The sequence below is a fragment of the Leucobacter alluvii genome, from assembly GCF_039530485.1.
In the GTDB taxonomy this organism is placed as follows: domain Bacteria; phylum Actinomycetota; class Actinomycetes; order Actinomycetales; family Microbacteriaceae; genus Leucobacter; species Leucobacter alluvii.
Genome location: NZ_BAAAOP010000005.1, coordinates 393,957 through 509,299, shown reverse-complemented (window position 1 = coordinate 509,299; position 115,343 = coordinate 393,957). Strand labels below are relative to the sequence as shown.

Genomic DNA, 115,343 nt, shown 5'->3' with positions numbered 1-115,343 from the left:
TCACGTCCATCTCCATTCACTGCGCTCCCGCATTTCTCGGCACCGATCCCCCGGTCTGACGCCCGGCGATTCAGAAGGGTGCGCGGGAGCCGCACCTTCACGCTAGCGGGTCCTGCGCTCCACTTCGTCGAGCACGAGGCTCTGCAGCACCTCGGGCAGCGTGCGCACGTCGAGCACGGTACGTCCGTTCGGGGCGTAGCGCGACTCGAGGTCGCCCGGCCCGATCCCGATGCCGTGCACTTCGACACCCGCCGACCGCAGGCGACGCAACGCGTGCTCAGCCGCGGTCGGATCGTTCGATCCTCCGTCGCTCACGAGGATCACGATGCGTCGGCGCTCCCTGCCGTCGGCTGCGCCCCCGTCCGAGTGCTCTGATTCGCCCAGGCCGAGCTGGTCCGCGGCTGCGCGCAGGGCTGCACCGTCGTTCGTGGACCCGCGCGGAACGCGAATCGCGCCGTGCACCGCGCGGCGCACCGAATCGTCGAGCCCGCTCGACAGCGGTTTGACCACATCGACGGCTGAGTCGAAGACGACGAGCGCGGTGCGAATGTCGAGGTCGAGCGCAGCTCCCCCGACGCGTTCAGCGGCCTCGATGTCACGTGCCACCCCAGCGAGGGCCTCCGTCATGATCAGCATCGTGTCGGCCGCTGCTTCTGCCGCGGCACCCTGCATCGAAGCGGAGCGGTCGACGAGCAGCACGTAATCGGTGCTTCCCGCGCGGCGCGTGCGGCGCGCGCGCATCGCCCGGTCACGGAAGGCGCGCGGCCGTGGCTGGCCAGCGCGAGACTCGGCGACTGCTGCGGCCAGCGAGTCCGCAGCGAGGTCATCGCCCTCCGGGCGAGGCCGGGCATCCGGCACGCGACGCGAGGTCACACGCTCGGCGATCACCTGCGCCCACACGGCGCGCATCCGCTCGATCGCGTCCGCGAGTGAGGCCGCTCGCCCGCGGTAGTCGGCGAGTTCGGTCTCGGCGAACCCGCCCGCCGATCCCCCGCTCGCTCCATGCAGCGGCTCTGCAGGCTGCGCGGAATCGTTCGCGGGTGGCGGCGCCTCGGGCATCAGCCCGCGATCATCAGTGCGCCCGCCGCCGGGCATCGGCGTCGACAGCATCCGTTCCACGAAGGCTGCCTGCTGGGACGCGAAGAGGTCGGCGCCCTCGGCTGTCTCGCGACCATCGCCGGCGCGAGCTCGCTCCTCCTCCGTCTCGCCTGCCTCGCCGTCCCCGTCAGATGCGTCGGGATCCTGGTCGGGCTCGTCACCATTCCGCTCATCTCCTTCTGCATCTGCGTCACCATCTCCCGCGTGCTGCCCGCTCGACGACAGCGCCGTCTCGGGTGCCGGTTCGTCGTCGGCGCCGCCCGCTCCGCTGTGCGCGTCGAGTCCGCGTTCAGCGGCGTCTCGTGCCGCGAGTTGCTCGTAGGCGCCGAGCAACCAAGCGACTGCGCGCTCAAATCTGAACACCGCGCTTCGCTTCGAGTCGGGCGCCATCACGCGCCGGAACGCCCGGAGTTGATGCAGCATCTCCTGCTCAGCCCGCCCGCTCGCATCTCGGTGCGCGTCGATTGGCAGCAACTCGCTCCAGGCCCGCCGTACGTCGATGTGCGTGCCCGCCAACACCGTATGAGCGTCGGCGGCGCCTGCGACTCCAGCGCGCAGGACGACGGCGATCCACTGCAGGTGGCGCGGCCACGTCGTGACGTCCGACGGCACGCTCCGATGCGTCGCCGCGAGCAGTGGCGCGCGCAGACCAGGCATTGCGGTGAGCAGTTCACTCATCGCCTGCACACGGTACACCTCATCGAACAGGGGCGTTGCGTCGGGCCGAACGCGAGTGAATGACGCGCGTCGACGAGCGCGGGCGGGTTCGACGCGATTGTTCCGAGGCCCCTCCCAGAGATGCAGAAAGGCGAGCGCCACCGCCTCGGACTCCGAATGCCCGCGCACGCCGTACCAGCCGAGACCGACCCGGAGTTCCCGGTCCGTGAGTTCCCAGACCTCATCATCCGTGACATGCACCGGGATCCCGATCACCGCGCCGACCCCTTCGAGTCGGGCGCGCAGCCCCGTGCCCATCAGGTGCTCGTTCACGGCCATGCTCACACCCTATCCGCGCCCTCAGTCGCCTGCGTGCCGCGTGATAGCGTGACGCCATGCTCTCCGTCGATTCAGACCCCGCACTCGGCGAAGCCGTCGCATTGCGAACGGAACTGCGGCGAATCCGTCGGGCCAGAGCGGCTGACGACGACGCCTCCGCATCGCATGCGGAAGACTTGGCGAGCGTCGAACAGCGCTTGACCGCCCTCGAGCAGGATCCGGCCAACCAGAGCCTGTTCGCGTCCGCGCTCGACGAACGGGCTGCCTCGCTGCGCATTGCGGCGCTGGCCCGTCGCGCAGAGGCGAAGGCGGAGCGCAGCCGCGCAGCCGCAGACGCCATCATCGCTCGCGCCGTGCGCGCCGCTCGACCCTTGACCTCGGCCGAATCGGATCGCGTGCGCGAGCTGCGCGCGCGTCGTCCCGATGCCGACTGGCAGCAGAGCATCGACAGCGTCGAGCGCAGGGATGCCGTGCTCGAGGCGCTCGGCAGCGTGCGTATCCGCGAAGCGCGCCGACAACTCCGCGAGGGTCTCCTGCAGACCCAGCAGATGCGCGGCATCATCAGCGAAGCCGTGCCAGCGCTCCGGCAGGGCGAGCCGGTCTTGCTCGTCGGCGAGACCGGCGGAGCGAAGACGGCGCTCGCGGAGCACCTGTCCCGGGTCGGCCTCGGTCGCGAGCCGGAGCTCATCTCGGGATACGGCGACATCACGAGTGCGCAAGTGATCGGCACGCACGAGCTCCGCACCGAAGCCGGCGCGACCGTCAGCGTCTTCACACCTGGCCCGTTGCTTCGCGCCATGCGAGAGGGCCGGCCGGTGATCCTCGATGAGGTGAACGCGATGCCGCCCGAGTTCCTCAAGCGCTTGAATCGCATTCTGCAGTTGCGCCCGGGAGACGTGCTGCACGTGCAGGAAGACGCGGGGCGTCCGGTGACCATCGCATCCGGTTTCGCCGTGCTCGCCACGGCGAACGAGCAGACGCCGCACCGCTACCGTGGGCTCGATCGCCTGAGCGCGGAGCTGGTGAATCGCTTCGGGGCGAACGCCTACCGTGTGCACTACCCCGATACCGGGTGCGACTATGCCGCGTTCCCGGCGGAGAACGGCCTGCTCGCGGTCGCCGCCGTGGCCGATCATCACGGCGGGCTCCCGGACCACGTCCCGCCGGAGGAGGTGATCCGCGCCGCACGGGCGGCGTTCATCAGCCAGCAGGTTTTCGCCGGTGAGCATGGTTCCGGCTTCGGAGAGTACGTGAGCACGGAGCGTGAGATCGACGGGCGCCCGGGGCTGGAGGAATCCGTCATCGCCCCACGAACGCTTGTCGCCATTCTGCGGAAGGTGGCGGGTAGCGCGGGCGAGATCACCCTCGATCGTGCGTTCACGAGATTCGTCGAGGGCGTCATGCATCGCGAGGATCGACGCGTGCTGGCGTTGATTCTCGAAGGCCAGGGCTTCCGGATCGCCTGAGCCGAATTCTCGCTCAGACGATGCCAAGCGGGCAGCAGGCGCGCACGGCGTGCCGGATCGGTCCGTGCGACACCACCCGGCGATGTCAGCACGACGGTGCTAGTTCGCGATCTCCTGATACGCGAACTGCAGCATCGAGTCGTCGACTCCCGCCAGCACGCGCGGCTTGCCGATCTCGTCGAGCACGATGAAACGCAGCATGCCAGCGCGAGCCTTCTTGTCGCGCTGCATCGCTGCGAGGAGCCCCGGCCAGCGGCCAGCCGGATACGAGAGCGGCAGGGTCAGGGAGGTGAGGATGCTCCGGTGCCGATCCACCGCCGCATCCGACAGCGCACCGGCGAGGCGCCCGAGTTCGGCCGCGAACATCATCCCGATCGAGATCGCGACGCCATGCCGCCACTGGTAGCGCTCCGCATGCTCGATCGCGTGCCCCAGGGTGTGTCCGTAGTTCAGGATCTCCCGCAGACCTCCCTCACGGAAATCCTCGGAGACGACCCGAGCCTTCACCCCGACGGAGAGCTCGACGAGGCGCTGGAACTCCGGCGTCGTCGGATCGGTGGCGCGGTCGACGTCGCGCTCGAGAATGTCGAGGATCTCCGGCTCCGCGATGAAACCGCACTTGGCGATCTCGGCGAAGCCGGCGAGAATCTCGTTGCGCGGCAGCGTCTCGAGCAGATCGAGGTCGCAGATCACGGCAGCGGGGGCGTAGAAGCTCCCGACGAGGTTCTTCCCCTCGGTGGTGTTGATGCCGGTCTTGCCGCCCACTGACGCGTCGACCATGCCGAGCACCGTCGTGGGGATCTGCACGAGGCGCACGCCGCGAAGCCAGGTCGCGGCGACGAATCCAGCGAGATCGGTCACAGCGCCGCCTCCGAGACCGATCACCGCGTCCGTACGTGTGAAGTCCGACTGGCCGAGGATCTGCCAGCAGAACGCCGCGACTTCCACGCGCTTGGCGGATTCCGCATCGGGCACCTCAGCGAGGAGCACCTGCGTGTAGCGCTCCTGCAGCAATTCGCGCAGGTCATTCGCGAACTTGCCGACGGTCGGCGTGTGCACGATCAGAACCTTCGCCACGCGCTCCCCGAGCGCTTCCGGCACACGATCGAGCATGCCTCGGCCGATCGTGACGGTGTACGAGGTCTCCCCGGTGACCGAGATCTCCGCTGCATCGCTCATGACTGCTCCTTCTCGCCTCGGCGGGCGCTCCGCTGGTGGCGTCCGCCGCCCCGCGCCCACTGGGCGACACGGCGGACGAGTTGTTCTTGGGTCGCGCGATCGGTGCGGTACGTCACATCCGCGACTTCCTCGTACAGTGGTCGCCGCTCGTTCAAGATACGACCCCAGGCCTGCGGGTCATCGCGAAGCAACGGCCTCCGGGCGATGTTCGCCGTGCGGAGCACCGCCTCCTGCGTGGTCATGAGCAGCACCACCGGGTGATTCGCGAGCAGTGCACGCGTGGACTCGGTGAGCACGGCGCCGCCACCCAGCGCAACGATACGGCAGCCCTCGACCGCGAGCTCCTCGGCGATCACCTCGGCTTCGATGCGGCGGAACTCCGCCTCCCCGTGGGTCGCGAAGAACTCGGTGATCACCCCGTGGCGCCGCACGATCACGGCGTCCGTATCGACGAAGGGCACCCCGAGCTCCCGAGCGACGCGTTTGCCGAGGCTGGTCTTGCCGGCTGCCATCGGGCCGACGAAGACGATGGCCCGATCGGGAAGGCGCGTGCCCGGCCGCCGACGTCGCCGTCGACGTCCGCGTGCACGCGGCGCGGAAGCGGTCCCCGCCGCAGCGCCGCCCGCATCCGCAATCGGAGCGCCGTGCTTGGCGGGACCGGAGCGCCCGGGTACCGCGACGTTCTGCGCATCGGCCTTCGCCTGCTCCGCGACGGACTGCGGAATCACCTGGAGCGGACTCGTCGGAGGTGTCGGCTTCGGCTTCTGCGTTGGCGGCCCGACATCGCGGGCGACCCTGCGGTGCCCGGTCATCGTGCGCGATTCCTCACGACTCGATGACGGTCGAGAGGCGCTCCGGGATCGCCGCAACATACGCCTCGAGGTTCCGACGGGTCTCGGCGACGCTGTCGCCGCCGAACTTCTCGGTCACGGCGTCGGCCAGCACCAGCGCCGTCATGGCTTCAGCCACGACGCCAGCGGCAGGTACAGCTGACACATCGCTGCGCTGGTGGTGCGCCTTCGATTCCTCTCCCGTGGAGACGTCGATCGTCGGCAACGCGTGCGGCACCGTCGCGATCGGCTTCATGCCTGCGCGCACGCGGAGCACCTGTCCGGTCGTCATGCCGCCTTCGATGCCGCCGGCGCGCGTGGTCTCACGAGCAATGCGGCCGTTCTCGAGGTGCAGCTCGTCGTGCGCCGCCGAACCGCGTCGCCGCGTGGTCTCGAAGCCGTCGCCGACCTCGACGCCCTTGATCGCCTGAATGCCCATGAGCGCACCGGCGAGTCGAGAATCGAGTCGCCGATCCCAGTGGACGTACGATCCGAGCCCCGGTGGCAGACCGTAGGCGAGCACCTCGACGATGCCGCCGAGCGTGTCGCCGGACTTCTTCGTGTCGTCGACCTCTGCGACCATGCGAGCACTGGTCTCGGCATCGAAGCAGCGCAGCGGATCGGCGTCGAGAGCGATGACGTCCTCCGGGCGGGGCAGCGCCGATCCGGCGGGAACTGCGACGTCGCCCATGGAGATCGTGTGGCTGACGAGCCGAATGCCGAGTTCCGCGAGAAATGCGCGGGCGACGGCGCCGAGGGCGACGCGCGCGGCCGTCTCACGGGCGCTCGCGCGCTCGAGCACCGGGCGCGCCTCATCGAATCCGTACTTCTGCATGCCTGCGAGGTCGGCGTGGCCCGGGCGGGGGCGCGTCAACGGCGCACCACGGCCGCGCGACTTCTCGGACAGTTCGGTGGCCTCCGCGGACATCACTTCGGTCCACTTCGGCCACTCCGTGTTGCCGATGCGGATGGCGACGGGGCCGCCGATCGATACGCCCTGCACCACCCCTCCGGAGAGGTTCAGCTCGTCCTGCTCGAACTTCATCCGCGAGCCTCTGCCATAGCCGAGCTTGCGGCGCGCGAGATCTTCACGGATCCCGTCGAGCGATACGGGGACGCCAGCAGGCAGTCCCTCGAGGACGGCGATCAGTTCGGGGCCGTGAGATTCTCCGGCGGTCAGCCAACGCAGCATACCCGCTATCCTCCCACACCCGACCGCGTACGTCAGACGGCGCGGCGCATCGCGTCGCGCACGGACCCTTCGTCAGCGAGCGGAAGTGCCGGATCGCCGTGCGTGAAGATGCGCACCTGCAGGAGCGCCTGTTCGACGAGCATTTCAGTTCCCGGATGCGCTTCACCGGCCGATGCCCGCCACCGCGAGGCCAGCGGGGACGGCCACGGGTCGTACGCGACGTCGAAGAGAGGGATCCGCGCGAGCCACGCGGGGATCCCGATCTGAGCAGCGGCCGGACCGGGCAGGGTGGAGATCACCAGCGAGGGGGCCTCCTGTCCGGTTCCGACCGACGTCGCGGCGCCATCGTCCGCACCGGAACCGCCGTACACGAGTCTCATCGGCGCGGTCGAGACTGCGGCTCGAGTCCCGTCGAATCGCGTGACGAGCGACCGCCCCGCCGTGGTGTTGCGCGCAAGCAGCGTCACATGCTCCGCGCCGAGTTCGCGAACGGCGAGAATCGCAGAGACCGCTGTGGCGCCCGATCCGAGTACGACGGTCCGCCGGGCATCCAGCCCGTTCCGGGCGATCGCTGCAGCCAGGCCGGGCACGTCGGTGTTCGCGCCGAACCACGCGCCGTCTTCGAGACGCCGCAGCGTGTTCACGACGCCGCTCTCCGTCGCCACCGGGTCGAGGGTGCTGGCGAGTCGGTGCGCCTCGCTCTTCAGGGGCATCGTGACGGAGAAACCGCGCCACTCATCGCCCCTTCCGTCGAGAAATGCCCGAAGACCCGCCTCGCCGCACCGTACGGCCGAATAGCGCCAATCGAGGCCCAGCGCACGGTACGCCGCTGCGTGGATCCGCGGGGATCGCGAGTGCGCGACCGGGGAGCCGAGCACCGCGAGCCGCACAACCACCTAGCAGCCCTGGTCGGGGTTGGCGGCACACCACTCGTTCAGCTGGCCGATCGCCGATTCGTGCTCCTCCTGGGTCGTGGAGAACACCGACTCCCCCGTCTCGAGGTTGACGGCGACGAAGTAGATCCAGTCTCCCGTCGGCGGGCTCAGCACCGCCGAGATGGCGTCGCGACCGGGGTTCGCAATCGGTCCCTTCGGCAGTCCCTTGTGGACGTACGTGTTCCACGGGTTGTCATCCGCGAGCGCTTCATCCGTGGACCAGACACTGCCGTCGGCGTGCTGACCGTACCCGTACTGGGCGGTGGAGTCCATCTGCAGGAGCATGTCTTGCGCGAGGCGGTTCTCGATGACCCGTGCGACCTTCGGGAAGTCCTCGATCCGGCCGCCCTCCCGCTGCACGATGGACGCCTTAGTGAGCACGGCCTCGCGGGACTCCGGAGCGACGCCCATCTCGTCCAGCACCTGGATCTGGGTGCTCACGAGCTCTGCAATGGCCTCAGCTCCGGTGGTGTCCTCCTCGAACTCGTACGTCGCCGGGAACAGCCAGCCTTCCAGACTGTCCACTCCCTCGGGGAGTCCGTACGCGGCGACGTCCTCCGTGGCCGCCTGCAGCTCTTCGATGGGGATGCTCGCGCCCGCAGCCACCAGTTCGAGCGTCTGCTCGACCGTCTTGCCCTCCGGGATGATCGCGGTGAAGGCCATGCGGTTGTCGGGGTTCTGCAGCGCGTCGAGCGCGGCTTGCGCACTCATCTGCGACTTCACCTTGTACGAACCCGGTAGGAACGCCACCTCATCGGGCTGTTCGAGCAGCAGACTGTAGAAGGCGTCTGCGGTCTTCACCACGTCGGCTTCTTCCAGCGAAGCGGCGATGTCCTCACCGATCTCGCCCTCCGTGATCACTACGACGACCTCGCCCGAGCCTTCGCCCTCGTAATCGTTGGTGGTCCACCCGAGGGCCTGCGAGATCCCGTCACCGTAATGGGACCACAGATACGCTCCTGCGCCTGCCAGGCCTCCGAGGAGGAGCAGCGTCACGAGCAGCGAGATGAGTACTCGCCGGCCCGTGCGTCGCCGGTCGTCGCGCGTGCGTGCGTTCATTCGGTGGCCTCCCCGGTCCCCGTCGTCTTCGCTTCCGCGGCGTGACCCGGTGCGTGCCCGCTCGATCGTTCGATGTCGAGAGCGTGCTGCAGGATCACCACCGCTGCGGCCTGATCGATGATCGATCGGCTCTGTTTCGTGCGTTTGCCGGCCGCCCGCAGGTGCGCCTGGGCCGATACGGTCGATAGCCGTTCGTCGACGAGGCGCACGGGCACGCTCAATCGCGCGGCAAGTCGTTCGGCGAAGCGCGCGGCGTCATCCGTGGACGGCGTGCGCTCTCCGCGCAAGTTGAGAGGAAGCCCGACCACCGCTTCGAAGGCGTCGTGCTCCGCCACGATCTCGGCGATCCGCGCGATATCTGCGAGGTCATCGGCCGCGCGCGGCACGGTTTCGACGGGCGTCGCCAGCATCCCGTGAGGATCGCTGCGGGCGACGCCGATACGAGCCTTGCCCACGTCCACGCCGATGCGCACTCCGACCCGCACCCTCAGCCGCCCAGGCTGCGCCGGATCTCGGCAAGGGCAGCGTCGATCTGCGAGACGTCGGTGCCGCCTCCCTGAGCAAGGTCGTCTTTGCCTCCGCCGCCTCCGCCGAGCACCTGCGCTGCGGTGCGCACCAGGGCGCCCGCCTTCGCTCCGGCCTCGCGCCCCGCTGGGGTGGTCGCGGCGATGACGACCGGCTTCCCCCCGGTCTCGCCCGCCAGCACGACGATGCCTGGCTGCCCTCCGAGCTGCTCTCGGATCGTCAACGCGAGCCCGCGAATGTCGTCTGCGGAGCCCACGGAGCCGACGGATGCCAGCACCGCGCGCAGCCCGCCGAGCTGCAGGGCGTCGGCGAGCAACTGCGGAACGCGCTCGCGAAGCTTCTCCGCTTCGAGCGCCGCGATCTTCTTCTCGGCGGCGCGCAACTGCGCGCCCAGGTCCTGCACCTTCGTGACCAGCTCGCCGCGGGGCACCTTGAGCCCGCCCGTGAGCTGCTGCACGATCGCGCGTTCCGCAGCGAAGTTGCGGAACGCCTCGATCCCGACGAGCGACTCGACGCGTCGGTTCGTGGATCCCACTGAGCTCTCGGAGATGAGATTGATCATCCCGATCTCCGCGGAGCTGGTGACGTGGGTTCCCGCGCAGAGCTCTCGCGACCATGGGCCGCCGATGTCGACGACGCGCACGCGGTCGCCGTACTTCTCCCCGAACAGCGCCATGGCGCCGAGCGCCTTCGCCTCGTCGAGGGGCATCTCGCGCGTCACCACCTCGTAGTCCGATCGGATCGCGAGGTTCGAGATCTCCTCGATCTCGCTCTTCGTCTCGCTCGACAGTGCTTCGGTGTGCGAGAAGTCGAGGCGCAGGTACCCGGCCTTATTGTAGGACCCCGTCTGGTGGGCGCCTCGTCCGATGACGTCGCGAAGCGCGGCGTGCACGATGTGGGTGCCGGAGTGGGCCTGGGTGGCCCCCCGTCGGTAGTCGGCGTCGACTCGGGTCTCTGCACGCGCGTCGAGTCCGATCGTGCCGACTTCCACGCGCACCGTGTGCACGATCAGCCCGGCCACCGGCTTCTGCACGTCGAGCACTTCCGCTTCGAAGCCATCGCCGACGATGTGCCCCTGATCCGCGTCCTGACCACCGGACTCCGCGAACAGCGACGTCTCGGAGAGCACGAGCTCGGCGATATCGCCCTCATTGGCCTCACGTGCGGGCGCGCCGTCCACCACGATGCCGAGCACACGGCTCTCGTGCACGAGCTCGTCGTACCCCGTGAACAGCGTCTCGCCCAAACCGCGCAGCTCCTTGTAGATGGAGAGGTCGGCTCGCTGTCCCTTCTTCGCCTTCGCATCGGCCTTCGCGCGGTCGCGCTGCTCCTGCATCAGCGAGGTGAACACCTCGGCGTCGACCGGCACTCCGGCCTCTTCCGCGATCTCGAGCGTGAGCTCGATCGGGAAGCCGTGCGTGTCGTGCAGCAGGAACGCGGTGTCGCCCGGCACCGCTGCGCCGGCCGTCTTCGCCGAGTCGACCGCGGAGTCGAGGATCTGAATGCCGGACGCGAGCGTTCGCAGGAAGGTCTTCTCCTCCGCGTACGCCGCACGGGCGATGAAGTCGAAATCCTCGGCGACTGCGGGGTACGCCTCTCGCATCGCGTCGCGGGAGACCGGGAAGAGCTCCGAGAAGCTCGGCCCCTCGACCCCGAGCAGCCGCATCGAGAGCGTCACGCGCCGCAGGAGTCGTCGCAGAATGTAGCCGCGCCCCTCGTTCGAGGGCGTGACGCCGTCTGCGATGAGCATGAGCCCGCTGCGCACGTGATCGGCGATGACCCGCAGGCGCACATCGTCTGCGTGGTGCTCGCCGTAGGTCTTGCCCGCGATCTCGGCCGCGCGATCCAGCACCGGGCGCACCTGATCGATCTCGTACATGTTCTGCACGCCCTGCTTGATGAAGGCGACGCGCTCGAGACCGAGGCCCGTGTCGATGTTCTTCTTGGGCAGCTCGCCCACGATGGTGAAATCGGTCTTCGACTGCACATCTGCGACCTGGTACTGCATGAAGACGAGATTCCAGATCTCGACGTAGCGATCGTCATCGGTCGCCGGACCGCCGTCGATGCCGTATTCGGGTCCGAGGTCGAAGAAGATCTCGGAGCAGGGGCCTGCAGGCCCCGGCTGGCCGGTCGACCAGTAGTTCGTGTCCTTGCCGAGGCGCTGAATCCGCTCATCGGGCAGTGTGGAATGCTCGCGCCACAGCGCGATCGCCTCTTCGTCCTCCTCGTAGACGGTGACCCAGAGATCCTTCGGGTCGAACCCGAGCCCGCCGTCGGCCTCGCTGGTGGTCAGCAGTTCCCAGGCGAAGCGGATCGCTCCCTCTTTGAAGTAATCGCCGAAGGAGAAATTGCCGCACATCTGAAAGAACGTGCCGTGTCGCGGGGTCTTGCCGACCTCTTCGATGTCATTGGTGCGAATGCACTTCTGCACGCTCGTCGCACGAGCGAACGGCGCAGGCACGAGGCCGGTGAGGTACGGCACGAACGGCACCATTCCCGCCACCGTGAACATCAGACTCGGGTCGTCGCTCACGAGCGACGCGGAGGGGACGACGGTGTGCCCCTTCTTCTCGAAGAAGTCAAGCCAACGACGGTGGATTTCGGCGGTCTTCATCCGTGGTCTTTCTCTGGAGGTCGATCTGGTGGGTGCGTGAGATGGGGCGAGGATCAGGCGCGTTCGCGGAATGCTGCGCGCAGCGCCTCGGCCTCGGTCTCATCGTCGGCATCGGCGTCGCGGTACCCGGAGGCGAACGCGCGGCCCAGTTCATCCACGCCTCGGTTGACCCGTGCGAAGAATCGGCGCCCCTCGGCCGTCTGATTGACGAAGTGCGCACCGACGAACCCCAGTACGACTCCGGTGACCAGCCAGAATAGCTTGCCCATGTTTCGATCCTCCCGTCTGCGTCGATGCACGGCCGCACGGCCACGCATGCTCGAGCACTCGACAAGCTTAGCGGGTGGCCCCTGTCGCACATCGTGCCCCGAACACAGCAAACGGGGCGTCGGATGGAATCCGACGCCCCGTTTCGCTTTCGAGTGCTTAGCGACCCGAGTAGTACTCGACCACGAGCTGCACTTCACAGGTCACGGGGACCTCAGCGCGCTTCGGGCGACGCACCAGGCGAGCCTGGAGCTTGTCGAGCTCGACCTCGAGGTAGCTCGGAACGTTCGGGAGCACCTCGGCGTGACCGCCGGCAGCTGCGACCTGGAACGGCTCGATCGCTTCCGAGCGCGCCTTGACGTGGATGAGCTGACCCGGCTTCACGCGGAAGGAGGGGCGATCGACGATCTTGCCGTCGACGAGGATGTGACGGTGCACGACCATCTGACGGGCCTGCGCCGTGGTGCGGGCGAAGCCGGCGCGCAGCACGAGCGCGTCGAGACGCATCTCGAGCAGCTCGACCAGGTTCTCACCGGTCAGTCCGTCCTGACGACGGGCTTCCTTGAAGGCGATGGTGAGCTGCTTCTCGCGGATGCCGTACTGGGCGCGGAGACGCTGCTTCTCACGCAGGCGGACAGCGTAGTCGCTGTCGCTCTTGCGCTTGGTGCGACCGTGCTGGCCGGGGCCGTAGGGGCGCTTCTCGAGGTAGCGAGCTGCCTTCGGGGTCAGCGCGATGCCGAGCGAGCGCGACAGGCGGGTCTGGGAACGGGTACGCGACGTAGTCGACACGTGGATCCTTTCGGGTTTCTGAATTGCGACAGCGCGATCTGCAGTTCGGATCGCGCAGGTTCTCTCGGCCAGGCTGCGCCCGCATCAACCAGTGATGCACGCGACGCAACGAACCGTTGTTCGGTGAGGGAACGACCAGTGCAGAAACCCGGCTACAGGGCGACTGCCATCCGATCCCCGCGTGCAGCCAGCAGCGGGGGCGGTGTTGGCCAGCGGCTAGCTTATCACCTTCCGGGCCCTGATGCGCGTCGCGACCCGCCTCGAGGCTTCACTCGTCCCCGCCCCGTGTGATTCGGCGGATCTTCTCGAGACGATCCGACACCTCGCGCTCGTTCCCGTGCTGCGTCGGCTGGTAGTACACCTTGCCGCGCAGCTCGTCGGGCAGGTACTGCTGCTGCGACACCCCGCGCGGATCGCTGTGCGGATACCGATAGCCCTTCCCGTGGCCCATGCGCTTCGCCCCGGGGTAGTGGGCGTCGCGCAGATGCGTGGGTACGAGCCCGAATCGTCCCGCCTTCACGTCCGCGATCGCCGCATCGATCGCAGTGATCACCGCATTCGACTTCGGCGCCGTCGCAATGTAGATCGTCGCCTCCGCGAGCGGGATCCGGGCTTCCGGAAGCCCGATCAGCTGCGTGGCCTCGGCAGCGGCGACCGCGACGCGGAGCGCCTGGGGATCCGCCATGCCGACGTCTTCGGCCGCGTGCACCATGAGCCTGCGCGCGATGAAGCGGGGATCTTCGCCTGCTTCGATCATGCGGGCCAGGTAGTGGATCGCCGCATCGGGATCGGACCCGCGCATGGATTTGATGAAGGCGCTGATCACGTCGTAGTGCTGGTCGCCGTTCTTGTCGTATCTGAGCAGCGCACGATCGATCGAGATCGCGACCGTCTCCCCCGTCACGACCGGGGTCGCGTCGTCTTCCGCACTCGCCGTAGCCGACGCTCCAGCGGCTTCGAGTCCGGTGAGGGCGCGCCTCGCGTCACCGGAGGCGACCTGCACGAGGGCCTCGTACGCGTCATCGGTCACTTCCACCCGAGCCCCGAGGCCGCGTGGATCCTCGACCGCACGCTCGAGGAGGCGCCGCAGGTCGGGATCGGCGAGCGGCTCGAGCGTCAGCAGGAGGGATCGCGAGAGCAGCGGGCTGATCACTGAGAATGATGGATTCTCGGTCGTCGCCGCCACGAGCGTCACCCAGCCGTTCTCGACGCCGGGCAGCAGCGCGTCCTGCTGAGCCTTCGTGAACCGGTGAATCTCGTCCAGGAAGAGGACGGTGGCGATGTCGTAGAGATCCCGGTCGTTGAGCGCGCGCTCCATCACCGTGCGCACATCCTTGATCCCGGCGGTGACGGCCGAGAGCTCGACGAAACGCCGGCCGCTCGAGTGCGCGATCGCCTGAGCGAGCGTGGTCTTACCCGTTCCCGGCGGACCCCAGAGTATGACGGAGACCGCTCCCCCGCCCCCGGCGGCATCCGAGGCGAGCGTGCGCAGCGGCGAGCCGGGCTTCAGCAGATGCTGCTGCCCCACGACTTCGTCGAGCGATTGCGGCCGCATCCGCACCGCGAGCGGGGCGGTGTGCGCGGGCGCAGGTCTCGAATCCACACCTCCATCGTACTGACCCAGGATCCCCGGGCTCGAAGCGCGGCACTGTGGCATAGTGGTGGTGACAATTCCGTCCGGTCGGTTCGCCGACCCCACACACGACAGGTGAGCACAATCGTGAGCGAAGCGAGCAACGAAACGTCCTGGGGACGAGTCGACGAGGACCGCACCGTCTACGTGCGCGACGGCGATGCGGAGCGCGTCGTCGGGTCCTTCCCCGACGGCACCCCCGAAGAGGCGCTCGCGTACTTCACGCGCAAGTTCGCGGATCTCGCCGGTCAGGTCACGCTCCTCGAAGCACGCATCGCACGTGGAACTGCCGACGCCTCAGCCGCCGACACGGTCGCCAAGCTCCGCGAGCAGCTCGTCGAGCCTGCAGCGGTGGGCAACATCGCGGCGCTCCGCGAGCGAGTGGAGAAACTCGGATCGAAGACGGCGGAACTCAGCGAGAAGCAGAACGCGGAGCGCGAAGCGGCCCGGGCTGAGGCGTTCGCGCAGCGCGAAGCCATCGCGGTGGAGGCCGAGCGACTCGCGGCCCAGCCGGAAGCCTCGATCCGCTGGAAGGATACGAGCCAGGCGTTCGAGCAGCTCTTCACCGACTGGCAGACGGCCCAGCGAAGCGGTCCGCAGATTCCGAAGTCGCAGGCCGACGCGCTGTGGAAGCGATTCCGCTCCGCTCGTCAGACCTTCGATTCGGCGCGCCGGGCGCACTTCGCGCAGATGGACGCCACGAACAAGGACGTCAAGCAGCGCAAAGAGCGCATCATCGCAGCTGCCGAAGCCCTCGCACCTCGCGGGGTCGAGGGAATCCCCGCCTACCGCGCTCTACTCGACGACTGGAAAGCTGCCGGTCGCGCGAGTCGCAAGCTCGACGATCAGCTGTGGGCGCGATTCAAGGCCGCCGGCGACCTGCTGTACGAGGCCAAGGCAGCGGAAGCCGCCCAGACGAATGAGGAGTACGCCGAGAACCTGACGGCGAAGCAGGCTCTGCTCGAGGAGGCCGCACCCATTCTCGATGTGCAGGACCACGCTGCAGCGCGCAAGCAGCTGACGGCGATCCAGCTGCGCTGGGACGAACTCGGGCGCGTTCCGCGTGAGGCGCTTCGCGACATCGAAGGACGTCTCCGCAAGATCGAGGATCACGTCAAGCATCTCGAGGACGAGCACTGGAGCAAGACGAACCCGGAGACGAAGGCTCGCAGCGAGGGCCTGCGCGGTCAGCTCGAGGCCTCGATCGCTGAACTCTCGGCGGAGCTCGAGGCTGCACGAGCAGCGGGCGACGCGCGTCAGGTGAAGGATGCTGAGGAGAAGCTCGCGACGCAGCAGTCGTGGCTCGCAGCGATCGGCGACTGAACTTCGGTCAGCCCGTCTTCACGGACCGGGTCGGGCGAGTTATCCACAGATCGAGCAGCGCCCGGGGCGCATCGAGCAGCGGTCCGCCACGATGGAGGCATGACGCGCCCTCACGCGTGTGAGCACTGTTCGCCCGATGCGGCAGCTTCGCCACACGAACCGCCGGTCTCCCTCTCGTGGACGGCGCCCGCTGGGCGCCGTCCACGACTCGCCGTGCCTCGCACGCACGAGTGGGCGCAGGCGATTCGTTCCGCGGAGCGGCTTCGTGGCTCCCTCGTGCCCTGCGGCCCGGGGCTCCGGCCCGTCGCCTGGCCGGAGACTCCGCGGGTGCGACTCGCCGCGCTCGCGCCCTGGCTGGGAGAGAAGTACGTCGCGATCGGGCTCACCGCTGCGTGGGTCTGGGGTACGGCGCGACACCCGGGAAGTCCGTTGAGATGCTCGACGATCGGGCGCAGACGTCCGCCCGCGAACCCCGCGCCCGGCATCGCCGTGCACGAGCACTCGCTCACACCCGACGATTTCATCCGCATCGGCGACGGGCTCGTGACGACACGGACGCGGACTCTGTGCGATCTCCTGCGATCGCCCACCTCGCTCACTCACGCCGAACGCGTCGCGTGTCGGCTCCTCCTCCTCCAGCATCCGGGCGGCACCCCTGCCGTGCGAGCAGCCCTCGACGCGGGCGGCAGGCGATATCGGCGCATCGCCACCGCGCGGCTGCACGAACTCACCGGCTGCGACATCGGCGGAAGCGCACCGGCGCGCGCACCTGGATCGCACTAGTTCGTGATGCGGTACACGTCGTAGACGCCGTCGATGCGCCGCACGGCGTTCAGCACATGGTCGAGATGCGTCGCGTTCGCCATCTCGAAGACGAACTTGCTGATCGCCAGTCGCGAGCTCGACGTGTTCACCGACGCGGAGAGGATGTTGACGTGGTGCTCGGACAGGGTCCGCGTCAGGTCCGAGAGCAATCCGGAGCGGTCGAGCGCCTCCACCTGGATCTGCACGAGGAACACGCTCTTCGACGTCGGCGCCCACTGCACGCCGACCACGCGATCCTCCTGCTCCCGGAGCGTGATGAAGTTATGGCAATCGACGCGGTGCACCGAGACGCCCTGCCCCTTGGTCACGTATCCGAGGATCTCGTCGCCCGGAACGGGGGTGCAGCACTTCGCGAGCTTCGCAAGCACGTCCGATGCGCCGGCGACCACGACGCCGCTCGAGTCCGTGGTCTTCGGAGCGCGCGGCGCCTCGATGATCGGGAGCGTGGCGAGCGCCGGTTCGGTGGACGTCTGCTCGTCGAATACGAGCGCCGTCACCTTCTCCACGACCGACTGCGCCGATACGTGCCCCTCGCCGACCGCGGCGTAGAGCGCTGTCACGTCGAGGTAGCGCAGCTGCAGAGCGATCTGCTGCAGCGCCGATGAGTTCATCACCCGGTGCAGCGGCAGGCCCTGCTTGCGCAGCGCCTTCGTGATCTCGACCTTGCCGGTCTCGGCGGCTTCCTCGCGGCGCTCCTTGGTGAACCACTGCCGGATCTTGTTCTGCGCACGCTTGCTCTGCACGAAGCTGAGCCAGTCCTGATTGGGCCCGGCGTTCGGATCCTTCGAGGTGAACACCTCGACCACGTCGCCGTTCTGCAGAGCGGTCTCGAGCGGCACCAGCCGGCCGTTGACACGCGCTCCCATGGTGCGGTGACCCACTTCGGTGTGCACGGCGTAAGCGAAATCGACCGTCGTTCCGCCTTCGGGGAGACCGATCACCCGACCCTTCGGCGTGAAGACGTAGACCTCTTTCGCGCCGATCTCGTAGCGCAGCGCGTCGAGGAACTCGCTCGGATCCTCCGTCTCGGCCTGCCAATCGGAGATGTGCGCCAGCCAGGCCATGTCGTTCGACGACTGGCTCTGATTCTGCTGCCGCTGCTTGTACTTCCAGTGCGCGGCGACGCCGTACTCTGCACGCTGGTGCATTTCGACCGTGCGAATCTGGATCTCCACTGCACGGCCATCCGGGCCGATCACCGTCGTGTGGAGCGATTGGTACAGGTTGAACTTCGGCGTCGCGATGTAATCCTTGAAGCGACCCGGAATCGGCGTCCACCGTGCGTGCACGGCGCCCAGCACCGCATAGCAGTCTCGGATCGAGTTCACGAGGACGCGGATCCCGACGAGGTCGTAGATGTCGTCGAACTCGCGCCCGCGCACGATCATCTTCTGATAGATCGAGTACAGCTCCTTCGGCCGCCCCGTCACCTCGCCCCGAATCTTGGACTCGCGAAGGTCACCCTCGATCGAACCGATCACCATGCCGACGAGCTCGTCACGCTGCGGGTTCCGCTGCTCGACGAGGTTCTGGATCTCGGCGTACAGCTTGGGTTTGAGGACTGCGAAGGACAGGTCTTCGAGCTCGGTCTTCATCGACTGGATGCCGAGTCGATGCGCGAGCGGCGCGTAGATCTCGATCGTCTCCTGCGCCTTGCGCTTCGCGGAGTCGCCCGAGACGAAGCCCCAGGTACGTGCGTTGTGCAGACGGTCTGCGAGTTTGATGACGAGCACCCTGATGTCTTTCGACATCGCCACGACCATCTTTCGCACGGTCTCCGCCTGCGCCGAGTCGCCGTACTTGACCTTGTCGAGCTTCGTGACGCCGTCGACGAGCATGGCGATCTCGTCGCCGAATTCCTCGGTGAGCTGGTCGAGCGTGTACTCCGTGTCCTCGACCGTGTCGTGGAGCAGCGCTGCCGCGATCACATTGGGTGCGATACCGAGATCAGCGAGAATCTGCGCCACCGCGATGGGGTGGGTGATGTACGGCTCGCCGCTCCGCCGCTTCTGCCCGCGGTGCGCGCGCTCGGCCACGGCGTAGGCGCGCTCGATGACCGTGAGGTCGGCGCGCGGATGGTTGCCGCGCACCGTGCGAATCAGTTGATCGACTGCGCCCGGGGCGCTCCCGCGGGAGAAAATTCTCGGCACGAGGCGCCGAAGCGCTGTCGTGCCGCTCGTCGTCGTATCTTGCGTTGCCACGGATCACCTCACTCGAATGGTTGAACGCTACACCCGGCGCGAGGCGCAGAGCAAAGCGAGTGGAACGGCCCTCGAGTACGACGAAGGCCGGAGCCCCTCGAAGCGGACGCAATGCGTCTCCTCGAAGGTCCCCGGCCTCATCTCTCGCGCTCCGGAAATCTAACGCGTGGAAGCGGCATCCGCCTCGTCGACGGCCGCCTCGGCCTCGGACGGTGCGCCGTCGCGCTCGCGCACGCGCAGCACCTTGGCGTCCCGCTTCTTGATGCCCGGCTCGCTCTCGCGAAGATGGGCATAGGCCGGCGATGCGATGAAGATCGTCGAGTACGCACCGACGAAAATACCGATGAAGAGCGCCAACGAGATGTCTCGCAGCGTTCCAGCGCCGAGCACGAAGGCGCCGATGAAGAGGATCGACGCCACCGGGAGCAGCGCGACGACCGACGTGTTGATCGAGCGCACGAGCGTCTGATTGATGCCGAGATTCACCGACTCGGCGAACGTCCGCCGATCATTCAGCTCGCCCGGCGCCGTATTCTCACGAATCTTGTCGAACACCACGACGGTGTCGTAGAGGGAGTACCCGAGAATCGTGAGGAAGCCGATCATCGCCGCCGGCGTGATCTCGAACCCGGAGATGCCGTAGATGCCCGCGGTGATCACCAGGTCGTGCAGCAGCGCGATGATCGCGGCCAGCGACATCTTCCAGGTTCTGAAGTAGATCGCCATCACCAGCGCCGCGAAGACGATGAAGACCAGCAGCGCGATCACCGCTTGACGCGTGATGTCTTGCCCCCATGCAGGACCGATGTACGAAGTCGTCACCTCCTCGACCGGCACGTCGTAGCTCCCGGCGATGGCCTCAGCCACGGCCCGGTCCTCGCCGTCGGAGAGGGCCTCCGTCTGCACCCGGATGTCGGTGGGTCCCACCTGCGACACACGGGGCACGCTCGTCGGCAGCACCTCCTGCACGGCGGCCTCGGCGATTGCGGGGTCGCGATCCTGCTCCTCCGAGAGGTGCACCTGGAACTGACTGCCTCCGGTGAACTCGATGCCGAACGTGAACCCGCCGCGCAGCAACGGGCCCGCAATCGAGATGATGATCAGCACGATCGAGATGACGTACCACGTCTTGCGGCGTCCGACGAAGTCGATCGACTTCTCACCGGTGTAGAGCGCGTTGCCGAACTCGGCGAATGAGCGAGCCATGGTCAGCTCTCCTTTCCGGCTGAAGCGTCGGCCATGAGGGCTTTGCGTTCGGCGATGGTCTGTCGTCGTGCGGCCTCGGCCTGGCTGCGGGAGTTCTTCTTCCCGGCGCCTCGAGTCGAGACCTCGGGCTCACGGAACTGCAGGCGACCTCGGTACACGGCGCCGAGCTTCTGCGGATCGAGACCGGAGAAGGGATGCCCGCCCTGGTAGAAGCGGGTCCTCGCGAGCAGCGTCATCACGGGGTGCGTGAAGAATGCGATGACGATGACGTCGACGAGTGTGGTCAGGCCGAGCGTGAACGCGAAGCCCTTCACGTTGCCCACGGCAAGAATGAAGAGGATGACTGCGGCGAGGAAGTTCACGCCGTCTGAGGCGAGGACGGTGCGGAACGCCTTCTTCCACCCGTGCTCGACCGCGCTCTCGATCGAGAACCCATCGCGCAGCGCATCTCGGATGCGTTCGAAGTACACGATGAAGGAGTCCGCTGTGAATCCGACGGCGACGATGATGCCCGCGACGCCCGCGAGCGACAAGCGGTATCCCTGACGCCAGGAGAAGAACGTCAGGAGCAGATACGTCAGGACGCCGGCTACGACGAGCGAGGCGATCGTGAGCGAACCGAGCGCCCGGTATTGGAACGCCGAGTAGACGACGACCAGCAGCAGCCCGATCAGTCCCGCGAGCAGACCCGCGGAGAGCTGACTCGTGCCGAGGGTCGCCGAGATGTCTTCCTGGCTCTGCACGGTGAAGTCGATCGGCAGTGCGCCGAACTTCAGCTGGTCGGCCAGCGCGCTCGCGGATTCCTGCGTGAACTGCCCGCTGATCGAGGGGCGGCCGTCGAGGATCTGCGCCTGCATCGTCGGGGCGGAGAGCACTCGGCCGTCGAGCACGAAGGCGAACTGATTCTGCGGCTCGGGCGCGCCGAACAGACGGGTGCTGATCTTGCCGAAGGCCTCGGTGCCCTTCTTGTTCATCGTGATCTGGACCACCCACTCGCCGGTCGATGCGCCCGTCGATGTCGTGCCGACCTGAGCGACCGCGTCGGTGATCACGGAGCCGTCGAGCTCCACGGGTCCGAGGATGTACTTGGCGGCTCCCGAGTCGTCGCACGTGATCAGGGGGCGATCCTCCGGGGCGTTGCCCGCGTCGAGCGCGGCATCCGAGGAGCAGGTGAACGCGTCGAACTTCTCCTGCAGTGCCGGCGTGATCCAGGCGACGTCGCCCGCGCTCTCCGGAATCGACTCGGGGTCGAGGCTCTCGTCGTACGGCGCCTCGTCATCGGCCGCAGCGTCCTGCGAGGCGGCGTCCTCCGACGCAGCGTCCTCGGAACCCGCGTCTTCAGCGGTCTCGCCGCCCTCCGCGCCTGGCTCCGCCGTCGCTTCATCGACATTCGCGCCGATGCCGTAGGTGAGCACGGGTCGGAAATCCAGGTTCGCAGACGCTTCGATGCGCTGCAGCGTCGCCTCGTCGGCCTTGCCCGGGATCGAGACCGAGATGTTCTGGCTCCCCTGCGTCGTGATCTCCGCCTCGGAGACGCCTGCCGCGTCGACGCGCTGCCGGATGATCGACACCGCCTGCTGCAGCTGGTCGCCGGCCACCGCTTCGCCACCGGTCTGCTCAGCTGCGAGCAGTACCTGCGTGCCGCCCTGCAGATCGAGCGCGAGCTTCGGCGTCCACGTCGCGTTGCTGTTGAACACGCCGTACGCGATCAACCCAGCGAGACCGACGATGAAGACAAGAAGGAGGATGAGGGAACGACGTGCCCTCCGGACGGCGGGTGAAGACGCCAAGACAGACTGCTTTCTCTAAACGTGGAAGGGGATGGCCGCGGCGACGCCGCGGCCATCGGTTCAGGCCTTCGGGGCCGAGCCGTTTCCCTGTCCATCGACGTCGGTGTCATTGTCGCCTTCGCGACGGGGATCGGCTTCGGGCGCCGGTGCGACGTCGCCGGGGGCGAACGGGTCGGCGACCGGAGCCGCGTCGGTCGAGCTGAAGCGCTCCCCGAATGCGGGGTCGTCATCGGGCGCGAGCGCGGAGGATTCCGCCTCGACGGGCGCGTCGACCGGCGTGACGACCTGCGATACCGCGTTGCGGTGGACGACGAACGTCGAGGTGCCGCTGCGCAGCGTGACCTTGTTGTCCTCTTCGTCGATCGAATCGATCGTGCCGAAGATGCCGGACTGCAGCATGACCTCCGCACCGGGGCGAACGCTGTTCTGCAGCTCGAGCTGGGCGGCCTGGCGCTTCTTGCCGTTCCGGAACATGAAGAAGATCAAGAGCGCGATCAGCGCGAACATCACAATTGTGATCGGGTCCAGAGGCACAAGGGTCCTTTCAACAGGCGAATTCGTGCCTCTCCTGAGGCACAGATTCGATCAGTTTACCGGGTCGCCGCTGAGAACACCCCACGTTATTCTGCGGGGAGCCCGGGAGGCACCTTGCCCAGGTGCTCCCACCCCGCTCGAGTGGCCACCCGCCCGCGGGGAGTGCGGGAGAGCAGACCGGTGCGCACGAGGAACGGCTCCACGACCGCCTCGATGGTCTCGGCCTCCTCGCCGACGGAGACTGCGAGCGTCGAGAGCCCGACGGGGCCGCCGTTGAATCGCTCGACTACGGCGCTGAGCACTTCGCGATCCAGGCGGTCCAGCCCGTGATCGTCGACGTCGTACAGGGCGAGCGCCGCCTGCACGGTCGAGGTGTCCCCGGGCAGGTCGTGCACGAGGCCGTAGTCGCGCACACGCCGCAGGAGCCGATTCGCGATGCGCGGGGTGCCCCGCGACCGACGCGCGATTTCATCGACGCCGCTCTCCGAGAGCGCGAATTCGATGAGCTTCGAGGCGCGGCCCACCACCTTCGCGAGCTCATCATCCGAGTAGAACTCGAGGTGCGCGGTGAATCCGAATCGGTCGCGGAGCGGGTTCGGGAGCAGACCGGCTCGCGTCGTGGCCCCCACGAGCGTGAACGGAGAGAGTTCCAGCGGCACCGACGTCGCACCGGCCCCCTTGCCGACCATGATGTCGACCTTGAAGTCCTCCATCGCGAGGTAGAGCATCTCCTCGGCGCTGCGAGCCATCCGATGGATCTCGTCGATGAAGAGCACCTCCCCCGGCGTCAACGCCGAGAGCACTGCCGCGAGATCGCCAGCATGCTGAATCGCCGGCCCCGACGTCTGATGCAGCGGCTTCTCGAGCTCCGTGGCGACGATCATGGACAGTGTGGTCTTGCCGAGACCCGGGGGGCCGGCGAGCAGGATGTGGTCGGGCGTGTGCCGTCGCATGGTCGCCGCATCGAGCAGCAGCCCGAGCTGACGCCGCACCTTCGACTGACCGACGAACTCGGCCAGGCTCGTCGGTCGGAGCGCGCCTTCGTATCCCTGTTCGGCCGCCGTGGCCTGCGCGGAGAGCTCTCCGGTCACCGAACGCCCCGCGATCCTCGTCCGCTGCGACCCGCCTGCAGGAGCGCCAGTGCCGCCCTGAGCAGGCCTGCACTGTCATCCGACGCACCGGCATCTCGTGCGTCTTGCACGGCCTGGCCGGCCTCCGCCTCCCCCCACCCGAGGCCGACGAGTCCAGCGCGCACGCCGTCTGCGATGGCATCAGAGGGCGAGACGATGCCGGCAGCGGCCGGGCCGGATTCGAAAGCGAGGTGCGAGAGCTTGCCCGAGAGTGAGAGCGTGATGAGTTTCGCCGTCTTCGGGCCGATGCCCGACACCTTGCGAAACGGCTTCTCGTCGTCAGCGGCCACGGCCGCCGCGATCTCAGCCGGAGTGAGGGCCGAGAGCACACCGAGCGCGCTGCGAGGGCCAACGCCCGAGACGGCGATGAGATGCCCGAACACGTCGAGTTCCGCCTCGGTGGCGAATCCGAACAGCGTCAGCGAGTCCTCGCGCACGATGAGCGAGGTCTGCAGGCGCAATTCGTCTCCGGGCAGAGCCGCGGCGGCCCGGCCGCTCGGCACTTCGACGCGCATGCCGAGCCCTCCGAGCTCCACGACGACCCAGCCGGCACCCGCAGCGAGCACGGGCCCGCGAATCGAAGCAATCACATGATCACCCTAGAAGACGGGCGCCAGTCGCGGGACCCGCCACACCGATGATTCGAACATATCTACGAAACTGCCCTCCGCGCCGTGCGAGCGGGGTCGCTCTTCGTGCGTGTCTCACCTGCAACACGCACGAAGAGTGACCCCGCTCGCAGCGGTCGGCAGCGACCGGCAGTGCGTCAGGCGGTGGCCGACGCGGCCACGCCTTCGCGGGCCCGGTTGCGAACCGCGCGGTTGACCGCGCTCACGATCGCCTCCAGCGTCGCTCGGCTCGTATCCGCGTCGATGCCGACGCCCCACAGGCGCTGCCCGTCGACCTCGAGATCGACGTAGGACGCCGCGACGGCGTCGCCGCCAGAGCTCATGGCATGCTCGACGTAGTCGAAGAGCGTCACGGAGTGCCCGGCCTCGTTCAGCGCGTTGAGGAACGCGTCGACCGGTCCGTTGCCGCGCGCGGTGAGTCGCTGATCCTCTGAGCCGACGCGGGAGTCCACGACGAGTTCGGTGACGCCGTCGCCGGCGCTCGTCGCCGATGTGCGGAACAGCTTGTACCGCCCCCACGTCTCGGCATCCTCGACCTGCGCCGGCAGATACTCGTCCTGGAAGATGCGCCAGATCTCGTCGCTCGACATCTCGCCGCCGGCCGAATCGGTCACGCTCTGCACGACCGAGCTGAACTCGATCTGCAGTCGCCGCGGCAGGTCGAGATGGTGGTCCGTCTTGAGCAGATAGGCGACGCCTCCCTTGCCCGACTGCGAGTTCACCCGGATCACGGCTTCGTACGACCGCCCGAGGTCCTTCGGGTCGACGGGCAAGTAGGGCACGGCCCACTCGATCTCGTCGACGCTCGTGCCGGCCGCCTCGGCGTCCTGCGCCATCCGCTCGAAGCCCTTCTTGATCGCGTCCTGATGCGATCCGGAGAATGCGGTGTACACCAGGTCTCCGGCCCACGGACTGCGCTCCGGCACCCGCAACTGGTTGCAGTACTCGGCGGTGCGACGCACTTCGTCGAGGCGCGAGAAGTCGATCTGCGGATCGATGCCCTGCGTGAACAGGTTGATGCCGAGCGCGACGAGGTCGACGTTGCCGGTGCGCTCGCCATTGCCGAAGAGGCACCCCTCGATGCGATCGGCGCCCGCCTGGTAGCCGAGCTCGGCTGCTGCGACCGCGGTGCCGCGGTCGTTGTGCGGGTGCAGCGAGAGAATGACGTTCTCGCGATGCGCGAGGTGGCGGCTCATCCACTCGATCGAATCGGCGTACACGTTCGGTGTCGCCATCTCCACGGTGGCGGGGAGATTGATGATGACCTTGCGCTCCGGTGTCGGCTCGAGCACCTCGAGGACCTCGTTGCAGACCTCGACGGCGTACTCGAGCTCGGTACCCGTGTACGACTCCGGCGAGTACTCGTAAAAGACCTCGGTGTCGGCGCAGATGTGCTCGCTCGACCGGCAGAGCTTCGCACCGTCGACGGCGATCTGCTTGATGCCTGCACGATCGGACCGGAACACGACGTCGCGCTGCAGGATGCTCGTGGAGTTGTAGAGGTGCACGATGGCGCGTTTGGCGCCGATGAGCGACTCGTACGTCCGCGTGATGAGGTGCTCGCGCGCCTGGGTCAGCACCTGGATGGTGACATCGCCCGGAATCGCGTCGTCTTCGATGAGGTGCCGCACGAAGTCGAAGTCGGTCTGGCTCGCCGACGGGAAGCCGACCTCGATCTCCTTGTACCCCATCTTGACGAGCAGATCGAACATGATGCGCTTGCGCTCGGGGCTCATCGGATCGATCAGGGCCTGGTTGCCGTCGCGCAGGTCGACGGCGCACCAGCGCGGCGCCTCCGTGATGCGCTTCGACGGCCACGTGCGATCGGGGAGATCGACAGAGATGATCTCGTGGAACGGGCGGTACCGGTGGGTCGGCATCCCGGAGGGCTGCTGCAGGTTCTGCATGGACTCGTCTTTCTCGTCGTGGTCTTGCTCAGCCAAACACGAACACCGCGACGAGGGAGGCCAGAGACTGATTAGTTCGAAGTCGAGGACTCGTCGCGGCAGCTAAGGAGAAGCGAGCCGAACAGCATGCCGCTCACTCTAGCAGCTGCCGCGCCGGTTCGTGCGGCGCTGTGCGCGGCGCACTGGCGTGCCCTAGCCTGATGCTCATGACCTCAGGCACTCGCACCTCCCGTCGCGTCATCGGCACCCTCGCGATCCTGGCGGCGGCTGCAGCATGGGCACTCCCTCATGCTGCGACTCCCGCGGCCGCAGACGTCTCCGACTTCTCGTATCGCAGTTGGGACGTCGCCTACGAGATCGACACGGACTCCGAGGGCCGCGCGGTCGCGGAGGTGACCGAGACGCTCGTGGCGGAGTTCCCCGACTTCGACCAGAATCGAGGGATCGTGCGAGGGCTGCCCGAGGATTACGAGGGCAGCCCGACCGACCCGTCCGATTTCTCGGTCACCGACGCGTCGGGTGCGCCGGTGCCCTTCGAGATCGAAGAGGACGACGGCTTCGTGGCGGTGCTCACCGGCGACGACCGGTTCGTCCGAGGCGAGCAGACGTATGTGATCTCGTACACGCTCAGAGACGTCGTGCTCGCCCGAGAGGACGGCGCCGCAGACGAATTCAACTGGGACCTCGTCGACTTCGAGCACGAGCAGCCGATCGGCAGCTTCAGCGCGACGGTCGGGTTCGGTCCCGGCCTCGCGGATCGCGTCGACGGCAACGCCCGCTGCTATGTTGGCGCGCCGGGGTCGACCGACGAGTGCGAGATCAGCCGCGCAGCGAGCGGTTCGGAGTACTCGGTCAGCGGAGTCGAACTCGGCGCCCGCGAGGGCGTGACCGTCGCCATCGGACTCGAATCGGGCGCGGTCGTGCAGCCGTCGAGCCGTTTGCCGAACTTCGCGCTCGACACGCTTCCCCTCCTCATCGGAGGCGGCGCCCTCGCTGCGGCAGGCGTCGCCGCCGGTTCGGCGATCCGCATGCGCAGTCGGCGAAAGTCGGGGCGAGGCACGGTGGTGGCGCAATACGACGTGCCCGACGCGCTCCCGCCGCTCCTGGCCGGCCCGACCGCGGGAGTCACGACGCCCTCGGCGCCTGCCCAGCTCGTGCATCTCGCGGTGCGCGGCGCCCTGCGCATCGAGGACGGGGAGCCGGAGCAAGGGCTGTTCGGACCGAAAGATGCGCAGCCGGTGCTGCGTCTCGTCGATCCGGCCCGCACGGCGGATCCGCTCGATGCACGCGCTCTGCACGCGCTGTTCCCCGAGCCGACGCCCGGGGCCGCGTTTCCGCTGCCGAAGAGCGACGAGAAATTCGGCAAGCGCATGCAGGAGTTGCAGACCGAGGGGCGCAAGGCAGCGGAGGATCGCGGGTACTTCGAGAAGGTGCACAGCCGCGCCGCCCGCCGATGGGGCTGGATGGCCGTCGCGCTCGTACTCGTGCTCGGCGGGTTCACGGTCGCGGCCTTCGCGTTGCGCGGGAACGCGCTCCCCGCGGTCTTCATCCTGATGGGCGTCGTGGCGCTCATCACGGCGCTGGCGTCGATCGTCAAGCAGCGCGTGTACACGCCGCTCGGCGCCGAGACGCGCGAGTACCTGCTGGGAGTCCGGGAGTTCATCAGGGTCGCCGAGGCCGATCGGCTGCGCGTGCTGCAGTCGCACAGCGGCGCCGAGCGTCAGGCCGACGGCTCCGTCGATGTCGTGCACCTCTACGAACGGCTTCTGCCGTACGCGATGATCTTCGGCCTCGAGAAGGAATGGACTCGCGTGCTCCAGGTCGCGTACGAGGAGCGCAGCGGATACGTGCCGCTCTGGTACCCCGGGATCGGACTCGCCGGCGTCTCGTCGTTCAGCAGCACGATCTCGCAGTTCACGAACTCGTTGAGTTCATCGGTCAGCTACACGTCGAGCAGTTCGGGCGGGTCGACCGGTGGTGGATTCGCCGGCGGCGGTGGCGGTGGCGGATTCTCCGGCGGCAGGTAACGGACGGGCTGGCAGCCTTTCGGATCGGTCGCCTGCCAGCCCGAGCGGATCAGTTGAAGCCGAGTTTGCCCAGCGCTTTCGGATCCCGCTGCCATTCCTTGAGCACCTTCACTCGCAGTGAGAGGTAGATGCGACGACCGAGCAGCGCTTCGATCTCGTGTCGGGCCCGCTTCCCCACGTCGCGCAGGCGCGAGCCGCGGTGGCCGATGATGATGCCCTTCTGGCTATCGCGCTCGACGTACAGATTCGCGTAGATCTCGAGCAGGCCGTCTTCCCGCTCTTCGCGGTCCTCGACGGTGGCCGCCAGCGAGTGCGGGAGCTCGTCGCGAACCCCTTCGAGCGCCGCCTCGCGGATGAGTTCCGCGATCCGGTCGTCTTCGCCTTCATCGGTCGTCTGCTCGGCCTCGTAGAGCGGAGGCGAGATCGGCATCAATCCGAGCAGCACGTCTGCGAGGACGTCCAGCTGCTCGCGCGTCACCGACGAGATCGGCACGACCGCATCCCATTCGCGCAGCTCTCCGAGTCGCGTCAACTGATCGATGATCTCGCTGCTCGACGCTTCGTCGACCTTCGTCAGCACGGCCACCTTCTTGGCGCGGGGGAAATCGTTCAGTCGCGCATCGATGAAGCGATCTCCCGGCCCCAGTTTCTCATTCGCCGGGACGCAGAACCCGATCACATCGACGTCACCGAGGGTCGCCTCGACCAGAGCGTTGAGACGCTCGCCGAGGAGGGTGCGCGGCCGGTGCAGCCCTGGAGTATCGACGATGATCAGCTGCCCATCCTCGCGGTGGGCGATGCCACGTATGGCGCGACGCGTCGTCTGCGGTTTCGGGCTTGTGATCGCGATCTTCTCACCGACGAGGGCGTTCGTCAGCGTCGACTTGCCGACGTTGGGTCTCCCGACGAACGAGACGAACCCCGCGCGGTACCCGCTCTCCTGCGCATCGCCCTGCTCGGTACCGCCGTCGATGTGCTCCTGCTGGCTCATGCGCCGTCCTCTCCTTCGGTTTCCCCGATCCAACGCGCCTCGACCGTGAGCAGTCGCTGCCGACGGCGCTCTGTGTCGATCGCGGTCAATTCAATACCCGCCACGACGACGGCGTCCCCCGGCTCTGGCAGACGTCCGAGGGTCTTGGCCACAAGACCGCCGACGGTGTCGACGTCCTCGTCTTCCAGTTCCAGGCCGAACAATTCGCCGAGTTCCCCGACCGATAGGCGCGCCCCGACGACGAACGACCCGTCTGCACGCATCGTCATCTCCGGTACATCGCGATCGTGCTCGTCCGAGATGTCGCCGAGCAGCTCCTCGATGAGATCCTCGAGGGTGACGAGACCTGAGATTCCGCCGTACTCGTCCACCACCAGCGCGAGATGATTGGACTCCCGCTGCATCTGACGCAGGAGATCGTCGGCTCGCTGGACCTCCGGCACGAAGATCGCCGGCTTCGCGATCCGCGTGATCGGCGCCTGCTCGGATTCCTCCGGTCGGCGCAGGACGAAGCCGCTCGCGTCGCGCAAATAGGCGATGCCGACGACGTCGTCGACGTCGCCGTCGACCACGGGCACCCGGGAGTGCCGCGAGGCGAGCAACTGCTCCAGCGCTTCGCGGACACTCTGATCAGCGTCGACCGTGATCATGTCGATGCGCGGAACCATGATCTCGCGCACCAGGGTCTCGCCGAATTCGACGAGGGAGTGGATGTAGTCGCGATCGTCGCTCTCGAGCACCGCTTGCTCCGCGGCCTGATCGACCATCGAGAGCAGCTGCTGTTCGTCTCGGATACGGCGGTTCGCACCGCGGCCCGGTGTCACACGATCGCCGAATCGCATGAGCCCCGATGCCAGCGGGCCGAGCAGCAGGCGGAGTCCGCGCAAGAGGGGCGCGGCGAAGCGGATGACGGCATCGGCGTGATGCGAGCCGACCGTGCGCGGGCTCGACCCGACGAGCACGAACGTCACCGCCGTCATCACGAGGGTGGCGATGACGAGTTCGAGCCAGAGCGTTTCGAGCGAGTATGCGAGCACGAGGGTGATGAGCACGGCGGACAGCGTCTCCGCGAAGACGCGGGTGAACCCGAGCGCGTTGGCGTGACGGCCCTCATCCTCGGCGATGGCCCGGATCGCCGCCCCCGAGCGCGGAGACTCGTCGGCCAATGCCATCAGTTCGGCCCGCGAGCGCACACCGAGCGCGGCGTCGGTGGCAGCGAGCAGCCCGCCGACGGAGAGCAGCACGACAGCTGCCGCGAGAAAGAGCAGTGCCAGGGGCAGGCTCATCGAGAGCGCTCGCGCATGGCGAAGGAGAGCAGCAGATCGCGCTGGAGACCGAACATCTCGGCTTCCTCCTCCGGCGTTCCGTGGTCGTACCCGAGCACATGCAGCATGCCGTGCGTGAGCAGCACGGAGATCTCCTGCTGCAGATCATGCCCAGCTGCCTCCGCCTGCACCTCCGCCACCTGCGGGCAGATGACGATGTCGCCGAGGAGGCCGGCCGGCGTCTGCGCATCGACCCGGCCGGGCCGCAGCTCATCCATCGGAAAGCTCAGCACGTCGGTCGGGCCGGGTTCGTCCATCCACTGCACGTGCAACCGCTCGATGGACGCCTCGTCCACGAACATCACGCCCACTTCAGTGTCGGGGTGCACGTAGAGCGACTCCAGCACGAACGCCGCGAGTCGCTGCACGCGGCCGACCTCGACCTCGATACCCGACTCGTTGTTGATCTCGACGCTCACGAGGCGTCTCCCTTCTGCCGCTGCGCGGACTGGTCGAACGCGCTGTAGGCGTCGACGATGCGACTCACCAGGTTGTGCCGGACGATGTCGTCGGAGCCGAGCTCGGCGAAGTGAATGTCTTCCACGTCGCCGAGGATGCGCTTGACGGCGCGCAGACCGCTGGTGGCGATCGGCAGGTCGACTTGCGTGACATCCCCGGTCACGACCATCTTGGAACCGTAGCCCAGTCGCGTCAGAAACATCTTCATCTGCTCGGGCGTGGTGTTCTGCGCCTCGTCGAGCACCACGAACGATTCGTTGAGCGTACGGCCGCGCATGTAGGCGAGGGGCGCGACCTCGATCGTTCCGCTCGCGAGCAGCTTCGGCACGACGTCGGCGTCCATCATGGATCCGATCGCGTCGAAGAGCGGCCGAAGGTACGGGTCGATCTTGTCTTCGAGCGTTCCGGGCAGGTATCCGAGTCGCTCGCCGGCCTCGACGGCGGGGCGGGTCAGGATGATCTTGGCCACTTCGCGTCGCTGCAGCGCCTGCACGGCCTTCGCCATCGCGAGGTACGTCTTCCCCGTTCCGGCCGGCCCGACGCCGAACACGATCGTGTGCGAGTCGATCGCGTCGACGTACGCTCGCTGGCCACGGGTCTGCGCCCGAACCGCATGCCCTCGCACGCTGACGATCGGCTCGCTCAGCATCTGCGCCGCCGTCGGCCCCTGTCCGTCATGCACCATTCGTGTCACTTCCTGCACATCGCGTCGCGTGACCGCACCGCTGCGCCTCGCGAGTTCGAGAATCTCTTCGACCACCTCTTCAGCCGAGCGCACCGCGCCGGCCGGGCCGCGCAGGGTCAGCACCTGATCTCGCGCATGGAACGTCACTTCCGGGTGCTGCGCCTCGAGGTCGGCGATCAGCTGATCCCGGTGCCCGAGGAACGAGGCGAGATCGACCCCCGCGAGCATCACCGTCCGCTGGAGCTCGGGATCGCCCGTGCGTGCGCTGTCACTCGACCCCGTGGCGGACTCGGCATCAATCGGAAGTTCAGGAGGCACCGAGCGATCGCTCCTCGAGGTTGCCTGCCAGCAGGTGGGCGTGCACGTGGAACACCGTCTGGCCGGCGGTCGCCCCGCTGTTGAAGATCAGGCGGTACTCGCCGTTGGCGTGCTCCTCCGCCAGACTCCGGGCGACAGCGACCATCTCGGCCAGCGTCTCCGGCTCGGCGGCGGCCAGTTCGGCGACGTTCGCGTACGCCGTCGATTTCGGAATCACGAGGATGTGCACCGGTGCCTGCGGGCTGATATCGGGGAACGCGAGCACCCGATCGGTTTCCGCGAGGATCTCGACGGGGATCTCGCCGGAAACGATCTTCGCGAACACGGTGTCTGCTGCCATGGTTCCAGTGTAGACGCTGGCGGCCGCTGGGTCAGTGCCGCTCGATCTCGGCGTTCCAGAGGTACTCGGTTTGCGGGCGGCCGCGAGCGCCGTACCGGGCGCGCCGCTCGGCTCGGCGGATCTCCGCGAGGTACTCCAGATACCGTCGGCTGACTTCTCGCGAGATCCCGAGCCGCCGTGAGATCTCGTGGGCGGTGCAGGTCCCGCAGGCTCGAAGCGCGGAAGAGACCTGCTCCAGGGTGTGCGTCGCGAGCCCTTTCGGCAACGGCGTGGTCTGGGCCGTGCGCAATGAGGCGAACATCCTGTCGACGTCGTGCTGCGTCGCCGTGCGACCCGCGGCCAGAGACCGACGGTGATACTCGCGGAACGCCTCGATCCTGGCTTTGAAGAGCGGGTAGGTGTAGGGCTTGATCAGATACTGCACGGCGCCCAGCGCCACCATCTCCCGCACCACATCGACGTCGCGCACCCCGCTCACCGCGATGACGTCCGTTCGCACGCCTCGCGCACGGACGTGGCGGAGTACATCGAGACCGGTGCCATCGGGCATCGTGACATCGAGCAGTGCGAGATCCGCGCGATTTGTCGAACGTGTGAGAGCGACGACGGCAGCGCGCGCACCGGAGCACTGTGCGACGACTTCGAACCCGCCCGCTCGCGCCAAATGCGCACGATGGAGTTCGAGTGCGAGCGGATCGTCGTCGACGGTGATGACGCGAATCGGCTCGCACCCGTCGCGCACGCTGCTCGTCATGGGTGTGCTTCCGGAGGGGAACCCGGGGGCGTCGCGGGCGCTGCGGTCGATGCCGCGCGTCGGGGCGAGCGCTCCGTGCGCACTGCCGGCAACCGCACGGTGAACGTCGTCGGAGATTCACGGGCGATGATGGTGCCACCGCATTCATGCACGATGCGAGCGACGAGCGCGAGTCCGACGCCCCTCCCCTCCACCTCGCGGTCGGTCGATGACCGCTTCGTCGAGACGCCCCACTCGAACATGCCGCTTCGAGCTTCACCGGAGAAGCCATCACCCGAATCCGAGACGTCGATCACTCCCTCGCCAGGAGCGCCCGCGCGCATCCGCAGCGCGACCTCTCGGGAGCGAGTGCTGCTCGTCGCGGCCGCGTCGATCGCATTGTCCAGCAGGTTGCCGATGACGGATACGAGTTCCATCGCCTCGATCGGAAGATCCGGGAGCTCCGGGTCGATATCGACGGCGATGGAGACGCCCCGCTCGGCGGCCTGCGCCGTTTTGCCGACGATCAGTGCGCTGACGGCCGGTTCGAGCGCGTCAGGCGCCGCCACGAGGTCGGCCAGTTCCTGGCTGCGATGCGCCGTCGCCGCGAGCATCTCGACGGCCTCGTCCTTCCGCCCCAGTTCGAGCAGGGCGATCGCGGCGTGCAGGCGGTTCGCGTGCTCGTGGGTCTGCGCCCTGAGCGACTCGCTGAGCGTCCGCAGCGAATCGTGAGAGATGATCGCGTCGCGAACCGCTTCGGCCGACAGGTCGCCGGTGATGCGGCGTGTGATTCTTCCGGCTCCGAATGCTGCGACGCCGCCGGTCACGGCGAAGGCTCCGCTCACGGCAAGGGCGAGGGGAATCTCGCGCGAGATCTCCTGAGCGACCGAGGTCACGGTGATTCCGACCGATACCCATCCGATCGTCGACCCGGATGGCCCGGCGACCGGAGCGATCGTGCGGATCGACGGGCCAAGCGTCCCCGTCCAGCGCTCGGTGAAGCGCTCCGGCCTGTCCGGTATGGTACCGCGGTACCGTTTCCCGATCTCTTCCGGATCGGGGTGCGTGAACCGTCTTCCCCTGGCATCCATCACCGTGACGTAGCTCACTCCGACGTCCCGTCGGAGCTCCGACATCCGCTGCTGCAGGGCTGTCACTCGTTCTGATTCGATCGGCCCCGCCAGCGCCTCAGCAGTTTCGGGCGCCGCGGCGATTGCGACTGCCAGAGCCTGGGTGGCGCGCTCAGTGCGTCGGTACTCGGCCCGCCGGCTATCCCACATGAGGACTGCGGTGACGATGACGCTCACGGTGAGCGCTCCGCCGAGCAGGATGACGAAGACGCGCGAGGTCGCGCTCGATGGTCGGCCGTGACTCATAGGTCACATTATCGCACGGTCACGTCGGGCCGGGCACGCGCTGCCGCTGGATTGCGGGTCCGATAAGCCCGAAACGCCCGGGCACCGCGCGAGCGGCTTAGCGTGATCAGCGCATCGCGGTGCTGCCGGAGCGGCACGCCGGATGCGATCGACATGGACAACGGCGTTCTCAGAAGGAGCAGCATGGCCGCGACAGCACTCACCGGATCCCGATCGGCACCGCGCAAACCCCGCCGGAGGGGGTGGGACAAACACACTTGGCTCTACGTCGCCGTGGTCATCGCGGTCGTGCTCGGAGCCGTGATCGGGCTCGTGGCGCCCGATTTCGCCGTCGGTCTCGAACCACTCGGCAAGGCATTCGTCGGACTCATCAAGATGATGATCGCGCCGATCATCTTCTGCACCATCGTCATCGGCGTCGGCTCCATCGCCACGGCCGCGACGGTCGGAAAGATCGGCGGGCTCGCCCTCGCCTACTTCATGACCATGTCCACATTCGCTCTGGCGATCGGCCTGGTCGTCGGCAACCTGCTCCACCCGGGAACGGGCCTCGACATGCAGGGAGCGGAGTACACGGTCACGGGCGAAAGCAGCAGCACGCAGGATTTCGTGCTCGGCATCATCCCGACGACGTTCTTCTCCGCGTTCACGGGCGAGAGCGTGCTCCAGGTCCTCTTCATCGCTCTCCTCGCGGGCTTCGCGCTCCAGGGCCTCGGCGAACGCGCGACGCCCGTCATGGACGCCATCAAGCACCTGCAGACGCTGGTCTTCCGCATTCTCAGCATGATCCTCTGGCTCGCCCCGCTCGGAGCATTCGGGGCCATCGCGGCTGTCGTCGGGAAGACCGGGATCGCAGCGATCTGGAGCCTCGGAGTGCTCATGCTCGGCTTCTACATCACCTGCATCGTCTTCATCGTCGGAGTGCTCGGCACCCTGCTCTATGCGGTCACGCGCGTCAACATCTTCGCAGTCATGAAGTACCTCGGACGCGAGTACCTGCTGATCGTGGGCACGTCGTCATCCGAATCGGCCCTGCCGCGGTTGATCGCGAAGATGGAACACCTCGGAGTCTCGAAACCCGTCGTCGGCATCACGGTCCCCACGGGGTACTCGTTCAACCTCGACGGCACCGCGATCTACCTGACCATGGCCTCGCTCTTCATCGCCGCCGGAATGGGAGACCCCATGAGCCTCAGCGAGCAGATCGGGCTGCTCGTCTTCATGATCATCGCTTCGAAGGGAGCCGCCGGTGTGACGGGCGCGGGACTCGCGACACTCGCGGGCGGATTGCAGGCGTACCGGCCTGAGCTCGTCGACGGGGTCGGCGTGATCGTCGGCATCGACCGCTTCATGTCGGAAGGGCGGGCGCTCACCAACTTCACCGGCAACGCTGTTGCGACGCTGCTCCTCGGATCATGGACGAAGCAGGTCGATATGCAGCGCGTGCATCGAGTGCTCCGCGGGGAGGCGCCATTCGATGAGACGACCCTCACCGGCGACAATCACGGCGACTCGGATTCCCACGCACGCGTCGAGGCGGATCCTCGCTTCCGGCGGCGCTGATCAGCGGCGGCCCGGCTCACCAGCGCTGGAACGCCGCATTCAGCACCGCGAGCGCAGCGGGACCGGCGGAGGAGGTCCGGAGCACCGTGTCGCCGAGGAGCAGAATCGATGCTCCGGCTTCCTCCAACCCGTCGAGCTCGTCGCCGGCGAACCCGCCCTCCGGTCCGACGACGAGCAGCAGCTCATCAGCCGGGTGCGCGGATTCGGCTGCGGACCGCGCCCACGTCGAGACCCGAGAGGTGCCGCGCGGGTGCAGCACGACGACCGTCTCCTGCTCGCGGCTCGCGATCTCGCGCAATCCGTCGAGCGAAACCGGCACGCGCACTTCGGGAATGCGCGCGCGCATCGATTGCTTCGACGCCTCTCGCGCGACGCGCCTCCACTTCGCGAGCCCCTTCGCGATCCTCTCCTGGGCACCGGAGCCATCCCAGCGGGAGACGGAACGCGCGGCCTGCCACGGCACGATGGCATCGACGCCGAACTCGGTCGCCTGCTCCACGGCTCGCTCGTCTCGGTCGCCCTTCGCGAGCGCCTGCACGAGCACCAGACGCGGACCGGCGGGCGGCGCTGACGGAATGACGCGATCGATGCGCACGGTGAAGCGATCCTTCGCGACCGACTCGACCGCGCCGTCCCCCAGTGCGCCGGCACCGTCGCCGATCGCCGTCCGCTCGCCGACGCGCAGGCGGCTCACGCGTACGGCGTGACGTCCCTCATCACCGCTCACCTCGACGAGCGACCCCGGAACGATGTCGGAAGCGTCGAGGTCTTCGCGGTAGTAGAGGTTGGCCACGCTCAGCCCTGACGGAAGAAGCGGTCGCGAATCTTGCCGAAGAAGCCCTGATGGAATTCGCCGAGGTGCGGAGCATCGTCCTTGCGCAGCGAGGCGAGCTGCCGCACCAGATCCTTCTCCCGATTCGAGAGCTTCGTCGGCGTGGCGACCTGCACGGCGATCTTCAGATCACCGCGCGTCGTGCTGCGCAGTCCCTGGATCCCGCGACCGCGAACCGTGAGCATGTCTCCGGATTGCACCCCCGGCTCGACCTCGACCTCGACCTCGCCGTCGAGGCCCGCGAGCTTCGCATCGGCGCCGAGAATCGCATCGGTCATGGAGAGCTGCATCGTGCACAGCAGGTCATTGCCGTCACGGCTGAAGATGTCGTGATGCATCACGCGGAACTCGATGAACAGGTCGCCGTTCGGCCCGCCGCCGGGGCCCACCTCGCCGCCGCCGCGCATCTGCAGGCGCGTGCCGGTGTCGATGCCGGAGGGAACCTCGATGGGGAAGGTGCGGCGCTCGCGCACGCGCCCCTTGCCCGCGCACTGCACGCAGGGATGCTCGATGATGGTGCCGTACCCCTGGCAGCTGCCGCACGGGTGCATGGTGACCACATTGCCGAAGAGCGACCGTACCTGGCGCTGCACCTGCCCCTGGCCACCGCAGACGTCGCAGGTGACGGGATGCGTGCCCGGCTGGCAGCAACTGCCCTGGCAGACTTCGCAGAGCACCGCCGTGTTCACGGTGATCTCGCGCTGCGTGCCGAAGATGACGTCTTCGAGCGAGACGTCGACCCGGATCATCGCGTCGTCCCCGCGCTCCGAGCGCGAACGCGGACCGCGCTGACCCGCACCGCCGAATCCGGCGCCGCCGAAGAAGGTCTCGAAGATGTCGCCGAACCCGGCGGCGCCCCCCTGCGAGCCGCCCATGTCGTAGTGCTGCCGCTGCTCGGGGTCGCTCAGCACGTCGTACGCATGCGTCACGCTCTTGAACTGCTCGGCCGCGTCCTCGCTCGGGTTCACGTCCGGGTGCAACTGGCGTGCCAGCCGCCGATAGGCCTTCTTGATCTCTTCGGCGCTCGCTTCGCGGGAGACGCCGAGGGTCTCGTAATGATCGGCCACGCTATATCGCTCCTCAGGTAGGGGTGTCGTCGGGTGGGCAGGAGGAGCGGCGGCTACCGCTCCTCCCCCAAGAATCGGTTGAGGTAGCGCGCGATCGCGCGCACTGTGGCGATGTTGCCGGCGTAGTCCATACGCAGCGGCCCCAATACGCCGAGTTTCGAGATCGCGATGCCGTCCTCGTACTTCGACGCGATGATCGAGGTCTCTGAGAGCCCGTAGGCCTCGTTCTCACGACCGATCGACGCCGAGACATCGCGGTCGTCGTGCACCAGCTCGCCGAGAAGTCGAAGCAGGGTGACCTGCTCCTCAATGGCTTCGAGCACGACGGGCAGCGATCCGGCGAACTCGCCATCCGGTCGGGAGAGGTTCGCGGCGCCAGCAACGGCGATGCGGTCATTGCGGTTGGCCTGCAATTGCCCCGACACCACCGCGAGCACGCGGCGCACGAGATCGGACTCGTCTGGTTGCGACCAGAGCGGCAGATCCTCCACGAGACGCGTCACCGCACCCGCAGCCGTCTCGACGTCGCTGCCCACCGCCGCATCGGCGATGCGCTGCCGGAGGCCGTGCACCCACGCCTCCGTGACGCGCGAGGCTGGAAGGAGGGCCACCTGCTGCTCCACCACTCCGCTGCCGAGAATCAGGACGCTGAGCACCCGATCCTCGCCGATCGCGACGAGGTCGATGTGACGCACGACCGTGCGGCGCAGCGACGGGTACTGCGCGACCGCGACCTGGTTGGTGAGCTGGGAGAGCATGCGCACCGTGCGCGCCATGACGTCGTCGAGGTCCGACGACTCGCCGAGGAAGCGCTCGATCGCGGATCGCTGCGCCGAACTCAACGGACGAATGCGTGCGAGCGTGTCGACGTAGAGCCGGTACCCCTTGTCCGTCGGCACGCGGCCCGAGGACGTGTGCGGCTGCGCAATGAGCTCGTCTTCCTCGAGCAGGGCCATGTCATTGCGAATGGTCGCTGCGGAGACGCCGAAGCTGTGGCGATCGACGATCGCCTTCGACCCGACGGGCTCGTTCGACGACACGTAATCGCCCACGATCGCGTGCAATACCGCGAGGCTGCGCTCCGAAACCATCGCCCCTCCTGACCCTGGCACTCACTTGTTCCGAGTGCCAAGTCTAGCGCAGGCACGGTGGCATGCGACCGCTACCGCTCCCAGCGAACACGGTCGTGCGAGGGGTCCACGAGCGGCGTCCCGCAGCCCCGACGGGGATGGGATCAGCCGCCCAGCAGTCGGTGCACGACGGTGTCGGCGAGCAGTCGCCCGCGCAGCGTGGGAACGAGGCGTCCGGCGATCGCGGCCCGCCCGTCGAGGAGCCCGTCCGCGATGAGCTGCGGGATCGAGCGACGTTCGTCGGCGCTCAGCACGTCAGCGGGAAGCCCGTCGACGATCCTGGTCTCGAGCAGGATGCGCTCCTCTCGCCGAGCCGCCTCCGACAGGGTCTCGCGCGAATGCGCGGGCGAGACGCCCTGCGCCATGCGCTGCGCGTATGCGCCCGGATGCTTCACGTTCCACCACCGCACTCCGCCCACGTGGCTGTGGGCTCCGGGGCCGGCCGCCCACCAGTCCTCACCCGTCCAGTACGAGAGGTTGTGGCGCGACCGCGTCTCCGGCGAGCGCGACCAGTTGCTGATCTCATACCAGGAGAAACCCGCCTCCGCGAAGCGGGCGTCGGCGAGCTCGTACATGTCGGCGTGCAGGTCCTCGTCGGGGGCGGCGACCTCCCCGCGTCGGATCTGCGCGGCGAGCTTCGTGCCGCGCTCGATGATCAGCGCGTAGGCCGAGATATGGTCGGGTTCGCAGGCGAGCGCTGCATCGATCGAGCGCTCCCAATCAGCGAGGCTCTCGCCCGGCGTGCCGTAGATGAGATCGACGCTCACCTGGAGCCCGGCATCGCGCGCCCACTGCGTGACCAGCGGCACGCGCTCAGGGGTGTGCGTGCGGTCGAGCGTCGCGAGCACGTGCGGCACGGCGGACTGCATGCCGAAACTCACGCGCGTGAATCCCGCGTCGGCCAGCGTTCGCAGGTACTCGGCGTCGACCGAGTCGGGATTCGCCTCCGTCGTCACCTCAGCCCCGTCGGCCAGCCCCCACTCAGCCCGGATGCGCCCGAGCATGCGAGCGAGATCGTCGGCCGGCAGCAGCGTCGGCGTGCCCCCGCCGAAGAACACGGTCGATACCTGCCGTTCCGGAAGCCCGGCGAGTCGCAGCACGCGGCCGCCCAGGGTCAGCTCCTGCTCCACCTGCGCGGCGTAGTCGCCCCGCGAGGTGCCGCCGAGCTCACTGGCCGTGTACGTGTTGAAATCGCAGTATCCGCAGCGCACTCGGCAGTACGGCACGTGCACGTACACGCCGAAGTTGCGGGCATGCGCGCCGACCGCGACCTCGGGTGGGAGCGCGCAGTCCTCCGGGGCGGGGTCTCCCTCAGGCAGCGCGCTCGGCACGGCGGTCTCCCGATCCTGCGTTCCACTCGGGGCAGAACTGCCCCCTCATCACGACCGTCTACTGGGTCGGCGCTGGTGAGTCGGGCCGTTCGCGTCGGCGCCCGGCAGATGGCCGGGGGCGTCGTCTTGCTCCGCGATGCCATCCGACGCCTGCGCAAGCTCGGGCTCGGGAGCAGCCTCAGGCTCGGGCTCGGGCTCGGGCTCGGGCTCGGGCTCGGGCTCAGCCTCGGGCTCGGTCGCCTGTACAGGCTCGGGCGCAGCCTCGGGCTCGGCATCCGGCGCCGCATCGACAGCTGGCTCCGCCGCGGGGGTCTCCGCCTGCACGGCCGGGCCGAGATCCGGAACGGGCTGAGCACCGGGAGCGAGCGCGGCGATCCCGCGCTTGACGGCATCGAGCGCGGCACGGACGTCCGCGCGGCCGCGCAGGCCGAGCAAACCGTTCTTCGGCGCTGCGACGAACCCGCGGGCGACGGCCCACACCGTGTCGTCGGCGCGGAACTCGATCAGGAAGAGCTGCTCGCCGACAGCGCCGGCTTCGTCACCGGTCCCCCACGCGAACCCGACGCGGCGCTCCTCGTCCACGGTGTACACCACGAGCACGTTTCGGGGATCCTGCCCCTCGAAGTGCAGCACCGCGGTGGTTCCCGAGACGATGTACGGTTCGCCGTCTGGGCCGAACTGCTCCTCGACCTCACCAGCGGCCTCCGGCATTCCGTCACCGTTGAAGCTCGGGCCCACGTATTCCGAACCAGCGCCTCGAACGATGTCGGTCACACGCACGCCGGATCCGCGCTGCGCGCCCCAGGTCATCAGCAGGCTGGACGCGATCAAGAATCGCTCCTGGCCGCTTCCGAGGCGGAGCTCCTCCTCGTACGGGGTCATGCCCTCGGGCGGGAACCGAACGATGTCGGGGTCTTTCGAAGCTCCGACGGCCGCATAAGCGACCGGCATCTCCACGTGGCTGCTGCGGCGGGCCGGCTGATCCTTGCTCATCGCTTGCCCCCTTCCTTCCCCTCCACATCCCCGGAGAGCGCGGCGATGAAGGCCTCCTGCGGCACCTCGACGCGGCCCACCATCTTCATGCGCTTCTTGCCCTCTTTCTGCTTCTCAAGCAGCTTGCGCTTGCGACTGATGTCGCCGCCGTAGCACTTCGCCAGCACGTCCTTGCGGATCGCGCGAATCGTCTCGCGGGCGATCACGCGCGCGCCGATCGCGGCCTGGATCGGCACTTCGAACTGCTGGCGCGGGATGAGCTTGCGCAGGCGTTCGGCCATCATCGTGCCGTACGAGTACGCGTTGTCGCGGTGCACGATCGCGCTGAAGGCGTCGACAGCTTCTCCCTGTAGCAGAATGTCCACCTTCACCAGGTCCGCCTCCTGCTCGCCCATCGGCTCGTAGTCGAGGCTCGCGTAGCCCTGGGTGCGACTCTTCAGGTGGTCGAAGAAGTCGAAGACGATCTCGCCGAGCGGAATGCTGTAGCGCAGCTCGACGCGCTCGCCCAGGTACTCCATTCCCAGCAGATTGCCGCGGCGGCTCTGGCAGAGCTCCATGATCGCGCCGACGTAGTCCTTGGGCGCCAGAATGGCCGTCTTCACGACGGGCTCGCGCACGCTCGAGATCTTGCCATCGGGGTACTCCGACGGATTCGTCACGGTGATCTCGCGCCCGTCGTCGGTCGTGACCTGGTAGATCACGCTCGGAGCCGTCGCGATGAGGTCGAGATCGAACTCCCGCCGCAGGCGCTCGGAGATGATCTCGAGGTGGAGGAGCCCGAGAAATCCGCAGCGGAATCCGAAGCCGAGAGCCACTGAGGTCTCCGGCTCGTACTGCAGCGCAGCGTCTTCGAGCTTCAGCTTGTCGAGCGCCTCGCGCAGCACGGGGTAGTCGCTCCCGTCGAGCGGGTAGAGCCCCGAGAAGACCATCGGCTTCGGGTCGGTGTACCCGGGCAGCGCCTCGGTCGCAGGCTTGCGCTTCGCGGTGACCGTGTCCCCCACCTTGGAGAGCCGCACGTCTTTCACACCCGTGATGAGGTAGCCCACCTCGCCGACGGCGAGTCCCTTCGTCGGCGTGGGCTCGGGTGCCGAGACGCCCACTTCGAGGGCTTCGTGCTCCGAGCCGGTCGACATCATCTGCACCTTCTCGCGCGGCGACAGATTGCCATCGATCATGCGCACATAGGTGACGACGCCGCGATACGGGTCGTAGACGGAGTCGAAGATCATCGCGCGCGGCGGCCCATCGGCGCTGCCGACCGGAGCCGGGATCCGATGCACCACGCTGTCGAGCAGTTCTTCGACACCGGCGCCGGTCTTCCCCGACACCTTCAGGATGTCTTCAGGACGGCCGCCGATGAGGTCGGCGATCTCACGCGAGACGCGCTCAGGATCGGCCGCAGGCAGGTCGATCTTGTTGAGCACCGGAATGATCTCGAGATCGTTCTCCATGGCGAGGTAGAGATTCGCGAGCGTCTGCGCTTCGATGCCCTGCGCGGCGTCCACGAGCAGGATCGCCCCTTCGCACGCCGCGAGCGAGCGCGAGACCTCGTAGCTGAAGTCGACGTGCCCCGGGGTGTCGATCATGTTGAGCGCGAAGTCGCCCGCATCGGTCGCCCAGTGCATGCGCACCGCCTGCGACTTGATGGTGATGCCGCGCTCGCGCTCGATATCCATGCGGTCGAGGTACTGCGCGCGCATCTCGCGATCGGGAACGGTGCCCGTCACCTGAAGCATGCGGTCGGCCAGGGTCGACTTCCCGTGGTCGATGTGCGCGATGATGCAGAAGTTGCGAATCTTCGCGGGGTCGGTCGACGCCGGTACTGGAGGGTTCAGGCTGCGTGGAGACATTGTTCGCAATTATCGCACGCGCGGGAGCGGGTTCGTGCGCCGGACACGACGCCGCATTCCCCGAGTCCGGCCGTTCCTGAGAGAATATGCAAATGCCTCGCGTCGTCGCCCTGTATCGCTACCCCGTCAAAGGATTCACTCCGGAACGCCGCGAACGACTCACCGTGCAGCGCGACGGGCGCATCGTCGGCGACCGGGTGCTCGCCTTCCGCTTCGCAGAGGCAGCGCTTCCCGAACAGCGCGACGGGCTCGACTACTGGCCGAAGGCGCAGGGCCTGGCGCTCCAGGACTTCCCGGCCCTCGCCGCATTGCGACTCGAGTTCGACGCCGCCGAGCGCCACGTCACCATCTTCAGCGGCACCTCCGTCATGGTCTCCGCCGCGCTCGATGACGCCGGCCGCAAGCACCTCTCCGATGTGATGACCGAGTTCGTGCTCGGCACGCGTGAGGGGAAGCGGTTGCAGCGCCCCGGCAGGCTGCCGCTCGAACTCGTCGGCGACGGCGAGCACGCGCGGTTCCAGGATCGCGAGCAGGGCTACGTGTCGCTGCACGGCCGCGCCAGCGTACTCGCACTCAGCGCAGTGATCGAGCGAACCGACGGCGGCACTCCCGAACTCACCGCCTCCGGGGGCGATCCCGATCCTTCCAGCGCTACAGACCCCGCACTCGATGACCGCCGCTTCCGTTCGAACATCGTCATCGACGGCGTCGAGGCCTGGGAGGAGCTCGAGTGGCGCGGGGCGGTGCGCATCGGCGAACTCGAGTTCCGCACGGCAGAACCCATCGTCCGATGTCTCGCCACCCATGCGAACCCGGAGACGGGCGCACGCGACGCACGGGTGCTCACCACCCTGACCCAGCGCATCGGGCAACGGGAGCCGACGCTCGGCACGCTCCTGCTCCCCCGCGACCTTCCGGCCCCCATGCCTGCCGGAACCGAGCTCGGGAGCGCCGCCTGGGGCGACATCCGGGTCGGCGACGACGTCGAGCTGATCGCGGGCGCGCTGTAGTCCCGCCGCGGCGCGCCGATGCCGCGACCGCACGGCCACTGGGATCGACGCCGAGCTTCTGCTAGACTCGGCTCTTGGCTTGCGTGTGGTTCTTACCACACCACCCGTAAGGTGCCCTCTCTCACCGCGCGGAACAACCCGTCAACCGGATCTAAAGGACACATCTCAACGTGGCAAATATCAAGTCGCAGATCAAGCGCATCAAGACCAACCGCAAGGCGACCGAGCGCAACAAGGCGTACAAGAGCGAACTCCGCACCGTCGTGCGCGCAGCTCGCGAGGCGATCGCAGCCGGCGACAAGTCGGTAGCCGAGGCCAAGCTGAAGACCGCCGGCCGCAAGCTGGACAAGGCCGCCTCGAAGGGCGTCATCCACAAGAACCAGGCCGCGAACCGCAAGTCGAAGCTCGCCGCTCAGGTGGCATCGCTCTAACTCGCATTCGCGATCGATTCAGGCCCTGCTTCGGCGGGGCCTTTTTCGTGCGCTGGCGCACTGCACTGGCAGTGCTACACGCGCCCGCGTTTCGCTACGAACAAGAGATACTTCTCGAGCGCGTACTCGGGGTCCCGACTCCCGCCCTTCAACCGCCACTCGGTTTCTGCGGCGAGATCGATCGCACGAGCGAGATCTTCTTCGCGCCAGCCGCGCACTTCGCGCAGCGCTCGATCGACCTGCCACGGAGCCATGCCGAGCTCTTTCGCGAGCTGTCCCCCGGATCCGCCGGCGCCGTAGACGCGGGCCATCGCGCGCACCTTCATATTGAGTGCGGCGAGCATCGGGATCGGATCGGTTCCCGTCGAGAACGACTGGCGGAGCAGCACGAGAGCGTCGGCCGCACGACCGGCCGTCGCGGCGTCGGCCACTCTGAACGCATTCGTCTCGACGCGGCCCTCGGTGGCGCGTGAGACCTGATCCTCGGAGATTCTGGTGCCGACGTCCGAGACGAGTTGCCCGATCGCGCCGGCGAGCTCGCCGATCCCGCCCGAGAACGCGGCTGCGAGCTGGCGGGCCGCCCCCGGGGTGACCTGGGCGCCCAGTCGGCGAAACTCGGCCTGCACGAACGCGAGGCGATCCTGATCCTTCTTCACCTCGGCGCAGACCACCTCGATACCGCCGCCGGCTCCGCCGCGCACGAGATCGAGCAGCGCTTTGCCGCGCTGACCGCCGGCGTGGCGCAGCACCAGTGTCGTGCCGTCCGCCGGCTCTGCGACGTACCGTTTCGTGTCTTCGAGGAAGGCGTCGGAGCACTTCTCGACGCCCTCGACGCGAATCAACCGCGGCTCTGCGAACAGTGACGGGCTCGCGATCGTGAACAGCTCGCCCGCCGTGTACGAAGCGGCGTCGACGTCGTGCACCTCGAGATCGCTGTTCACCTCGAGCAGTGCGGCGCGGATCGCTTGCGTCGCTCGATCTGCAAGAAACGCCTCGGGGCCGGAGATCAGCACGACCGCAGCCGGCTGCGCCTCGCTCCAATCGAGCTGCGGGATCTTCGTCTTCGCAGACGCCGCTCGCGGAGCTGCCTTCCGTGCCTGTGCCACCCGTCCAGACTACCGTTCACTCTGCTCCTCGCTCGACGCTCCGCGCTCGGCCCAGACGTCGAGCGCGCCTGGATCGCCGCTCACGGCGATCGACCCCAGCTCGTCGGTCCGCAGAACGGTGGTGCTGGTGCGGCGGAGACCCTCGATGACGGACGCGGTCGGATGCCCGTACCCGTTGTCCGCACCGACCGAGATCAGTGCGACCTCGGCAGAAGCTGCGGTGAAGATGCCGGAATCGTGATCAGAAGAGCCGTGATGCGCCACCTTGACCACGTCGACGTCGAGATCGGCGCCCGTCCGTTGCAGCGCGAGCTGCTCATCCTCTCCCGTATCGGCGAGCAGGAGCACCGACGTCGCCCCCGCCTCCACGCGCAGGACGAGACTCGCGCTGTTGGTATCGGCGGGAGTCGCCCCCGGCTCAGGCGCCAGCACCTCCCAGTGCAGACCTCCGAGCGCATCGATCATGCCGCTCCCACCCACCTGCGTGCTCACACCTGCCGTCTGCAGCGAGGCGAGTACTGGGCGCACGTCGCCGTCCTCGCGATTGCTCGGTGCGATGAGCGCGCGATCCACCCGATCGTCGATCGCGCTCAGCGCGCCCACGTGGTCCCGGTCGTCATGCGTGAGCACGAGGATCGCGATGCGGCGCACTCCGAATCGCTCCAGGCACGAGTCGAGCCGCTCGGGGTCGTCGCCGGTGTCCACCAGCATCACAGTGTCGGGGGTCCCTGGGTCTCGCAGCAGCAGCGCGTCACCCTGGCCGACGTCGCACGCGACCACGCTCCAGGTATGCGGAGTCGTGAGCCGCGCGGTCGTCGGGGCGATGAGCGTCGGCCCGAGAAATGCTCCGAGCGCACCGCAGAGCAGCGCCGCACTCCAGACGGCGGTGCGGCGCGGGCGCGGCACGTTCCACCCCCACGGGGTTCTCCCGCTCGTCACTGGTGCACCAGGGGAAGGCGCACCCGGATCCCGGACAGCGTGCTCGCCGAATCGACGCTCGAGGAGCCACCAGGCGACGAGTACGGTGATTTCGACGCCTGCGAGCAGCGCGGCGCCTCCCCACCCGCCTGGCCACGCCCACCTCGCTCCCGGGAGCGCAGCCGTGACCTCTGCGGTTGCGACGACCCAGCTGGCAGGCATGCTGGCGAGCCACACGCAGGCGTGCGACACCTCGGGGAGAAGCGGCGCCGCGAGGAGCGCGAGCAGCCCGAGCCCCGTACCCCAGGGGGCAGCCGGGGCTGCGAGCACGTTTGCGACGAGTCCAGCTGCGGGAAAGCCGGACTGCACGAGCAGCAACAGCGGCCCGCACGCGAACTGCGCGGCGATCGCGACGGCAACGGGAAGCCTGACCCACTGAGGGCTCGGGAAGACGCGTCCCAGCAGCAGCATCACGTCGGGAACCCACAGCAGAATTCCCGCGGTCGCCGCGACGGAGAGCGCGAATCCCGGCTGGAGCGCCTGCCACGGATCGTTCACGAGCAGCGCGAGGACGGCGAGCCCGAGACCGGGAAGCGCGATGGCGCGCTTCCCCCCGAACGATGAGAGCAGCACGACCGCGGCCATCACTCCCGCCCGCTGCACGCTCGGATCCGGCCCGACGACGGCCACGAAGCCGGCCAACGCCGAGCCTGCCAGCGCGATCCGGGCGCGACGCGGCACGCCGAGCCAGCCCGAGACCGTGAAGATGGCGGCCACGACCAGCGCGCAGTTGGCGCCCGACACCGCCACGAGGTGAGTGAGCGAGCTCTCCCGCATCTGCTGATCGAGGCGCTCCGGCACGAGCGACGTGTCGCCGACGGCGAACCCCGGCACCAGTTCGGCGCCGGGCACGGCGGCCGCCGCTTCGCGCAGGCCGGCGCGGAGACGGGCTGCAGCGTGCGTCGTGACGGCGCGAATCGTCGCCGATGCGCTGTCTGCGCCGTCCGTCGCGACGGCATCGAAGGATGTGACACGGACTCCGTACCTGGCAGACGAACCGGCATCGAGTGAGACGAGCGTGCCAGACGCCAGCGCGAGCGTCCCCGGCCCCCAGAGGTTCGCGTCACCACTGCGGTCACCCGGTTCCTCAGCACCGGAGCGGGGCGAGTCGGAGCGGAGCGAGTCGGCCGCGAACCAGAGCACGACGGGCATGTCGCCGCTGGCCGACCGCGCGACCGCGGGCGCCCACGACGACCGTCGACCGCGCTCGTCGATCGATGTCTTCGGGAAACCTCGCAGTTCGATGTCGAGCGTCGTCGCACGCCCGCTCGTTGCGGTACGCGCGAATTGCGGATCCTCGCGCACCTGCTCGAGCGCATCGATCCTCGCCCCGAGCACGACGAGCATCGCACAGGCGATCCCCGCACAGCGAAGGACGACCGCGCGCCCGCGTGCACGGACGCGGCCGATCGCGACGACGCCGATGCCGAACGCCGCGACGGCGAGCCACCGGCCACAGCCCGGGACCAAGATGGCGCTCGCCACGAGTGCCCACGCCAGGACCGCGGGGGCGAGTATGCGCCAACGGCCCGACGGTGATCGAGATGCCTCGTTCATAGCACCACGAGGTCTCGCAGCCCGTCGAGCGTCTTCGCCCCGATACCGGGCACTTCGAGCAGCTGATCCACCGAGGTGAACCCGCCGTTCGCATCGCGCCAGTCGATGATGCGCTGCGCGAGGGCCGGACCGATACGGGGAAGGGTCTCCAGATCGGCGACCGCGGCAGTGTTCAGGGCGATCGCGCCCGCTCCAGTTCCAGCTCCACTGCCGCCCGTCGTCGCGCCAGGCGCCCCTCCTGGGCTCGGGCCAGCAGCGCTCGTGTCAGTCTCGCCCGCGGCGGCGCTGTTCCCGGCCGCGCCCGATGGGTTCGCCCTCCAAGCCGCGGCCAGCTCGGCGTCGGGCACGATCAGCTGCTCGCCGTCTGCAACCGTCCGAGCGAGATTGAGGACGTCGAGCACCGCAGCATCGGTCGCTCCGCCAGCTTCGTCGATCGCATCGGCAACCCGGGAGCCCGCCGGGAGCTCGACGACCCCGGCGGTGTGCACCTCTCCCACCACGTGCACCAGCACATCCGCCCGCGAAGCATCTGCGCCGCCGTCGCCGTGCTCGGGCACCGGCCCGGATTGGGCTCCGCTCGTCGCCCCGCCGCCCGGTTGCTCACCCGCAGTCTCAGACGAGCTCGCCGCAGCATCCGCGCCCGCGGTGGCCACCCCGTGGCCCCGAGCCATCGTGATGCCGATAGCCACCGCGACGGCCGCGACGAACACCAGCGCTCCGACGGTCACTGGCACTGCGATCCCGCGGCGTATCCGCTCCCCGATCCTCGTGCTCGGCTCCCACCGGAGCGCCGGCGCGGCCCGCGCGTTCGTCCGGTCGCTCGCCTGCCAATGCCCCCGCGACAGCACTGCCTCACTGGAGAGGAGTGGGCGCGTGTTCAGGTCGGCGTCACCACCCGCTTCACCGCCCGCTTCACCGCCCGCTTCACCGGGCTCGCCCGACTCGCCGGGCTCGGCGAGCCCGCCAGTGCCATCGGGTGCTTCGTGCTTCCGCATGCGAACACGCTAGGTCGCGAGCGCGCCCGCGCTGCCGCTTCGTCGCCAGCAGTGGAAAGGTCAGCACCTACGGCCGCTGGCGCCCCCTTGTGAGCGGAGTACGCGCTCCATCCTTCCCCCCACGCACCCATCCATCCCATCCCATGCGAGCGGGGTCACTGTTGGTGCGTGTCATAGGTCCGACACGCACCAACAGTGACCCCGCTCGCAGCGCGAAGGAGGAAAGAGAGCGGGAGCCCGCGCTAGGCGGCCGGCTTCGTCGCGATGCTGACGATCTTCGGCACGCGCACGATCACATTGACGACCTTTCGGTCTCCGATCGCGCGCTGCACCGCGGCCGACGCACGGGCAGCCGCCTCGGCCTCGGCCTCCGACACCGACGCTGGGAGCGTCAGGCGATCCCGCACCTTGCCGTCCACCTGCACGACCATCGTGACCTCGTCCTCGACGAGCAGTGCCGCATCGGCGACCGGCCACTCCACGAGCGCGACGCTCGGCTCGAACCCGAGCTTCGCCCACATGTCCTCGGCGGCGTAGGGCGCGAAGAGCGAGAGGATGACGGTGATCGCCTCGGCCGACTCGCGCACCGCGGGATTCGCGGCGCCGACGCCCGAGTCGATCGCCTTGCGGGTCACGTTCACCTGCTCCATGAGGCGCGCGACGACTACGTTGAATTTGTAGGCCTCGATGAGCCCCGGCGCATCGGCGAGCAGGCGGTGCGTGGCTCTCCGGAGCCCGGCGTCGCCCTCGGAGAACGCTGCCTCACGCGGCGCCCCCGCCGTCTGCACGTCGTCGACGACGCGCCAAGCCCGGGCGAGGAACTTCGCCGATCCCTGCACCGACACGTCCGCCCAGTCGATGTCGTCTTCTGGCGGCCCCGCGAACGCGAGCGTCACGCGCAACGCGTCGGCCCCGTGCGCCTTGAGCTCGCTCGCGAACTCGACGAGATTGCCCTTCGACTTCGACATCTTCGCACCGTCCTGCAGCACCATGCCCTGGTTCAGCAACGCGGTGAACGGCTCGTCGAAGTCGAGGTAACCGAGATCGTGCAGCACCTTCGTGATGAAGCGCGAGTACAGCAGGTGCAGAATCGCGTGCTCGACACCGCCCGCGTACTGGTCGATCGGCCCCCAGGCGTTGACGAGCTCCGGGTCGAACGCCTGCGTCGCATCGTTCGCCGACAGGAAGCGCAGGTAGTACCACGAGCTGTCGACGAAGGTGTCCATCGTGTCGGGGTCGCGCGTCCAGGTCTCGCCGGTCTCGGGATCGACGACCGTCGCCCACTCCGTGGCGGCACCGAGCGGTGACGCTCCCTTCGGCTTGAGGTCCAGCCCCTCGGAGGCCGGCAGCTGTACGGGCAGCGCCTCGGAATCGACCGGGCGCATCTCGCCGTTCTCGTGATGGAGAATCGGGATCGGCGTGCCCCAGTAGCGCTGCCGCGAGATCAGCCAGTCGCGCAACCGGTACGTGGTCGACGCGCGACCGGTGCCGCGTTCCTCGAGCACCTCGACCGCGCGGGCGATCGCCTCGTTCTTCGGCAGCCCGTCGAGCTCGCCCGAGTTGACGAGCACCCCTTCGCCGGCCGTCGCGACGCCGCTCTCCGCGGGATCGGGCAGGGCGGCGCCGTCGGCGTCGCGCACGTCGACGACCACGCGCACGGGCAGGTCGAACTTCAGCGCGAAATCGAGGTCTCGCTGATCGTGCGCCGGTACCGCCATGATCGCGCCGTGCCCGTAATCGGCGAGCACGTAGTCGGAGGCCCACACGGGAATGCGCTCCCCGTTGACCGGGTTCACCGCGAAGTGGTCCAGGAAGACGCCGGTCTTCTCACGATCCGCGCTCTGCCGCTCGATCTCCGTCTGCTTCTGCGTCTTGGCCAGGTACTCCTGGAAATTCCTGCGCACCTCTTCCGAGGCGCCCGCCGCGAGCTCCGCCGCCAGGTCGGCGTCGGGGGCGACCACCATGAAGGTCGCGCCGTGCAGCGTATCGGGGCGCGTCGTGAAGACCGGAACCTTCTCCTCACGGCCCTCGATCTCGAACTCGACCTCGGCCCCGCGCGAGCGCCCGATCCAGTTGCGCTGCATGTTGAGCACCTTGGTGGGCCACTGACCCTCGAGCGCGTCGAGATCGTCGAGCAGGCGATCCGCGTAGTCGGTGATGCGGAAGTACCACTGCGTCAGCTTCTTCTTCACGACCATGGCGCCCGAGCGCTCGGAGGTGCCGTCCGCGAGCACCTGCTCGTTCGCGAGCACGGTCTGATCGACCGGATCCCAGTTGACCCAGCTCGCTTTGCGGTAGGCGAGACCCTTCTCGTACATCTTCAAGAAGAGCCACTGGTTCCACTTGTAGTACTCGGGGTCGCTCGTGTGGAGCACGCGGCTCCAATCGAAGGAGGGCGCGTAGAGCCGGAACGAGGCCTTCTGCTGCGCGATGTTGGCGTACGTCCACTCCCGGGGATCCACCCCGCGCTTGATGGCCGCATTCTCGGCGGGCAGCCCGAAGGAGTCCCACCCGATCGGGTGCAGCACGTCGTAGCCGCGTCCGCGCCAATAGCGTGCGAGCACGTCGCCGAAGCAGAACGCTTCTGCGTGCCCCATGTGCAGATCGCCGGATGGGTACGGGAACATGTCGAGCACGTACTTCTTGGGGCGCGCTGCCCCGGGGGCGGAGGCTCCCTCGGTGTCGACCTCGAACGGCTTCAGCTCGTCCCACACGGGAAGCCAGCGGTCCTGGATCGCCTGGAAGTCATAGCCCTCGGCGTCGCGCTCCTGCTGCTCGGTCACACATACCTCGATCTCGGTTCGAATCGCCCGCGTTCGCGAGCGCACACTTCCGACCAGAATACCCGGTACCGAGCGGGTGGAGCGCCCAGCGCCCGCGCGCTGAGCGGCACGGCGCCGGCGGCGGAGCGTCGAGGCGTCGCGCGCCGGCGGGGTGGCGGGGTCACCGCGCTGGGCGCATACTGGGCAGCACCCCGGCGATCCGCCGCCCACTCGGGTGCGCGAGCCGGGCGCGCAGCAGAGGAGCTCGCATGTCACTCTCGCCACAGCCCGATGAGACGATCGAGCCGTCGCCCGTCGAGACGCCCTTCGCCGCCGCATTCGATGCGGAGCGCGATCTCTCGATCACGCGCATCATCCGCGCTCCCCGTGCGATCGTGTGGCGCGCGTGGACGGATCCGGATCGCCTGGCCCGCTGGTGGATCCCCGCCCCCATGACGGCACGCGTCGAACGGCTCGAACTCGTGCCGGGCGGCGCGCTCATCACGAGCATGAGCGAGGACGGAAGGGCCTTCGAGCCGCACATGAATGCCGTGTCCGTGACCGTCGAGGCCTCGAGGCGCATCGTCTTCACGAATGCGCTCGACGCCCAGTGGCGGCCCGCTGCTCCGGCACCCGTTGCCGTGACCGCCGAGTTCACCCTCACCGACCACCCGGAGGGCACGGCGTACCGGGCCACGGCGCGTCATGCGAGCGCGGACGTCCGCGCGAGGCATGAGGAGCTCGGCTTCGTCGACGGCTGGACGATGGTGACCGCGGCACTCGCGGCACTGGTCGAGCGCGAGGTCTGAGCGGGCCGCGCCCGAGTCCGATCAGCGGGCGAGCGCAGAGAGCAGCGCGGCGGCCTTGAGGTGCTTCTCCGCGACCTCGTCGGCGGCGACTGAATCGATGGTGATGCCTCCCCCGGCGCCGACAGCGACCGCAGGCCGATCGCCCCGCCGCATCTCGACGCTGCGAATCGTCATCGCGAGCTCCGCGTCGCCCCGGCGATCGATCCACCCGAAGCACCCGGAGTAGAACCCGCGCGGCCCGCCCTCCAACCGCTGCAGCAGCTGCACGGCCCGGAGCTTCGGGGCACCCGTCATGGAACCGCCGGGAAACGCGGCGACGATGGCGTCCCAGATGCCCTGGCCGCCCGCCAAGGTGCCGGAGACCGTGCTCACGAGCTGATGCACATGAGCGTGGGTCTCGATATCGAGAAACCGGTCGACGCGCACCGAGCCCGGCTCGCACACGCGACTCAGGTCGTTGCGCATCAGGTCGACGATCATCAGGTTCTCCGCGCGCTCCTTCGGATCGGCCGCGAGTGCTGCCGCGAGCGCACGATCGCTGCTCGGCGACCCTCCTCGACGACGGGTGCCCTTGATCGGGTGCGTCGAGACCGTCGCGCCGCGGACCGAGAGGAACCGCTCCGGGCTCGCGCTGACGAGCACGTGCGAGCCCGCGTCGACGATTCCGCCCCGCACCGGCGCTCCTGACCCGCTCAGGCGTCGGTACACCTCGATGGCGTCGAACACTCCCGTGGCCTCGGCGGTGTCGGTCAGGCAGAGCACGTAGGCGTCGCCCGCCCGGATGGCGTCCCGGCAGCGTTCGACCGCCGCGGCGTAGTCGGCATCCCCGCTGCGCCACTGGGCCGGGGATGCTTCGGGATCAGACGCCGGCGCCGGCATCTCCGTTCCTCGCTCCCGGGCGCGCAGATGCTCTCCGTGCTCCGCGAGCCACGCATCGACCGCGGCGGTGCTCGGTCCGCGCAATTCGACGGCTCCGGAGTCGTGATCGACGGCCACGACCACATCGCACCGGAGCGCAACGGCGGCAGGGTCGGCGGGGGTCCCGGGCTCCACGTCCGACGCCACGGGCGGCTCGAGGAGCGCGACGCCGAATTCGTAGGTGAGGGCGATGACCCATCCCCCTGCGAAACCGACGGTTGCCCGACGGGCGCCGTATACCGGCGCGTCTCCAGCGGTGTCCGAGGCGTGGTCACCGGCGGGCGGCACGGCGTCCGACGCGTCCCGCAGATCCGAGAGGAAGGCGCGTTCGCCCCCCGGGGCGGCGAGGCGCACCTCGCCCGCGATCCCGAGCGTCGACACCCGCGGCTCCCCCGGTGCTGCCCCGGCTCCGTCGAACCAGAACCAGGGCGACCCGGTGTCGGCGAAGCGACGTGCGATCTCGACGGCGCTCACGCGCGCACGCACGGCGCGAGCGACCGGTTCACGCATCGGATCGGGCATCGTCTCAGCGTACCGCCGGTGCTACGCTCACGACATGCACGAGGGAGACGGGATCGTTGAGTCGCGCACGGAGTTCGCTGCCGCCACCGCGTGGGCTGTGAGCGTGGTCGACGGCGTGCCGGATACTCACTGGCGTGCCCCTGGTCTCGGCGATTGGGATCTGCGCGCGCTCGTCGGGCACACGAGTCGCGCGCTCCTCACGGTCGAGCGGGGGCTCGCCGCACCGCTCGAGGTCGATGCCGTCGGGGGCGCGGAGCAGTACTTCGCCCGTGCGTCCGGCGCGACTGCGGCGAGCGGCGCTTCGGTGAGCGCCCGCGGAGTCGAGGCGGGCACGGCGCTCGGCGAGGACCCGGCTCTGCGCTTCGCCGAGATCGCTGCTCGTGTACTCGGCGCCGTGCGAGACGCCGGAGACCCGATCGTCAGCACGGTCATCGGCGGAATGCGATTGAGCGCGTACCTGCGGACTCGCACCTTCGAGCTGATCGTGCACGGTCTCGACATCTGCGAGGCGGTGCGTGCCGCGTCTGACACCGCGAGCACCCGAACGGGCCTGCCCGACGAGTTCGCCGAGCCTCCGACCGCTCCGCTTCTGAGCACGATGCGGCTCGCCGGAGCCCTCGCGGTCGGCAACGGAGACGGCCGGGAGGTGCTGCGCGCCCTTACGGGACGCGGGGAGCTTCGATCGGGCTATTCCGTGCTCGCGCGCCCGCGTGAAGATCGCAGCACGAGTGCCCAGAGTCGGGACCGGGATCGGTGACCCCGGAGAGCGGCACCGACGGGGCCACGGGCAGGCTTCTCGCCGCCGACTCGTTCCGCGTGCGCGGTGCGGTCAGGGGCGGTGAAGCGGGCGCGCACGTCGACGCAGCGGTGCGCGGTTTCGCGCGCCACCTCGAGCGCTTCGCGCAGACGGCCCACGCCGCCTGGCTCGACGCGTCGCCAGAGGCGAACCCCGCGGAGGTCAGAGGTCGCGTCTCCGCGTTTCTCGATTCGGCGCGCAGCCGACTCGCGAGAAGCGGAGACGGGTTTCCCCGGTTCGAACTGTGGGAACCCGGCCCGAGCGACAGCATTCGCGAACCCCGACTCGCTCTCGCGATCCGGAAACTGCCGCAGTTGCAGCTCACGATCTCACTCCGATCGTGTCCGAGCGGGCCGCTGCCGCGCGCTCGCCGCAAGGGGCCCAACATCGCCAGCTACGCCGCACTCAGGCACGAGCTCGGGGCCGAGCCGCTCCTCCTCGATCGCGACGGTCGCGTGCTCGAGGGAGCGACGACCAGCCTGATCTGGTGGAACCGTGAAACGCACCGGGGCGCCGTTTCTGCACTCCCCGACCGCGTCCCGTCGATCACGGAAGCGCTCATCCGCGAAGCTGCCGAGCTCGAGCCGCGGGTCGCAACGCTGAACGAGCTGCTGCACCACGAGGTCTGGGCGGTCAACGCCCTCCACGGCATCCGACCGGTGTCGCACCTCGACGGTGCCCGTTGCGCACCGCACGATCAGGAACGACTGGCGCACTTCCGCGAGATGCTCGATCGCCGCTGGGAGCCGATCACAGATCCACGCGCGAGGCGCTGATCTCCTGCGGCAGCTCGGTATGGGTGATGAGGATCACCGCCCGATCATCGGGCACTGCCCCCAGCAGGTCGAGCACCAGTCGGTCGGCGAGCTCGCGATCGACGCCCGCGGTCGGCTCGTCGAGCACGACGACCGGGAAATCGGCCAGGATGGCGCGAGCGAGCGCGATCCGCTGCGCCTGACCGCCGGAGATCCATGCTCCGTCCGCACCCAGCCGCGCATCGAGGCCGCCGCGCTCGAGCGCCCACTCGGCGAGACCGACGCGATCCAGCACCGCCCAGAGATCGTCGTCACTCGCGGTACCGCGCTCCTCGCTGTCGCGGGCGAACTTGAGATTCTGGCGCAGATCGGAGTCGAAGAGGTAGGGCCGCTGCTCGCAGAGACCCACGATCTCGCGCACGGCGTCGGCAGGCAGCGCCCGTGCATCGAGGCCTCGCACTCGGTACTCCCCGCGCGATTCGAGGAATCTCACGAGGGCGAGCGCGAGGGTGCTCTTGCCCGCTCCGCTCGCGCCGCGAACGACGAGCGTCTCGCCCGCATCGAGAACGAAATCGACGCCGCTGATCGCATCGCTCGCGGCCCCCGGGTACCTGGCGGCGAGCCCGCGCACTTCGATCAGCGGCGCTCCGACGGGGGCGCGAACCGCTTCGCGCCCCACCGGAGACGGTTCATCGGCATCTCCCGAGTCGGCGACGATTTCGCTCGGCAGCGCGCCCTCCGTGAGATCGGCGACGCGATCGGCGCTCGCCTGCACCGTACGCCTGGCAGACAGAGCTGCGGGAACCTGCGCGAAGACCTCGAAGACGGCGGCGGGAACGACGACGGCAGCAGCGAAGAGCGGCGCGGAGAGCCCATCGCCCAACGTCGGCAGCATCGCGACGATTGCAAGGAGCGAGGCCGCTCCGGCAGCGCACCCGAGGACGGCAGCCGTGAGGCCGGCCGAGCGCGCGCGGCGGAGCTGGAGGGTCGCGAGGCGCTGCTCGGCAGCGGCGATCCGCGCGCGCTGCATCTCGACGGCGTCGAAGGCCAGGAGCACCTCGCCCGCGGAGAAGCGCTCGAGCAGGGCGTCGACGACTGCGGCTCGTGCGGCGCTCAGCTCCCGATCCTGCGCGCCGGAGAGCCGGTTCGCCAGCGCGACTGCCACGCCGCCGCCGATCACGAGCGCGCCGAGCAGCACGAGCGCGGCCGGCACCGATATGAGTGCGACGAGCATCACGCTCAGACCTGTGACGATGCCGCTCACGATGAGCGGCTGGCGCACCCGCAGCGCTTCGTCCTGCAGCTGGTCGACGTCATCGACGAACGCTGCGAGCACTTCTCCCCGCCGGTGCGATTCCAGTGCGCCCGGCACCCGCGGCACGAGTGAGGCGAAGGTGCGCGACCGCAGCACGGCGAGCTGAGCGAGCGCCGCATCGTGGCTCGTGAGCCGCTCGGCGTACCGGAAGGCGGCGCGACCGATCGCGAGCGCTCGCACGCCGACGATCGCGAACGTGAGATGGAGGATCGGGGGCTGCTCCCCCGCCCGCACGATCAGCCACATGCTCAGCCCGAGCAGGCCGACGACGCTCGCATCTGCCAGCACTCCGAGCAGAATGCCGGGAAGACGCCGCGACCGGCTCGGCATGGCCCGATCGAGTACCGCTCGCCGCTGCCGACGGGTGACCGCTTCGGTCTGCATCGCGCGCATCAGGCGTCCACCCCCGCAATGCTCGGCTCCGGATGGCTCGCATCGATGCGCACCACGCGATCGGCTGCCCGGTGCACCGCTTCCCGATGGCTGACGACGAGCACGGCCCGCCCGGCATCCGCCTCCGCGCGAAGAGCGGCGCACACCAACGCCTCGCTCGACGAGTCCAAGGCAGAGCTGGGCTCATCGAGCACGAGCGCGCCGCAGTCGAGCCGCCATGCTCGATACAGCGCCCTGGCCACGGCGATGCGCTGGGCCTGACCACCGGACACGCCGGCACCTGCGACGCCCAGCTCGAGGCCGAGGTCGAGGTGCTCGAGACCGACGGCGTCGAGCGCGCGCCGCGCGAGCGCTCGATCGGGTTCGTCCGACCCGAGCGCCACATTCTCGGCGATGCTGCCGTGCAGCAGGCCGGGACGCTGGCCCGACCACGCGAGCGCACCGGGTGCGATGATACGCCCGCGGATCGGCTCGACGAAGCCGAGCAGCACCGCGACCAACGTCGATTTTCCGGCGCCGGATGGTCCGGACATCGCCACCATCTCTCCTGGAGCGACATCGAACGACACGGGGCCGACGACGCGCCGGCCTCCCCTGGCGACGCTGACCGCATCGAAACTCAGTCCGGGCTGTCGCCCGTCAGCCGAGCGCCGCGCGTCGCGAGCGCCACCGCCCTCAGAGGATGCTGCCCCGTTCGGGCGCGAATCAGCCGCCTCGATGATCGCGAAGACCCGCGACGCAGCCGCCAGGCCTTCGGTCGATGCGTGGAACGCAGCACCGACCTGCCGGATCGGCACGAAGGTCTCGGGGAGCAGCAGCAGCACGAAGAGGCCGAGCCCGAGGGGGAACTCGCCACTCACCAGCCGGGTTCCGACCGTCACCGCGACGAGCGCGATCGAGAAGGTGCCGGCGAGATCGAGCACGAACCCCGAGAGGAAGGTGACGCGCAGCACGCTCATGGTGCGCGAGCGGTACTCATCGGTCTCGCGGGTGATGCGCGCGACCTGCCGGCCCTGCCTGCCGAAGATCCGCAGAGTGGCGAGGCCGGCAACGACGTCCAGGAATGACGATGAGAGGCGCTGCAACTGCTCCCACTGCCGATCCTGCACTGCCTGCGTCGCAAGACCGATGAGGATCATGAAGACCGGGATGATCGGGAACACCACGACCACGATCAGGCCGCTGAGCGGATCTGCGAGCAGGACGGCGAGGATGAGGATGGGAGTGGCGACACCCGTGAGCAGGAGCTGCGGGATGTACCCGGAGAAGTAGCCGTCGAGCGCGTCCAGCCCGCGGCCGAGCGACGTCGCCAGTTCGGCGTCGCCCGGCCCGTCATCCCGCTGGGGCGAGCGGGCGTCGAGCGCATCGAGCGCCGCCGCTCGGAGCTGAGCTTTCACGCGGACCGCACCGCGCGCCGCGACGGCGTCCATGCCCCAACCGGCGATGGAACGCACGCACACAGCGACCAGCGCGCCGAGCATGAGCCAGGGAAGCTGACCGGTATCGAACGCTCCCTCGTCGATTCTGCCCCGCACCCCGGGAATGCCGTCCATCACGGGAAGGGCTGCAGCGGTGACTGCCTGCGCCAGGCACCACGCCCAGGCCAGCACCGCGCAGGTGCGCAGCAGACCGAGCCCGGCGCCGATGATCAGCACGCCGCGCGCAGCGCGCGCATACCGGAGCAATCTCGGGTCGAAGGGTTTCACGAGGTTCCTGAGTGTCGATGGGCGGCGGAAGTCACAACCGCTCGAGGCAGTCTACGGGAGCCCGGGGAGTCACATCAGATGAAACCCCGGGCCCTGCGCACCGACTCAGTGCGCACCTACGGGAATCGCCTCCCGGGTCAACCGCTTCCGGAAGATCCAGTACGTCCACGCCTGGTACGCGAGCACGAGCGGAAGGGTGAAGACCGCGACCCACGTCATGAGCTCGAGCGTCTTCTGCGAACTCGCGGCGCCGACGATCGACATGGAGTACGAGGGGTCGATGCTCGATGCCATGAGATTCGGGAACATCGCCATGAAGATCGCGAGCAGAGCGAACGCGATGGCGATCGCGTTGCCGGTGAAGGCCCACCCTTCTCGTCCGACGAGATTCGCGGCCCAACCCCCGATGAGCGCGAGTGCGGCGACCGCTGAGCAGAGCACGATCACCCACAGCGTCGGGCTATCGGTGTGCTGCATGATCGTCCATCCGAGGAACGTCGCTCCCGCGATGATCGCCGCGGCACCGACCTTCGTGGCGAGCGAGCGAGCTCGCACTCGCATGTCACCCGCGGTCTTCAGCGAGATGAACACCAGACCGTGCGCGAACGTGATGAGGAGCATCGTGAGTCCGCCGAGCAGCCCGTAGGGGTTCAGCAGAGTGAGCAGTGTGCCCTGGTAGATCCAGCCGCCGTTCTCCATCGGCGCGATCGGGAGCCCCTGGGCGAGGTTCGCGAACGCGACGCCCCAGAGGAGCGGCGGCACCACCGAACCCCAGAAGATGAACTGATCGAACCACCGGGTCCATTCGCGACCCTTGCCCTGGTGCCGGTATTCGAACGAGACCCCGCGCAGAATCAGGGCGACGAGGATCACGAGGAGCGCCAGGTAGAAGCCGGAGAACATCGTCGCGTACCACTCGGGGAACGCGGCGAAGAGCGAGGCGCCCGCGACGATGAGCCACGTCTCGTTGAGATCCCAGACGGGACCGATCGTGTTGATGATGAGACGCCGGTCGCGGTCGTCCCTCCCGAGGAACGGCAGCGACATGCCAACGCCAAAATCGAATCCGTCGAGCACGAAGTAGCCGATGAGCATCGCCCCGACGATGAAGAACCAGAGTGTGGTGAGTTCCATGTCCGTCTCCTAGTAGACCGTGGCGAGCTGCTGGTGGTCGGCGTCGCCCGGCTTGCCGTCGGCGTCCGAGCTCAGCGCGATCTCGGGCGGGCCCTCTTTCGCCGCCTTCGTGATGAGCTTGAATTCGACGACGGCGAGGGCGCCGTACACGATCGTGAAGACGAGCAGGGAGATCAGCACCGCCCATCCGGGAACTCCGGGCGACACGCCCTGTTCGGTGGTCATCACGCCGAAGACGATCCACGGCTGCCGGCCCATCTCGGTGAAGACCCACCCCACGAGCGAGGCGAGCATCGGGAGGGGTGCGGTCCAGATCGCGACCTTCCACACCCAGTCGGGAAGGTCCATGCTCTTCCGGGTGATCCAGAGCCCGACGACCGAGACGAGCGCAGCGAGTGCGCCGAGGCCGATCATCCAGCGGAACGCCCAATAGGTGACCCAGATGATGGGCGCGAACTGACCGTCGGTCGGGCACGTGAGCAGCGAATCGGCGCCGCAGTACTGCGCGGTGTATTCGGCCTGCAGATCGCGGATGCCCTCGACGGACCCGTTGAACGTGCCGTTCGAGAGGAAGGACAGCAGATAGGGGATGCGGATCGAGAAGATCTCGTGGGCTCCGTCGGGGGTGCCGAGGCTGAACACGGAGAACGACGCGTCAGCGCCGGAGGCGTTCTCGTAGAGCGCTTCCGCAGCGGCCATCTTCATCGGCTGCGTCTCGGTCATGACCATGCCGAGCGAGTGGCCCGTGAGCCCGACGCCCATGAAGGCGGCGATGTTGGTCCACGCGCCGAAGCGGAGCGCTGTCCGCATCTCGTCGAGGTACTGCCCACGACGCAGGTGCCAGGCGGCGGTCGAGACGACGACGACTCCCGCGAACATCACGGCGGCGAAGATGGTGTGCGGGAACTGCGTCACGGCGACCGGGTTCGTGAGCACGGCGCCGATGCTGTCGAGTTCGGCTCGCCCGCGCTCCTCGTTGATGGTGAATCCATCAGGATTCTGCATGAATGCGTTCGCAGCGAGGATGAAATAGGCCGAGGCGACGGTGCCGAGCCAGACGAACCAGATCGTCATCAGATGGATCTTCTTCGGCAGCTTGTCCCACCCGAAGATCCACAGCCCGATGAAGGTCGCTTCGAAGAAGAAGGCGATGAGTCCTTCCATCGCCAAGGGGGCGCCGAAGATGTCGCCGACGAAGCGGGAGTAGTTCGACCAGTTCATGCCGAACTGGAACTCCTGCACGATGCCGGTCACGACGCCCATCGCGAAGTTGATGAGGAAGATCTTGCCGAACAGACGGGTGAGGCGCAGGTACTTGAACTTGCCCGTCTTCACCCACGCGGTCTGCAGGATGGCGACGAGCAGGCACATGCCGATCGTCAGCGGAACGAAGATGAAGTGGTACAGCGTCGTCAACCCGAACTGCCATCGCGATAGCGTCAGGGGATCAAAGAACTCGTTCATGTAACGCTCCAGAACGAAGGTCGCGCGCCCCACCAAGGGTGCACTCCCTTAGTGAGGTCCGCTACGAGATGTAATTCTCGCCGGAGCCATCGGCCGGATGCCGACTGACTCGATTTTACCGTTTCTGTGAGTTTCCTGCGAATCTGGTTCGGCTTCGAAGCATATTTCACTCGGCGCCGAACGGTATATCTCTCGACGTCGAAACGACCTCGCACTCGCCCGTGCCCGATGTTCCTTGCGACGTCGTCGTTACACTCGGTGGCGTGACCGACTTCCTGAGCACGTTGATCGAATGGATCCGCGACCTCGACCCGGTCCTGCGCACGCTGCTCGCAGGCGTCGGCATGATGCTCGAGACGTCGATCTTCGTCGGCCTCATCGTGCCTGGAGACACCATCGCGCTGGTGTCCGCCATCGGAGTGACCACGCCCGCTCAGTTCATCTGGCTCGTCATCGCCCTGATCCTCGGCGCCGTTGCCGGAGAGAGCATCGGCTTCTTCCTCGGCAGATGGATCGGACCCCGAATCCGGGCCAGCCGTGCCGGACGAAGACTCGGCGAGCGCAACTGGCGCATCGCCGAGCACTACCTCGGAGAACGCGGAGGGGTCGCGGTGTTCCTCTCGAGATTCCTGCCGGTGCTGCACTCGCTCGTGCCGTTGACCGCCGGCATGGCGGGAATGCGCTATCGCCGGTTCCTGGTCTGGACCGCAGCGGCCAGCATCGTCTGGTCGCTGATCGTCGTCTCGCTCGGCGTCGGCGCCGCCGCCGGATACGACCAACTCGCAGCACGCGTCAAAGGCGCCGGGTTCGTCTTCGCCGGTCTCGCCGCCGCTGTCGCACTCGCCATCTGGGGAATCAAGAAGTGGTTCCTGCGCCGCGAGCAACGCCACCTCGACGTCGCCGGCGCAGACGAATCGTCTGAGGATCCGCACACCCCGACGCCCTAGACTGTCCTGGTGACTTCGCCACCCCAGCCAGACCCTCGACCCCGCTTCGCGGCTCGCCTGGAGGATTGGCTGCACGGGCGCCGCGCCCGCCGAGCGATCTCGCGCGGGAAGAAGCCCTCCGTGATTCCGTACATCGGCTACGGCACGACCGAATGGGTGCGCGTGCTCGGACGCGTGCTGTACCTGAAGCCGGAGAGTCGCGAGCACACCCGCTTCCGGCCGGACGTGGCCGAGGTATCGCGCGTGCGCGGCTGGCGCACCTTCACGAGCCTCTCGGTGCCGCATCAGACGGTGCGCGTGCTCATCGACGGCGAGCCCGTCACCGAAGTGACGGCGGATCGCGGCGGGGTCATCGATGCCATCGTGCCGGTGCAGCTCGAACGGGGCTGGCACACCGTGACCCTTCAAGCCGGCGACAGCGAGGCGGCCGATGCCCCCGTGAACGTGGTGGCGCCGGAGGCCGAGTTCGGGGTGATCTCCGACATCGACGACACCATCCTGCTCACCGCTCTCCCCCGCCCGTTCGTAGCGGCGTGGAACAGCTTCGTGCTCGACGAGCATGCGCGTTCGGCGACACCCGGCATGGCGGTGATGCTCGATCACCTGATGGCCGAGCATCCCGGCGCTCCCGTCATCTACCTCTCGACCGGGGCCTGGAACGCAGCGCCCGCGCTCAGCCGCTTCCTGGCGCGCAATCTCTATCCGATGGGGCCGCTCCTGCTCACCGATTGGGGCCCGACGCATGATCGTTGGTTCCGGAGCGGCCGAGAGCACAAACGACGCGAACTGCGACGCATCGTGAGAGAGTTCCCCGGGATCCGTTGGATCTTGATCGGCGACGACGGGCAGCACGACGAGGCGCTGTACCACGAATTCGCGACCGCCCACCCCGAGAGCGTCGCGGCGGTGCTCATCCGTCAGCTCTCCGTCGGCGAAGCGGTGCTCGCCGGCGGGCGCTCGAAGGCGCGGCTGCACCGGAGCACGAGCGGCGTGCCCTGGGTGTACGGCCCAGACGGGGCGACACTGCGCGAGGAGCTGCGCAAGCTGGGACTTCTGTGACCGGACCCGCGACCCGCCCGTGGCGCCGGTTCGAGCGCGATCTCACCGGCCGGTTCACGGTGTCGGTGCGGCCCGCCTGGTGGCAGCTGGCCAAGGGCGCCGCCGCGGCGATCCTGACCTGGTTCATCTGCCTCGCGATCTTTCCGGAGCAGCTGCCGATCTTCGGAGCGATCGCCGCGCTGATCGTCATGCAGGACAACGTCGATCAGTCGCTCACCCGCGGAATCGAGCGCGTCGTCGGCGTGCTCGTCGGCGTGGGCGTGGCCATCGGCGCGGGCGCGCTCTTCGGTCCGCAGTCGTGGTTGTTCATCGCGGCCATCATCGTCGCGATGGGCGTCGGGTGGCTGCTGCGCATGACGCCTTCGGCCGCGAATCAGGTCGCGATCAGCGCTCTGCTCATGATCGCGCTCGGCGGCCTCGAACTGCACTACGGCGCCGAGCGCCTCATCGAGACAGCGATCGGAGCCGCGATCGGCGTGGCCTTGAATGCGCTCGTCGTCGCCCCGGTGCGCACGTCTTCGGTGCATCTCGCGATCGTCGACCTCACGCAGCACTCGGCCGAGGTGCTGCGTCGCATCGCCGACGCGCTCGACGAACCGCGCAACCGGCCCTGGCTCGCCGAGATGCTCGCCGACGCCAGGGGGCTGCAAGAAGAGCGCACCCGCGTCCACGCCCTCCTGCGCCAGGCCCGCGAGAGCCTCAGGTTCAATCCTCGCAGTCGGCGCTATCGCGAGGGTCTCGCGGAGGACGACGCACAGTTCGAGCGCCTGCAGCGCATCGTCACGCAGATCGTCGGCATGGCTCGCGCGCTCGCCGATCTCTACGCCCCCGAGCTCACCGACGACCCCTTCGTCATCGGCATGGCGGAGGAGATGCGACGTGCCGCGCACGATCTCGAGCTCCTCGTCGAGGGCGGCACGAGGGGCGAGGGCGCGGTCGAGCCACTCGCGCTGACCACTCCCCTCACCATCCCGAGGCCGAATGAGCAGCACTGGGTACTCATCGGCTCTCTGCTGGAGGATCTGCGCCGCGTGCGCGGGCGCATCACCGGCGAACTCGATTGAAACGACGAATCGCCGCCCCGCTTCCGCGGTGACGGCGATTCCAGCAGTGTCGTCGGCTACTTGACGAGCGCCGCCTGCACATCGAGCGTGATCGTCACATCGGACCCGAGCAGCAGCCCGCCCTTTTCGAGGGGAGCGTTCCAGGTCAGCCCGAAGTCCTCGCGCTTGATCCGCGTGGTCGCGGTGAAACCGGCCTTGTAATTGCCGTAGGCGTCCTCGCCGAAGCCGCCGAACTCGAAGTCGAAGGTCACCGGCTTCGTCACCCCGCGGAGCGTCAGATCGCCGTCGACGAAGAAGTTGCCGTTCTCCTCGCGCACGCCCGTCGACACGAAGGTCAGCTTCGGGAACTCATCGGCGGCGAAGAAATCACCGGTGGCCAGGTGGCCGTCGCGGTTCTTCTCGTTCGTGTTCACGGAGGCGACGTCGGCGCTCGCGGTGACGCTCGACTCGAGGGGGTTCTCCGCCGTCGTGAAGGTGGCTTCGAAGGACTCGAACTTGCCCTTGACCTTGCTGATGGCGAGGTGGCGAACGGAGAAGCCGACCTCGGAGTGCGTGGGGTCGACGGCCCACGTTCCGACGCGGTACCCGGGGATCTGCTCTGCGGTGATGGTCATGTCATGCCTTTCGATTGAGTGTGCGAGGTCCGATGAGCACAACTATTACATGCAGACGAATATTCCCGGGTGCGAGCAGAAACTTTTCCGCGCGCGGCTCCGGGGCTATCGGGGGCGTCGCTTCGCGCTTTCGCGCGCACGGAGCACGGTGTCGGGCGTGGCCGCGACCGGCGTGAATGAGCCGTAGCGCCTGCGCGCGGCTTCCCCGATGAGGAAATCGCTGAGCGCGGGATTCTTGGGCAGCAGGGATCCGTGCAGGTAGCTGCCGATCACATTCGCCGTGCGCGCTCCCTCCACACCGGCGCCGGGGGCATTGCCGGCTCCCTGCACCACCCGGCCCAGGGGCGCAGAGCCGGGCCCGAGCTGCGTGCTGCCGCTGTGGTTCTCATAGCCGATGATCTCGCCGAACGCCTCCGTGTCGAGCACGACGTTCCCGATCATCCGTTCCGTCCCGCCGAGGGTCTCGACGTCGAGCACGCCGATCCCCGTGAGCTCGTCACCCGCATGCGTGATGAAGCGGTGGCCGAACAATTGATAGAGACCGCAGATCATGAGCATCGGCACACCGTCGTCGGCGAGGGTGCGCATCTGATCCGCCCGCTGCGCGAGATCGAGCGCGACCCTGCCCTGACCCGAGTCCTGCCCGCCCCCGCCGACGATGATGTCGATGGTGTCCGGAAGCGGGTCGCCGGGGTTCACATCGACCACCCGCGGCGAGAAACCATGGGCGGCGGCTCGGCGCGAGAGCGAGAGCACATTGCCACGGTCACCGTAGATATTCATGTCTCGCGGGTAGAGCGAGACGATGGCGAGTTCGCGATCGATATCGTTCACCAGACGTCCTCCACATCGGTCAGATCGGCGAGGGCGCGACGCAGGTCGAGCATCGCGGTGTACGTGCAGTAGATGCGCCGCGGGCGACCGAGCGTGCGCTCCCGGAAGGTCGCCAGCGCGCGACGGGGGTCTTCCTCGACGTGCCCGACCGGGACGTCGTCGTGCTCGAGACGCAGTGCCATGTCCCAGGCACGCGTACCGCACACCGTATCGACGCCGGACTCCGCGAGAGAGGTGAAATCGACATCCCACAGCCACGACATGTCCCGGCCGTCCGCGTACTGATCGTTGATCGCGATCATCGCGGCGACGCCCTCGGCCTGGAACGACGCGAGCCCCAGTCGGAATCCAGCCGGATTCTTCACGAGGACGAGTTCGAGCGGTTCCCCGTCGAGCACCAGCTGCTCGCCTCGCCCGAATGCCGGGCGGATCTCCGAGAGCGCCGTCACAAGTTCGCCGGTCGTGGCTGCCGCGCGTCGCCCCGGGGCCTCAGGAGCGATCGGCCCGGCATCCAGAATCTGACGCACGAGGGCGAGCGCAGCCGCCGCGTTGAAGGTGTTGTACAGCCCTTCCAGCTTGAGCGAGGTCCGGTACTGACCGCCGTCGACGCCGAACACCGCTTCATGGTCCCCGACCTCGAGCAGCATCACGTCAGCCGGCGTGCGCTGTTCCCGCGCCGCCTCTGCCGGCGTCGCTGAAAGATGGAAATCGTCGTCACTCGGGAACATGGCGAGGAGCGCATCGGAGAGACCGAACTCGCGAACGTCGACGTGCGCGCCGGTGCGGGCTCGAGTGAGCTCGCCGATGGCTGCGATCAGTCGATCTTCACGATTCACCACCAGACCCTCGGTCGTGGCATCTGCGATCCGCTGCAGAAGTTTGGCGGTCGTATCGATCTCACCGAAACGGTCGAGCTGATCGCGCAGCACGTTCAACAGCAGTGTGAACCGAGGAGCCACTCGGTCGATGAAGTACATCGCGTGGGCTTCATCGAGTTCGAGCACGGCGACATCCGCATCGAGCCGACCGCGCAGATCGCTCTCCTGAATCGCTGCGGCGACGACCCCGCGGGAGAAATTCGAACCCGTACGATTCGTGAAGACGCGCAGCCCACGGGCCTCGAGCAGTTCGACGACCATCTTCGTCGTCGTCGTCTTCCCGTTGGTTCCGCTGACCGCCACGACCCCGTACGGCAGCCGGCCAAGGACACGGCTCAGAAAGCCGGGGTCGAGCTTCTCGATCACGAGGCCGGGCAGAGCCGACCCGCCGCCGCGGAGCCGGGCGACCTGCCGCACCGCCTTGCCGATACCGGCTGAAACCACATCACGCATGCTCCCAGCCTAGAGGCAGCGACGAATGCAGCCGAACGCGCGCGCCGCACACGCGGCGTGGCGATCACTCGGCCGCGTGCCGCCCCGGAGGTCGGCCCAGCATCTCGCGCGACAGCAGTTCGGGTCTGACCCGCCCGGTGCGTTCGATGCGCTGTTCGCGACGCCACGCGTCGATCGCGGCATGATTGCCGCTCAACAGCACCTCTGGCACCGATCGATCGCGCCAGTTCGCGGGTTTGGTGAAGCTCGGGTACTCGAGGAGTCCGTCCTCTTCATGCGATTCCTCGACCAAGCTCTCGGGATTGCCGACGACGCCGGGAACGAGCCGGCCGATCGCCTCGATCATCGCGATCGCAGCGACCTCTCCCCCGTTCAGTACGTAGTCCCCGATGCTGACGAGCCGGACTCGCCCACGACTCGCATACTCGTCGAAGACGCGCTGGTCGATGCCCTCGTACCGGCCGCACCCGAAGACGAGGTGCGTTTCGTCGGCGAGCTCGCGGGCCATCGTCTGCGTGAAGACATCGCCGGCGGGCGATGGGAAGATCACGAGCGGGTCCGCGTCCGGCTCGGCCTCACTGAGGATGCCGTCCAGGGCCTCGCCCCAGGGCTCCGGCTTCATCACCATTCCCGCACCGCCGCCAGCGGGGGTATCATCGACGGTCCGGTGCTTGTCGTGCGCGGAATCCCGCAGATCGTGCACGTGCACCTCGATGAGTCCCCGCTGTCTCGCCTTGCCGAGCAGCGAGAGCTCGAGCGCGTCGAAATAGCCGGGGAAGATCGAGACGACGTCGATCCTCATTCCGGACTCTCCTCCGAGCCGCCTGACCGCGAATCACCGGCGTTGCCGCTTTGCGGAGCATCAGTTCCGTCGGATTCCGCCTCGGACTCGTCGAAGAGCCCAGGCGGCGGCGTCACATGTACGACGCCTGCGGCGATGTCGACGCTCGGCACGATCGCGGTCACGAACGGCACGAGGACGGGACCGTCGGCGGTCGTGACCACCAACAGGTCCTGCGCGGGGAGATGCTGCACCTCCGCCACGACACCCAGCTTGACCGCCTCGCCGCCCGGCTCGGCTGCGTCGCGAACGACGTCGAGGCCGACGAGCTGGTGGTGGTACCAGGCGTCGTCTTCCTCGCCCTCCGCAACGGCCTGCTCATCGATCCACAGAATCGCGCGGACGATGCTCTCGGCCGTCGTGCGGTCCGGAACCTCGGCGAAGAATCCGACCGGAGACTCGTTGAACCAGCGCAGGTCGCGCATCGTGATGGTGCGACCGAACCAGGGCGAATCCGTGGGAACCTGCAGGTGGAATTCTGCGCCCGGCACGAAGCGGAGCTCCGGATTATCGGTGAAGAGCTCGACCTTGAGCCCGCCCTTGAGACCATGCGGTTTCGTGAGGCGACCAACGCGGAGGCTCCCCGCCCCGCTCGCGGGACGGGGAGCCTGCGCTCGCCCTTGCGGATCCGCCATCAGGCTTCGGTCTCCGCACTATCGGCAGCGTCGGTGTCCACGACATCGACGCGCACACGTTCACCGCCGGCGAGCGAGAGCACGAGCGTGCGCAGCGACGAGGCAGTGCGACCGCCTCGACCGATGACACGACCGAGATCACTCGGGTGCACGTGCACCTCGAGAACGTCGCCGCGCCCACCGTCGCGCACATCGACGCGCACCCGATCAGGGTGATCGACGATTCCGCGCACGAGGTGCGCGAGCGCCTCTCCGAGTGCCTGCTGAGCCAAAGGTGTCAGGCCTCGGTCGACTCGGCTGCAGCGTCTTCGGCCGGGGCTTCCTCGGCAGCGGCAGCGGGCTTCTCAGCCTTCGGGCGCAGTACGGGCTTCTTCGCAGCATCGGCCTCGAAGGGGACCTTCGCCTCGGGAGCGAGGATCTTGGACTCGGTCTCGCCGGTTCCGGTGTACTTGCCCCAGTCGCCCGAGAGCTTCAGGATCGCCGCGACCTGCTCGGTCGGCTGAGCGCCGACGCTCAGCCAGTACTGCGCACGATCCGAGTCGACCTCGATGAAGGAGGGGTTCTCGGTCGGGTGGTACTTGCCGATCTCCTCGATGACGCGGCCATCGCGCTTGGTGCGCGAGTCAGCGACGACGATGCGGTAGTAGGGCGCGCGGATCTTGCCGAGGCGCTTGAGACGGATCTTGACAGCCATGATGACTCCTTGAATCGGTGAACGATGCCGCATCTCGTGCCAGACGGCCGGATCGCGGAAGCGTGGGCGCGCAAGATGCGCGAACCCGTCAATAGTGCCACACTCGGCGGCATATTGCAATTTTTGCTGCGAACAGGCTTTCTTACCGCAGACCCTTGCCGAGCATCTGCTGCAGCTTGGCCAGATCCTCCTCATTCGGCTGCGCAGCGCCGCCTCCGCCCAGGCCGAATCCGGAGCCGCCCTCGGACGCGCCGGATGGTTTCGCGGCGATTCCGGCGGCATCCTGAGCACGCTTCGCCGGGTTGCCAGAACGTCGCTTGCCCTTGCCCTTCGCGGGCTGCTGCTTCTTGCGGCCGCCGCCCATCCCTGGCACCGGCCCCATTCCGGGAATCTGCGGCACGCCGCCGCGGGCGACGGTCTTCATCATCTTCGCCGCCTGCTCGAAGCGCTGCACGAGCTGGTTCACGTCGGTCACGGTCATGCCCGATCCCTTGGCGATGCGCAGCCGCCGGGAGCCGTTCAGCAGCTTCGGGTTCTCGCGCTCGGCCTTCGTCATCGACTGGATGATGGCCTCGGTGTGCACGATCTCCTGCTCGTCGAAGTTGTCGAGCTGAGACTGCATCTTGCCCATGCCGGGCAGCATGCCCATCATCTTCTTGAGCGAACCGGCTTTGCGCAGCTGCTGCATCTGACCGAGGAAGTCGTCGAGGGTGAAGGCGTCCTGCGAGATCTTCTCCGCGACCTTGCGGGCTTCGTCCTCGTTGAACGCGGACTGCGCCTGCTCGATGAGGGTCAGAATGTCGCCGAGGTCGAGAATGCGGCTCGCCATGCGGTCCGGGTGGAACGGCTCGAAGTCGTTCAGCCCCTCACCGGTGGAGGCGAAGAGGATCGGGCGGCCGGTCACACTGCGGATGGAGAGCGCCGCGCCGCCGCGCGCATCGCCGTCGAGTTTCGTGAGCACGACGCCGGTGAAGTCGACGCCCTCCTGGAAGGCCTGAGCCGTCGCGACGGCGTCCTGTCCGATCATCGCGTCGATGACGAAGAGCACCTCATCGGGATCCGTCGCCTTGCGGATGTCCGACGCCTGCCGCATCAGCTCCGCGTCGACGCCGAGTCGGCCTGCGGTATCGATGATGACGAAGTCGTAGTGCTTGGAACGGGCCTCGGCGACGCCGCGCTTCGCCACCTGCACGGGATCGCCGACTCCGTTGCCCGGCTCGGGTGCGAAGATCTCGGCTCCCGCCTGCTCGGCGACGACTCCCAGCTGGGTCACGGCGTTCGGTCGCTGCAAGTCGCAGGCGACGAGCAGCGGCGTGTGCCCCTGATCGCGCAGCCATTTCGCGAGCTTCCCGGCGAGCGTGGTCTTACCGGCGCCCTGGAGCCCGGCGAGCATGATGATGGTCGGAGGGTTCTTCGCGAACTGCAGGCGCCGCTGCTCTCCGCCGAGAATCGCCACGAGCTCCTCGTTGACGATCTGGACCACCTGCTGCGCCGGGTTGAGCGCCTGGTTCACCTCATCGCCGAGCGCGCGTTCGCGCACCTTCGACGTGAATTCCTTGACGACGTCGAGCGCGACGTCGGCTTCGAGCAGGGCGCGGCGGATCTCGCGGACCGTGCTGTCGACGTCGGACGCGGAGAGCTTGCCCTTCGAACGAAGATTCTTGAGGGTGTCGGTCAGTCGCGCCGAGAGGTTTCCGAAAGTAGCCATAGCGGGTTCATTCTAGCTCGCATCGGTCGGGAAGTCGGCCCCGGTGAGCCGTTCTCCCGCAATGGGGGCTCACCGAGGTCGAATGTGTCACCGATGCCGATGGCTGGGCACATCGCTGGGCCGGCGGCTGGGCCCATCGCTGGGCCGGCGGCTGGACCGGCGGCCCACCTATTCGTAGGTGTAGAAGCCGCGGCCGCTCCCCTTTCCGAGGTACCCCTTGTCGATGTACTCGCGCTTGAGGTACTCCGCGAATTCGCGAGCCCCGGGCTTGTCGCTGTCCTTGTTGAGCATGTACGGAGTCATCATGCCGATGACGTCGAAGATCTGGAACGGCCCCAGTGGCGCGCCCGTGCCGATGCGCCACGTGCGGTCGATGTCCTCCGGCGTCGCGACGCCTCCCATCAAGAGCCCGCTCGCTGCGTCGAGCAACGGGACGAGGAGCGAGTTCAGCACGTAGCCCGGCTGCTCTTTCAGCACGCGGATCGGCACCATCCCGATCTCGTCGGCGAACTGCGCGACGGCCTCGAACGCGGCAGGATCGGTGCCGGCATGGCCCATCACCTCGCCGGTGTTGTTCTTCCACACCTCGTTCGCGAAGTGCAGCGCGAGGAACCGCTCGGGGTGACCGGAGGCCGGCGCGATGTCGCTCGGCAAGAGCGTCGACGAATTCGTCGCGAAGATCGCGGTCTCGGGAGCCAGTTCGCCGACGCGGCGCCACGTGTCGCGCTTGATCTCGAGGTTCTCAGGCACGGCTTCGATCACGAGCTCCGCTTGTGCCAGCGCCTCCCCCAGATCGGTCGTGGCGCGAATGCGCGCGACGGCGGCGTCGAGCTTCTCGGGCGTCGCGTCGGGAAGATCGCGGATATAGAGCGGCTTGAGGTACTCCCAGCGAGCGGGCAGCTTCTCCAACGCCTCATCGTCGATGTCGTACGCAACCACTTCTTTGCCGAAGTACGCCGCTTGGAAGATGATCTGAGAACCGAGCACTCCGGTGCCGAGTACGGTGAGACGCTGCATGATGACCCTTTCTCGATGGCTCCGGCCTGGTGGGCCAGAGCCTGCCTACACCCCCGGTCTACTCCTCGTACGGCAGGTGCGCTGCACATTTCGCGCAGGGCGAACAGGGCCTCGGAGCGGCAGCGGAGGGACTCAGCCGATCAACTGCTGCGCGAACACGTGCGGCGTGAATCCGGTGAGGTCTCCGATGCCCTCGCCCTGCCCGATCAGCTTGACCGGGAGGCCCGTCTTCTCCTGCACCGAGAGCACGAACCCGCCCTTCGCCGAGCCGTCGAGCTTCGTGAGCACGAGCCCGGTGACGCCGGCGTGCTGGATGAAAGCTTCCGCCTGCGCCAGACCGTTCTGACCGGTCGTCGCGTCGAGCACGAGGAGCACCTCGGAGACCGGAGCCTGCTTCTCGATGACACGTCGCACCTTGCCGAGCTCGTCCATGAGCCCGCCCTTGGTCTGCAGTCGGCCGGCGGTGTCGATGATGGCGATCTCGTAGTCGGCGTCGATGGCCCGCTGCACCGTCTGGAACGCGACGGAAGCCGGATCCTGCCCCGCCTGCTGCGGTTTCACGATGTCGACGCCGGCGCGATCCGCCCAGGTGGCGAGCTGCTCGACGGCGGCCGCGCGGAACGTGTCGGCCGCACCGACGAGCACGCGCTTGTCGAAGGCGGTCAGGTACTTGGCGAACTTGCCGATCGTCGTCGTCTTGCCGACGCCGTTGACGCCGACGACGAGAATCACGGCCGGGCGTTCGGAGAGGCGCAGCGTCGGATCGTAGGCGGCGAGGCGCTCCTCGATCGCGTCGCGCAGCATGCGCCGCATCTCTGCCACCTCCGTGACGCGATGACGCTCCACGTCGGCGCGGAGCGCATCGAGGATGGAGTCGGTGACATCGGGACCGAAGTCCGCGGTGATCAAGGCCGTCTCGAGGTCGTCCCAGGTCTCGTCCGTGATGAGCTCGGGCCCGCTGAAGATGTTGCGGAATGCTTTCGAGAAAGACCAGGATCGCTCTGCCATGTCCCCAGACTACCGCCGACCGCAGACGCGCATTCGAGCCCCCGATCCTGGATGAATTTTTGTCCGGGACCCACAATGCGTACGTGCGGGCGATGTGTCGGTATATATTTGGGCGACACTGTTGTCAGGGCGCACTCGTCGTCTCGACCGTTCAACGACCAATGGAGGTCCGGTGAACCCCACTCTGCACCGCAGACGAATGCCCATCAGGGGAATCCTGATGCTGGTGCTCAGTACCGTTCTCGTCCTGTTCGGCGCCGCACTCTCGGCAGTTCCGGCTCATGCGGCCGACACCTGCGAGCCCGACCCCGCCACCGGCTGCGTGCAGGGCGTCATAAAGCTGAGCAGCGGCGAGCCGGCGGCCGGTATCGAAGTCACGCTCAGCGGAGCGGGGGCCGAATCGACGGCGACGACGGATGACGCCGGGCGCTGGGTGTTCAGCGCGACGGAGGCCGGCACCTACACCGTGGCGATCGACGAGACCACGCTGCCGGAGGGCCAGTTCTTCAAGTCGGCGGGCGAACGCGAGGTCGAAGTCTCCCTGCACAACACCGCGAGCGCGCTGTTCCCCCTGACGGACGACCCGGAAGCCGCGAACACCGCACCTGAGACCGGGGGCGATGATGCAGACGCGAAGCCCGCCTCCGCGGCCTCCTCGGCCGACGCGTTCTCGTGGCCACGCTTCTGGCAGCAGTTCGTCTCCGGCATCCGCATGGGCCTGCTCATCGCCCTCGCGTCGCTCGGGCTCTCGCTCGTATTCGGCACGACGGGTCTCAGCAACTTCGCCCAGGGAGAGATGGTCACGATGGGCGGCTTGCTGGCCGCAGCGTTCATGGGCCTGACGGGGAATCTCTGGCTCGCCGGGCTGTTCGCGGTGATCGCCTGCGCGGGCTTCGGCTGGGTGCAAGACAAAGTGCTCTGGAAACCGCTGCGCAAGCGCCGTCTCAGCCTCATGCAGCTGATGATCGTCTCGATCGGGCTCTCGATCACACTGCAGTACACCTTCCAGTTCTTCTTCGGCTCCGGCGTCGTGCGCATCGACAAGAGCACGGCGGAGACCATCACGATCGCCGGCGTCACGCTGACGACGCAGTCGTACGTCGCCATGGGCGTGTCTCTCCTCGCGATCATCGCGGTCGGGCTCGGTCTCATGTACACCCGGTTCGGTCGCGCGACGCGCGCGATCTCCGATAATCCGGCGCTCGCACGAGCCTCGGGCATCGACGTGGATCGCGTCATCAACATCGTGTGGGTGGTCGGGGGCGGACTCGCCGGGCTCGCAGGCGTGTTCTTCGGGCTCGTCTTCAACGGCCTCAACTGGTTCACGGGCGGCACGATGCTGCTCATGTTCTTCGCCGCCGTCACGCTCGGCGGGCTGGGCACCGCGTTCGGGGCGTTCGTCGGGTCGATGATCATCGGGATGATCGTCGAGCTCACGAACATCTGGCTTCCCGGCGACCTCAAGTACGCGAGCGCACTGCTCCTCCTCATCCTGATCCTGCTGGTCAGACCGCAGGGCATTTTCGGACGCAAAGAGCGGATCGGCTAGGACATCATGGAATTCTGGACTGGACTCCTGCAGAGCATCCTGCAGACCGCGCTCTCCCCCACCACCGCGGCGTTCGTACTCGCCGCCATCGGCCTCAATGTGCACTTCGGCTTCACCGGCCTCATGAACATGGGGCAGGCCGGCTTCATGCTCGTCGGCGCGTACGGCTTCGGCGTGTCCGTGGTGCTCGGAGCAAGCTTCTGGACGGCGATGCTCATCGCGATCCTCGCCGCTGTGCTGTTCGCACTCATCCTCGGCATCCCGACGCTCAAACTGCGCGGCGACTATCTCGCGATCGTCACGATCAGTGCGGCGGAGATCATCCGCATGGTCGTGAAACTGGCGGCACTGCAGGACATCACCGGTGGGCCGACGGGAATCCCCGGCCAGAAGTACCGGCACGTCTTCACCGAGCTCTCGCCGCTTCCCGAGGGGAAGACGACGATCCTCGGACTCACCTACGCGAACACCGGGGTCGACGACTGGTGGACGAGGCTGGTGGCGTGGGGCCTCGTCGCACTCTTCATCCTCATCACCTGGGCGCTCGTGCGGAGCCCTTGGGGCCGTGTGCTCAAGGGCATCCGCGAAGACGAGGACGCGGTGCGCAGTCTCGGCAAGAGCTCCTTCGCCTACAAGTTGCAGGCCCTCATCCTCGGCGGCGTGATGGGCGCCTTCGGCGGAATCGTCATGGCACTCCCCGCCGCGATGCAGCCCGATTCCATGGGGCGACCCACGACGTTCAACCTCTGGATGATCATGCTCCTCGGCGGCGCCGCGACCATCTTCGGCCCGCTGCTCGGCAGCATCCTGTTCTTCGTGATCAGGCTCGTGCTCACGAGCCTCGCCGGTGAGTTCGTGCCTGCGTCGGTGCTGAGCGCGCAGCAGACCGAACAGCTGGCCTGGATTCTGATCGGCATCTCGCTCATCCTGCTGGTGGTCTTCAGACCGCAAGGCATACTCGGCAATAAGAAGGAGCTGTCGTTCAATGTCTGACGCGCAGAACTACCCCAGCGACCGGGCCGCGCTGCGAGCGGAGCTCGCGACCCTCGATCAGGTGCCGGGCGTTGCGAAGCCCGATCCGATTCTCTCGGTCGACAGCATCGTGCGCCGATTCGGCGGACTGCAGGCGGTGAAGGTCGATCATCTCGAGGTGCAGCGCGGCGCGATCACGGCGCTGATCGGCCCGAACGGCGCAGGCAAGACCACGTTCTTCAACCTCATCACCGGTTTCGACCGGCCGTCGAACGGCAAACGTCTCATCGGCGGCGGCGACGCGACCTGGACGTTCAACGGCAAGGCACTCAATCGCACCGGCGCTTCGCAAGTGGCGCGATCCGGAATGGTCCGCACGTTCCAGCTCACCAAGGCGCTGTCGCGCATGACCGTGCTCGAGAACATGCTCATCGGCGCGAACGACCAGCCGGGCGAGAACCTGTTCGTCGGGCTCATCAAACCGCTCTGGGCGAAGCGCGAGCGCGAGAACATCGCGCGCGCCGACGAGCTCCTCGCCCGGTTCAAGCTGGACACGAAACGCGATGACATGGCCGGCGATCTCTCGGGAGGCCAGAAGAAGCTGCTCGAGATGGCGCGCGCGTTGATGTCGAACCCCGCGATGATCATGCTCGACGAACCGATGGCGGGAGTGAATCCCGCGCTCACTCAGAGCCTGCTCGATCACATCCAGGCGCTGCGCGACGAAGGCACCACCGTGCTCTTCGTCGAGCACGACATGCATATGGTGCGTCACATCTCCGACTGGGTCGTCGTCATGGCGCAGGGCACCATCATCGCCGAAGGCGAGCCGGAACAGGTGATGGCGAGCGAAGCCGTCGTCGACGCCTACCTCGGGGCGCACCACGACCGGGACCTCGGCGACGACGACGTGCTGACCACCGGAGTGATCCGAGCCATCGCCACCGAGGTCGAAGAGGAGACCCGATGAACACTGCTGCCCCTCTGGTGATCAAGGCCGACAATCTCACCGCCGGGTACCTTCCCGGCATCAACATTCTGAACGGGTGCACGCTCGAGGCGTACTCCGGCGAACTCATCGGCATCATCGGCCCCAACGGCGCCGGCAAGTCGACACTGCTCAAGGCGCTCTTCGGGCTCGTGAACATTCGCGAGGGCGCAGTGACGCTCGACGGCGACGACATCACGCACACGTCCACGAATCATCTCGTGCGCAAAGGCATCGGGTTCGTCCCTCAGACCAACAACGTCTTCCCCTCGTTGAGCATCGAGGAGAACCTGCAGATGGGGCTCTTCCTCAAGCCGAAAGCGTTCGCGGCCCGCGCGGAAGAGATGTGGGAGCTCTTCCCGATGCTCGCGGATCGCCGCCGGCAGCGCGCCGGATCGTTGTCGGGCGGCGAGCGGCAATCGGTAGCCATGGCCCGAGCGCTCATGATGAACCCGAAGGTGCTGCTCCTCGACGAGCCGAGCGCGGGGCTCTCCCCCGTGCGGCAGGACGAGACGTTCATCCGCACCCGGCAGATCAACAAGACCGGCGTCACCATCATCATGGTGGAGCAGAACGCGCGCCGCTGTCTGCAGATCTGCGATCGCGCCTACGTGCTCGATCAGGGGCGCAACTCGTACGAGGGCCCCGGCCGCGAGCTCGCGAACGATCCGAAGGTGATCGAGCTGTACCTCGGCACGCTCGCCGCCGATGTCGAGAAGAAGTCGGCCCCCGGCGAGCGGTGAGGACATGAACGAGCCCCTGGCGCCCGTACGGCGCCAGGGGCTCTTCGCTTCCGCTGCGGTTACTCCGTCTGGCCCTCGACCGCCTTCTGGAACACCGGGTTGTTCGTTCCGTCGTACTTGTAGATGCCGATGAAGGCCGACGAAGGATCGTTGTTGTCGTTCAGCGGCCCCGTACCCGCCTTACCGACGTACTGGATGTCGGAACCGTCTGCGATCAGCTTCGCGCATTCCTCGAAGGTGGAGCACTCTTCGCCGCCCTCGCTGCCGGAAACGGCGTGCAGGTTCTCCTGGATCGCCGCGGAATCAGTCGAGCCCGCCTTCTCCGCCGCCAGCGCGACCAGGGTGACCAGGTCGTACGCCTCCGGCGCGTAGGTGAAGCTCTCGAGCTCGCCGTCGTACTCGGCAGCGTAGATGTCCTTCAGCTGCGCCTGGAAGTCGTCGTTCGCCTGAGCGCCGGGAATCGACGCCTGGGCGTTCTCGAGCGTTCCTGCCTCGAAATCGCTCTCGTACCCGTTCGCGTTGCCGTCGACCAGGTAGAACGTCGAGAGGTCGAGCCCCTGGTTCACGGCCTCCGGGACGATCTGCTTGAACTGGTCGTACGTCACGACGACGATGGCCTCAGCGCCCGAATCCTTCGCGGCGGTGATCTCGGAGGCGAACGAGGTCTGCTCGACCGGGAACTCGTTGCCGTCGCCCTTGCCGCCGTAGACGACCTCACCTCCTGCCGCCTCGACCGTCTCCTGTATGACATCGCGCAGACCGAGGCCGTACGGGTCGTTGAAGGTGAGGAAGGCGACGCTGGTGACGCCGTCGGAGACGATCTGATTCCCGAGCGCATCGCCCTGCACCGTGTCGGGCGGTGCGGTGCGGAAGTAGTTGGGGCTGATCCCGCTGAGATCGGCCGAGGTGTTCGACGGCGAGCCCATCAGGATGCCGGCCTCCGCGACGCGATCGACGACGTGCTGGCTGCGCCCCGACCCCATCGCGCCGAGCACGAATGACGCACCGCTCGAGATGACGTCGTCAGCGCCCTTCTCGACGACCGTCAGGTCACTCGCGTCGCCCTCGTTCGCCTCGGCGACGATCTCGACGTCTTGGCCGAGCACGCCCCCGGCGCCGTTGATGTCGGAGAGCGCCTGGGCGATTCCGGCCTGGACCGGCGGCATGAGAAATCCGAGCGAACCGGTCTGGGGCAGCAGGGTGGCGATCTGCAGCGCCTCACTGCTGCCGCCACCGCCCTCACCGCTCGATTCGGTCGGCTCGGATTCGCCGCTCGACGAGCAGCCGGAGAGCACGAGCGCTGCGCTCGCGACCAGCGCGAGTACGCCAACGGATGTCTTGGAGTGAACCTTCATTGGTGCACCTTTCTGAAGCAGAAAATGACGCCCCGACGCTGGAGCGTTGATCCGAGCATAGTCTGCTGGGCGGCCCCCTTAGAACACGCGGTTCGAGGCGTCACCAAGTCGTAACAACGCGGGCCCACGCGTGCACGTTGACATGGGTCTCGGGTTCGGAGCGGGCCCAGCGCTCGGCGCCGTCACCGGGGCGTACGACGTCGCTCAACCAGTACGTCACTCCCGGGCCCCAGCCGGCGATCACGCTCCCGCGTCCGTTCCCGCAGTCGATGGCGCGGCCGGCGCTGCTGAGGTAGCCGTCCACCCCCAGGTGCACCGCGTCCCATCGTTCGCCGACTCGCGCCCAGTCCGGCATCACCCACGCTCCGATGCGCCCGGTGGTCTCTCCCCAGACGTAGCGCATCTGCGCCGAGACATCGAGCGGGTAGGCTGCGCAGAGCGCTGCCCAGTCCTCAGTGCCCGTGATCCGGAAGACGCGAGACGCCGGGTGCGGCTCGATCGGGACGACGGCCGCCGCCTCCCAGCCATGCGAGTCCTCTTTCAGATACAGGCCCGCAGGGCCGAACCCGGGAATGGAAGCCGTCGTATCGAGCGCGCCCGCGGGCGGGAACGACCACCACTCCCCGCTCGAACCTTCCGGATCATCCTGCAGCTCGGCAACGCTCCGCGCCTCCGCCGCTCGCCGCTCGGCTCGCCATGCGGTCAGCATGAAGCCGGCGTAGTACGAGCTGAGATCCTCGAGTGGCAGCTCGGTCGGCTCTGCGGCAGGCGCTGCGGGTGCGGGCTCCAGCGGATCCCACATGACTGCGAACTGCGGGGTGTCGAGCACACCGCGCGACCACCACGCGCTGTGCGGGGCATCGGTCACGAGTGCGGCGAACCTGCGCAAGCCCGCCCTCGCATCCGGCATCGCCGCGAGCACGTCGTCTCCATTCGGAGCCTGCCAGTACATCGCCGCGTCCACGGCCTCCGTCACGGCCTCGAGCAGCATCGCCGCGGTGAGCTCGGGGAGCGGAACTCGCGCGATCGCGTCGAGCGCGTCGGAGACGACACCATCGCGCGACGGTTCGGGTGGCGGGGCTGACGCGTCTTCACCGGGTGACGTCGGCGCATAGAGCACGACTCGAGGCGCGTCGGAGGGCGGGCTCAGCAGCACACCCGCCCAGAACACTCCATCTCGCCAGCGCACCGCATCGGCGTGACCCTCGGGCAATGCGGAGATCGTGGCGCGCGCGAGTTCGAGGCACAGACGCCGCCCCCGAGGACCTGCGAGCAACTCGTCCGGTGTCATCGCTCCATCATGCCGTGAGCCGCACGGCTCAGGCCACCACTTGCCCCACGCGCTGACCGACAACAGCGGAGATTCCGTCTTGCCGCATCGACACACCGTACAGAGCGTCGGCGATCTCCATCGTGCGCTTCTGATGGGTGATGATGATCAGCTGCGAGTTCTCCCGCAGGCGCTCGAAGACCTGCAGGAGGCGGCCGAGATTCGCATCGTCGAGAGCGGCTTCGACCTCGTCGACGATGTAGAACGGGCTCGGACGCGCCTGGAAGATCGCCATCAACCACGCCACCGCTGCGAGTGAGCGCTCGCCGCCGGAGAGGAGCGACATGCGCTCCACTTTCTTCCCGGCCGGCCGCACGGCGATGTCGATGCCGGTCTGCAACAGGTCGTCGGGATCGCTCAGCGTGATCTCTCCGGAGCCTCCCGGGAAGAGAATGGGAAAGACCTCGGCGAACGCGGCTCGGGTGTCCTCGAAGGCCGCCGCGAAGATGCCCTGCATCTTGTGATCGAGTTCCTCGATGATCGCCATGAGATCGGCGCGCGTCCTGGAGAGGTCTTGGAGCTGCTCGCTGAGGAAGCTGTGCCGCTGCTCGAGCGCTGCGAACTCCTCGAGTGCGAGCGGATTGATGCGCCCGAGCTCGGCGAGCCGGCGCTCGGCCTGTGCGAGGCGGCGCTCCTGCTCGGCCCGCACGAACGGCCGCGTCGGCACGGGCGGGCTGGAAGCGGGTTCGCGTTCGGCCTGCGCATCGTTCGTCGCGGACCTCTCAGAGCTTGCAGAGCTTGCGAAGTCGGCCTCGGCACGGGCGTCCAACCCCAGTTCGGCGGCGAGCTGCGCTTCGAGATCGTTGGCGTACTGCGGATGCTCAACGGCTGCGTCGGTGCGAGAAGGCTCCGCGGCGTCGACCGGGTGCGGCTCCGGAATCGGCACCTCCGGTCCGTACTCCGCGATCAACACGTCCTCGACGAGACCGAGTTCGTTGCCCGATCGCTCGAGGAGCGATGAGAGCTGCAGCTTGCGCTCGTAGCTCTTCAGCTCGGCGCCATGCACTCGCTCGGCGAGCGTTTGCAGTTTCTGGCGCAGGCCGGACTCCTCCGCCCGCAGCAGTGTGAGTTCCTGGCTGTGCCGCGCTCGTTCCCGCTCCGCGTGCTGCTGAGCGAGGCGCGCCTCTGCGAGCGAGCGGTCGCACGCGTCGAGGATGGCGGGAAGCAGCCCGCCGACACGCTCTGCCTGGGCCACCTGCCGTGCGCGCAGCACCGACCGCCGTGCAGCTTCTTCCGCCGCTCGGCGCTCGGCTTCGAGTTGCTCGCCGAGCGTCTTGCGATGCACCGCGGCGGCTCTCGCGCGCTCGCGCGCGGTCTCGAGCGCCAGGCGCGCCTCGAGCTCGAGAGCGCGGGCCTGCTCGACCTCCTGCAACACACTCTCGCGCTGACTCGCATCGAGCATCGGCCGCGGCTGAGACGCTGCCTCCTCCAACACGTGCGCCGCGCGCTCGGCTTCCGCCGCGGCGCCTCCGGCGGCTTCGGCAACGGCAGCGAGTGCTTGCCGCGCGCGCTCGGCTTCGGCCGCCGCAGATTCCGAACGCGCTGACAGCCGATTGCGCTCCTTCGAGATCTCAGCAAGACGCGCATCCGCTGCACGGAGCTCGGCGAACGCCCGCTGGGCGTCCGACTTCGCCTGCACCGACGCCGCGCGCAACTCGTCGAGTTCTGCCTCGTGCTCCGCGACGGCCGCCGCGACCGACGACCGGTTCAGGGCGGCCTGCTCGAGTTCAGCAGTCAGCTCGATACGAGAGGGCGCGAGGGTCGATCCACCGCTGAGGGTATTCGCCGTGACGACGTCGCCCGCGGCCGTCACGACGGTGAAGCCGCCGTTCGGCCAGTGTCCGCCCAGCTCGGATGCTGCGGCGACTGCGGTCTCCAGGTTCGACGCGATGAAGCTTCGCTCGAGCAGCGCCCGCACGCCGGGCGGTGCATCGAGCAGCGCGTCGGATGCGCGCGTCGCGCCCGCGACCTCGGGCGCCGAGGCGTTCGTCTCCGGGGCGCGATCGCGCTTCTCGGCATCGGCGATCACGGCTCGCAGTCGTCCGAGATCCTGCTCGCGCGCCCGCTCCACGGCGCGGCCGGCGGCATCCAAGTGCTCCGCGAGCAGCGCATCGGCGAATGTGCCGAGCGCCGCGGCGATCGCCGATTCGAACCCCTCCGCCACGCGGACGTGATCGGCGACGCGACCGGTGATGCCGTCGGGGGCCTCTGCGAGGAGTGCCGCCGAGGCATCGCGCTGATCGAGCGAGCGGGTCAGCGCACTCACCCGGGCGTCGAGGCCAGCGAGTTCCTGCTCGAGACGGTGCAGCTGATCCCGCACTTCGTCCCGTCGCAGCTCGGCGGCGGCCTGTCGTTCCTGCGCCGCGCGGTACGCCTCGTCCTGCTCTTCGCCCGAACCGTCGTTCTCCGCGTCGCTGCCGAGTTCCTCGCGCTCCTCGAACCCGGCGAGCTCGCGGCGGGCCTGCTCGGCGCGGGATTCGGCTTGGGCGACGGCGTGCTCGCCCCGTTCGACCTCCTGCGCCACCGTCGCGCGCTTCTGCTCCGCTGCCGCTGCACGGCCCCTCAGCTGAGACAGCTGCAGGTCGTGCCGTGAGATGAGCTCGCTCTGGGCTGCGATGTGCTCGTCGATTGCGTCGAGGGCCTGCTGCGCCGTACGCGTCGCCGCCCCTGCGCGCTGCCACGCGACCTCGGCCTCCGGGATGAGTGCTTCGAGCCGCTCGACCTCCTCGCCGGCTTCGTCGACCGATGCGCGAGTCACCCGATGCGTCTGCTCAGGCGCCTCGGCCTGCGTCGCGAGGAACGTGAGTCGCTGCTGCGTCTGCGCGTAGAGACCGCGAAGCTTCGACTGCACCGATTCGAGACCGATGGTGACGCGCCGTGCGGCGTCGAGCTCGTCGCTCTGCTGGCTCTGCTCCAATCGCTGGATGCGCAGCTGCTTCTGCTCCACCTGCTCTTGCAGCACGATGCGCTCCGAGTGCTGCTCTGCCTCATCGCGGGTGAGCGCGTCGAGCTCCGTACGCAGGCGGTGCACGTCGTCGGCGAGCAGACGCGCCTTCGCGTCCCGCACCTCGGCTGCGATCCCCTGGGCCGCGCGCGCCACCTCCGCCTGTCTGCCGAGTGGTTTCAGCTGTCGCCGGATCTCCCCGGCGAGATCGTTGAGGCGGGTGAGATTCGTCTCCATCGCCTCGAGCTTGCGCAGCGTGCGCTCCTTGCGGCGCCGATGCTTCAGGATCCCGGCGGCTTCTTCGATGAACCCCCGCCGATCCTCCGCGGTCGCCCGCAGCACGGCGTCGAGCTGGCCCTGCCCGACGATCACGTGCATCTCTCGGCCCAGACCGGAGTCGCTCAGCAGTTCCTGCACGTCGAGCAATCGGCACGCGTCGCCGTTGATCGCGTACTCGCTCGAGCCGTTGCGGAAGAGCGTGCGGCTGATCGTCACCTCGGTGTACTCGATGGGCAGCGCCCCGTCGGAGTTGTCGATGGTGAGCTTCACCTCGGCGCGTCCCAGCGGCCCGCGCGTCGAAGTCCCCGCGAAGATGACGTCTTCCATCTTCCCGCCCCGGAGCGTCTTCGCGCCTTGCTCCCCCATGACCCAGGCGAGCGCATCCACGACGTTCGACTTGCCCGAGCCGTTCGGCCCGACGATCGCGGTGACGCCGGGCTCGAACTGGAATGTGGTCGGCTGTGCGAAAGACTTGAAGCCTTTGAGCGTGAGGCTCTTCAGATGCACGCCGTCTCCCTTCCGTTCACCCTCGCGGACGCTGGTGCCTACTGTATGGCACAGCTCGATCCTGACGAGCGTGGCACTCCCCCGACGGACGGATTCGCACCCGCGCGCTAGACGACGAAGCCGACCGGGATGATCGAGCCGTCGGAATCGCGAAAGCCGAACCCGAAGGCGCGGTCGGCTGCGATGTGCACGAACCAGGCAGCGCCGGCGAGCGCGATGTAGATGAAGCCGCCGTCGATGCCGCCGGTGATGAAGAACGTCACCGACCCGATCACGAGCAGCACGATCGGCAGCGTCATCGTGTGCAGCGTGTTGTACAGACGCACGCGCGTCGGCTTCAGCCTGCCGCGCTCGGCGAACGCGCCGATGAGCGCGACATCGGGTCCGAGCCCGAACGCCAGGGCTACGATCACGGCGGCGGGCCCGAGCGCGACGCACACGAGCACGGTGACGGCGAACCAGACCGCGGCGCCCATTCCCCAACTCAGACGCATCAGATTCATGGCTCCCAGTCTACGAGCTTCGCTCCCGCACGCCCGCTGCCCAGTACGCTGACCGTATGACCGAGCCCGATCGCCTCGCCGAGGTCCGCAGCCAGATCGATGCCATCGACCGCCGTATCGTCGCGCTCCTCGCCGAGCGTCAGCAGTGGGTGCTGCGCGCAGGATCGCTGAAGACCGACGAGGCCGCCGTGCGGGCGCCTGCACGGGTCGAGCAGGTGATCGCGAAGGTGCGCTTGCTCGCCTCGGAAGCCGGAGCATCGCCCGAGGTGGTCGAGTCCGCGTATCGTGCGCTCATCTCCGCATACGTCTCGCTGGAGCTCGACGCGCATCGCGGGGCGGCCAGTCGGTCGGAGAACCCCGAGCTGCTGCTGCAGCGCGCCCTGTCATTGGCCGATCAGGGCGACGCGCTGGTGGCGACCAGTGAGCTCAGCCAGCTGCTCGAGATCACGTCCGACCTACCGCTCCGTCTGCGCGCCGCATCCGCTCTCGGCGAGCTGCTCATCGCGTCGGCCCGAGCCGCTGAGGCGGAGATCGTGCTCGCAGCCGCCGTCACCGCGGCCGATGGCGCGGAGGAACTGGACGACGTCGACCAGGCGGAGCTCGAACGCGTGATCGAACTCCTGAACCGCGTTCGCTGAGCGACGCGTTAGTGCGACCCCTGCCGGTTCGTGGACTCGTCTGGGTGCTCCAGCGGCTCGGACTGCACGGCGGATCCACCCTTCGGGCACTTCACGTAGGTCGGCTTTCCCGGCCCCCCGCGATCGAATTGGTGGTCGCTCATCGGGTGCCGACAGATCGGGCATTTCGGGTTCGCGGGCGGCACGTATGCCGGCTCATTGGGATCACCGAGCTGAGCGGTGCCCTCGAACTGATAGAAGAAGCGTCGCCAGGCGGCCCAGAAGCCCGGCTGACCATCCCAGGGAGTCGCATGCCACAGCCGCCGTTTTCGTTCACGCACGTGTGCAGCCTATCAGATTAGTTAGGGCACGAAGTAATCAGTCCGCACGTGCTGCAACGCAGGGCAGCCGGGCGCTCATCCCCTCCCTGCCCTACGCTGAACGGGTGCGGCTGCCGCATTCCCGAGCCCACTGGAGAGCAGGACGCCATGACCACACCGGCCCAACACCCCTACGCCGTGTTCAGCGGCGCCCTGGGAGACAATGCATCCGGTCAGTATGTGCCCGCGCGCGCGGAGGTGAGCGGTGGCGCCGTGACATTGTGGGTGGCGTCCCCCAGCGGTTGGACCCGGTATCTCAGCGTGCCGGCGCACGAGACCGTGGTGAAGTCGGCTGCGCAGCGCATCACCCTCGTGGTCGGCGGACAGAGCTACCCACTACTCGCGGACCCGAGTTCGGTGGACCGCGCCATCGAATTCGGAGCCGCCGGGGCGGTGGCGGGGATCATCGACGCCCCGAAGGTCGCGTTGAGCGCCGACGTCGGTCGGAGCATGAACATGGCTGGCGCAGCTCGCGCCTTCCACATCGGCGGCGGGCCTGCGTTCATCGCCGCGGCCCGTCAGTCGGGCGCGAAGTCGTCGCGTCTCGGCTACGGCCCCATCCTCGCGATCGGGTGCGGCGCGGGACTCGCCATCGTCATCGCAGTGACCGCCATCACGGTTCTCGTACTCGGCGGGTAACGCCCGCGAAGAACCAGCCCGGCGCCGGCCGCGCCAACTGGCAGACTGGGGCCGAGCCCTCGGCCGGATGAGACTCTCAGGAGGAACGAATGACCGACGCGTCGAGGGACACGGATCGGGCCGCGGCCAACGCATCAGGCGTGCCGCCGCGAGTGTTGGCGGACATCGCGGCCCGCCGCTGGGATCTCCATTCAGACATCGCTGCGAACCCCAATGCGTACCCTGAACTGATCCAGTGGATGCGCACGGTGAACCCTGCGAGCGCAGCACCGCCAGCACCCGCGCGTCGCAGCAGCGCTGGTTGGTGGTTCGCCGGTTGCGGCTGTCTCGCGGTCGCCGCGCTCGCCATCGGCGGCGTGGTGACGTTCCTCGGACTCGGCGCGGCACTGGCGCCCTCTGGTGCTCAGAGCGACCGTGCACCTGTTCCGTCCGCCGCCCCGAACAGCCAGCCCGCCCCTGCCACACCGACGGACCCGGCGGTCGCAGAGCAGATCACGCGCTTCACGTCAGACCGATCGAAGATCACCGAGCTCGCGGCTCAGCTCGAAGGCAACCCTGTCGCCCCGCTCGTCGCTGACCTCCGCACGTTCCGCCTGGATGCGACTCGCGCGGATGATCCGACGATCGGCATCTTCGAAGCACGACCGATCGCCGAGCGAGCCGCCGCCCTCCGCGCATCACTCGAGCAGAGCATCGCGAGTGCCGAGTCACGACGAGCGAACGCTTCGGGCTCGCTCACCGAGAGCATTGTCGATGCCGCAGGGAATGGCTTCATCGACGTCCAATGGGATGCGGCGACGGCATGCGACGTCTCATCCACGCCCGGCAAGGAGAACATCGGCTGCGTCCGATCAGCCGATCCCTTGACGGTCCACTTACTGCCGGAGACCGAGGCGGGCAGCGCCTGGATGAACGAGATGCTCGTGACACACGAACTCTCGCATGTCTACCAGCGAGCCGACGATGCCGGAGCCGACGACTACTCCGGAGCGTACAACGACCTTCTCGCGCAGGGCCTGTTCCAAGGCAGCGTTGAAGCCATGTCCGATTGCTTCGCGCTCACCTATTACGACCGGTGGTCACTGTCCAACGGCTCGGAAAGCCAAGGAACAGGCTACGTCTGCGATGCATCAGAGCGCCAGGCCATCCGCGACTGGGCCGCTGGCTTGAACGTCGCGATGCCCTGAGGGGTCACCCGCCCGGCCGCGTGCGTCACGCACAACAGACGGACGGCGCCGCTGGCACTTGGGGCAGAAGTGACTCGACCGCCCGCCGAATGGCACGCGCCTGATCGGCGTGCCGCAGCGGTCGCACGGCCGCCCAGCCTGCCCGTAGGCGTGCAGCGAGTGCGCGAAGTAGCCGGCCTGCCCGTTCACGTTCACGTACTGCTCGTCGAAACTCGTACCGCCTTCGCTGAGCGCCTGCGCGAATACCGCTCGCAGTACCGCGAGCAGCTCGACGGCCTTCCGCGGGCCGATCGCGATTCCCGGGGTGTCCGGGTGCAGTCGAGCACGCCATAACGCTTCGTCGGCGTAGATGTTGCCCACACCGCTGATCAGCGTCTGGTCGAGCAGCAGCTTCTTCACTCCTGAGCTGCGGTTGCGCAGCACAGCGATGAAACGCCCGTCGTCGAACGCCGGATCGACGGGGTCGCGAGCGATGTGCGCTGCCTGCGCGGGCACGAGCCCTGGACCATCGCTCGCCTCGCGCAGCGCGTCGAGCGCAAGCGAGCCGAACAACCGCTGGTCGGCGAAGTCGACGCGGTGCTCGCCGTGCTCCGGGTGCTCGATCCACAGGCGGATCCGCACGTGCCGATCGTCGGCAGCGTCGTGCGCGCGCAGCAGCACCTGACCGCTCATGCCGAGGTGCGCCAGGAGCGCGAGCGGCGCACCATCGGCGATCACACCGGATGTGGGGATCCACATGAACTTGCCCCGGCGTTCCGGTGCTCCGAGGCTGATCCCGGCGATGCGACGCTCGAAATCCGCGCTGCGGGCGGCGCTGGCAGCGGCGCTGAGCGTGACGCCGTGGCCGCCGAGGCCGTCGTCTCCGGACACGGGCACATGCCGCTTGAGTGCGCGAGGATCCCGCACCTCGGCGGCGACGACGCGCGCGCCGGTCACCGCCGGGGCCAGCCCAGCGCGTACGACTTCGACCTCGGGGAGCTCAGGCACGGCGCTGAGCGGCCGGAAGACGCAGTCGGGTGACCGCATCTCGCGCGGCGGCGAGTTCTGCGGCCTTCTTGCTCGTCCCCTCCCCCGTACCGGTCACACCGTCGAGGGTCACGCGCGACGCATATCGGCGTTCGTGATCCGGCCCCGTTCCGGTCGTCTCATAGGCGGGGTGCGGCACACCGCGGCGAGACGCCTCCTGCTGCAACGACGTCTTCGGGTCGAGCGCCTCGAGCGCATCGAGGAAGCGCTCCGCGTCGTCGAGCAGCGGCGCGACGAGATCGAGCACGAACGCGGTCGCCGTCACCGGATCCGTCGACAGGTACACCGCGCCGATGATCGCCTCGACCGCGTCGGCCAGCAACGAATCCTTGTCGCGACCGCCCGTGAGCTCCTCGCCTTTGCCGAGGCGCAGCATGTCGCCGAGTCCGTGCTGACGGGCGACCGCCGCAAGTGCCACCGTCGACACCAGCGCGGCACGGCGCTTCGCGAGCTCGCCCTCGCTCAGATCGGGAAAGGCCGTGAAGAGCTCGACTGTGACCGCTTGACCGAGCACGGAGTCGCCGAGAAACTCGAGTCGCTCGTTGTGCGGCTCACCGCCGTGCTCGTACGCCCACGAACGGTGCGTGAGCGCGAGCTGCACGAGTTCGGGATCAGCCCGAACTCCGAATGCATGGAGAAAGCCGCCGGGGTCCCCTTTCGGGGAGCCCGACGGCTCTGCAACGCTCTGAGTCAACTCAGGCGTCGGCGACCTTGCGACCCTTGTACTCGAGGAACAGGGCGTTGCCCTGCGAGTCCTCGACCACGCGGGCGCGGTGCGGCAGGCTGTACACGGTGCGACCGTTCTCTTCGGTCTTCACCAGGGTGGGTGCCGTAGCCTTCCACGCCGAACGACGGTGACGGGTGTTCGATCGCGACATCTTCCGCTTGGGAACAGCCATGATGCTCTCTTTCCTACTTGCTTGCGGACTCGGGAGTCTCACCCGAGCCGTGGTCTACTTCAGCCTCGACTGCATTGGTCGCTGCTCCTTCCGGAGCAAAGCCCGCCAGCGCTGCCCAGCGAGGATCGATCTCCACGCTGTTATTCGCTGCAGCCTCGGTATCGCGCAACTCACCGGACTCGGGATCGAGACCCGGGCAGTCCGGACGACACACAGGCTGGAACGGAAGTGCAAGCACTACCGCGTCTCGGAGCGGAGGTTCAAGATCCACGTGATCACCGTGAACCTCATACTCGTCGGCCTCCGTAGGAGTATACGCGAAAAGTTCCTGGAACTCGACTTGAAACGGCGTGGTGAAATCTTTCAAGCATCGGCCGCACTGCGCATGCATCGTCGTGTCGACCTCGGCAGACACGAGAATCCCCTCGTGCACGGACTCGAGACGCACATCGAGGTCGAGTTCGACCCCCTCCGGAATCTCCGCCAGGCTTTCGCCCAGCTTCTCCGGTACCGTCACCGTGCGCGAGCGCTCTCGCATCTCCCCCGGACGGTTGATGATGTCGCGAACGTTCTCCTCGTAGACTCGGCTCTTACTCACCGATACATTCTACCGCGGTCTACGCCTTCGAACGTTCTCCTCCGCGGCGGGCGAAACACTGCCGTGCGCGCGTCACGCCGGACGGCGCTTGTCGAGGAAGCGCGCGACAGCGGGCGGAACATACGGGCTCACATCTCCGCCCATGCCAGAGACCTGGCGCACCAACGTGCTCGAGACGTGCGCGTGAGCGGGGTCGGGCAGCATGAACACCGTCTCGACTTCAGCGAGGCTCCGGTTCATGATCGCCATCGGCGTCTCATAGGAGACATCGATCTGAGAGCGGATGCCCTTCACCAGCACGGAAGCGCCGACTTCGGTGCAGTAGTCCACGAGCAGGCCGACCGACCACGACGCCACCGTGATGTTCTGGGGCGCCCCGGCTTCGTCGAGGGACTTCTGAATCAACGTCATCCGCTCAGAGATCGGCAGCATCGCGTGCTTGTTGGGATTGTGCACGACCAGTACGTGCAATTCGTCGAAGATGCCGGCGGCCCTGAGAATGACGTCGAGGTGCCCCATCGTCACCGGGTCGAAGGAGCCGGGAACCACAGCGATTTTCGTCATGCCATCAGCCTAGGGTTTACCGCCGCAGGATTCCTTGGGAATGCACCGATACGGAGGGCCGGCCGTCGATCAGTTCTCGGCACGCCCGCGACGCCAGTACCCCATGAAAGCCACGGATTGGCGGTCTATGCCGCGCTCGGCGACGAGGTGGCGCCGGATCAGTTTGATGGCGCCCGCCTCTCCGGCGAGCCACGCGTAGCCATCGGAGCGCCGCTCATCGATCGGGATCCGCGCTCCGGTGGCGGCGTCCATGCCCGGCACCTCCCAGAGGATCTCGCGATCCACATCGATCTCCTGCAGTTCGCGCCCGCGTGTTTCGCAGCCGTCGACGCGCTTCCCCAGCGCATCTGCTGGCGAACCGGGAAACACCGTGTCGAGCGCGCGCACCGCTGCCACGAGAGCGGCTCCGCGATCCGCATCATCGCGCTCGAGCACCACGAGCTCCAGTCGCCCCGCTGCCCGCATCGCACCGGCTTGAAGCAGCGACGCGTCGGAAGCATGGGCGACCTCGAGAATCACTCGGGCGCAGGCATCGTCGTCGAGCGATTCGAGGATACCTGCGATTGCTGGGAGCGCAGTATCGTCGCCCACGATCAGGAAACGGCGCGCGTCGCGCGGAGGAATCCACCCGACCGCCGTACTCGGCGCCCCATGCTCGGCGTCGGGGCCGAGGATCACGAGCGCATCTCCGACGGCCGCCGCTTCCGCCCAGGCCGAGGCGGGCCCCGGGTTCTCCCCGTGGCGCGCGAAATCAATGGTCAGCCTCGCACCCGATTCGTCGTGCGAGAACGCTCTCGGGGTGTACGTGCGCATCGGCGGCCTCTCGTCGTCGTCGAGGGCGCACCAGGACTGGTACCACCCGTCGCCGTCTCCGAGCGGCGCAATTGCACCTCGCCGGTTCGGCAGCAGCAGCTTGACGCGCTGATCCGTGCCCACGTATCCGAAGCGTTCGAGACCCTCCCCGGTCAGCACCACGCGCACGAACCCGGGCGAAGGCCGCGTCGCCGAGGCTACGACGACATGGAAGAGGCGGTATGGGGACGTGCTCACGAGGGTCTCCCTGTGTGATCGGCGAGGGGCATCGGCGAGGCACGATGCTCCGAGTGGAATTCGGCGGCTGAGCGCGTTCAGAGCCCGTGCTGCTTGGCGAAGATCACTGCGTGCACGCGATCGCGCAACTGCAGTTTGGCGAGGACTCGGCCGACGTGGGTCTTCACCGTGGACTCCGAGAGGTACAGCTCGGCGCTGATCTCCGCGTTGTTCTTGCCCTCCGCGATGAGACGCAAGACGTCGAGCTCTCGATCCGTGAGCGCTTCGAGGGCCGTGTCGCGCGCCGGAAGGTCTGCGGTTTCTCCCGCACCGAGCCCGGCACCTCCGCCCGTGCGCAGTTGATCGAGCAGCCGACGGGTGACGCTCGGCGCCATCGCCGCGTCCCCCGCAGCGACCCTGCGGATCGCGTCGATCAGTTCCGTCGGGCGCGCGTCCTTCAATAGGAAACCGCTCGCCCCCGCCTGGATCGCACCGGTCGCGTACTCGTCGAGGTCGAACGTGGTGAGCACGACGACGCGGACATCGGGGAATCGGCGCACGATCTCAGCGGTCGCATCGACGCCGTTCATTCCCGGCATCCGCACATCCATGAGCACGAGGTCGCAGCCGTTCGTTCCGAGTGCCTCGAGCTGTTCGAGCGCAGCCGCTCCGTCTGCCGCCTCAGCGATCACGTCGATGCCCGGCTCCCCCAGCAGCACCAGCTTGAAGCCGGTGCGGATCAGTTCTTGATCGTCGACCAGCATGACTCGGATGTCCTCTGCGCTCATCGGCGCTCCTCTCGTGGCGGTGCGGGTGACGGGCCGGCCTGCATCGGCGGCGGGGGCCCTGCGGATCCGTCGGCTCCGCTGGCGGCGGCGCTCACCGGAAGGACGGCCCACAACCGCCATCCTCCACCTTCGCTGCTCGCCACCGGGCCCGATTCGATCTTGCCACCGAATACTCTGGCTCGTTCGGCGAGCCCCGCGAGGCCGCGCCCCGACCCGAGGCCGGCCACCGGTTGCGGCTCACCGGGCGCCGGGCCGAAGTCGCGCACCAGCACGGTGGTGCGATCAGTGTCGCGCTGCACCTGCACGCGGACGCGCGCACCGGTTCCCGCATACCGCAGCACGTTGGTGAGCCCCTCCTGCACCACTCGGTAGACCGCGAGATCCTGCCCACGGTCGCCGGCCGCCTCGCCGGTGACCTGCAGCGTCACCGCGAGCCCGGCATCCACGAACCCGTCGACGAGCTGCGGAAGGTCTTCGACGCCGGGCTGCGGGAGGAGGTCGGCCTGCTCACCAGTGGAATGCAGCGCACCGAGCAGTCGTCGCATCTCGGCGAGCGCGGTGCGCCCGGTCTCGGCGCTGCGCCGCATCGCGTCGGCTGCGGCCTCGGGCGCGCGCTCCGATGCGCGCGCCGCGCCTTCCGAGAGGGCGATCATCACGGACACGGAGTGGGCGACGATGTCGTGCATCTCGCGAGCGATGCGCGAACGCTCTTCCGCGACGGCGAGTTGCGCGAGCTGGTCGCGTTCGCGCACCAGTTGGTGCGCCCGATCGATGACCGCGGCGATGTATCTGCGGCGGTTGCCGAGGTTGATTCCGAGCATGAGGATCGCCAGGAGCCACATCGCGCTCACGACCGACAGCGTGACCAGCTCGCCGATGCTCTGCACTGCGCCGGTGTCGGCCGCGATGAGGTTCGCCGGGCTCGTGGTCTCGAACTCGGTCGTACCGCGCCAGAACGACAGTGCGGACTGCAGCAGTGCCCCGCCGACGGCGATGCCGTAGGCGACCCACCCGGCGGCGACGCTGCGATAGACCGGCACCGCGTAGAGCAGGAACATGAGAGCCACGCCGTTTGCGAGGCTCTGCATCCCCTGTTCGCCGAACGTGACGACCACGATGACGATGAGGCCGAGCAGCGGGAACCGGCGTCGGTACAACAGCGTCGCGGCGATGAGGAGGATGCGGGCCGCGGCGATGAGCACCCACGGCCAGGTGAGGTGCTCGGGTACGCCCGCCCACGTGCTGGAGCCCGTCGCCTCGTCCCAGGTCGCTGACGCGGCGATGTCCAGGCTGATCCCCAGAGCGCTGCCGATGAAATACCAGACGACGATCGTGATGTCGACTGCGCGGGGGTGCGCGGCGAAGGCCCGTCGGATCACTCCGGGCGGGCGAGGGAGGCGCACCTCGGCGTCCGGCGTCATACCGTTCACTGTACTGGCCCGCCTCCCGCATCGCTCTCGGTCAGTGAGCGTCTCGACGCTTGAAGACGCCGACGGCAGGAAGCACGACGGCGGCGACCCAGACGATCATCGCGAGCGTGGCGACCCAGAATGTCGGGCCGCTGGCGACGTCGACGATGCCGCGCGACATCACGGTGCCCAGCTGCGCCGGGAGGAACTCGCTGACGGTGGTGACCCACGCCCAGCCGGTCATGGTCAGCACCTGGAACACGATCGGCAGAACGAACGTCACCCCTGCCACGACCGCGATGCCGCCGGCGGTCGAGCGCAGCAGCACCGAGACGCCGAAGGCGAACAGTGAGATCAGCACGAGGTAGGCGACCGTTCCGAGCACCCCGGAGACCACCATGGAACTGCCGAGCTGCGCCGCGCTCGCCGGGTAGCAGATCAGTGCGACGGCGAGGCCGCCTGCGACGAGCACCAGCGCCGTGAGCGCCGAGACCCCGGCGAGCACGATCGCTTTCCCGAGAAACACCGGGGTGCGCTTCGGCACCGCGGTGAGCGTCGAGAGAATCATGCCGCTCGAGTACTCGCTCGAGATCGCGAACACCCCGAGCACTCCGAAGATCAGCGCGAGAAACGGTGCTGCGAAGGTCGAGACGACGAGGAGATAGAACTGCAGGTCGCTGGCGCCGGCACCGAATGCGGCGCCTTCCGAGCCACCGGCGGCCGACCGCATCTCATTGCTGAAGAGGAGAGCGATCGCGGCGCTCAACCCGATGCCGACCACCACCGTGATGATCAGCGTGAGCTTGATGCTTCGGAGCGATGTCAGTTTGATGCGCTCAGAGCGAAGCACCCCGGCGAAGGTGACGCCTGCCGATCTCGCGCCGCCTGGCGTGCGCGGTCGTGCTGGCGGTTGCGATGGCGCCGAACCGGCGTCGATCACGTTGGTGGAAGTCATGGGTGTCTCGTTTCTGTGTCGAGGTGTCATCGAAGTGTGGAGTGAGCGCCGGGGGCGGGCTCGGCCGGCATCCTCATGAGGCGGTGTACTCGACCTCGCCGCGCGTGAGTTCCAGGTAGGCCTCCTCGAGGCTCGCCGTCTGCGGGCTCAGTTCGTGGAGCTCGATCTGGTACGCCGCGGCTACCGATCCGATGTCGGCGGCGGTGAAGCCGCGAGCGCTGAAGCCCTCGTCGCCGAGCGGTTCGAGCACGGCCCCCTCCCGGTGCGAGTTCATGAGCAACGATGCAAGCTTCGTGGCCTGCGGGCTGCGCACGGTCACGCTCCCGCTCCGAACTCCCCCGATGAACTCGGCGATCGGCGCGTCAGCTACGACGCGCCCCCGACCGAGCACGATCACGTGGTCGGCGGTTTGCGCCATCTCGCTCATGAGGTGACTCGAGAGCAGCACCGTGCGCCCTTCTGATGCGAGATGACGCAGCAGTTGCCGCACCCAGAGCACCCCGTCCGGATCGAGACCGTTGACCGGCTCGTCGAGTATCAGGATCTGCGGATCGCCGAGCAGCGCCGCTGCGATGCCCAGGCGCTGGCCCATGCCGAGCGAGTAGCCGCCGACACGCCGGTTGGCGACCGCTGAGAGACCCGTCTGCTCGAGCACTTCCGAGACGCGGGTGTCCGGGATTCCGTGCGTTGCTGCAAGAGCGCGGAGATGGCTTCGCGCGCTCCGTCCCGGGTGCACCCCCTTCGCGTCGAGCAGGGCCCCGACCTCGGCGAGTGGGGCTGCCGTGTCGGCGTATTTCGCACCGTTCACCGTGACGGTGCCCGACGTCGGCCGGTCGAGTCCGACCATCAACCGCATGCTCGTCGACTTGCCGGCGCCGTTCGGCCCGAGAAAGCCGGTGACCTGCCCCGGTGCGATGCTGAAGCTGACGTCGTCGACCGCCGTTGTGCTGCCGTACTGCTTCGTGAGTCCGCGCGCTTCGATCATGATGTCTCCGTTTCTGCTGCTGCCGAACTTCCGGCGTCGCTTCAACGGTAGGTTCGACGCCTCGCGCGCACATCCATCGCAGGTGCCGCCCGTCGTGGTACCCGAGTACCGGACGCCCGCAGCGTCGCGCAGGCGGTCGGCGCGGGGCGCGCCTTGCTCGCTACGATTTCGCGAGGTTGTCGAGCAGGCCCGCTTCCTGATCCTTGGCGATCAGTTCGGCGAGGCCGGGTGCCCCCGTGAGTTCGGGATCGCGGGCGAGCAGTTCGCCGGCCACCTCCCGCGCGTGCGCGATGAGCGGGCCGTGCTCTGCAACCCGGAGCAGTCGGAGCGTCGATCGCCCGCCGGACTGGGCCGTCCCGAGGATGTCGCCCTCGCGACGCAGTTCGAGATCGATCTCTGCGAGCGCGAATCCGTCTGAGGTTGCAGCGACCGCATCGATGCGCTCCCGCGCTACCGTGCCGGCCTCAGCGGTGGTCATCAGGAGGCAGAGGCCGGCGTGCTCGCCTCGACCCACGCGGCCGCGCAACTGGTGCAATTGGGAGATACCGAACCGGTCGGCGTCTCGGACGATCATGATCGACGCGTTCGGCACGTTCACGCCGACCTCGATCACCGTGGTCGCCACGAGCACCCCGATGGCGCCCGACGCGAAGCCCCGCATCACGCGGTCCTTCTCGTCGGGCGCCATACCGCCGTGCAGGCCGGCGATCACGACCCCCGCGAACGCGGGGTGCCGGCGCAGTTCTTCGACGGTCTCCTCGACGTTCGCGAGACGACGGGTGTCACCCGTCTCCGGAGCGCGTCCGTCGCCTCCGGCCGCGTCACCGCAGTCCGGCTCCTCCGCACCTGCCTCGACCTCACCGGGGGCGATGGCGGGGCAGACGACATAGATCTGGCGTCCTGCAGCCAGGTCCTCGCCCGAACGCGCCCAAACGCGCGCGGCACGATTGGGCATCTCGATCTCTGGCACCGCGAACGTGGAGATCCCCTGGCGCCCGGGTGGCAGCTCCCGGATCGTCGTGACCTCCAGATGCCCGAATGCGGTGAGCGCGACCGTTCGCGGAATCGGCGTGGCCGTCATCGCCAGAACGTGCGGCTGGGCCCCCTTCTGGCGCAGCGCTTCGCGCTGCTCCACACCGAACCGATGCTGTTCGTCGACGACGATCAGCCCGAGATCGAGGAACGTCACCCCTTCGCTGATCAGTGCATGGGTGCCGACGGCGATCCGCGAGGCCCCCGACACCAGCGCGAGGAGTACACGCTTCCGCTCCACCGCCGGCATCCGTCCCGTGAGCAGCACGGGCCTGAGCTCTTCGGTGAGTGCGGGTCCGAGGGCCTCGACGATCGAGCGGAAGTGCTGCGCCGCGAGCACCTCGGTCGGCGCGAGCAGCGCGCTCTGCCCGTCCCCCTCCGCGACCTGGAGCATGGCTCGCAGCGCGACGAGCGTCTTCCCCGATCCGACCTCTCCCTGCAGGAGCCGATGCATCGGATGCGGCTCGGCGAGCTCGGCTGAGATCGTCGCCCCCGCACGCCGCTGATCGCCGGTCAACTCGAACGGCAGCGCTGCGTCGAATCTCGCCAGAGGGCCGCCATCGGTGCCCGTCGGTCGCGGCGTGCTTGACTCCAGTCCGGCGCGTCGCCTCCGATCGAGCAGCGCGAGCTGCAGCTCGAACGCCTCGCGAAAGCGGAAGCTGTCTCGCGCGGCCCGCCAGTCGGCGTCGTGCTGGGGGCGGTGGATGTGCTCGAACGCCCGGCCGAGCCGCTCGATGCCTTCAGATTCCCTGATCTGGTCGGGAAGCGGATCCGGTACGTCTCCGAGGGCGTCGAGTGCGAGTTCGACTGCGCGCTGCAGGGTCCACGTCGGCAGCTGCGACGTAGCCGGATAGATCGGCACGGGCGTCTCCGACCATGCCTTCGCGGCCGCCTCGTCGAGCTGGTCGCCGCCGGGAGCATCCTCGCGATTCTCGAAGAGCTCGTACTCGGGATGCTGCAGCTGCAGCTGATTGCGATACTCACTCACCTTGCCCGCGAACAGTCCGCGTTTGCCCGGCAAGAGCTCACGCCCTCGCCACTGCTGGTTGAAGAAGGTGAGGGTCAGGGTGCCCGTGCCGTCGGTGATGCGCACCTCGAGCAATTTGCCGTTGCGGCGCTGCATCTGGCGCTCGCGCACGTCGAGCACCTGCGCCACCACTGCGATCGGCTCGCCCACCGGCAGGTCGTTCAACGGAGTCAGTTCACCCCGGCGAGAGTACCGCCGCGGAAAGTGATAGAGCAGGTCGCCGACGGTGCGCATGCCGAATGCCCGCTCGAGCGGCTTCGCAGTTCGGTCGCCCACGACTCCGACGAGAGGCGTGTCGAGGGTCGCGCGAGTCATGCACCCAGCGTATCGCCGACCGCCGACGCGCTACGCTCGAACCTGTGACGAGAATCATCTCCGGAGCAGCCGGTTCCCTGCGTCTCGAGGTTCCGAAGTCGGGCACGCGCCCGACGAGCGACCGCGTGCGCGAGGCGATCTTCTCCACACTGACGTCGTGGGACCTCATCGAGGGGGTGCGGGTGCTCGATCTCTACGCCGGATCCGGCGCGCTCGGGCTCGAAGCGGCAAGCCGCGGCGCCGCGACCGTCACACTCGTCGAGAAGCACCCGCAGGCCGCTGAGATCGCGAAGCGCAACACGCGCACGGTACTCGGCGCATTCTCGCGGGCGTCCACTGCAGCGCCTCGAATCGATGTCGTGCGCCAGTCGGTGCAGACGTTTCTGGCTTCCGAGGGCGAGCGATCCGTGACCCCGACGTGGGACGTGGTGATGATCGATCCGCCCTACGACCATTCGGAGACGGAGATCTCCGACGTACTCAGCGCGCTCGCGCCGCTGCTCGCCGAGGGAGCCGCGGTGCTCGTCGAACGCAGCACGCGCACGCCGGAACCGACCTGGCCCTCAGGCATTCAGCCCATTCGCGAGAAGCGCTACGGCGAGACCGCACTGTGGTGGGCGGAGCCCGCGCTGTAGCGAACTCACCGGTCGGGGCATCGCCTCCCGCAGGCGATCCCGCTCCGCTCGGGCGCGGGCTCCGCACGGGCACCGCGCAACGAGGCATTCGCTGCGCGACGCCGGACGTCGCCACCAGCGTCTGAATCAGTGGGGAATCACGGGCCGGCAAACAGGAACGGGCCCGGGATCTCGCGATCCCGGGCCCGTTCACCGGACTTCGCCGACGCTCAGGAGCGCGGCAGGAGGGTGTACTTCGACGAGAGGAACTCGTGGATGCCCTCGAACCCGCCCTCACGGCCGATGCCCGACTGCTTCACGCCGCCGAAGGGCGCCGCAGCGTTCGAGACGAGGCCGGTGTTCAGGCCCATCATGCCGGTTTCGAGATTCTCGATCATGCGGTGACCGCGACCGATGTTCTCGGTGAACACGTAGCTCACGAGACCGTACTCGGTGTTGTTGGCGATCTCGACCGCCTCCTCCTCCGTGGAGAAGCGGATGATGCCGAGTACCGGCCCGAAGATCTCCTCGCGCATGATCGCAGCCTGCGGGCTGATGTGGTCGATCACCGTGGGCTGGAAGAAGTGTCCCGGCCCATCGACGGCTTCGCCGCCGGTGACGATCTTCGCCCCGGTCTCCACGGCGTCCGCGACGAGACGCGCCGTGTTCGTCACGGCCTTCTCCTCGACGAGCGCGCCGATGTCGTTGCCCTCGTCTGCACCGCGCCCGATGGTCATCGCGGCGACCTTCTCGCCGACGCGACGCGCGAACTCGTCGGCGACGGACTCGTGCACGATGATGCGGTTCGCGGCGGTGCAGGCCTGGCCGATGTTGCGGAACTTCGCGAGCATCGCCCCTTCGACGGCCTTATCGAGATCCGCATCCTCGAAGACGATGAACGGGGCGTTGCCGCCGAGCTCCATCGAGGTGCGCAGCACGTTCTGCGCCGCTGCCTGGAGCAGCTTCACACCGACCGGCGTCGAACCGGTGAAGGAGAGCTTGCGCAGACGCGGATCGGAGAGCAGGGCGCTCGACTGAGCGCTCGACTTCGAGGTGGCGACCACGTTCACGACGCCCGCCGGAAGGCCGGCCTCTTCGAGGAGCTGTGCGAAGAAGATCGTCGTCAGCGGGGTGAGCGCCGCCGGCTTGATGACGACCGTGCAGCCCGCGGCAAGCGCGGGAGCGATCTTGCGGGTGGCCATCGCGAGCGGGAAGTTCCAGGGCGTGATGAAGTAGCAGGGGCCGACCGGCATCTGCGAGACGATCATCGTGCCGGTGCCCTCGGGGTTCTGGCGGTAGTCGCCCGGAACCCGCACGGCCTCTTCCGAGAACCAGCGGAGGAACTCGCCGCCGTAGACGACCTCGCCGCGAGCTTCGGCGATGGGCTTGCCCATCTCCATGCTCATGAGAAGCGCGAACTCCTCCTTGCGCTCCATCAGCAGGTCGAATGCGCGACGCAGAATGTTCGAGCGTTCGCGACTCGAGGTCGCCGCCCACTCGGCCTGAGCATCGACGGCGGCGTCGAGCGCGCGAACCGCGTCCTCGACCGTCGCGTCGGCGATCGACTTGATGACGGCGCCGGTGGCCGGGTCGTGCACATCGAGCGTCGCACCGGAGGTCGACGGCTCCCAGGTGCCGCCGATGCCGAGGCCGGAGGCGACACGGTCGAGCAGATCCTGCTCGTTGGGCTTCAAAGCCATATTCGGTGTCCTTTCAGAGAATTCTGGATCGGAGTGCGCGCGCGTCAGTTCGCTGCGAGAGCATCGGCGACGACCTGCAGGCCTTCGCGCAGCAGCTCGTCGGAGATCGAGAGCGGCGGGAGGAAACGGATGACGTTTCCGAAGGTGCCGCAGGTGAGCACGACCACTGCCTGCTCGCCTGCCGCCTTGGCGATCGCGCCGGTGAGCGCGGCTGCGGGCTTCTGCGAACCCGACTCGACGAGCTCGATGGCCTTCATCGCACCGCGTCCGCGGATGTCGCCGATGCGGTCATCGGACTTCTGCAGTTCGCCGAAGAAGTCGTCGATGATCGCGCCGATCTCGCGGGCGCGCTCGGTGAGGTTCTCGCGCTCGTAGGTGTCGATCGTCGCGAGTGCCGCGGCGCAGGCGATCGGGCTGCCGGCGTAGGTGCCGCCGAGGCCGCCCGCGTGCGCCGAATCCATGATCTCGGCGCGGCCGGTCACAGCCGACAGCGGCAGGCCGCCGGCGATGCCCTTCGCCGTGGTGACGAGATCGGGCACGACGCCTTCGTGGTTCGCGGCGAAGAGGTCGCCGGTGCGGGCGAAGCCGGTCTGCACCTCGTCGAGGATGAAGACGACGTTGTTCGCGGTCGCCCACTCCTGCAGCGCGGGAAGGAATCCCTCTGCCGGAGCGATGAAGCCACCCTCGCCCTGGATGGGCTCGATGATGATCGCGGCGAGGTTGCCGGCACCGACCTGCTTCTCGATCTGGCTCAGCGCGACCGACGCGGCGTCGGCGCCCGAGAGGCCGTCACGGAACGGGTACGACGTCGGCACGCGGTACACCTCTGGAGCGAACGGACCGAAGCCGTCCTTGTACGGGATGTTCTTCGCGGTCATGCCCATGGTCAGGTTGGTGCGACCGTGGTACGCGTGATCGAAGACGACGACGGCGTTCTTCTTCGTGTAGTGGCGCGCGATCTTGATCGCGTTCTCGACGGCTTCTGCGCCCGAGTTGAAGAGTGCTGAGCGCTTCTCATGGTCGCCAGGGGTCACTTCGTTGAGCTTCTCGGCCACTGCGACGTACCCCTCGTAGGGGGTCACGGTGAAGCAGGTGTGCGTGAACTGCTGGACCTGGTTGGTCACGGCTTCGACGACGGCGGGCGCCGAGTTGCCGACGCCGGTCACGGCGATTCCGGAGCCGAGGTCGATCAGGGAGTTGCCGTCGACGTCAACCATGACGCCGCCGCCCGCTGCGACGATGGAAACGGGCAGTGCGACGCCGACGCCGGAGGCGACTGCCGCGTTCTTGCGTGCGAGCAGCTCCTGCGACTTGGGGCCGGGGATGCTGGTGACGAGCTTGCGCTCCTGCGGAAGCGAGGGACCGCCGGTGACTGCTGTCATGACTGATTCTCCTTATGAGTCTCGAGAGAACCCGCGTCCACGGGTTCAGGGTGATTCGGGAACAGCCTACGGCCTGCACCTCGTTTCCCGATCTGCCAGAATGGAGTTCAAGCCCCGTAAGTTTCGCCACTCCGGCAGGGGCGGATGCGGAGCAGCCATGGAAATCACGCCCCAATCGACTTCCGGTGCGCGCACCGCGCCCACCCTCCCGGTGTCTGTGCAAGCGGTGCAGGGGCCGACCATCGAGTTGGGCGAGCTGCTGCACCAGTACCAGCTGGAGCTCGCGCTCATCGCGGGAGCGAGCCGCGCAGCCTCGAGTCGTCCCGTGCAGTGGGTGCACGTCAGCGAGCTCGAGGACCCCGCGCCATTCCTGACGCCGCGAACCGTGCTGCTCACGACCGGCGCACGCTTCGGCTCGATGCGCACCGATGCCGACGCGGGCGACTACGTCCAGCGCCTCATCGACGCCGGCGTGACCGCACTCGGCGTCGCCGTCGGGCTGCACTGGGACCGGGTGCCGGCACTCGTGGTGTCGGCCTGCGACCGACTCGACCTGCCACTCTTCAGGGTGCCGTACGACACCGCGTTCATCGAGATCGTGCAGACGGCCGCCCGCCTCCTCGAGGCGAAGACCCGGGATCGCGACATCTGGTCACTCGAGTCGCAGCGAGCCGTCGCAAACGCGTCCCTGCATCGCGACGGCCTCGGCGCAGCCGTGCGAGAAGCCGCGTCACGACTCGGGCACTGGGTCTGCGTCACCGATCGCTTCGGGCGGGTCGTCGAATTCGCGCCCGAGCGCGCGCGGCCCGATCTCCCGGTCGAATGGGTGCGCCGGGAAGCCCGCCGACTCATCGAGCGCGGGGTGAGCGCCGGGCGCATCGAAACGGAATCCGGCACGGGAATGCAGCTCCAAACACTGGGCCGCCAGGGGCATGTGCTCGGCGTGCTGGCCATCGAAGAACGCGGAGTGCCAGACATCGCCGAACGTGCCTTGCACGGGCTCGTCGCCGCCCTCGCCACCGTCCAGCTGGAGCACCGCAGCGGGATCCGCTCGGCGCAGGCGGTGCTCCGCGATGCCATCGTCGAACTGCTGCTCGCCGAGCAGCTTCCCCTGGCCGAACGCCTCTCGACCGATGCGCTGACGCGGTTTCCCCGAGGACCCGTCGTCGTGGTGCGATATGCGATGCCGGATCGCCTCGACCCGACCTTCGCGGAAGATCTGCAGTCGCTCGACGCCGGGAGCCCCGGCCTCTTCACGGCGACGACGCACGCGGCTCCGCTCATCGTGGCAGAGTCGCGCCATCTTCCCGCGATCCGGCGCCTCTTCACCGCACACGGGCTCGGAGCCGGCATCTCCGACCGCGTCGCCCTCGAGAATCTGCGCGAGGGGTTGATGCAGGCGGAACTCGCGCTCGAACGCTCTGCCACGACCGCCGCACGTGCACCGGTCGAGTATTCGCCCGCCACCCACGAGGGCGTGATCCACCTGCTCGACGGGCTCCCAGAGGCGAAGCAGCGAGCGGAACTGCTGCTCGCTCCCGTGCGGCATCACGACCTGCGGCACGACGATCGCATCGAGGAGGCCTTGACCGGCTGGCTCGCCCACCATGGGCAGACGAGCGCCGCGTCCACCGAACTCGGGGTGCACCGCCATACGCTCCGCTCTCGCGTGCAGACGGCAGCCCAGCTCCTGCAGGTCGACCTGGACTCCCCCGATATGCGCGCCGAGTTGTGGGCGGCGCTCCATCTGACCACGCCTCCCGAGAGAATGCTCGTCGAGCAGAAGGCTCGCTGAACTTGATCCTGTCGGGTGCTCATCGAGAAATGCAGCTCGCCGGCCCGACACTCGCGCCTACCCGGGAGCTACTTCGACCGCCCAGAATCAATACGTCGCGCTTCCAGGGCGGTCCCGCGCCGGCCTCGATGACTGTTGCCGATGGTCCGCCGACGACGCACGCGCTGCGCTCATCGATCTCATCTGGGCATCGAGCCGAAAACCCCTCTCAACGCTCTAGTGATTCATCCCGAAGGGGCTCACTCCGATGGCCAGATCCAGGTTCCGAACGAAAGGCTCGCCCGTCCGAGAGAACGTTGTCGCTTACGAACACGTTCCCGTTCTGGAAGATTCAGGATTCTGCGGTGTGCTCGGGCTTCGGGCTCGCTCCGGTGGGCTGGACGAAGTAGAGCAGCACGAGCCCAACAAGCACCGTGCCGACCCCCGCAATACCGAGCGGGCTTCGCAGTCCCTGCACGACGACCCCGAGCCCCGGTACCGTGAGTTGGAGCAGACCGGCTTCGTTCACCACATAGGGTTGCGGGTCTTTCGCGGCACTGGCGTCGCCCTGCAGCTCCAGTGTGACTGGTCCCTGCTCCGTCATTTCAGTCTCGACGACTCGATGGGTGACGGGGCCGCGACCGTCGGGGCGCGGCACCGTCACCACGTCACCGATCTCCAGGTCGGCAGCGGGAACCGTGCGCGTGAGAATCAGCGAGCCAGTGGGAATCCCTGGCTCCATCGACCCGGAGATCACGACGAGCGGACGGAGACCGAATGCGAGCGTCGCGATTACCAGCAGAATCGATCCTGCCCCTGCGACCGCGCCGATACTGAACAGAATCGAACGAACGATCCGAAAGACTCTCATGCCACCCCTGGCCTCTGCTGCGTCGCTCATCGCCGTGTCACGCTCCCGAAATGGCGGTCAACGCAATCGACAGATCCAACGCACCGCTCTCACGATCTCGGAGTTCGGGGAGGTCGAGCACGTGCACGTAGACACGGAGCGTCGCGGCGCTCCCGTCGGGCCCAGACCAGGTCTCTCCGTCGAGCAGCGGCGGCGCATCACGAGCGGCGAGTACCAAATCCGCTGTCGTCGCATCATTCAGCGGCACGCCGTCGGCGGGGGAATCCGGGTTTCCGAGCACGGTCTCGACGCCGCCGTCCTCGCGAGTGACCGTGGCCGAAATTCGCGTCGCCTCACTGAGGTCGCCCTCTCCGGACACCGTAGAGGCGAGTGTCAGTGGCACTCGAGAGCTGTTGTTGCCGACGCGCAGCGTGGCCATCGCGGTGGCTCCCGGGACATAGGGTTCGTCCCCCGTGAGTGCAGCGTCGATACCATCGGTGCCGAACCCCGTCACGGTCTCGTCACCGTGGATGAGCAGCGCATCGAACTGAGTCTCGGCGGTGATTCCGAGCTCAGCTCGGTCGGAGAAGGCGGCTACCGTCGAGCCGACCACCGCACCACTGGCCGTCAGCGCCCCGATGATCATGAGCATCAGTGCCCAAGTGCTGCTCGACACCCGGTGCGTGGGCCGCGCACGATCCCGGTGCAAGGTCATCCGAGTTGCGCTCATGAGTCATTTCGTTTCTTGAGTGGGCGTCGCGCTGCACACGAGAGCAGCACGCCGGCGAGTCCGATCGCGATCCCCCACGCAGCGATCGCTGCTGGGCTTGACGCGCCGGTCATCGGAAGCCTCGGCTGCTCGGGCGCGCCGGGTTGACCGGGCTGGGCGGGCGGCAGAGCCGCCGGAGGTTCTGGGGCGAATGCTGTGTACTCCCAGTTCACTACCCCTGTCGCGGTGCGATACTCATCTCCGGCCTCGGCAGGCAGGTGCACCGATGCGGATACTGACACGACCTCGTCGTCGGCAACGTCCCAGACCTCGAAGACCTCCCCGACGAGGCTCTCGGCGTTCCCGGTGTACAAGACATCGTCGTCAGTTCTCAGCTCGAGAGTCGCAGGATTCGGCCCCTCGAAGATGGTGCCAGTCACTTCCGTGACCCGGAGCGTCGGCGTGATCATTGCGCTGGCGACGTTTCGCGCAGACATGTCCCATGCGACGCCGTGACCGGGCCCTGCCACACGAACTTCCACGCTCGTGGGCCCCACTGGCTCGAGCACCCCGGCGGCGAGCACCGGAGAGGCGACGGCACAGCTCAGCGCAAGAGCGATGACCGCGCTGAGAGCGATGCGACACGGTCTCATTGCAGCGTCATCTCCAGTTCGAAGGTCGTGCCGGCGGTCGTCTGCCCGATGATCGTGACGTCCACCGGCACCTGCTGGCCGTAGGCAGCCTGAGGTGCATCGGGTGCGAGCCACACCTTGATCAGGATCTGCGACGCGGGAGCGCCGGCCTCGCGCGTACCGATGTGGATGCCATTTGCATCGTTGACCTGCTGCATGCTTCGGGGAATGCCGTCAGGATCCTGATTCACGCCATCGACCTCGATTCCGAATCGCAGATACGGCGCGATCCAGGCTGCCTCGCCCTCGGGGGCGCTCAGCATCGCGCGCAGATCTGCAGGAGCTGATCCTTCGAGCAACGCGGCCTGGACCGTGAAGCTTGCCGTAGGACGAGTCGGGTATGCACGCTGATCGTCATAGAGCGTCGCAATCCCGCGAGAGTCGGGGGTGACCTCCGCGACGATATTGGGCTGCGCTGGATCCCCGTAGCGATCAGCGGGATCTGTCCCCTGAGCGACGGCGACCGAACCAGAGAGCGACCCGTCCGCCTGCAGCGTTTGCGTGAATGCGGCCGCCGTCGTGCCGATCAGGAGCACCGAGCCGATGCCGAGCAAGACAGCCGCCAGCCGTATCGGGCGCTTCATTGTGAAACTCCCCGCATCGCCACCTGTACTCGCGCTGTTTCACGCTGCAACTCGTTGCCGGCATCTTCAGGCATCGTGACCGTCATCGTGAGGGTCTTCGCGTCTTCCGACTCGAAGTACCCGAGGTTCACCGGCGTCATGGCGTCGAGCTCGTCTCCAGGAACCCGATCGAGCAGTACATCGCCGCGCATCTCGACCGTGTAGAGGAGTCGATCGAAAAGCGCCGATTCAGCGGCATCCCGGTTCAGAATCTCCATGCTGATCGCGCCTGGCAGTTCAGGACTCGCGTTGCGCACACCCAGCGTGAAGACGCGTGAAGCTCCTGGTCCGAAGCCTTGTTCGAGATCCATGGGCACGTCGAATCCGCTCGTGCGGGCGTACACCCAATCCGATGCAGTGGGCTCCCACCCTTCGCCTTCGCGTCCCGCCACTTGGACGGCGAAAGCGTCCGCTCCAGCTGCGCCGATGACGGCTCGACCGCCCACCCTTCCGGTTTCAGCCGCACCGGTGACCAGCGTGGTGGCTGCAACGAGGAGCAACCCGATGGCGACGATCGCAGATGCGATGATCGTTGCGGCGATGTCACGACGGACACGTCGTTGCGAGCGAATCTGCGGCACGGATCACCTGCTTTCGAGTCATTCGAGTAGCGTGGTTGTCGGAAATCAGTTCACGGAAGTGCCGTCGAAGCGCGCTTGCAGGTTGACCATGCCTCCGTTTGCGGCATTCGTCTCTTCTTGAGTCGCCCCTTCGACCAGCTCGACCCTGACGACGGTCACGACGCCGGCTTCCGCAGCGAGAGTGTCCAGTGCCGTGTTGGCCGCCGAGATCGTCGCGTCTTCGATGACCCATGACGTCGGCGTCGTAGAGGCGTCCGCCACTTGTGCAATGCTGACCCTCGCGAGAGCCGCGTACGCATTGTTCCGAGTCTCCTGCGCGCCATCGGAGTCGACGGGCGTGGTGTCTTCGATCGAGACTTCCAACGTCGAACCGAACGTCGGTGAAGCGTTGAGAACGGGAATGCTCACGTCGACCGGAGCCCCGCCCGGGATGAGCGAATCAGCGCCTGCAATGGGCACGACATCCACGGCATCGGGATTTGCCTCGATCCAGCTTGCGACATCTCCAACCGTGTCTTCCTGCCCGGCGGAAACCTGGATGTTGTAGACGTTATCGGGGCCGCCGAAGCCGCCATCGCCGCCGAGATTCAGCAAGCCAAAATCAGTGAATGCGGCGACTGTCGCGAGGGCTCCAACACCGATCAGTGCGCCGCCCGCGATGATCAGGCGCTTCCTCCCGCGCCGCCGTTCTGTGAGAGCTTCGGTAGGAGCTTCGGAGGGTGCGTCTGAAGACTGCAGCGTTTCGTTCATGAGTGTCGCCTTTCGCGTGATGAGTGACTGGAGAATTTCATGGTGGGACTATTCGAGGACGGGTGTGGTGGCCGTGGAAGTCGCAGTGATGGGAGCTCCGAATGGCGTCGAAACGGTTGCGGCGCGCTGGTCATGGATCTTGTACGTGGCTCCAGCCGTGCCGCAGGTCACCCACCCGGTGGCTACGATTGTGCCTCCGCCCCACCCCCAGACGGCTCCGTCGGCAGAGGTGGCCCACGCAGCGCACTGCGTCGAGCTGAGCCTGGCGATGGGGACGTCGCCCGGTATGCCACCGACAAGGCGAGGGAGCGTGACGATATCTGCGGCGACATTGCTGTTGCATGGGTTGGAGCCCGACGTCCGTTCTCCGACTGCTTGGCAGAAGTTGTTGAGGCCCCATCCATACACGAGCCCATCGCGGGTGAGCGCTTGCATCGAACCGACGCCCGAGACTGTGGAATCAACGTTCGAGAGCGCGAGCGCGGGCCGGTTGCGGAAGTTCGGATCGGCCTGGTTCGTGCTGCTCGGACGGCCGAGGAAGTAGAACCCGTACGTCATGTCCGTCGAGACCATCCAGGTGTACAGGTCGCCGTTCTGCAGGAGGAGGCGCGGCGCTCGCGATGAGAAACCGAGTTGGCGAACCGGGCACTCGCTCGCATCCACCCCGTTCTCCTTGCGCGTCGGTTGGGCGCAAGGACCGGTCGTGACTTCCGATTGATGTTCAACGATCGCCTCATACCGGGCGGTGCGCTCCGCTTCGGTGGGCAACGCCGATGGGTCGTACGTCAGACCGTCGGCGGTCTGATACAACTCCGGGTATCGTTCGAACAGCACCTCGTTGGCACCCTGGTTGAGGATCGGGCACCCCTGATTCGTTTGAGTGGTGGACACCCCGTTGGAGTTGTCCCAGCCCCAGGTATAGATCAGGCCGTTCGTTGCGACTCCGCCCGCGGAAACGTAGCCGCCCCAGATGGTGTGCCAGACGACATCACCCGTGTTGTTGGAGACGCAGGCAGCAAGGCCCGGCGTAGCTGTCGTCGTATTTGCTCGCGAAGGAAGCGGCTTATTGCCGGTCGTCGGGGTCGGCATGTTCTCGCCACCATAACCCCACGCCCACAGCGTGCCGCTGACATCCAACGCATATACCTGATTCTCGATCTGCTGGAGATCGATGATCTCGGGCAGCGCCTCACCGGTGTCGGTTGTCGTGACTTGACCTGGCGTCCAAGACTCGGAAGCGGAGATTGGGCCGCGCCCGATGAGCGTGTGCCCTCCCCAGGCCTGACCCCACGTCCAAACGCGCCCCTGGTCGTCGAGCGCAGAGAACAAGGTCTGCTGCCCCCAGTTGAAATCGTTTCCAGATGAGCCCGCGTCGACGATCCGCACCCCTTCTGGGAAGACAACCTGATTTGGGGGCGTCAAGTTCAGTGCGGTGCTTGCAGTTCCCGCGCCATTCCCGCTTCGCCGATCCCCCGAGACGTACAGTTCGCCGAAACGATTCAGATACAGCGCCGAACCGGGCGACATGTCTTGACGTACCGGATACGCCGAGATCATGGCCTCGGTTGCGAGTTCTGCTCTCGCATAACTGGATGACTGAAACCCGGCAACCGTCGTCGATGCGGTGAACGCCAGCACGCCAAGTGCCGCCGCGCTCGCGATCGCGGCCCCAACGATCCCCCGTCTGCTGCCCACTTGTTTGGCCTCCTGCCCGTGCACCGACGCTGGTGCTGCGGCGCCTCGCATAGAGTGCAGTCCCGCTCAACGATCGCGGATGGCGCCAGCTGCAGTATCACCATAAGTACGTCGGAAACCGATAGTCAATGATGTTCTCGCGAGTGCCGAGAACAACGCCTTTCCCAGTCAGGGCAACAATTCAGTAATGGACCGCACCGCTCTAAGTAGCGATTATCACCGTTCTGAGTAGTCCCTGTTTACGTACGTCCGCAGAAGCACTATGCGATTCACTTCCGGACGAGATCCGTCAGTGGTAGTTCGGTCCGCCTCACTGCGTGTCCAGACTCCCCCTACCGCAGAAACTGAAGTTCGATACTCAACTTCGTGGTCGGAGCGAAATGTGCTCTCGTATGCACAAATCGGTGTCATCGGGGTATTCATCGTCTACCTGTTGCTCGGTCACGTTGCCGGAGACGAAGGTTCCCGGGAGAAGCACCGCGAGGGCACCGCCACAGCACGCCTCATGGTGTACGTGCTGATCGGCGTCGCCGCTTTCCGGTGTTTCCGTCGCGAGCTCGCTTCGGGTTGGAGGGCGACTCGCATTGCCCATGGCGGTTCGTGGGATGGGGAACTTTCGGATTCGTCACGGCCTACCTATGAGGAATCATCACTACGACCATCTTCTTCCACCTGGGAGTGCCACCCGACGGAGAGAACGCGCAGTCGACAGCCCAGTTACCGGTGCTCGCGAAGAGTTCCGTGCTACTGGCGAGTCTACTTTTCGTCGCATCGGGAATCGTCGAACCCGTGCTCGAAGAGGTCATCTTTCGCGGAGTGCTCATCGGGAAGATTGCCCGCCGACACCAGAATGGGTGGCGCTCATCGTGTCCAGCGCCCTGGCCGGCGCATTGCATCTCCGAAGTATCGCCGAGTGGCCGCTCCTTCTGAATTACGGCCTTGTTGGGCTACTGCTCGGAGCCCTGTACCTGCTCTCGCAACGAAACATCTTGGTTCCTATTTCGGTGCACGTTGCATGGAACACAATGGGGTTCGTATCGAGTATGTTTCTCGGTTGACTCGCTGGGTCGCTGAGCTTCGCCACATGTCATGCAGTACCTGGATACTGCACGGTGTAGGGGTCCCAGCCGCGCGAGACGAGCGCTGTGCCATCGAGCGACAACCTTCCGGCAACCTGTCCGACGACCATCCGTGCCGCGGCCGGGTCGGCTTCGACCGACGATCTTGGTTTGGGCGCCGCCGCCACGGTCCCGATGGGCAGGAACCCGGCGGGCAGCGCGACGTCGGCGGGGAAGGTCGCGAGCAGACCGTGATCCTCGCCGCCGTGCAGCATCGCTTCGACCGGCACCACGACTCCGCTCTGCTCGCCGAAGCCGCGTTCGAGCAGCGCCGAGGAGAAGCCGATCTGCACGTCGCTCGCGCGAGCCAGGCGCTCACTGTCGATCGAGAGAGCGTCGGAGACGTCCATCATTGCCGTTGCCCCGCCCTGCGCCGCTGCGATACCGAGCGGGATGGGAGGCGCCGGCGCGAGCTGCGCGGCGAGGACCTCCGGATGCGCGGCCCAGAGCCCTGGGACGGCGTCCGCACTCGCGGTGCCGTCGGACGCGAGGCCCTCCGCGAAGAGCAGCGAGAGACCGAGCCCTGCGAGCCCCAACTCCCCCGCGTACGCCACGACGTCGCCCGCGCGGGCGCCGGAACGCAGCACCGGCGCCCGCGCTTCGAGGTCGCCGAGCGCCGTGACCGCGGCAGTCACCACAGGCGCTCTCCCCAGGTCGCCGCCCACCACGCCGCACCCCGGCGCCAGCGCACGACACGCAGCGTCGAGACCCTCCGCGATTCGCTCGAGGAGATGCACGGGAGTATCGAGCGGCACTGCGAGAGCGACGGTCAGTGCGGTCGGACGCGCGCCCATGGCGGCAACGTCGGAGAGATTCGTCGCCGCCAACTTCCAGCCGAGTTCGAAGCCGTCATGCCAGGCGAGGCGGAAATCGGGGCCTTCGATCATGGTGTCGGTCGTCACGACGATGTCGCCCTCGTGCCGCAGCACCGCGCAGTCGTCGCCCGGGCCCAGCTCGACGGCGCTCGCCTCTGAGAGCTGCGCGAGTACGCGCGCGAGCACGCCGGACTCACCCAGTTCTCCGACCGTGGGCGCGAACGTCTCTCGTGGTTCCACGTTCCTACGCTACCGTCGCTCACGCGTCCGCGCCTCGCCACCGCGCCCGGCACTCGACCAGGCCCCGGCGAGTAGGCTGGAACGGTGAAGTTTCGGGCCCTCAAGATCGTCGCACTCTCAGCAGCACTCGCGAGTACCGCGACCCTCCTGTCTGCATGCGCTCCCATCGTGCCGATGGACGCTGCGGAGGACGCGAATAATCCGGCGTGCGCCAATGTGATCGTGCGGCTGCCCGACATCGTCGCCGGGGAGGAACGGCGCTACACGAACGCCCAGGCGACCGGCGCTTGGGGTGACGGCGCCGTGCAACTCGTGTGCGGTGTCGAGCCGAGCGGACCGACGACGGACACGTGCGTGAACGTCAACGGCGTCGATTGGGTGATCGACGACTCAGCAGCTCCCATCTATCGCTTCGAGCCGTACGGTCGAACGCCCGGCCTCGCGGTCTTCGTCGACTCCGAGCAGGTGAGCGGCACCGAAACGACGGTTGACCTCAATGCGGTCGTGCAGCAGCTCCCTCAAGAGCGCGAGTGCACCACGCTCTCCGACACGTTCGACGTCCCCGGAGCGAAGCAGTGACGACGCACCCGTAACGTCGAGGCAGCTCAGTACGCCGGGCGGCGCTCGATCGCGAGCTCGACGAGCTCCGTGATGAGCTCGGTGTAGCTCAGTCCCGATGCTTCCCAGAGACGGGGGTACATCGAGATCGGCGTGAAACCGGGAAGCGTGTTGATCTCGTTGAGCACCGGCCCGTTCTCCGTCAAGAAGAAGTCGACTCGCGCAAGCCCGGCGCACTGGGCGATCTCGAACGCGAGGACAGCGTCGCGTTGCAGCGCCGCGAACTCCGCTTCGCTCACCTCGGCGGGCAGGTCCAGGCGCACGCCTGAACCATCCAGGTACTTCGACGCGAAGTCGTAGAAGCCGCCGCCGGCGATCACGATCTCGCCGATCACGGTGCTCGTTCGCGGGCGCGCCTCGCGGCGGCCCTCGAGCACTGCGATCTCGACCTCGCGGCCGACGACGCCGGATTCGACGAGCACGGTGCGATCCTCGGCGAACGCGACTTCCAGCGCCGCCGGCAGCTCCGCCGGCGCGACGACCTTGCTGACGCCAACGCTCGATCCCGCCCGGGCGGGCTTCACGAAGAGCGGGTACGTCAGATCTGCGTCGAGCCGGGAGACCAATGCGGGGTCGGCGTCGAGCTGAGAACGCGTCACCGTGTTCCACGGCGCCACGGCGATGCCCGCATCTGCCAGCACGGTCTTGACCGCGTGCTTGTCCATGCACAGGGCCGATCCCAGCACGCCGCTCCCCACGTAGGGCAGATCCACGAGATCGAGCATGCCCTGCACGGTGCCGTCTTCGCCGTAGGGACCGTGCAGCATCGGCAGCACTGCGTCAGCACTCCCGACCTCTCGGACTCGCCCCGAACGGTCGATCACGCTGATGACACGGGTGGCGGTCGACGCCGGCCACAGCACGCGGGTGCCGTTGTCGGCGACTTCGGGAAGCGCTGCTGCGTCGAGCCGGTACCCGTCGAGATCCGCTTCTTCCATCAGCACGGTGGCGCCCTGCTGAGTGATTCCCACGGGAATCACGTCGAACTTCGCGCGGTCGATCGCGCGGAGCACACCCGCTGCGGTCACACAACTGATGCCGTGCTCACTCGACCGGCCTCCGAACAGCAGCACCACCGTGCGCTTCGCCGGAGCATCTTCTCGGAGTGCGTTGGCAGTCACCCGCGTGTTCCCTTCATACGGTCGAACAGTCGTTTCAGTCGACCGATCTGGGGCGATCCCAAGCTGAGTTCCGCTTGCGGCACGTCGTCTTCGGTGGCGAGGTGCGGGCCGAGGTACTCGGGCTGCATCTTGCCGCTGAGCACCATCTGCACCTGCTCGACGATCGGCATGACGATTCCGCGTTCCCGAGCGAGTTCGAGCACGGGCGGTACCGACGTGATGCCTTCGGCGACCTGCTGCATCTGCTCGCGGGTCTCCTCCTGCGTGTACCCCTGACCGATGAGGCGGCCTGCGGTGTTGTTGCGGGAGAGCGGCGACTGGCAGGTGGCGATGAGATCGCCGAGGCCCGCGAGACCGGAGAGGGTCGCAGGATCGGCGCCTGAGGCTACCGAGAACTCCGTCATCTCGGCGAGCCCGCGAGTGATGATCGCAGCCTTCGTGTTCTCGCCGTAACCGACGCCGTCCACGATGCCGATGGCGAGCGCGATGAGGTTCTTCAGCACGCCGCCGAGTTCCGTTCCGATGACATCAGTATTCACGTACGTTCGGAAGTACGGCGCGTTCGCAGCCATCGCCACTTCTTGAGCGACGCCGAGGTCCACGCACGAAGCCACGGCTCCAGTTGGCTGTTCTTTCGCGATCTCGAGGGCGATGTTGGGGCCCGATACCACCGCGATGCGCTCGGGTCCGAGATCGAGCGTGTCGGCGATCACCTCCGACATCCGCATGGTCGTCGTCTTCTCGACGCCTTTCACCAGGCTCACGAGCACCGACCGACGATCGAGATACGGTTCGAGGTCGATGAGATTCTGACGCAGCGTCTGGCTCGGGACGGCGAGGAAGACGAGTCGCGCCCCCTGCAGCGCCGTGGCCAGATCGTCCGTCGCCGTGAGCGTCTTCGGCAGATTCACGCCAGGCAGATACTGACTGTTGCGGCGCGCGACCTGGATCTCATTCGCGATCTCGGGGCGACGCGCCCACATCGTGACGTCGCACCCCGCGTCGGCGAGCACCTTGGCGAAGGTGGTTCCCCAGCTCCCCGCGCCGATGACCGCGACCCTTCGGCCCCGATTGCGATCACTGTGGACCGATCCCGCTGCTGCGGATCGAGTAGTCAAAAGCGCCCCGTTTCGCTCTGCTGGTGCTTGCTCGGATCCCAGCGTTCAGCCGGCGGCTGTTCGTCTCGGAGCCCGGCGAGGAGCGCCGTGATGGCGTCCATCAGCTCCCGCGTCGCCTCGTTGATGGTTCGCTGATCGACCGGTTTGCCCGCGTAGCGACTGAGATCGAGCGGTTCGCCGATGGCGACCTCGATCGTCTTGCGCGGAAACGGGTGCAGTCGCTTCGCATAGCGCGGCATCAGCCGATGCGTGCCCCAGTGGGCCACCGGGATCAGTGGAATACCCGCTTCGAGTGCGAGTCTCACGGCTCCGCTCTTGCCCCGCATCGGCCACAGGTCGGGATCACGGGTGAGCGTGCCCTCCGGGTACACGATCACGCCGTCCTGCCGTTCGATGATCTGCGAGGCCGCACTCATCGGGTTGCCGTCGCGGCTCGCGGAGCGGGCGACACCGTCGCGCTGCACCGGCACCTGACCGGATGCCCGCATGAGCCACCCGAGGACGGGCACCTTGAAGAGGCTGGCCTTCGCCATGAAGCGCGGCAAGCGGCCGAGATGCCATACAGCGGCGCCCACCGCGATCGGGTCGACTTCGCTGTAGTGATTCGGGGCGAGGATGAAGGGCCCGCGCTCCGGAAGCTTCGACTGCGGCGTGAAACGGTACCGCACCATGAGCGACCAGAACGGCAGGATCATGAGGGCCAGCACCCAGAACGCCGAGGGCCGACGCTTCTCAGGCGACAGTCGGCTCCGGAACTTCACGGTGTCAG

Annotated in this window: 103 protein-coding genes and 1 pseudogene (1 of these 104 only partly in view); 24 read left to right on the top strand and 80 right to left on the bottom strand. The window is 67.7% G+C overall.

Annotated features, from left to right (window positions below; all coding sequences use genetic code 11):
• Window positions 1-4, bottom strand: the beginning of a protein-coding gene (locus ABFX18_RS06865) for a hypothetical protein (protein WP_346057828.1). Its footprint begins 860 nt before the window's first position; only the first 4 of its 864 coding nucleotides appear in the window; the start codon lies at window positions 2-4; its stop codon lies off the left edge, out of view.
• Window positions 5-102: 98 nt separating this feature from the next.
• Window positions 103-2,094, bottom strand: a complete 1,992-nt coding sequence (locus ABFX18_RS06860; RefSeq protein WP_346057827.1) for a VWA domain-containing protein — start codon at window positions 2,092-2,094, stop codon at window positions 103-105.
• A 56-nt stretch (window positions 2,095-2,150) separates the two neighbouring features.
• Here ABFX18_RS06860 and ABFX18_RS06855 point away from each other — a divergent pair, with 56 nt between their 5' ends.
• Window positions 2,151-3,560 (top strand): AAA family ATPase, encoded by a 1,410-nt coding sequence (locus tag ABFX18_RS06855; RefSeq protein WP_211648235.1) that lies wholly within the window; start codon window positions 2,151-2,153, stop codon window positions 3,558-3,560.
• Between the two features lie 99 nt (window positions 3,561-3,659).
• Here ABFX18_RS06855 and aroB read toward each other — a convergent pair whose 3' ends face one another.
• The 10 genes from aroB to ABFX18_RS06805 all read right to left on the bottom strand — a co-directional run bounded on the left by aroB (window position 3,660) and on the right by ABFX18_RS06805 (window position 14,508).
• On the bottom strand, window positions 3,660-4,739 hold the full coding sequence (gene aroB, locus ABFX18_RS06850) for a 3-dehydroquinate synthase (RefSeq protein ID WP_346057826.1): 1,080 nt from the start codon (window positions 4,737-4,739) through the stop codon (window positions 3,660-3,662).
• Window positions 4,736-5,551 carry a shikimate kinase gene (locus ABFX18_RS06845; protein WP_346057825.1) on the bottom strand — a complete coding sequence of 272 codons (816 nt, stop codon included), beginning with the start codon at window positions 5,549-5,551 and terminating at the stop codon, window positions 4,736-4,738. Before ABFX18_RS06845 ends, aroB begins: the two co-directional genes overlap by 4 nt.
• A 13-nt stretch (window positions 5,552-5,564) precedes the next feature.
• Window positions 5,565-6,761 carry a chorismate synthase gene (gene aroC, locus ABFX18_RS06840; RefSeq protein ID WP_090148591.1) on the bottom strand — a complete coding sequence of 399 codons (1,197 nt, stop codon included), beginning with the start codon at window positions 6,759-6,761 and terminating at the stop codon, window positions 5,565-5,567.
• 32 nt (window positions 6,762-6,793) lie between these two features.
• Window positions 6,794-7,639, bottom strand: a complete 846-nt coding sequence (locus ABFX18_RS06835; RefSeq protein WP_346058014.1) for a shikimate dehydrogenase family protein — start codon at window positions 7,637-7,639, stop codon at window positions 6,794-6,796.
• An 18-nt stretch (window positions 7,640-7,657) separates the two neighbouring features.
• Complete coding sequence (mltG, locus tag ABFX18_RS06830; RefSeq protein WP_346057824.1) at window positions 7,658-8,755, bottom strand: endolytic transglycosylase MltG; 1,098 nt, start codon at window positions 8,753-8,755, stop codon at window positions 7,658-7,660.
• Window positions 8,752-9,240: a Holliday junction resolvase RuvX gene (ruvX, locus tag ABFX18_RS06825; RefSeq protein WP_346057823.1), complete on the bottom strand. Its 489-nt coding sequence runs from the start codon at window positions 9,238-9,240 to the stop codon at window positions 8,752-8,754. The genes mltG and ruvX overlap by 4 nt, the downstream gene beginning before the upstream one ends.
• Window positions 9,241-9,242: 2 nt before the next feature.
• A complete protein-coding gene (gene alaS, locus ABFX18_RS06820) occupies window positions 9,243-11,897 on the bottom strand; it encodes an alanine--tRNA ligase (protein WP_346057822.1) in 2,655 nt (884 codons plus the stop codon).
• Between the two features lie 53 nt (window positions 11,898-11,950).
• The gene (locus ABFX18_RS06815) at window positions 11,951-12,166 is read right to left on the bottom strand and encodes a hypothetical protein (protein ID WP_090148580.1); all 216 of its coding nucleotides are present in this window, start codon (window positions 12,164-12,166) and stop codon (window positions 11,951-11,953) included.
• A gap of 157 nt (window positions 12,167-12,323) precedes the next feature.
• Window positions 12,324-12,953, bottom strand: coding sequence for a 30S ribosomal protein S4 (rpsD, locus tag ABFX18_RS06810; protein ID WP_090148577.1), 630 nt, complete (start codon window positions 12,951-12,953; stop codon window positions 12,324-12,326).
• A gap of 268 nt (window positions 12,954-13,221) precedes the next feature.
• Complete coding sequence (locus tag ABFX18_RS06805) at window positions 13,222-14,508, bottom strand: replication-associated recombination protein A (protein ID WP_090149733.1); 1,287 nt, start codon at window positions 14,506-14,508, stop codon at window positions 13,222-13,224.
• A 153-nt stretch (window positions 14,509-14,661) separates the two neighbouring features.
• On the opposite strand from ABFX18_RS06805, the gene ABFX18_RS06800 reads away from it, so the two are divergent.
• Complete coding sequence (locus tag ABFX18_RS06800; RefSeq protein ID WP_428833638.1) at window positions 14,662-15,909, top strand: DUF349 domain-containing protein; 1,248 nt, start codon at window positions 14,662-14,664, stop codon at window positions 15,907-15,909.
• Window positions 15,910-16,122: 213 nt separating this feature from the next.
• Entirely contained in the window at window positions 16,123-16,692 is a 570-nt protein-coding gene (locus ABFX18_RS06795) for a hypothetical protein (RefSeq protein ID WP_346057821.1), read from the top strand.
• Here the strand turns inward: ABFX18_RS06795 and ABFX18_RS06790 are convergent.
• The 7 genes from ABFX18_RS06790 to leuA all read right to left on the bottom strand — a co-directional run bounded on the left by ABFX18_RS06790 (window position 16,689) and on the right by leuA (window position 26,131).
• The gene (locus ABFX18_RS06790) at window positions 16,689-18,935 is read right to left on the bottom strand and encodes a RelA/SpoT family protein (protein ID WP_090148569.1); all 2,247 of its coding nucleotides are present in this window, start codon (window positions 18,933-18,935) and stop codon (window positions 16,689-16,691) included. The genes ABFX18_RS06795 and ABFX18_RS06790 overlap by 4 nt on opposite strands.
• Before the next feature lie 159 nt (window positions 18,936-19,094).
• A complete protein-coding gene (gene secF / locus ABFX18_RS06785) occupies window positions 19,095-20,141 on the bottom strand; it encodes a protein translocase subunit SecF (protein WP_090148566.1) in 1,047 nt (348 codons plus the stop codon).
• A 2-nt stretch (window positions 20,142-20,143) separates the two neighbouring features.
• Window positions 20,144-21,931, bottom strand: a complete 1,788-nt coding sequence (secD, locus tag ABFX18_RS06780) for a protein translocase subunit SecD (RefSeq protein ID WP_090148563.1) — start codon at window positions 21,929-21,931, stop codon at window positions 20,144-20,146.
• A gap of 60 nt (window positions 21,932-21,991) precedes the next feature.
• Window positions 21,992-22,438, bottom strand: a complete 447-nt coding sequence (yajC, locus tag ABFX18_RS06775; RefSeq protein ID WP_249290704.1) for a preprotein translocase subunit YajC — start codon at window positions 22,436-22,438, stop codon at window positions 21,992-21,994.
• Window positions 22,439-22,551: 113 nt separating this feature from the next.
• The gene (gene ruvB, locus ABFX18_RS06770) at window positions 22,552-23,556 is read right to left on the bottom strand and encodes a Holliday junction branch migration DNA helicase RuvB (protein ID WP_200329134.1); all 1,005 of its coding nucleotides are present in this window, start codon (window positions 23,554-23,556) and stop codon (window positions 22,552-22,554) included.
• On the bottom strand, window positions 23,553-24,185 hold the full coding sequence (gene ruvA, locus ABFX18_RS06765; RefSeq protein WP_336661654.1) for a Holliday junction branch migration protein RuvA: 633 nt from the start codon (window positions 24,183-24,185) through the stop codon (window positions 23,553-23,555). Before ruvA ends, ruvB begins: the two co-directional genes overlap by 4 nt.
• 176 nt (window positions 24,186-24,361) lie before the next feature.
• A complete protein-coding gene (leuA, locus tag ABFX18_RS06760; RefSeq protein ID WP_346058013.1) occupies window positions 24,362-26,131 on the bottom strand; it encodes a 2-isopropylmalate synthase in 1,770 nt (589 codons plus the stop codon).
• Window positions 26,132-26,337: 206 nt separating this feature from the next.
• On the opposite strand from leuA, the gene ABFX18_RS06755 reads away from it, so the two are divergent.
• A complete protein-coding gene (locus ABFX18_RS06755; RefSeq protein WP_346057820.1) occupies window positions 26,338-28,158 on the top strand; it encodes a DUF2207 domain-containing protein in 1,821 nt (606 codons plus the stop codon).
• 49 nt (window positions 28,159-28,207) lie between these two features.
• Here the strand turns inward: ABFX18_RS06755 and era are convergent, their stop codons facing one another.
• The 7 genes from era to ABFX18_RS06720 are packed head-to-tail and all read right to left on the bottom strand — an operon-like array spanning window position 28,208 to window position 34,385.
• Entirely contained in the window at window positions 28,208-29,149 is a 942-nt protein-coding gene (gene era / locus ABFX18_RS06750) for a GTPase Era (protein ID WP_346057819.1), read from the bottom strand.
• The gene (locus ABFX18_RS06745; RefSeq protein WP_090148544.1) at window positions 29,146-30,435 is read right to left on the bottom strand and encodes a hemolysin family protein; all 1,290 of its coding nucleotides are present in this window, start codon (window positions 30,433-30,435) and stop codon (window positions 29,146-29,148) included. Before ABFX18_RS06745 ends, era begins: the two co-directional genes overlap by 4 nt.
• Window positions 30,432-30,893, bottom strand: coding sequence for an rRNA maturation RNase YbeY (gene ybeY / locus ABFX18_RS06740; protein WP_090148542.1), 462 nt, complete (start codon window positions 30,891-30,893; stop codon window positions 30,432-30,434). Before ybeY ends, ABFX18_RS06745 begins: the two co-directional genes overlap by 4 nt.
• Window positions 30,890-31,936, bottom strand: coding sequence for a PhoH family protein (locus tag ABFX18_RS06735; RefSeq protein WP_428833637.1), 1,047 nt, complete (start codon window positions 31,934-31,936; stop codon window positions 30,890-30,892). The genes ybeY and ABFX18_RS06735 overlap by 4 nt, the downstream gene beginning before the upstream one ends.
• Entirely contained in the window at window positions 31,926-32,276 is a 351-nt protein-coding gene (locus ABFX18_RS06730) for an HIT domain-containing protein (RefSeq protein ID WP_090148539.1), read from the bottom strand. Before ABFX18_RS06730 ends, ABFX18_RS06735 begins: the two co-directional genes overlap by 11 nt.
• 31 nt (window positions 32,277-32,307) lie before the next feature.
• On the bottom strand, window positions 32,308-33,030 hold the full coding sequence (locus tag ABFX18_RS06725; protein ID WP_346057818.1) for a response regulator: 723 nt from the start codon (window positions 33,028-33,030) through the stop codon (window positions 32,308-32,310).
• The gene (locus ABFX18_RS06720; RefSeq protein ID WP_346057817.1) at window positions 33,027-34,385 is read right to left on the bottom strand and encodes a sensor histidine kinase; all 1,359 of its coding nucleotides are present in this window, start codon (window positions 34,383-34,385) and stop codon (window positions 33,027-33,029) included. Before ABFX18_RS06720 ends, ABFX18_RS06725 begins: the two co-directional genes overlap by 4 nt.
• Before the next feature lie 183 nt (window positions 34,386-34,568).
• Here ABFX18_RS06720 and ABFX18_RS06715 point away from each other — a divergent pair, with 183 nt between their 5' ends.
• The gene (locus tag ABFX18_RS06715) at window positions 34,569-35,948 is read left to right on the top strand and encodes a cation:dicarboxylate symporter family transporter (RefSeq protein WP_346057816.1); all 1,380 of its coding nucleotides are present in this window, start codon (window positions 34,569-34,571) and stop codon (window positions 35,946-35,948) included.
• Window positions 35,949-35,964: 16 nt separating this feature from the next.
• On the opposite strand, the gene ABFX18_RS06710 is transcribed toward ABFX18_RS06715, so the two are convergent.
• The 6 genes from ABFX18_RS06710 to lepA all read right to left on the bottom strand — a co-directional run bounded on the left by ABFX18_RS06710 (window position 35,965) and on the right by lepA (window position 43,151).
• Window positions 35,965-36,741, bottom strand: a complete 777-nt coding sequence (locus ABFX18_RS06710) for a 16S rRNA (uracil(1498)-N(3))-methyltransferase (RefSeq protein ID WP_346057815.1) — start codon at window positions 36,739-36,741, stop codon at window positions 35,965-35,967.
• A 2-nt stretch (window positions 36,742-36,743) separates the two neighbouring features.
• A complete protein-coding gene (dnaJ, locus tag ABFX18_RS06705) occupies window positions 36,744-37,847 on the bottom strand; it encodes a molecular chaperone DnaJ (protein WP_090148524.1) in 1,104 nt (367 codons plus the stop codon).
• Between the two features lie 53 nt (window positions 37,848-37,900).
• Window positions 37,901-38,938 (bottom strand): heat-inducible transcriptional repressor HrcA, encoded by a 1,038-nt coding sequence (gene hrcA, locus ABFX18_RS06700; RefSeq protein ID WP_090148521.1) that lies wholly within the window; start codon window positions 38,936-38,938, stop codon window positions 37,901-37,903.
• Window positions 38,939-39,081: 143 nt separating this feature from the next.
• Window positions 39,082-40,308 carry a radical SAM family heme chaperone HemW gene (gene hemW / locus ABFX18_RS06695; RefSeq protein ID WP_346057814.1) on the bottom strand — a complete coding sequence of 409 codons (1,227 nt, stop codon included), beginning with the start codon at window positions 40,306-40,308 and terminating at the stop codon, window positions 39,082-39,084.
• A 48-nt stretch (window positions 40,309-40,356) separates the two neighbouring features.
• Window positions 40,357-41,301 carry a DUF1990 domain-containing protein gene (locus ABFX18_RS06690; RefSeq protein WP_346057813.1) on the bottom strand — a complete coding sequence of 315 codons (945 nt, stop codon included), beginning with the start codon at window positions 41,299-41,301 and terminating at the stop codon, window positions 40,357-40,359.
• A complete protein-coding gene (gene lepA, locus ABFX18_RS06685) occupies window positions 41,298-43,151 on the bottom strand; it encodes a translation elongation factor 4 (RefSeq protein ID WP_090148513.1) in 1,854 nt (617 codons plus the stop codon). Before lepA ends, ABFX18_RS06690 begins: the two co-directional genes overlap by 4 nt.
• 92 nt (window positions 43,152-43,243) lie before the next feature.
• On the opposite strand from lepA, the gene ABFX18_RS06680 reads away from it, so the two are divergent.
• Both ABFX18_RS06680 and rpsT read left to right on the top strand, forming a co-directional pair.
• A complete protein-coding gene (locus ABFX18_RS06680) occupies window positions 43,244-44,161 on the top strand; it encodes an MOSC domain-containing protein (protein ID WP_346057812.1) in 918 nt (305 codons plus the stop codon).
• A gap of 170 nt (window positions 44,162-44,331) precedes the next feature.
• Complete coding sequence (gene rpsT, locus ABFX18_RS06675; RefSeq protein WP_200329152.1) at window positions 44,332-44,592, top strand: 30S ribosomal protein S20; 261 nt, start codon at window positions 44,332-44,334, stop codon at window positions 44,590-44,592.
• Between the two features lie 74 nt (window positions 44,593-44,666).
• On the opposite strand, the gene holA is transcribed toward rpsT, so the two are convergent.
• The 4 genes from holA to leuS all read right to left on the bottom strand — a co-directional run bounded on the left by holA (window position 44,667) and on the right by leuS (window position 52,011).
• The gene (gene holA, locus ABFX18_RS06670; protein WP_346057811.1) at window positions 44,667-45,698 is read right to left on the bottom strand and encodes a DNA polymerase III subunit delta; all 1,032 of its coding nucleotides are present in this window, start codon (window positions 45,696-45,698) and stop codon (window positions 44,667-44,669) included.
• Between the two features lie 9 nt (window positions 45,699-45,707).
• Entirely contained in the window at window positions 45,708-48,233 is a 2,526-nt protein-coding gene (locus ABFX18_RS06665) for a ComEC/Rec2 family competence protein (protein ID WP_346057810.1), read from the bottom strand.
• The gene (locus ABFX18_RS06660) at window positions 48,230-49,228 is read right to left on the bottom strand and encodes a ComEA family DNA-binding protein (RefSeq protein WP_346057809.1); all 999 of its coding nucleotides are present in this window, start codon (window positions 49,226-49,228) and stop codon (window positions 48,230-48,232) included. Before ABFX18_RS06660 ends, ABFX18_RS06665 begins: the two co-directional genes overlap by 4 nt.
• Before the next feature lie 242 nt (window positions 49,229-49,470).
• Complete coding sequence (gene leuS / locus ABFX18_RS06655) at window positions 49,471-52,011, bottom strand: leucine--tRNA ligase (protein WP_346057808.1); 2,541 nt, start codon at window positions 52,009-52,011, stop codon at window positions 49,471-49,473.
• Window positions 52,012-52,259: 248 nt separating this feature from the next.
• Between leuS and ABFX18_RS06650 the strand changes: the two genes are divergently transcribed.
• The gene (locus tag ABFX18_RS06650) at window positions 52,260-52,799 is read left to right on the top strand and encodes an SRPBCC domain-containing protein (protein WP_346057807.1); all 540 of its coding nucleotides are present in this window, start codon (window positions 52,260-52,262) and stop codon (window positions 52,797-52,799) included.
• A 21-nt stretch (window positions 52,800-52,820) separates the two neighbouring features.
• Here ABFX18_RS06650 and ABFX18_RS06645 read toward each other — a convergent pair whose 3' ends face one another.
• On the bottom strand, window positions 52,821-54,239 hold the full coding sequence (locus ABFX18_RS06645) for an anthranilate synthase component I family protein (protein WP_346057806.1): 1,419 nt from the start codon (window positions 54,237-54,239) through the stop codon (window positions 52,821-52,823).
• 34 nt (window positions 54,240-54,273) lie between these two features.
• Between ABFX18_RS06645 and ABFX18_RS06640 the strand changes: the two genes are divergently transcribed.
• Together ABFX18_RS06640 and ABFX18_RS06635 are read left to right on the top strand one after the other, a co-directional pair.
• A complete protein-coding gene (locus ABFX18_RS06640; RefSeq protein ID WP_346057805.1) occupies window positions 54,274-54,996 on the top strand; it encodes a maleylpyruvate isomerase N-terminal domain-containing protein in 723 nt (240 codons plus the stop codon).
• Window positions 54,993-55,811 (top strand): aminotransferase class IV, encoded by an 819-nt coding sequence (locus ABFX18_RS06635; protein ID WP_346057804.1) that lies wholly within the window; start codon window positions 54,993-54,995, stop codon window positions 55,809-55,811. The genes ABFX18_RS06640 and ABFX18_RS06635 overlap by 4 nt, the downstream gene beginning before the upstream one ends.
• Here the strand turns inward: ABFX18_RS06635 and cydC are convergent.
• From cydC to ABFX18_RS06615, 4 genes are all read right to left on the bottom strand, one after another.
• The gene (gene cydC / locus ABFX18_RS06630) at window positions 55,786-57,498 is read right to left on the bottom strand and encodes a thiol reductant ABC exporter subunit CydC (protein WP_346057803.1); all 1,713 of its coding nucleotides are present in this window, start codon (window positions 57,496-57,498) and stop codon (window positions 55,786-55,788) included. The genes ABFX18_RS06635 and cydC overlap by 26 nt on opposite strands.
• Window positions 57,498-59,204: a thiol reductant ABC exporter subunit CydD gene (gene cydD / locus ABFX18_RS06625; protein ID WP_346057802.1), complete on the bottom strand. Its 1,707-nt coding sequence runs from the start codon at window positions 59,202-59,204 to the stop codon at window positions 57,498-57,500. The genes cydC and cydD overlap by 1 nt, the downstream gene beginning before the upstream one ends.
• A gap of 105 nt (window positions 59,205-59,309) precedes the next feature.
• Entirely contained in the window at window positions 59,310-60,338 is a 1,029-nt protein-coding gene (cydB, locus tag ABFX18_RS06620) for a cytochrome d ubiquinol oxidase subunit II (RefSeq protein WP_090148489.1), read from the bottom strand.
• 9 nt (window positions 60,339-60,347) lie between these two features.
• The gene (locus ABFX18_RS06615) at window positions 60,348-61,802 is read right to left on the bottom strand and encodes a cytochrome ubiquinol oxidase subunit I (protein WP_211648203.1); all 1,455 of its coding nucleotides are present in this window, start codon (window positions 61,800-61,802) and stop codon (window positions 60,348-60,350) included.
• A gap of 263 nt (window positions 61,803-62,065) precedes the next feature.
• On the opposite strand from ABFX18_RS06615, the gene ABFX18_RS06610 reads away from it, so the two are divergent.
• From ABFX18_RS06610 to ABFX18_RS06600, 3 genes are read left to right on the top strand one after another with little or no spacing between them, the layout of a single operon-like run.
• On the top strand, window positions 62,066-62,749 hold the full coding sequence (locus tag ABFX18_RS06610; RefSeq protein WP_090148486.1) for a VTT domain-containing protein: 684 nt from the start codon (window positions 62,066-62,068) through the stop codon (window positions 62,747-62,749).
• A 9-nt stretch (window positions 62,750-62,758) separates the two neighbouring features.
• On the top strand, window positions 62,759-63,808 hold the full coding sequence (locus ABFX18_RS06605; RefSeq protein ID WP_090148483.1) for a phosphatase domain-containing protein: 1,050 nt from the start codon (window positions 62,759-62,761) through the stop codon (window positions 63,806-63,808).
• A complete protein-coding gene (locus tag ABFX18_RS06600; RefSeq protein WP_090148481.1) occupies window positions 63,805-64,872 on the top strand; it encodes an FUSC family protein in 1,068 nt (355 codons plus the stop codon). Before ABFX18_RS06605 ends, ABFX18_RS06600 begins: the two co-directional genes overlap by 4 nt.
• A gap of 56 nt (window positions 64,873-64,928) precedes the next feature.
• Here ABFX18_RS06600 and ABFX18_RS06595 read toward each other — a convergent pair whose 3' ends face one another.
• From ABFX18_RS06595 to ftsY, 10 genes are all read right to left on the bottom strand, one after another.
• Entirely contained in the window at window positions 64,929-65,486 is a 558-nt protein-coding gene (locus tag ABFX18_RS06595; RefSeq protein WP_090148477.1) for a YceI family protein, read from the bottom strand.
• 105 nt (window positions 65,487-65,591) lie between these two features.
• Complete coding sequence (locus tag ABFX18_RS06590) at window positions 65,592-66,320, bottom strand: type 1 glutamine amidotransferase (RefSeq protein ID WP_336661631.1); 729 nt, start codon at window positions 66,318-66,320, stop codon at window positions 65,592-65,594.
• Window positions 66,317-67,651 (bottom strand): MurT ligase domain-containing protein, encoded by a 1,335-nt coding sequence (locus ABFX18_RS06585; protein ID WP_346057801.1) that lies wholly within the window; start codon window positions 67,649-67,651, stop codon window positions 66,317-66,319. The genes ABFX18_RS06590 and ABFX18_RS06585 overlap by 4 nt, the downstream gene beginning before the upstream one ends.
• 64 nt (window positions 67,652-67,715) lie before the next feature.
• Window positions 67,716-68,453 (bottom strand): tRNA (guanosine(37)-N1)-methyltransferase TrmD, encoded by a 738-nt coding sequence (gene trmD / locus ABFX18_RS06580; RefSeq protein WP_346057800.1) that lies wholly within the window; start codon window positions 68,451-68,453, stop codon window positions 67,716-67,718.
• The gene (gene rimM / locus ABFX18_RS06575; RefSeq protein WP_234037057.1) at window positions 68,450-69,127 is read right to left on the bottom strand and encodes a ribosome maturation factor RimM; all 678 of its coding nucleotides are present in this window, start codon (window positions 69,125-69,127) and stop codon (window positions 68,450-68,452) included. Before rimM ends, trmD begins: the two co-directional genes overlap by 4 nt.
• Entirely contained in the window at window positions 69,127-69,399 is a 273-nt protein-coding gene (locus tag ABFX18_RS06570) for an RNA-binding protein (protein WP_090148465.1), read from the bottom strand. The genes rimM and ABFX18_RS06570 overlap by 1 nt, the downstream gene beginning before the upstream one ends.
• Before the next feature lie 5 nt (window positions 69,400-69,404).
• Complete coding sequence (rpsP, locus tag ABFX18_RS06565; protein WP_090148462.1) at window positions 69,405-69,821, bottom strand: 30S ribosomal protein S16; 417 nt, start codon at window positions 69,819-69,821, stop codon at window positions 69,405-69,407.
• A 142-nt stretch (window positions 69,822-69,963) separates the two neighbouring features.
• Window positions 69,964-71,529: a signal recognition particle protein gene (ffh, locus tag ABFX18_RS06560; RefSeq protein WP_346057799.1), complete on the bottom strand. Its 1,566-nt coding sequence runs from the start codon at window positions 71,527-71,529 to the stop codon at window positions 69,964-69,966.
• Between the two features lie 168 nt (window positions 71,530-71,697).
• Window positions 71,698-72,546, bottom strand: a complete 849-nt coding sequence (locus ABFX18_RS06555; protein WP_346057798.1) for a 3-hydroxyacyl-CoA dehydrogenase — start codon at window positions 72,544-72,546, stop codon at window positions 71,698-71,700.
• A gap of 132 nt (window positions 72,547-72,678) precedes the next feature.
• Window positions 72,679-73,554, bottom strand: a complete 876-nt coding sequence (ftsY, locus tag ABFX18_RS06550; protein WP_090148455.1) for a signal recognition particle-docking protein FtsY — start codon at window positions 73,552-73,554, stop codon at window positions 72,679-72,681.
• A gap of 220 nt (window positions 73,555-73,774) precedes the next feature.
• On the opposite strand from ftsY, the gene ABFX18_RS06545 reads away from it, so the two are divergent.
• The 4 genes from ABFX18_RS06545 to ABFX18_RS06530 are packed head-to-tail and all read left to right on the top strand — an operon-like array spanning window position 73,775 to window position 77,806.
• Window positions 73,775-75,103 (top strand): branched-chain amino acid ABC transporter permease, encoded by a 1,329-nt coding sequence (locus tag ABFX18_RS06545; protein ID WP_346058012.1) that lies wholly within the window; start codon window positions 73,775-73,777, stop codon window positions 75,101-75,103.
• 6 nt (window positions 75,104-75,109) lie between these two features.
• The gene (locus ABFX18_RS06540) at window positions 75,110-76,096 is read left to right on the top strand and encodes a branched-chain amino acid ABC transporter permease (protein WP_346057797.1); all 987 of its coding nucleotides are present in this window, start codon (window positions 75,110-75,112) and stop codon (window positions 76,094-76,096) included.
• A complete protein-coding gene (locus ABFX18_RS06535) occupies window positions 76,089-77,045 on the top strand; it encodes an ABC transporter ATP-binding protein (RefSeq protein WP_090148447.1) in 957 nt (318 codons plus the stop codon). The genes ABFX18_RS06540 and ABFX18_RS06535 overlap by 8 nt, the downstream gene beginning before the upstream one ends.
• Window positions 77,042-77,806 (top strand): ABC transporter ATP-binding protein, encoded by a 765-nt coding sequence (locus ABFX18_RS06530; protein ID WP_090148444.1) that lies wholly within the window; start codon window positions 77,042-77,044, stop codon window positions 77,804-77,806. The genes ABFX18_RS06535 and ABFX18_RS06530 overlap by 4 nt, the downstream gene beginning before the upstream one ends.
• A gap of 59 nt (window positions 77,807-77,865) precedes the next feature.
• Here ABFX18_RS06530 and ABFX18_RS06525 read toward each other — a convergent pair whose 3' ends face one another.
• The 4 genes from ABFX18_RS06525 to ABFX18_RS06510 form a co-directional block, all read right to left on the bottom strand.
• Window positions 77,866-79,161 (bottom strand): ABC transporter substrate-binding protein, encoded by a 1,296-nt coding sequence (locus tag ABFX18_RS06525; protein WP_346057796.1) that lies wholly within the window; start codon window positions 79,159-79,161, stop codon window positions 77,866-77,868.
• A 100-nt stretch (window positions 79,162-79,261) separates the two neighbouring features.
• Window positions 79,262-80,452, bottom strand: a complete 1,191-nt coding sequence (locus ABFX18_RS06520; protein ID WP_346057795.1) for a hypothetical protein — start codon at window positions 80,450-80,452, stop codon at window positions 79,262-79,264.
• Window positions 80,453-80,480: 28 nt separating this feature from the next.
• Window positions 80,481-84,221: a chromosome segregation protein SMC gene (smc, locus tag ABFX18_RS06515; protein WP_346057794.1), complete on the bottom strand. Its 3,741-nt coding sequence runs from the start codon at window positions 84,219-84,221 to the stop codon at window positions 80,481-80,483.
• A gap of 107 nt (window positions 84,222-84,328) precedes the next feature.
• A complete protein-coding gene (locus tag ABFX18_RS06510) occupies window positions 84,329-84,724 on the bottom strand; it encodes a DUF4260 family protein (protein WP_346057793.1) in 396 nt (131 codons plus the stop codon).
• Window positions 84,725-84,780: 56 nt separating this feature from the next.
• Here ABFX18_RS06510 and ABFX18_RS06505 point away from each other — a divergent pair, with 56 nt between their 5' ends.
• Entirely contained in the window at window positions 84,781-85,362 is a 582-nt protein-coding gene (locus ABFX18_RS06505; protein WP_346057792.1) for a chorismate mutase, read from the top strand.
• Window positions 85,363-85,370: 8 nt separating this feature from the next.
• Here the strand turns inward: ABFX18_RS06505 and ABFX18_RS06500 are convergent, their stop codons facing one another.
• A complete protein-coding gene (locus ABFX18_RS06500; RefSeq protein ID WP_346057791.1) occupies window positions 85,371-85,682 on the bottom strand; it encodes a hypothetical protein in 312 nt (103 codons plus the stop codon).
• Between the two features lie 147 nt (window positions 85,683-85,829).
• Between ABFX18_RS06500 and ABFX18_RS06495 the strand changes: the two genes are divergently transcribed.
• Together ABFX18_RS06495 and ABFX18_RS06490 are read left to right on the top strand one after the other, a co-directional pair.
• Window positions 85,830-86,360: a hypothetical protein gene (locus ABFX18_RS06495; RefSeq protein ID WP_346057790.1), complete on the top strand. Its 531-nt coding sequence runs from the start codon at window positions 85,830-85,832 to the stop codon at window positions 86,358-86,360.
• Window positions 86,361-86,449: 89 nt separating this feature from the next.
• The gene (locus ABFX18_RS06490; protein WP_346057789.1) at window positions 86,450-87,547 is read left to right on the top strand and encodes a VirB8/TrbF family protein; all 1,098 of its coding nucleotides are present in this window, start codon (window positions 86,450-86,452) and stop codon (window positions 87,545-87,547) included.
• On the opposite strand, the gene mutM is transcribed toward ABFX18_RS06490, so the two are convergent.
• The 11 genes from mutM to ABFX18_RS06435 form a co-directional block, all read right to left on the bottom strand.
• Window positions 87,491-88,534, bottom strand: coding sequence for a bifunctional DNA-formamidopyrimidine glycosylase/DNA-(apurinic or apyrimidinic site) lyase (gene mutM, locus ABFX18_RS06485; RefSeq protein ID WP_346057788.1), 1,044 nt, complete (start codon window positions 88,532-88,534; stop codon window positions 87,491-87,493). The genes ABFX18_RS06490 and mutM overlap by 57 nt on opposite strands.
• Window positions 88,527-89,174, bottom strand: a complete 648-nt coding sequence (gene rnc, locus ABFX18_RS06480; RefSeq protein WP_428833635.1) for a ribonuclease III — start codon at window positions 89,172-89,174, stop codon at window positions 88,527-88,529. Before rnc ends, mutM begins: the two co-directional genes overlap by 8 nt.
• A gap of 94 nt (window positions 89,175-89,268) precedes the next feature.
• The gene (gene rpmF / locus ABFX18_RS06475) at window positions 89,269-89,472 is read right to left on the bottom strand and encodes a 50S ribosomal protein L32 (protein WP_090148415.1); all 204 of its coding nucleotides are present in this window, start codon (window positions 89,470-89,472) and stop codon (window positions 89,269-89,271) included.
• 13 nt (window positions 89,473-89,485) lie between these two features.
• Complete coding sequence (locus ABFX18_RS06470; protein ID WP_090148412.1) at window positions 89,486-90,070, bottom strand: YceD family protein; 585 nt, start codon at window positions 90,068-90,070, stop codon at window positions 89,486-89,488.
• 72 nt (window positions 90,071-90,142) lie between these two features.
• On the bottom strand, window positions 90,143-90,634 hold the full coding sequence (gene coaD, locus ABFX18_RS06465; RefSeq protein WP_090148411.1) for a pantetheine-phosphate adenylyltransferase: 492 nt from the start codon (window positions 90,632-90,634) through the stop codon (window positions 90,143-90,145).
• Between the two features lie 69 nt (window positions 90,635-90,703).
• The gene (locus ABFX18_RS06460; RefSeq protein WP_346057786.1) at window positions 90,704-91,684 is read right to left on the bottom strand and encodes a siderophore-interacting protein; all 981 of its coding nucleotides are present in this window, start codon (window positions 91,682-91,684) and stop codon (window positions 90,704-90,706) included.
• Between the two features lie 77 nt (window positions 91,685-91,761).
• Window positions 91,762-92,451, bottom strand: a complete 690-nt coding sequence (locus tag ABFX18_RS06455) for a response regulator (RefSeq protein WP_346057785.1) — start codon at window positions 92,449-92,451, stop codon at window positions 91,762-91,764.
• Window positions 92,448-93,872, bottom strand: a complete 1,425-nt coding sequence (locus tag ABFX18_RS06450; RefSeq protein WP_249290696.1) for a sensor histidine kinase — start codon at window positions 93,870-93,872, stop codon at window positions 92,448-92,450. Before ABFX18_RS06450 ends, ABFX18_RS06455 begins: the two co-directional genes overlap by 4 nt.
• 40 nt (window positions 93,873-93,912) lie before the next feature.
• Window positions 93,913-94,815 carry an ABC transporter permease gene (locus tag ABFX18_RS06445; RefSeq protein WP_346057784.1) on the bottom strand — a complete coding sequence of 301 codons (903 nt, stop codon included), beginning with the start codon at window positions 94,813-94,815 and terminating at the stop codon, window positions 93,913-93,915.
• 73 nt (window positions 94,816-94,888) lie between these two features.
• Window positions 94,889-95,800, bottom strand: coding sequence for an ABC transporter ATP-binding protein (locus ABFX18_RS06440; RefSeq protein WP_346057783.1), 912 nt, complete (start codon window positions 95,798-95,800; stop codon window positions 94,889-94,891).
• Window positions 95,801-95,960: 160 nt separating this feature from the next.
• On the bottom strand, window positions 95,961-98,174 hold the full coding sequence (locus ABFX18_RS06435) for an ATP-dependent DNA helicase RecG (RefSeq protein ID WP_346057782.1): 2,214 nt from the start codon (window positions 98,172-98,174) through the stop codon (window positions 95,961-95,963).
• Between the two features lie 44 nt (window positions 98,175-98,218).
• Between ABFX18_RS06435 and rsmD the strand changes: the two genes are divergently transcribed.
• Window positions 98,219-98,809, top strand: a complete 591-nt coding sequence (gene rsmD / locus ABFX18_RS06430) for a 16S rRNA (guanine(966)-N(2))-methyltransferase RsmD (protein ID WP_200329204.1) — start codon at window positions 98,219-98,221, stop codon at window positions 98,807-98,809.
• 209 nt (window positions 98,810-99,018) lie between these two features.
• On the opposite strand, the gene ABFX18_RS06425 is transcribed toward rsmD, so the two are convergent.
• Together ABFX18_RS06425 and gabT are read right to left on the bottom strand one after the other, a co-directional pair.
• A complete protein-coding gene (locus ABFX18_RS06425) occupies window positions 99,019-100,488 on the bottom strand; it encodes an NAD-dependent succinate-semialdehyde dehydrogenase (RefSeq protein WP_346057781.1) in 1,470 nt (489 codons plus the stop codon).
• Window positions 100,489-100,532: 44 nt separating this feature from the next.
• Window positions 100,533-101,870, bottom strand: a complete 1,338-nt coding sequence (gene gabT, locus ABFX18_RS06420) for a 4-aminobutyrate--2-oxoglutarate transaminase (protein WP_090148393.1) — start codon at window positions 101,868-101,870, stop codon at window positions 100,533-100,535.
• A gap of 157 nt (window positions 101,871-102,027) precedes the next feature.
• On the opposite strand from gabT, the gene ABFX18_RS06415 reads away from it, so the two are divergent.
• Window positions 102,028-103,665 carry a PucR family transcriptional regulator gene (locus ABFX18_RS06415; protein ID WP_346057780.1) on the top strand — a complete coding sequence of 546 codons (1,638 nt, stop codon included), beginning with the start codon at window positions 102,028-102,030 and terminating at the stop codon, window positions 103,663-103,665.
• 331 nt (window positions 103,666-103,996) lie between these two features.
• Here ABFX18_RS06415 and ABFX18_RS06410 read toward each other — a convergent pair whose 3' ends face one another.
• From ABFX18_RS06410 to ABFX18_RS06380, 7 genes are all read right to left on the bottom strand, one after another.
• Window positions 103,997-104,515 carry a signal peptidase I gene (locus ABFX18_RS06410; RefSeq protein ID WP_346057779.1) on the bottom strand — a complete coding sequence of 173 codons (519 nt, stop codon included), beginning with the start codon at window positions 104,513-104,515 and terminating at the stop codon, window positions 103,997-103,999.
• A 37-nt stretch (window positions 104,516-104,552) separates the two neighbouring features.
• Window positions 104,553-105,224, bottom strand: a complete 672-nt coding sequence (locus tag ABFX18_RS06405) for a hypothetical protein (RefSeq protein ID WP_346057778.1) — start codon at window positions 105,222-105,224, stop codon at window positions 104,553-104,555.
• Window positions 105,221-105,700 (bottom strand): hypothetical protein, encoded by a 480-nt coding sequence (locus ABFX18_RS06400; protein WP_346057777.1) that lies wholly within the window; start codon window positions 105,698-105,700, stop codon window positions 105,221-105,223. Before ABFX18_RS06400 ends, ABFX18_RS06405 begins: the two co-directional genes overlap by 4 nt.
• Before the next feature lie 152 nt (window positions 105,701-105,852).
• A complete protein-coding gene (locus ABFX18_RS06395; protein ID WP_346057776.1) occupies window positions 105,853-106,479 on the bottom strand; it encodes a hypothetical protein in 627 nt (208 codons plus the stop codon).
• Window positions 106,476-107,099 carry a hypothetical protein gene (locus tag ABFX18_RS06390; protein ID WP_346057775.1) on the bottom strand — a complete coding sequence of 208 codons (624 nt, stop codon included), beginning with the start codon at window positions 107,097-107,099 and terminating at the stop codon, window positions 106,476-106,478. The genes ABFX18_RS06395 and ABFX18_RS06390 overlap by 4 nt, the downstream gene beginning before the upstream one ends.
• 45 nt (window positions 107,100-107,144) lie before the next feature.
• The gene (locus ABFX18_RS06385; protein WP_346057774.1) at window positions 107,145-107,849 is read right to left on the bottom strand and encodes a hypothetical protein; all 705 of its coding nucleotides are present in this window, start codon (window positions 107,847-107,849) and stop codon (window positions 107,145-107,147) included.
• Between the two features lie 48 nt (window positions 107,850-107,897).
• Window positions 107,898-109,568, bottom strand: coding sequence for an RCC1 domain-containing protein (locus ABFX18_RS06380; protein WP_346057773.1), 1,671 nt, complete (start codon window positions 109,566-109,568; stop codon window positions 107,898-107,900).
• A gap of 654 nt (window positions 109,569-110,222) precedes the next feature.
• Here ABFX18_RS06380 and ABFX18_RS14245 point away from each other — a divergent pair.
• Window positions 110,223-110,602: pseudogene (locus ABFX18_RS14245) on the top strand (CPBP family intramembrane glutamic endopeptidase).
• 29 nt (window positions 110,603-110,631) lie between these two features.
• Here ABFX18_RS14245 and thiL read toward each other — a convergent pair.
• Window positions 110,632-111,717 carry a thiamine-phosphate kinase gene (gene thiL, locus ABFX18_RS06375; RefSeq protein WP_346057772.1) on the bottom strand — a complete coding sequence of 362 codons (1,086 nt, stop codon included), beginning with the start codon at window positions 111,715-111,717 and terminating at the stop codon, window positions 110,632-110,634.
• An 84-nt stretch (window positions 111,718-111,801) separates the two neighbouring features.
• Here thiL and ABFX18_RS06370 point away from each other — a divergent pair, with 84 nt between their 5' ends.
• The gene (locus ABFX18_RS06370) at window positions 111,802-112,296 is read left to right on the top strand and encodes a DUF3515 family protein (RefSeq protein ID WP_200329208.1); all 495 of its coding nucleotides are present in this window, start codon (window positions 111,802-111,804) and stop codon (window positions 112,294-112,296) included.
• Between the two features lie 26 nt (window positions 112,297-112,322).
• Here ABFX18_RS06370 and ABFX18_RS06365 read toward each other — a convergent pair whose 3' ends face one another.
• From ABFX18_RS06365 to ABFX18_RS06355, 3 genes are read right to left on the bottom strand one after another with little or no spacing between them, the layout of a single operon-like run.
• Window positions 112,323-113,456: a D-alanine--D-alanine ligase family protein gene (locus ABFX18_RS06365; protein ID WP_346057771.1), complete on the bottom strand. Its 1,134-nt coding sequence runs from the start codon at window positions 113,454-113,456 to the stop codon at window positions 112,323-112,325.
• A complete protein-coding gene (locus ABFX18_RS06360; RefSeq protein WP_211648173.1) occupies window positions 113,453-114,574 on the bottom strand; it encodes an NAD(P)H-dependent glycerol-3-phosphate dehydrogenase in 1,122 nt (373 codons plus the stop codon). The genes ABFX18_RS06365 and ABFX18_RS06360 overlap by 4 nt, the downstream gene beginning before the upstream one ends.
• Window positions 114,571-115,317, bottom strand: a complete 747-nt coding sequence (locus tag ABFX18_RS06355) for a lysophospholipid acyltransferase family protein (protein ID WP_428833649.1) — start codon at window positions 115,315-115,317, stop codon at window positions 114,571-114,573. Before ABFX18_RS06355 ends, ABFX18_RS06360 begins: the two co-directional genes overlap by 4 nt.
• Window positions 115,318-115,343 lie beyond the last annotated feature (26 nt).

Excerpts from the sequence above, each read along its gene's own strand:
- gabT (WP_090148393.1), bottom strand. The coding sequence starts at position 101,870 with ATGACAGCAGTCACCGGCGGTCCCTCGCTTCCGCAGGAGCGCAAGCTC.
- cydC (WP_346057803.1), bottom strand. The coding sequence starts at position 57,498 with ATGCGCGCGATGCAGACCGAAGCGGTCACCCGTCGGCAGCGGCGAGCG.
- ABFX18_RS06440 (WP_346057783.1), bottom strand. The coding sequence starts at position 95,800 with ATGATCGAAGCGCGCGGACTCACGAAGCAGTACGGCAGCACAACGGCG.
- ABFX18_RS06595 (WP_090148477.1), bottom strand. The coding sequence starts at position 65,486 with ATGACCATCACCGCAGAGCAGATCCCCGGGTACCGCGTCGGAACGTGG.
- coaD (WP_090148411.1), bottom strand. The coding sequence starts at position 90,634 with ATGACGAAAATCGCTGTGGTTCCCGGCTCCTTCGACCCGGTGACGATG.
- lepA (WP_090148513.1), bottom strand. The coding sequence starts at position 43,151 with ATGTCTCCACGCAGCCTGAACCCTCCAGTACCGGCGTCGACCGACCCC.
- ffh (WP_346057799.1), bottom strand. The coding sequence starts at position 71,529 with ATGGCTACTTTCGGAAACCTCTCGGCGCGACTGACCGACACCCTCAAG.
- rimM (WP_234037057.1), bottom strand. The coding sequence starts at position 69,127 with ATGGCGGATCCGCAAGGGCGAGCGCAGGCTCCCCGTCCCGCGAGCGGG.
- leuA (WP_346058013.1), bottom strand. The coding sequence starts at position 26,131 with ATGCAGAACCTGCAGCAGCCCTCCGGGATGCCGACCCACCGGTACCGC.
- aroC (WP_090148591.1), bottom strand. The coding sequence starts at position 6,761 with ATGCTGCGTTGGCTGACCGCCGGAGAATCTCACGGCCCCGAACTGATC.
- ABFX18_RS06525 (WP_346057796.1), bottom strand. The coding sequence starts at position 79,161 with ATGAAGGTTCACTCCAAGACATCCGTTGGCGTACTCGCGCTGGTCGCG.
- ABFX18_RS06425 (WP_346057781.1), bottom strand. The coding sequence starts at position 100,488 with ATGGCTTTGAAGCCCAACGAGCAGGATCTGCTCGACCGTGTCGCCTCC.
- ABFX18_RS06445 (WP_346057784.1), bottom strand. The coding sequence starts at position 94,815 with ATGACTTCCACCAACGTGATCGACGCCGGTTCGGCGCCATCGCAACCG.
- ABFX18_RS06435 (WP_346057782.1), bottom strand. The coding sequence starts at position 98,174 with ATGACTCGCGCGACCCTCGACACGCCTCTCGTCGGAGTCGTGGGCGAC.
- ABFX18_RS06530 (WP_090148444.1), top strand. The coding sequence starts at position 77,042 with ATGAACACTGCTGCCCCTCTGGTGATCAAGGCCGACAATCTCACCGCC.
- era (WP_346057819.1), bottom strand. The coding sequence starts at position 29,149 with ATGAGCCAGCAGGAGCACATCGACGGCGGTACCGAGCAGGGCGATGCG.
- ABFX18_RS06455 (WP_346057785.1), bottom strand. The coding sequence starts at position 92,451 with ATGAGCGCAGAGGACATCCGAGTCATGCTGGTCGACGATCAAGAACTG.
- ABFX18_RS06650 (WP_346057807.1), top strand. The coding sequence starts at position 52,260 with ATGTCACTCTCGCCACAGCCCGATGAGACGATCGAGCCGTCGCCCGTC.
- ftsY (WP_090148455.1), bottom strand. The coding sequence starts at position 73,554 with ATGGCAGAGCGATCCTGGTCTTTCTCGAAAGCATTCCGCAACATCTTC.
- ABFX18_RS06555 (WP_346057798.1), bottom strand. The coding sequence starts at position 72,546 with ATGCAGCGTCTCACCGTACTCGGCACCGGAGTGCTCGGTTCTCAGATC.
- ABFX18_RS06385 (WP_346057774.1), bottom strand. The coding sequence starts at position 107,849 with ATGAACGAAACGCTGCAGTCTTCAGACGCACCCTCCGAAGCTCCTACC.
- ABFX18_RS06855 (WP_211648235.1), top strand. The coding sequence starts at position 2,151 with ATGCTCTCCGTCGATTCAGACCCCGCACTCGGCGAAGCCGTCGCATTG.
- ABFX18_RS06730 (WP_090148539.1), bottom strand. The coding sequence starts at position 32,276 with ATGGCAGCAGACACCGTGTTCGCGAAGATCGTTTCCGGCGAGATCCCC.
- ABFX18_RS06490 (WP_346057789.1), top strand. The coding sequence starts at position 86,450 with ATGACCGACGCGTCGAGGGACACGGATCGGGCCGCGGCCAACGCATCA.
- alaS (WP_346057822.1), bottom strand. The coding sequence starts at position 11,897 with ATGAAGACCGCCGAAATCCACCGTCGTTGGCTTGACTTCTTCGAGAAG.
- rpmF (WP_090148415.1), bottom strand. The coding sequence starts at position 89,472 with ATGGCTGTTCCCAAGCGGAAGATGTCGCGATCGAACACCCGTCACCGT.
- ABFX18_RS06720 (WP_346057817.1), bottom strand. The coding sequence starts at position 34,385 with ATGAGTCACGGCCGACCATCGAGCGCGACCTCGCGCGTCTTCGTCATC.
- ABFX18_RS06745 (WP_090148544.1), bottom strand. The coding sequence starts at position 30,435 with ATGAGCCTGCCCCTGGCACTGCTCTTTCTCGCGGCAGCTGTCGTGCTG.
- ABFX18_RS06680 (WP_346057812.1), top strand. The coding sequence starts at position 43,244 with ATGCCTCGCGTCGTCGCCCTGTATCGCTACCCCGTCAAAGGATTCACT.
- cydB (WP_090148489.1), bottom strand. The coding sequence starts at position 60,338 with ATGGAACTCACCACACTCTGGTTCTTCATCGTCGGGGCGATGCTCATC.
- ABFX18_RS06645 (WP_346057806.1), bottom strand. The coding sequence starts at position 54,239 with ATGCCCGATCCGATGCGTGAACCGGTCGCTCGCGCCGTGCGTGCGCGC.
- ABFX18_RS06405 (WP_346057778.1), bottom strand. The coding sequence starts at position 105,224 with ATGAGCGCAACTCGGATGACCTTGCACCGGGATCGTGCGCGGCCCACG.
- ABFX18_RS06410 (WP_346057779.1), bottom strand. The coding sequence starts at position 104,515 with ATGAGAGTCTTTCGGATCGTTCGTTCGATTCTGTTCAGTATCGGCGCG.
- ABFX18_RS06715 (WP_346057816.1), top strand. The coding sequence starts at position 34,569 with ATGGCCGCGACAGCACTCACCGGATCCCGATCGGCACCGCGCAAACCC.
- ABFX18_RS06400 (WP_346057777.1), bottom strand. The coding sequence starts at position 105,700 with ATGTCTGCGCGAAACGTCGCCAGCGCAATGATCACGCCGACGCTCCGG.
- ABFX18_RS06535 (WP_090148447.1), top strand. The coding sequence starts at position 76,089 with ATGTCTGACGCGCAGAACTACCCCAGCGACCGGGCCGCGCTGCGAGCG.
- ABFX18_RS06520 (WP_346057795.1), bottom strand. The coding sequence starts at position 80,452 with ATGACACCGGACGAGTTGCTCGCAGGTCCTCGGGGGCGGCGTCTGTGC.
- ABFX18_RS06690 (WP_346057813.1), bottom strand. The coding sequence starts at position 41,301 with ATGAGCAAGGATCAGCCGGCCCGCCGCAGCAGCCACGTGGAGATGCCG.
- ABFX18_RS06725 (WP_346057818.1), bottom strand. The coding sequence starts at position 33,030 with ATGACGAGCAGCGTGCGCGACGGGTGCGAGCCGATTCGCGTCATCACC.
- ABFX18_RS06395 (WP_346057776.1), bottom strand. The coding sequence starts at position 106,479 with ATGAAGCGCCCGATACGGCTGGCGGCTGTCTTGCTCGGCATCGGCTCG.
- ABFX18_RS06545 (WP_346058012.1), top strand. The coding sequence starts at position 73,775 with ATGCTGGTGCTCAGTACCGTTCTCGTCCTGTTCGGCGCCGCACTCTCG.
- ABFX18_RS06805 (WP_090149733.1), bottom strand. The coding sequence starts at position 14,508 with ATGCGGCCGCAATCGCTCGACGAAGTCGTGGGGCAGCAGCATCTGCTG.
- ABFX18_RS06640 (WP_346057805.1), top strand. The coding sequence starts at position 54,274 with ATGCACGAGGGAGACGGGATCGTTGAGTCGCGCACGGAGTTCGCTGCC.
- ABFX18_RS06860 (WP_346057827.1), bottom strand. The coding sequence starts at position 2,094 with ATGGCCGTGAACGAGCACCTGATGGGCACGGGGCTGCGCGCCCGACTC.
- ABFX18_RS06540 (WP_346057797.1), top strand. The coding sequence starts at position 75,110 with ATGGAATTCTGGACTGGACTCCTGCAGAGCATCCTGCAGACCGCGCTC.
- ABFX18_RS06845 (WP_346057825.1), bottom strand. The coding sequence starts at position 5,551 with ATGACCGGGCACCGCAGGGTCGCCCGCGATGTCGGGCCGCCAACGCAG.
- aroB (WP_346057826.1), bottom strand. The coding sequence starts at position 4,739 with ATGAGCGATGCAGCGGAGATCTCGGTCACCGGGGAGACCTCGTACACC.
- ABFX18_RS06665 (WP_346057810.1), bottom strand. The coding sequence starts at position 48,233 with ATGAACGAGGCATCTCGATCACCGTCGGGCCGTTGGCGCATACTCGCC.
- ABFX18_RS06585 (WP_346057801.1), bottom strand. The coding sequence starts at position 67,651 with ATGCGTGATGTGGTTTCAGCCGGTATCGGCAAGGCGGTGCGGCAGGTC.
- hrcA (WP_090148521.1), bottom strand. The coding sequence starts at position 38,938 with ATGGTTTCGGAGCGCAGCCTCGCGGTATTGCACGCGATCGTGGGCGAT.
- trmD (WP_346057800.1), bottom strand. The coding sequence starts at position 68,453 with ATGAGGATCGACGTCGTCTCGATCTTCCCCGGCTATTTCGACGCGCTC.
- rpsP (WP_090148462.1), bottom strand. The coding sequence starts at position 69,821 with ATGGCTGTCAAGATCCGTCTCAAGCGCCTCGGCAAGATCCGCGCGCCC.
- ABFX18_RS06450 (WP_249290696.1), bottom strand. The coding sequence starts at position 93,872 with ATGACGCCGGACGCCGAGGTGCGCCTCCCTCGCCCGCCCGGAGTGATC.
- ABFX18_RS06415 (WP_346057780.1), top strand. The coding sequence starts at position 102,028 with ATGGAAATCACGCCCCAATCGACTTCCGGTGCGCGCACCGCGCCCACC.
- ABFX18_RS06510 (WP_346057793.1), bottom strand. The coding sequence starts at position 84,724 with ATGAATCTGATGCGTCTGAGTTGGGGAATGGGCGCCGCGGTCTGGTTC.
- yajC (WP_249290704.1), bottom strand. The coding sequence starts at position 22,438 with ATGTTCGCGCTGATCGCGCTCTTGATCTTCTTCATGTTCCGGAACGGC.
- ABFX18_RS06815 (WP_090148580.1), bottom strand. The coding sequence starts at position 12,166 with ATGGGCAAGCTATTCTGGCTGGTCACCGGAGTCGTACTGGGGTTCGTC.
- ABFX18_RS06495 (WP_346057790.1), top strand. The coding sequence starts at position 85,830 with ATGACCACACCGGCCCAACACCCCTACGCCGTGTTCAGCGGCGCCCTG.
- mltG (WP_346057824.1), bottom strand. The coding sequence starts at position 8,755 with ATGAACGCACGCACGCGCGACGACCGGCGACGCACGGGCCGGCGAGTA.
- ABFX18_RS06660 (WP_346057809.1), bottom strand. The coding sequence starts at position 49,228 with ATGCGGAAGCACGAAGCACCCGATGGCACTGGCGGGCTCGCCGAGCCC.
- ABFX18_RS06755 (WP_346057820.1), top strand. The coding sequence starts at position 26,338 with ATGACCTCAGGCACTCGCACCTCCCGTCGCGTCATCGGCACCCTCGCG.
- ABFX18_RS06615 (WP_211648203.1), bottom strand. The coding sequence starts at position 61,802 with ATGAACGAGTTCTTTGATCCCCTGACGCTATCGCGATGGCAGTTCGGG.
- secF (WP_090148566.1), bottom strand. The coding sequence starts at position 20,141 with ATGGCTCGCTCATTCGCCGAGTTCGGCAACGCGCTCTACACCGGTGAG.
- ABFX18_RS06505 (WP_346057792.1), top strand. The coding sequence starts at position 84,781 with ATGACCGAGCCCGATCGCCTCGCCGAGGTCCGCAGCCAGATCGATGCC.